Raw genomic sequence first — 115,343 nt, forward strand, 5'->3', positions numbered from 1 at the left:
ATGTTTATGAAAAAGGTTTTATACATAATCACAACGCTTTTATTAATTAGCGGGCTTGCACTTGTTGGGTGCAGCCAGGAATCCAGTTCCGGAAATGCAGACAAGGAAAGTAAAATAGAGAAAGTGGCAGTGTCTAAAACAGGTCCGCTCACGATAAATCCGGAAATTCCAGGAGACAAGGAAATAGTAAGTAAAGGCCCTCATGGTGAAGATGCAGTAAATGCAAGTGAATTCCAACTTTCGGAAGAGGACCTTGCAAAAATTAAAGAGGGAAAATATAAAGCTGCCATTGCCATGCATTATGCCGGTAACGACTTTTCTACCGCGATCATCAACGGACTAAAAGCAGCATTTGAGAGAATGGGTGTTGAAGTAGTTGCTGTTACGGACGGGCAATTTAAACCTGAAAAGCAAATTGCAGATATCGAAACCATATTGGCAAAAAAGCCTGATATTATCGTAAGTTTGCCAGTTGATCCTGTTTCTACTGCTGAAGCTTTTAAGAAAGCTGCACAGGCTGGAGTAAAACTGGTATTTATGGATAGCATGCCTGTTGGCCTGGAAGCTGGCAAAGATTATGTCAGCGTTGTTGCTTCTGACAACTATGGAAATGGGGCCGCCGCAGGTAAGATTATGGGTGAACAGCTCGGCGGCAAAGGAAAAGTTGGCGTTATCTTCCATGACGTTGACTTCTTTGTAAATAACCAGCGTAGAGAAGCTTTTGAAAAAACAATCAAAGAAAAATATCCGGATATTGAAATTGTCGCCAGCGGTGGGATTACAACTCCTAACGACGCTGAAAAAGTAGCTTCAGGAATGCTGCAGCGAAACAAAGATATAGATGGCATATTTGCGATTTGGGATGTACCTGCTGAAGGTGTATTATCAGCTGCACGTTCGTCCGGGAAAGAAGATCTAGTCATTACAACTGTTGACCTGGGCACAAACGTTGCTTTGGAAATAGCTTCCGGTGGAAACGTGAAAGGCCTTGGAGCACAGTTGCCATTTGATCAAGGAGTTGCTCAGGCAATTTTAGCAGGATATTCATTGCTTGGTAAGGATGTTCCGCCATTTGTTTCAGTTCCCGGTTTAAGTGTAACGAAAGATAATGTTTTAGAAGCATGGAAAATGGCTTACCGTCAGGATGCTCCAGATGTTATACAAGATGCCGCAAAGTAATTTATGAAGGGACTCTTTAGTTCCTGAAATAAAATTTGTTGTCTAATTTGCTAAAAAGGAGCGAGAAGAATGATTAAATACGGTTACAATACACTAGTTTATGCTGGTGAAGATATTGAAACAAGTATTGCTAGGTTATCGAAATTCGGTTATGACGGTGTAGAATTCGTTGGGGAACCTGAACAAATGGATACCGGTTTAATTAATGAACTACTAAGTAAATATAATATCTCGGCATCCACAATCTGTGCGATTTATAACGCTGAAAGAGATTTAGTGTCCAGCGATAAACAGATTAGAAGAAATGCAGTTGAATATATTAAAAGCTGCGTTAATTTTGCAAGCACTATCGGAGTGAAAGGAATTTCATTAACACCCACGGCCTGTATGAAAATTTATCAGGAAACAGATAGGGAGACTGAGCTCTCATGGGCGGTCGAAGGAATCAAAGAAGCTGGCACATATGCCGGGGAGCATGGTGTCAGATTAACAGTAGAACCCTGGAACCGCTATGAAAATTATTTAATTAATAGAATGGAACAATCTCTTGAGCTAGTAAACCGGATTGATTTGCCAAGCGTGGGGTGTATGGGTGATACCTATCATATGAATATTGAAGAGGTAGACATTGCAGATGCCATCAGGCTGGCTGGTGATAAATTATACCACCTCCATATAGCAGATAGTAATAGAGCCGCACCGGGCAGAGGCCATATCGATTTTAAACCAATTGCGAAAGCGCTACAAGATATAAACTACAGCGGATATGTAACGATGGAACTGTTGCCGGCATTCGCTGATCCATTTAACGGCACAAGATGTGAAGAATTTTATGATCAATACACAGAAGAGTCAATCGTTTTCCTGAAAAAATTATTTAAGGAGGGAGTATGATGACACAGAATATGAAAAATGCTGTAATAGATAATCAACAGGATATAGAAGGAAATTTTGTTAAAAAGGAAATGAAAGCTGCTGTTACTCATGCTGCCGGGGATTTAAAAATTGAGAATGTGCCTGTTCCGGAAATTCAGGACAATGAGGTTCTGATACAAGTTAAAGCATGTGGAATATGTGGAACGGATCCGCACATTTACAACGGACATTTTCCTGCTCCTATGCCTTTAATCCAAGGACATGAATTTTCAGGTGAAGTTGTAAAAGTTGGATCAGCAGTTTCCAGTGTAGCGGTTGGTGACCGAGTAACGGCTGATATTAATATTAGCTGCGGCAATTGTTACTTTTGCCGTATCGGCCAAAAACTTTTCTGTGAAAACATTACGCAGCTTGGTGTTCATATTGATGGAGCCTTCGCAGAATATGTTAAAGCTCCAGAGAATAATGTATATAAATTACCTGAAGGCATGACCTGGGATGAAGGGGCATACATCGAGCCTCTTGCATGCGTAATTAGAGGCCAGGAGCGGGCCAAAGTGGGGATGGGAGATACGGTAGCCATCATTGGTGCCGGCCCCATGGGATTGGCCCACGCCATATTGGCCAAATTAAATGGTGCAGGCAGGGTCATTATTTCTGAAATGAATCAAACACGTATACAAAAGGCAAAGGATTTAGGAATCGATGTGGTGATTGATGCCTCGGAAAAAGATTCTGTTCAAGAGGTATTGAACTTGACTGAAGGAAGAGGGGCTGATGTTGTATTTGAAGTAGTCGGCTCGATGCCAACCTATAGACAAGCCTTCCAAATGGTCAGAAGAGGCGGGACACTCGTTGCGTATGGTGCTGCTCCTGCAGATCATACTCTGGAAATTAAGCCTTTTGAAATTTACAGCAAGGAGCTGACAATTGTAGGCTCCTATGCAGGAACATACGGCACGTGGGTAAAAGCGATACAACTAATATCATCGAAAAGGTTTAATCCAAATGATATCATTAGTAAAACCATCACTTTAGACAATTTAGAAGATGGAATTAAAGAAGCGGATAAAAATAAAGATACAATCAAAATTTTAGTTAGCGTAGCGGATTAATGTGAGAAATTTTACAGGGGTAACAGCGGAATTAGATTACCGCTTTTATCCCTTTTAAATGTATGGAAACTGGTGACATTTAGATTAAATTTCTTTCAGTAAGGCAGATCATTAGGAGTGATGTTAAAATGTTTAATTACAGCGTTACACAGTGGATTTTCGGTGATGAAAGTTTAGAAGATAGTTTGAAAAGATTACAAAAGTATGGGTATCAGGGAGTTGAATTAGCCGGGGAACCTGATTCTATAGATATAGATAGTACAAAGAAGCTTTTACGTAAATACGACCTGGCATGCAGTTCGATTTGTGGCATATTTAATCCTGAAAGAGATCTTTCCTCATCAGACGCGAGCATCAGAAAAAACGGGATCGAATATGTAAAAAAGTGTATCAATTTAGCTAAAAGCTTACATGCATCAACAGTGATTGTTGTACCTACATTTGTCGGTAAAGTTAATCCGGACACTAATGTAACAGAAGAATGGCAAAATGCCATTTCAAGCGTGAAAGAGGTTGGGCTTTATGCTAAGGACAATGATATTACGATCGTCATTGAAGCTTTAAATCGGTATGAAACCTATCTGGTTTCCAACTTAACCTTAGCTTTGAAATTTGTTGAGGAAGCAGATGTAGAAAGCGTAAAGATGATGGCAGATTTATTCCACATGAGTATCGAAGAACGAGACATGATAAAGATCTTAAGCAAAATCTCTCGGCATCTAGCACATGTTCATATAGCTGACAACACCCGTGAAGCAGCTGGTCTGGGACAGACAGATTTTAAACCGGTTATTTCATTTTTGAAAGACATAAATTATAACGGTTATATAACGATGGAGTTTTTACCGGCTGTTTCCAATCCATATCTTGCTTCTGAACTCCATGGGGAAAGTAACATATTTGATGACTTTACCCGGCAATCTATCCAACATATGAAAAAAATCGCTTAATAAAGAAAGTTGACTCAAACAATGCTATATTATTCAATGCATTATACTTTTAAACAAATCGCCCAAGGAGGAAAAGTCAATGATTATCATTCACGCATTTTTCAAAGTTGATCCAAATCATCGTCAAGACTTTATTAAACAGGCCAGACAGGTAGGAGCCCCTTCACAAGCGGAAGAAGGAAATATCAGCTATCATTTCTATGAAGATCCAGAGCAGCCCAATTCTTTTGTTTTTCTGGAGAAGTGGAAGGATCAGGAAGCAATTACATTGCACGAAGAAACTTCTCATTTCAAAAGTTTTGGCAGCGATGTACAAGATGTCTTACTAGAACCAATACAAGTGGAAGTATACGAAGCGTCAGCTAAACTGTAGATGTTTTTAAGAAAAGGATTAACTCTATTTCTGAGTTAATCCTTTGATATTTTACATAATCATATGGTAAAGTACAGCTTACAATGAACGTACATAAATATTAGGTATTGAAAGGAATTGATCAAAAGTGAACCTGGAGCTGGAAAATAAAACGGCACTTGTTACAGGAGGCAGTAAGGGAATAGGAAAAGGTATTGCAAAAGCATTAGCCGCGGAAGGAGCAAATGTTGTCATTTGCGGTCGAGGAATGGAAGAACTGCAAGAAGCTGAAAAAGAAATAAAGCAAAGTGGCGGGAACGTACTTGCCGTTCAGGCTGATTTAACAAAACAGCCAGATGTCGATCACCTGGTCTCCGCTGCAGTTGACCGCTTTAAAACAATTGATATCCTTGTCAATAATGCAGGTGTGGCAAGCGGATTTGATGACTTTGAATCCCTGGAAATAGAGGATTGGGAGCAGCTGTTCAATATTAATGTTTTTGGAACTGTACGAGTGACAAAAGCGGTCATCCCTTATATGAAAAAGGCAGAATCCGGACGTATTATTAATATTTCGTCAGAATCCGGGGTGCAGCCTGATGCGTTTATGCCTCATTATAATGCTTCAAAAGCGGCACTGATTAATTTTACGAAAAGCTTATCCAAAGCCTATGCCGAGAATGGAATATTAGTCAATACCGTATCTCCTGCATTTATCATGACACCTATGCTGGATAATATGTTGAAGCAAACCGCTGAAAAAGAGGGTATTACATTTGACGAAGCGACTCAAAGTTTTCTCAAAGAAAACCGGCCTCACATCGAAGTAAAACGGCCGGGAAGAGTAGAAGAAGTGGCTTCAGCTGTTGTGTATCTGGCATCAAGTCAAGCCTCGTTCATTAACGGGGTCAACCTTCGTGTGGACGGCGGTTCTGTAGCTAGCCAATAACACTTACAATCTGGAACCCGGGGTGAACAGGGCACTTGCGCTTTTCCTACACGAATCTAAAAGGCGATTTGGATAGTTGATAGGTCTTTAATTGATGCTCCCATCCAATATATCAAGCAACAGCCCGGAACTTTTAAAAAAGTTATCCGCCTTTTCTTTATCATTAGGAAAAGGTTTTTTTACGTGCAAAAAAGGATTCCGGTTTAAAAAAAGAACTTTATGAGTTTGTATTTAGGAAACTTAGCCTAAGAGAAAATTCGATATTATCAATTAAACAGTTCTTCTGTAGGATTTTCCTTTACTGGAGAGGCTCTCAATTGACTTCGAAATAGCTATTAAATATTATTGAATTATCAAAATAAAAGTTATTGAAAAATCTCCTGTAATAACATCTCTAAAAACACAACAGAAATTATAAATTTAAAACCATCAAGAATACATCTTTCAAACCACTCAAATCAAACTTAGTTATTCCAATATTGATAACATTAAAATCCTTAAATTGGTATCTACTCTTCCTTCTTTTTGCTTCGAAATGTAATCGTTTACATTCTGTTAGGTATAGAAGGACAAGTACTTAGATTTCTATAAGTGAGAGGAGTGATTTAGATGTAGTTAAACAAGGTGATTTCAAGAAGAATAAATAAAAATCTCTGAAAAGATAGTTGAAAGACAAATATAAAAAAGCGAGGTTGATGGATATGCCAGGCATAAGCTCATATGGTGGTAATGAAAAGTTGAAATTCAATCCAACTGGATATTTTAGGGCTGAAAAAACAAGTAATAGATGGTGGTTGGTTGATCCGGAAGGAAATACATTCATATCAGTTGGGCTAAATCACGCAGAAGATGTGAATCTCAAGCATGAACATAATATTGATATTTGGAAGAATAAGTACGGAGCAAGCAGAGAGAAGTGGATAAAAGAAGGCTTGGTCAAAGATTTAAAAGACTGGGAATTCAATACAATTGGCTATACGGTTGATTTTGTTTCGGGAACTTGGAAAGCGCTAGATTGGCATTCTGATGATGCGAAAAACGTTGACTTGGGACATACCGCTTATAAATCCTGGGCTACTGCAGACTACTTAACTGCAGACAAACCATACTGTCTCCAGATGAGGGTACTGGAAATTGAGGACTGGAATAAATTCCCTGGATATCGTGATGTGTTCCATAAGGATTTTGCTGATTACTGCGATTTTCTGGCAAGGGACCTTTGCGTTGACCATGCGGAGAGTAAGAATCTCCTCGGATATTTTCTTGTAGACATTCCGGGCTGGGCACGTCATGCTTCCGGAGCTGACTTTGAATATTTGAAGAGGCTGGACGATAAAGAAAGAGACATCAAATTGTACGATGTTGCCTCTAAATATTATGAAACAATAACGAATGCTATCAGGAAATACGATCCTAATCATCTTATTCTTGGAGATAGGTATAACGGAAATAAGGCCATACCTGACGCCGTGCTTAGAGCCATGAAGCCTTATGTAGACGTTTTATCTGTACAATATTTCCCGAGTAACAATCCGTCGGGCCACCAACAGATGAAGGAAGATCTTGATAGATGGCAAAAGGTGGCTGATAAGCCCGTAATTATTGCCGACATTGGAAATTGGTGCCCTACTCATATGAATCCTAACCGAGAAAGTGAATGCAAAGACCAGGCTGGCCGTGCTCGGGACTATATTGGCGCGATAAATGCTGTTATCAACGAGCCATGGTTTGTAGGGTGGCATTGGTGTGCCCATGTTGAGAACCCAGGGAGGGGATGGGGAATCAAAGATCCTTATGATCAATCCTACGAGGATTTCAGGGGCCCGGTAAGTGAATTCAACAAAAACGTCTACGAAAAAATTATGTCATATACCACAAGTGGACGATGAATGCCTTGATTTATACTTATTTGAAAAGCTTATGGACATCAATTGGCTGAGGAATGTCCTGAGGATTTCGCACACGTCTTGAACGAGTTCTTCAGTAATTAACATCTTACATCGGGGAAATGGTGATGAAGTTGGCGATTTGTTCCCGCCGCTAAATCGCCCTAACCGTAGCTGCGCCACCCGGTTTGTATGAGAAACGGGTGACGCAAACGGTTACTGCAAAGTGATCTAAGAGATTATTTAATTCGAGATGCGAGCTATCTCCAATACGATTGGACCTTTAAGCGTCCATGGATTTATTGAAACAAAGGTTGAGAAATCTATTACATTATAATTAAAAGATTCTAGGCTGGCCCAAGAACGCATAAATCGGGCCAGCTTTTTTAGATAAAAAATGCCAATTTGCAAAATAGTAAACTAAATTTTGAAATAGTTATTGCATTTAAAAATGTAACCGATTACAATAGTAAAAAAGGTTTATTTTCTCCAACAACAATAGTCACTTAAACCGGAGGTATGGTTAAAAGGTATCATATATTAAAATTGTGATAGGTTACTTACTTTATATTTTAAGCAGCCATAATTCACCAGCGAAAAAGGAGTTGAATTTCACTTTCTCTCTTAGAATTAAATGTAATCGATTACAACTTAAGGAGGTGATTTAAGGAATATAGTGCATCATTCAATTTAGTAGTAAGTGAAATTTGATTATACTAAACAGGGGGCTTTTTTATGAAAAGGTTTTTATCAATGTTTATTATGATTCTCGTGATTAGTAGTCTCGCACTTGTAGGCTGCAGTCAGGGAAGCTCTTCAAGTTCAGGAGAGAAAGAAAAAGATAGTGTAGAAACAGGGGATGAAGCAGCAAGCTCCGGCCCAATCACAATCAATCCGGATATTTCTGGAGACCAGAAAATATTGAGTAAGGGTCCTCACGGGGAAGAAGCTGTTTCTGCAAAAACATTAAAGCTTTCTGAAGAAGACATTGCGAAGATCAAAGAAGGCAAATACACAGCGGCACTTGTCATGCACTATGCCGGTAATGACTGGGCAACTGCACAAATCAACGGGTTAAAAGCAACTTTTAAAAGAATGGGAATTAAAGTTGTTGCGGTAACCGACGCACAATTTAAGGCTGAAAAACAAGTATCTGATATCGAAACAGTATTAGCAAAGAAGCCTGACCTTATCGTAGGGATTCCAGTTGATCCTGTATCTACTGCCGATGCATTTAAAAAAGCGTCCGATGCTGGAGTAAAAGTCGTCTTTATGGATAATACACCAAGCGGTTTGGAAGCTGGGAAAGATTATGTAAGTGTTGTCTCTGCTGACAACTATGGAAACGGTGTGGCTGCAGCTGATATTATGGCTGAAAAACTTGGGAAAAAGGGAAAAGTCGGTGTGATTTTTCATGATGCCGATTACTTTGTAACCAAACAGCGTACCGAAGCTTTTGAAGCAACAATTAAAGAAAAATATCCAGACATTGAAATCGCAGCACGCGGCGGTATTGCCGTTCCTAATGACGGCGAGAAGGTAGCCTCAGGGATGTTAACGAAAAACCCGGACTTAGATGGACTTTTTGTAGTATGGGATGTACCTGCTGAAGGGGCATTAGCAGCTGTACGTACTGCTGGAAAAGACGTTCAAATCACAACAATCGATTTAGGAACAAACGTTGCTTTAGAGATTGCTTCTGATGGAATTATAAAAGGGCTTGGCGCACAGCTTCCGTATGACCAGGGAATTGCCGAAGCGATCTTGGGCGGTTATGCCCTACTTGGTAAAGAAGCACCGGCATATGTAGCCGTGCCTGCATTAACTGTTACAAAAGAAAATGTCTTAGATGCATGGAAACTGGTTTACCATAAAGAAGCACCAGAATCTATCCAAGGTGCCGCAAAATAAAATAGTTTCATATCTAATTAGAAACAGCTGGCAAACGCCAGCTGTTTTTGTGCGCTTGGCAGCGCACCGATCTAACGATTTAAGAATAGTAAAGTTTACAGGATTTTATCTATCCCCAATTTTATTATTAACAAAAAAAGTGCAAAAAGGTTGAAATAATAAATGTAATCGATTACACTATTTTTGTAGAAAGTAACAAGTAATATGCTGATAGATAAGGAAAAAGAGATTTATGAATGTAATCGATTACAGATAAAATGGCTTTTTCTCTGATGAAAATGGATGTCATTGTATGTAGAATCATTTTTACTTTACATATAGAGGTGAATTAATCCATTTCATTTGTTGCGCTATTAGTATAGAAAAGTTTCACCTTCCACAAATTAAGATGTATGTGAAGGCAGAAACTTATATGCTTTGGGGAGGTTGTTGTCTTCAAGAAGAATAATCAAAAAAACAGCCAGGAATTACACTTATTAATGGAGGGATCAATATGAAATTAGGATACCATACAAATACATGGGGAGGCGTGGTCGGTCACCCAGCTGGTGTTACATCAGTGAAAGACAGTTATTACTTAGCCAATGGTTCAACCGAAGAAGCACTTAAGGATATAAGTGCAGCCGGTTACAATGGTTTTGAATTGTTTGATGGAAATCTTATGCAATATAAAGAGAAAAAAGAAGAATTTAAAGCATTATTAAAAGAATACTCTCTTGATTTTATCGGAGTATACACAGGCGGGAACTTTATTTTCTCCGACATTTTGGAAGAAGAGTTGATCAAAATTGACAGTGTAGCTTCCCTTGCTTCAGAATTAGGCGCTAAACATCTTGTTATTGGCGGCGGAGCCATCCGTGCGAATGGAATTTTAAACAGCGATTACGATGCCATGGGAAATGCTTTAAATAAAATAGTCGTAATAGCTGAAAAATACAACCTCATTCCAAGTTACCATCCTCATATGGGCACCAATGTTCAGTCACCTGAACAGCTGGATAAATTAATGCCGTTGACAACGATTCATCTATGCCCGGACACTGCCCATATTGAAGCAGGCGGCGGCAATCCAGTAGAAGTGGTAAAAAAATATGTCGATCGGATTAAATACATTCACTTAAAAGATTTTCAAGATGGCGATTTTTTACCATTGGGCGAGGGACATCAAAATTTTGATGAAATGCTAAAGGTTTTAAATGACGCAGATTATGACGGTTGGATTACGGTTGAATTAGACAGCTTTGATGATCCGAAAAAAGGTGCTGAAATCAGCAGGAAATATCTATCCAAATTTGAGTAAAGTACCATTCAAAAAGGTTTACTAGAAACAAAAGAGTTTGATCTCACAAGTGTGATCAAGGCATAACATTCTTTTCTTAATTTGAAGGAGGACTTGAAAATGAAAAAGATGAACATAGGAATGATTGGCGGAGGATTTATGGGGAAAGCGCACGCGCTTGCTTATGCAGGGATGCCGATGTTCTTTTGGCCGGCTCCGGCAATTCCGAATCGTCATACCGTAGTGGACGTTACAGAAGAATTGGCTAAGGATGCAGCCGCAAGATTGGGCTTTGAAAATTACTCCACTGATTGGAGAGCGGTGGTCAACGATCCAGATATTGATATTATCGACATTGTTACTCCAAACAATACTCATGCGGAAATTGCGATTGCTGCCGCAAAAGCCGGCAAACATATCATTTCTGAAAAACCATTGGCATTAGGTGCTGAAGAAGCAAAAACCATGTTAGACGCGGTCCGCGCGGCAGGCGTCAAACATGCGGTAGCTTTCAATTACAGAAGAACACCAGCAGTGGCCCTTGCGAAAAAGTATATTGAGGAAGGCAGAATCGGGAAAATCCTTAACTTCCGCGGAACGTATCTGCAAGACTGGTCCGCAGATCCTAATTCACCTTTATCATGGCGTTTCCAAAAGAAAATAGCCGGTTCTGGTGCTTTAGGTGATATCGGAACACATGTCGTCGATTTTGCACGTTATCTAGTTGGAGAAATTTCAGATGTAAATGCTGTGACGAAAACATGGATTCCAGAGAGACCTACACAAACTGGTGGGGTTGACAAATTAGGTACTGTCAGAAATATCGATGCAGATGTACCAAAAGCTGTCGTTGATGTAGATGATGAATTTATTTCCATGATCAAGTTTGAAAATGGCGCAATCGGAAGCATTGAAGCAACCCGTAATGCCTGGGGCCGCAATAACTTCCTGACTTTTGAAATTCATGGTGAAAAGGGCTCTTTATACTTTAACTATGAGCGCCGTGATGAACTTCAAGTCAGCTTCTCAGATGATCCAAGTGATGCTAAAGGCTTCAGGACAGTTTATACCGGACCGGCAACACCATATGGAGAAGCATTATGGCCGATTCCTGCGCTAGGTATTGGCTATGGAGAAACAAAAATCATTGAAACCCATGACTTTATTCAAGCCATTGTCGAAGATACAGAAGCTTCACCGAACTTCCAGGATGGATACCGTGTTGAACTTATTGCTGATGCAATTCTTGAATCAGCAGAAAAAGGTGCCTGGATTAAAGTAAACGATCTGGGGCAAAAATAAAGTAGAAGTTTTACATGAGTATATTATAGAGGCTGCTCTAATGGGCGGCCTCTTCCAAAAGAAACGAAATTATCGATACAGCCATACAATTTTTATCTAAAAAAAGAATAAGAAATCATTCACAAAAAATGGATATTTGGATATTTTGAGTAACTAATCGTTATCAACCAGGAAGGAAACAAGAATTCTCTTCTCTTTAATACCAAACTCTAAAGTAAGAGAATTTCGTTTATATATTTCACAAAGATTATTGAACGGGGGGCTTAAAGAATGGAAAAAATCAAGGTAGGGGTCATTGGGACAGGTTTTATCGGTCCTACTCATATAGAAGCAATGAGAAGGCTTGGGTTTGTCGAAGTCGTTGGGCTGGCAGAGACTAGTCAAGAGGCGGCAGAGAAAAAGGCAGCTGAACTTGGAATTCCAAAAGCCTATGGCGATTATCGTGAGATGCTTCGCGACAGTGAAATCCAGGTGGTACATAACTGCACACCGAATCATCTCCATTTTGGGATTAATAAAGAGATTATTCTTGCAGGCAAGCATGTAGTGTCTGAAAAGCCGTTGGCAATGTCGAGTAAAGAATCGGCAGAATTGTTGGCCTTAGCTAAGGAACATAAAGTTGTACATGGGGTTAATTTTAATTATCGTCAATTCCCGATTGTCAAACAATTGGCCGAGATGATTAAAAATGACGAATTAGGCAAAGTGAATCTGGTGCACGGCAGCTACCTGCAGGATTGGTTGTTGTATGATACAGACTTTAACTGGCGTTTAGCGCCGGAAGTAGGCGGAAAATCACGGGCTATAGCAGATATAGGTTCCCACTGGTGCGATACCGTCCAATATGTAACCGGCAAACGAATTGTTGAGGTATTTGCTGATTTAGCAACAGTGATACCGGTCAGAAAAAAACCAAAACATAATGGAGCCACTTTTGGAGCAGAAAAAGCAGAAGATGAGATATATGAAGAGGTTCCGATCAACACTGAAGACTACGCTTCGGTTCTGGTCCGCTTTGACGATGGATCAAGAGGGGTATTTACGGTGTCCCAGGTAAGTGCCGGACGGAAAAACAGGCTAAGCTTTGAAATCGACGGCAGCAAGCACTCAGCTTCCTGGAATCAAGAAGAACCAGCACAGCTTTGGATTGGACATCGCGATAAACCGAATGAAGTACTTCAGGCGGATCCTGCCTTGTTCCTACCAGGAGCAAAGTCGTCAATCCACCATCCCGGCGGGCATAATGAAGGGTGGCCGGACGCTCTTAAAAATATGATGCTAAATTTCTATACCTTTATTCGAGAAGGCAAAGATCCCTTGCAGGACAAGGCTAATTTTGCCACATTTGAAGATGGACATATTTCTATGGCGATAACCGATGCTGTTCTGGAAAGCCATGAAGAGCAAAGATGGGTAAAAGTCCAATTGAATCAGAAGGCCTAAGCATGAAATTAGGCGTGTCTACTGCCCTGTAAAAGAGAATGTGGTGGGCTTAAATCGGTTGTTGGATCGGAATCAATCCATCAATGGAGGAGTCCTTGTAAAGACCCTTAAACCGGGCAATGCCGGACACCATAAGAAAACAATCGGAGTTTGAGGTGATTGAAATGAACACAGTTTTAGGAAAAGAACGAACAATAGGCGGACTTCCTGTAGCGGTGGTTTGGGGTTATGTGGCTACATTATTGTTTATGGTAGGTGACGGTCTTGAGCATGCATGGCTGTCTCCATATCTGATTGAACAGGGACTGACCGTACAACAGTCGGCCACACTTTTTACAGCATATGGAGCGGTACTTGCCATCGCTTCATACTTTTCCGGCGTTCTCACGGAAGCATGGGGACCAAGAAGAGTTATGATAGCTGGTATGATCGCCTGGCTTGTCGGTCAAATTCTTTTTATTGAATTTGGTTTAAAAGATCTTAATTACGCAGTTATGTTGCCAACATACGCGATTCGCGGATTGGGATATCCTTTATTTTGTTATTCATTTTTAGTTTGGGTTACTTACCGGAGCCCCGAACGTATACTGGCTACTGCAGTGGGTCTATTTTGGGCTGCATGGAGCGGTGGGCTTTATGTTGTAGGAAGTTATTTTCCCGCCTTCATGATTCCGAAAATCGGATACATTGGATTAATGTGGAGTGCCATCATTTGGGTATTAATCGGGGGGATAGTCGGAATTTTTGTTGTCAAAGACACTAAAATGGGCAAAAGCTCAGCAAATAGTGCAAAGGATAAGTTCAAGAGTTTGTTGAGCGGACTGACGATCTGTATCGAAAAGCCAAAAGTTGCAATCGGCGGTATTGTCCGTATTATCAACTCGACCGGTATCGGTGCTTTTCCTATTTTTTTCCCGCTTTATTTGTCCTCCGAATACGGATACACTACTGAGGAATGGCTGCAAATCTGGGGGACGATGTGGGTGGCCAATATCGCATTCAATCTTGTCATTCCATACATCAGTGATAGATGGTTGGGTTGGCGCAATACGATCATGTGGATCGGCAGTGTCGGCTGCGGCGTAATGACACTGGTTATGCTTTATACTCCCCAAGTTTTCGGATATAATTTCTGGGCGATGATGCTGGTAGGCATTTTCTTTGGAATCGTTCTTACAGGATACGTGCCGCTTACCGCTTTAGTAAGTTCAATGGCGCCGGATAAGAAAGGGTCTGCCATGGCTGTAGTGAACTTAGGAGCCGGATTAGCTTACTTTATTGCACCGGCAATCGTTGGAGCCTTTATTGGAAGTATCGGTGTGCATGGGGTAATGTGGATATTCGCTTTATTGTATTTTGTGAGCGCTATTTTAATGATATTTATGAAATTACCTAATGAAGAAAAGCAAGACGAAAACGTTGCCGAAAAACAATCAGGTGAAAGAAGGGAACTTGCAGAAATTAAATAAAGAAGTAATAATATCTTGTTAATTGTGGACCTTGTAGTATGTACTGCAGGGTTTTTCTTGTTGCTTGTTAGCGTAATACAACGGATGTTGAACCGAATTTGTGAGAAAGAAGAAAAAACAGATGCTACAAAAAGGTTGTAACACTTTGCATAGTATTGTTGGAAAGTGTCAAATAATAAAAAAATTTTTGCTGATAACTAAACAGTCCAGCCGGTACCATAAACTCGAAAATATTAAATTTTTCAGATTATATTGTGTGTTTAGAAAACTGTTAGCTAACTACTTCAAATATTGTAAGAGATTCATTTGCTAATATCCTTTTTTCCTTATGGACTATTTAAAAATGCACAACTTTGTTTTTCTGTCATGATCATTGGCGCTCTTGCCATTCTGTTTGTTAGGTTGGTGGGATTTTTTTTGCATTACTATTGGGATTATCATCGGCTCCCTATTAATTGCTCTATTAGGTTTATTGGGACAAAAAACAGGGATGAATGGACTAGATTTGTGAAAATCCACAAACAAACACTCTTAATTTCGTGTATTCTGACAATGATGAATATTGTGAAAATAATTAATATAAAGATTAGAAAGAATTTTCTGAAAATAAAAAAGTCTTTCATTCGAAACTAGAAAAAGAAAGTAGCTCCTCTTCAATATTCACATAAACTGCCGTTATTTAATATATTTTGAGAAAATAACTCTCCAGTATCCACATAGCACAAATTAGACTTCTAGGTAATCATTAACGAGGTTCCGTTTTCTTCAATATATTTCCCATATTTTATGCAAGTAGTAGTTTTTCTAAGAAATATTCATTAATTCTTCCAGATGTGGAGGTGAAGACACTTACTACAGATTAAGGAAAGTACATTCTGAAAACAAGCATTAAATTAGTATTCACGTATTGTTTTAGAAGGTATGAAAGCGCCTTCAAACAAATTGATCACCCAGAGAAGGTAACAGTGAAAGGAAAACTTCATTCAAAAGGTATGTAAGAAAGACTGACATACTTATAAACAAACAAGATAAAGTTATTTACATTTATAACAATACAATCAAGATTGGAGCTAAATAGAAAAATGTTTGTTGTCAAATGTTTTTTCATTTTGGTTGAACATATTTTAAAGTAAAGGGTGGGTAAAATGGAAAATGGTAGTAAAATTGAACAGGGAAGTAAATTGGAAACTCAAGGCATCGATTATATCCCTGAAGCTGAGCGAAACTCTAACCCATGGAACGTATTTTTTGTTCTTTGCGGTACTCCCCTTAGTTTCGGGGTAATGGTTTTAGGTTCACTTCCAATAATATTTGGCTTAGGTTGGTGGGACTCGGTTCTTGCCATTACAGTAGGAACTCTTCTTGGATCTCTATTAATAGCTCCTATGGGTTTATTAGGACAAAAAACAGGTACTAATGGACCTGTTAGCAGTGGCGCTCACTTCGGTGTTAGAGGAAAATCGATTGGTGCAATATTAACCGTATTTACCTCACTTGGTTTTTTTTCCTTAACGATTTGGACTGGTGCTCAAACGTTAATATATGGTGGACATAAATTGTTCGGTTTGCCGGAGGGAGATGGTGTTCTTACTATTGGAGCCTTGCTGATAGGCATTTTTATCAGCGTTGTAGCAACTTTTGGGCATTCATTCGTAGTAATGATTGAAAAAATTGGAGTAATAGTAATAGGAGTAATCCTTCTTTTATCATTCATCGTTTTTCTTCCTCAGTTTGATGCATCTTTGAAGGGAGGGGAATATCTTCTTGGGGGATATTGGCCGACATGGTTTCTGGCTGTAACGGTAGCTATTTCCATTCCTGTTTCTTGCTCAACTTACATCAATGATTATACTCGATATATTTCAAATAAAACCAGTGCCCGGTCAGTTGTTCTTGGGACATTCGGGGGAATGTTTATAGGTTGTTGGTTATGCATGATTGCTGCAGCATATCTAACGACAATGTTAACTAGTCTAGAAACCCCGTTTGTACAAGGAATTATTGAAATAGCCCCATCTTGGTTAATCTGGGGATTTATATTAATAGGTATATTCGGTAGTTTGACACAAGGTTGTTTTGCATTATATGGTGCCGGTCTCGGTTTAGAAACACTTGGCTTTGGAGGTAACCGGATTATATCAACGATAAGCTTTAGTATAATCGGATTTTTATTAGTTCTATTAATAATATTTGTTTATGATATAACGAATTTAATTAACGCATTTGTTGTTGCATTAACCGTTGGAATATCTCCTTGGCTAACAATCAATTTAGTAGGGCTATCTTTATTTAAAGCGCAATATTCGCCGTTGGAATTACACCAAAATAAAGAGAGCAGGTATTGGTATTCTAATGGTTTTAATAAGCCCGCTATAACATCATGGATCGTTGCCGTAATCATTGGTCTATTATTTACAGCCACCAGTTTTTTTTCAGGCCCTTTTGTCAACTTAGTAGGAGGGGTAGATGTAAGTTTTGTATCTTCTGCGGTTGTCGGCGCAGCCCTTTATTATCTGCTTGTTAAAAAAACCATTTCAAAAGAAAACAAAACCGGCGAAGCTGAACAAACCGTGGGAGAAATAATATAATTCTATTCTTTGAAAGGGGTGATCGAAATGTAAACATAAAATGATTTAGCATTACAACAAATGATATTTTTAAGGAGTGCTGTGTAATGGATAAATTAAGAATAATGCCCAAGGACCACCAATGGGATTGGAGTATGCCGGTACCCTTCTCACAAGGTTGGAAAACTGGAAACTTGATATTTGTGGGTGGCCAAGTCTCTGCTGATAAAAATGGTAAGGCAATAGGAGCTGGAGATATCGAACTGCAAACCAGAAATGTGTTTGAAAATATACGAAAAGTATTAAACGAAGTTGGAGCCGATATGAAAGATATCGTTAAATTGAATACTTATTATACATTTGAAGGAGAAAATGAAGAAGTAACTGAATTTTGGCAAAAAATGACAAATGTACGTATGGAATACTTAGCGAATCCTGGACCCGCCGGAACAGCAATTCGCGTCTCTGGTTTTGCATCCGAAGATCTTTTAATAGAAGTGGAAGCAATAGCAGTTGTGGGTTAACCGTTCACAATACAGCAATAACATTTGGAGGAGTGATTAAATGGAAGAGACAAAAATCATTGAAAAGAAAAGATTAATGCCCAAGGATCATTGGGATTGGAGTATGCCTGTTCCTTTTTCGCAAGGTTGGAAAGTTGGAAACTTAATATTTGTAGGAGGACAAGTTTCGGTTGATAAGAATTGTAAGGTAATAGGAGTTGACGATATCGAAGTACAAACCAGAAATGTGTTTGAAAATATACGCAAAGTGTTAAACGAAGCAGGGGCTGACATGAAGGATTTAGTTAAATTCAACACCTTTTATACATTTGAAGGAGATAAAGAAGAAGTAACTGAATTTTGGCAAAAAATGACAAAGGTTCGATTGGAATATTTAACTGATCCAGGACCTTGCGGCACAGCGCTTCGAGTCTCTGGCTTTGGTACAGAAAATCTCTTAATAGAGGTAGAAGGAATAGCAGTTGTGGACGAATAATAGTATGAATTAGTTTATCAATTCACATTAAAAACTATATTTAAAGGAGTGTTTATTATGGAAAAAATTAGAATTATGCCTAAAGACCACCAATGGGATTGGAGTATGCCTGTGCCTTTCTCACAAGGTTGGAAAGTTGGAAACTTAATTTTTGTTGGAGGTCAAATCTCCGCTGATAGAAATTGTAAGACAATAGGTGTCGGAGATATCGAGGTGCAAACCAGAAATGTGTTTGAAAATATACGCAAAGTGTTAAACGAAGTAGGAGCCGATATGAAAGATATCGTCAAATTGAATACCTATTACACATTCGAAGGAGAAGGGGAAGAGGTAACAGAGTATTGGCAAAAAATGACGAAGGTACGTAAGGAATACTTAGCTGATCCCGGACCTGTAGGAACAGCAATTCGTGTCTCAGGTTTTGGTGCCGAAGATCTCTTAATCGAAGTGGAAGCAATAGCTGTTGTAAACGAATAGTAAAGGAGGAGACGAAAGTTGATAAAAAATCCGATTAAATGGCCAAACGGTGCAAAATGTGCAGTGGCAATTACTTTTGATATGGATAGTGACAGTATTCTTCATCTGGCTCATCCCGAGTCGGCAGACACTAGAGTTTCAACTCTATCTTGGTTAAAATATGATGAAATAGCTGTCCAACGAATTCTTGATATGTACAAAAAACATGATTTAAGACAAACCTTTTTTGTACCAGCTTGGTGCATTGAAAGGTATCCAAAAACAATTGAATTAATTCTTGAAGGCGGACATGAGATAGCTCACCACGGGTATTTACATGAACATCCAAATGAATTATCTGCTGAAGAAGAATTGTATTGGCTTCAACGCGGAATAGAAGTGATCGAAAAATTCACTGGGAAAAGACCAAGGGGCTGGAGAGCTCCTACATATAATTTCTCCAAACATTCGGCCGATTTCCTGGCAAAAGAAGGGTTTTTATATGATTCTTCTTTAATGGGAGACGATATTCCTTATATTTTAAAGGAAAAGTCAGGGGAGATTATTGAGCTGCCTACTCATTGGGCAATGGATGATTGGCCTCAATACGTACAAAATTGGGACTTGGGCTATATATTGCCAATAAATTCACCCGATCGCGCTATGGAAGTGTTTGTTTCTGAATTTGATGCAGCATGGAAATATGGAGGCTTGTGGATATCCGTATGGCATCCTTTTGTATCGGGAAGATTGGCAAGGTGTTCCAGGGTTGATGAAATGATTGAATATATGCAGAAAAAAGGAGGCGTGTGGTTCGCGACCTTAGAAGAGATTGCACTGCATGTTAAAAAATGTATAGATGATGGCACTTATACGCCACGTGTAGATCAACTTCCGTATTATAATGGACGGATTCCTGAATTACCGTTAAAAACAATCCATACTTGAAGGGAGTTAATGTAATGAGTGTAATTGCGACTTCGAATAAGATTAGAGAAATATTAAGTAAAGGACCTGAACTACAGTTAATGACGGGCGAACAATACAAAGAGAGTTTGCGAGACGGAAGACGGGTAATTGACGCTCAAGGCAACGAAGTTAAAGATGTTGTAACACACCCTTCAACTAAACGTTCTGTTGAAAATTTAGCCAAGGTTTATGATATGCAATTCGATCCGTCCACAAGGGATATTACAACTTTTGTTAGTTCTCAGGATGGCAAAAGATATAGCACTGGATGGTTGATCCCAAGAACGAAAGAAGATTTAAAACTACGTAGGGAAATGTTGCGTTTAAGTACATTCCATACATTTGGGGTCTTTGGACGTCCCAATGATTACGGTGCCTTGATGTCTATGGGGATGCTTTCCATCATTGATAAAATGGAAGCTGAAAATCCCGAGTATGCGGAAAATGTGCGAAGGTTTGTAGACTTTTGCCAGAAACACAACGTTATGAGCTCTGACTTGGTACCAGATGTCCAAACCGATAAAAATCTACCTCCTGATCAAAAACAAGGTACGTTGAGAATTGTAGAAGAGCGTCCTGATGGTGTGGTATTATGTGGTGCAAAGCCATGCGGGTCTGTTGGCGTTCAAGGACACTTTGCTACAATATCTACTGCTACTTCACCGAACTTAAAGGCAGATGCAGCAATTTGGTGTGCTGTTCCAATAAATTCACCTGGATTGACATTGGTTTTAAGGGAGTCTACAATCTCTCCGGACTATGAGTTTGAGGATCATCCTATCGATTCATTTGGTGAAGAATTGGATAATATGATGATTTTTGATCACGTCTTCGTCCCCCGTGAATATCTCTTTAGCGTAGGGAATTTTAATTTATTGGGATTATATAGGGAGTCTGGTGCTTTAGCTCACTGGCATATATTATCTCGTCTAATGTACCGTGCAGAAATATTTATGGGTGCTGCGCAAAGCATTGTTGATGTACTCGGTACCTCCTCTTTCCAAGGAGTAAGAGATTCTGTAGCTGAAGTTATTTCTTATCATGCAGCATTGAAGGCTCATATCTTAGCTTCAGAAGAAGAAGCAGAGAATTGGAATGGATTGTTAGTGCCGTCCACTGATTTTTTGACTGCTGGAAGATTACATTCAATTGTCCATTATCCACGCGTCATGCATATCCTTAGAGACTTGAGTGGACAGGGATTAATCAGTCGTTTTACAAGTAAGGCTTGGGATCATCCGGAAATCGGTCCTTTACTGGAATCCTATTTACCTGGAGCCGGTGTAACGGCAAAAGAGAAAAATAGATTCTTTAACTTCATATGGGATCTTGCATGCAGCAGTCATTCTACTAGAGTAGCGTTATTCGAAAATACGAATTCTACTAATGCCCCTGTCGTTCAGGCAGAACTTTATAGATCTTATAAGCGTAAAGAACCGGTTGACCATATCCGAGATTATCTCAATCTACCAAGTACAAATCTCGAAGTTAAAAAACTATATAAGCATGATTTAAAATAAATCATTTGCTCATGTTTTAAAAATAGATTCATAAAGAGGGTGAAGGAAACAGGCGTATATGGATGGGGAAAGCATAGCCTGTTTCGTTTCCCTTTCTAGAAAATCAGTTGATAATAAAATACAATTTCATTTATTATATTGCAAGTGAAACGTTCTAATACCATTTTATTGCCATGGGAATTGACAGTAATCAATAATATGGACGTCCCATTGCTATTAATTAATTAATTTGCGAGGATAAAAAACAACTATGCTTTTGTATAACCCTCCGAGAAGATCAAAAAGAGATCGTAAAATACTGGTATCCAAAAATTTTTGTCAGTAAGTTTGATGAAAAAAACAATAAAATAAAAATGCTTCTTTAATAATAGCAAACTTTATGAGAAGGAAAAATATGCAAAAAATTACTTCAGTTTAGTTCTGCTCTTTCTAGGTTACAACCACAAGATTTAATAGAATATTTTCTGATTCTATTAAATATTAAACATGTTGTTGTAGGGTTTGCTTACAAGTTCGGATCAAAAGGAGCTGGTACTCCAGAGCATTTGAAATAAATGAGTGGAGGACGGTATGAATTTCATATCATTGCTCCTCGTATATTAGTAGTAAGAGCTCTTTCTAGACGAATTTCCAGTTGATCCGGATCCTCTAAATTCGAACATGTTTGGGGCAACCAGTCTAGCTATAATTGAAGAGTTGGAGCCCGAAGCAATCGTTGAAATGCCTATGGAAGAACTGGTTGATTTTCTTCAGGAAAAAGAAAAAAAACAGTTTGAAAACCCTGAAGAGGTGGCCAAGTATCTTCAAAAGCTAGCCCGTTCTTCGTATCGGTTGAATAAGACCATGCAGGATCCGGTAAATCTCTCATTGTCCGTGACATTAAGTACGATTCAACATATGGAGTCTCAAGTGAAACGGTTGGATAAAGAGATTGCCAAACTCATGAAAGGGATCGCTCAAACGTTGACATCCGTCAAAGGAATTGGAGATGTCTTTGCGGCCGGATTAATTGCTGAAATAGGTGATAGTAAGCGTTTCAAAGATCATCACGCTTTAGCCAAATATGCCGGCCTAGTTTGGAGTCAGAATCAATCAGGAGAATATGAGTCCCAGGAAACGCATCGGATGCGGACAGGGAATAAATATCTGAGATATTATTTAGTCCAAGCAGCTGACTCGATTCGCAAGCATGACTCTGAATATAAAGCCTTTTATACGAAAAAGTATCAAGAAGTTCATAAGCATCAACACAAACGCTCTCGTCTTAACCGCAAGAAAATTGGTACGATTGGTGTATTCGCTACTAAACACCAATCAATTGTACACACCACCCGAGAGGAGGAGTTAGGAGCTATTTTCAACCTCCTTTCCAACCCCCAGCTTCACACTTATTTACGGTAATAAAAGTAAATTATTGTGAGGTTTGTTGAAACTAATGTGAGAAGTACGCAAATCCGTAATTATGTAGAAAAGGGAAATATCTCTTTTGTAAAAGAGTTGTTAGGACGCCCATAATATTGCTGCAACAATAATTGGTTTTGAAAATCATAATAAAATAAACAAATCATCTGTTTTAAAAAATTAGTTACAAAAAACCTTATTTACTCCCTGACAAAGGGATGTTTCATGTAGAAGTATTTATTGGTGGGAAACTTAATATGGGGTTATTAATTATCAAGGTTATTACTGACAAAGCAGAAAATCTTCTATTATATATAATTACAAATACTTAGATGTTAAAGATGAAAATATCGGTATTGAAATTCTATTTTCTTTAAAAGAATTCCAAAGTAAAATTTATCCTTATAAAAGCTTTATAAAGCTCAATTAGCCTCTAACAGAGGAATATTAATAATGCAATTTCCTGAAGAAGTGATATAACACAGATCACTATTAGAACTAATAACTACTTTGATTTGTCGGTTAAAAGCATGCATGGATAATCCAAAAACTAAAAAATAAATCCTTACATATAGCGGTTGTCTTGTTATACAAGTCTATTTGTCTATCGTGTCTTCTTCCAAGATATTTGTGAAAATAATTAATGGAGAATACATTATTAAAAAGGAGCATTATGATGAAAATAGAATATTTATTTAAAAGATTACACAAGATATATCCAGAATTAGTGCAATTTCGAAGAGATCTTCATATGTATCCTGAACTTTCATTTGAAGAAGTCAATACTCCTCAAAAAATAACCCACTATTTAAATGATTTGGGGTTAGAGGTCAAAACAGGAGTCGGAGGCCGAGGTGTTGTTGGTCTTTTAAAAGGAGGCAAACCCGGGAAGACGGTAGCGTTACGTGCGGATTTTGATGCATTACCCATTCAGGATGAAAAGGAAGTGGAATACAAGTCCCGGGTTCCCGGAGTTATGCACGCGTGCGGCCATGATATCCATACAGCGGCATTACTAGGAGTAGCGCGGGTACTTAGTGAAGTGAAAGAAGAAATCGAGGGTAATGTGGTCTTCATCCATCAATTTGCGGAAGAAAAGATTCCTGGTGGCGCTAAATTGATGATTGAAGATGGTTGTTTGGATGGGGTGGACGTCATATATGGTGCACATGTCTGGTCCCCTGAACCCATTGGCACAGTCGGTATGGGGGAAGGCCCTATGATGGCTTCCATGGATTCCTTTGAAATAGAAATCTACGGGAAAGGAGGGCATGGCGCAACTCCTCATGTAACTGTAGATTCTGTGGTAGTGGGCAGTCAATTGGTCTTGAACTTGCAGCAAATAGTGAGTCGCCGTATAGACCCACTAAAACCTGCAGTTGTAACAGTAGGTACTTTTAACGCTGGTCAGGCCTTTAATGTAATTTCCGGCTCAGCAAAAATTATCGGAACCGTTCGAAGCTTTGATGAAAGTGTCCGAGATTTAATTGAAGAGTCAATTGGGAAAATTACGTTATCAACAAGCAAAGGAGCAGGGGCTAGTGCAAAGTATAATTATACCAGGGGATATCCTGCTGTCTTGAACCATCCAGAGGAAACAAATAGGGTGGAAAAACTTGCGAATGTCCTCTTTGAGGGGAATAAAGTGAAACGGATGACACCGATTATGGGTGGTGAGGATTTCTCCTACTATTTGCAAAAAGTACCTGGAACTTTTTTCTTCATAGGAGGAGGAAATCCAGAAATAGATGCTGTTTATCCACATCATAATTCTAAATTTGATGTAGACGAACGTTCTATGCTCATCACTGGTCAATTGTTTATTTCTCTCGTTTTGGATTATCTTTCTGAAGGAGCTATAAATCCAGTTCAAATTCAGGAAAGCTTAATCTCGAAAAAATAAATAACGAATTATATTATACCTATATAGCTAGATTATTCACCAAAATCTATAAAACACTTCTAATCACATATGTACCAAGCATTCTCTCTATCTATTATTATCTTTCACCTAAAAAGTGAAAAAAGAGTACAAAAAAGGAAAGCCTCTGTTATGTTTAAAGTGCCTAAACCCAAACAATCGGAGGTTTCCTTATGGTACTTTAAACGAAATGAAAACGAACTTCAACCCTACTTTGAAAATAGGTCTATCTCATGAAAAAATTCCTTCGGATGGAGGGCTTATTCTCTATAAAGAGGCCGAACAAAAGATCGGCTATTTCCAATCTCTTCATAACACCCTGCATATTTAAGGTAACCGGAATTTTCATGAACATTGCTGTCCGTCCATCGTTGAGCAACTTGTCTTTCAACATCTAGCAGGATATCACCGCGATCACTCTGCGAAACACCTTGTGGATGATCCCGCATTTACTCAGGTTATGGAAAAGGACTACTTGGATAGTCAACCAACCCTTTACTGGATTTCACTTCAGGAAGCCGGGGAATAAAATTGAGATACTCTCTTATTTCACGTAAATTATCTGGAGTGCAAGCCGGATGGAATATTCATTATGAATATATCAAACACGAAGTGGATGTCCCTTATATGAAAAAGGCAGAATACGGATGTATTATCAATATTTCCTCTGAATCTGGGGTGCAGCCGGATGCGTTCATGCCCCATTATGATGCCTCAAAAGCGGCCCTTATCAATTTCACAAAAAGCTTTTCTAAAGCCTATGCAGTGAATAGGATACTAGTCAATACCGTATCTCCGGCCTTCATCATGACAACTATGCTGGATAATATGTTGAAAACAACCGCTGAAAAACACGGTATTACTTTTGACGAAGCAACACAAGCATTTCTCAAAGAAAACCGGCCTCACATCGAATTAAAAAGGCCAGGAAAAGTAGAGGAAGTGGCTTCTACTGTTGTCTACCTGGCATCGCCTCCTTCATTAACGGGGTCAACCTTCGTGTGGATGGAGTTTCTGTTGCGAGTCAATAACAACCTATATGGACCACTAATCGAAAACATATTTGAAATTTGATAAAACAGCACCCTCTTTTCTGTAAGGAAGAAAAGGGGGTGTTTGTATTACGATTGCGTAAAAAACTTTATAAATTTATATATACCATATGCTAATACTCCAAAGACAGTATGAAATTAAAATACCTGAAATGCTGTAATTAACCAACATTTTCTACACTCCTCTTTCTCATTTTATAATATTTCTGTAATTTCGAATACGATTTTTTAGCTAAAATAAAATGATATTCTACAAAAATAATAGAATGACTGTGTTAACTCTCGGGTTTAACTCACAAAAAAGTATGTGAGAAAATGTGACATACATGTCAACAACTAGACAGAAATAATTTATATTATTTATATACAGTCCAGACGGTAATGATAAGTGATGGTTGGCATTATTAGAAAGTTGATTAGTTAATTTTATGAAAAACTTTTAAAGGAGGGACATAAAAAAATTCTATTTGGGTTAGACTTGTTGCTTGTTAGCGTAATAAAACGGATGTTGAACCGAATTTGTGAGAAAGAAGAAAAAACAGATGCTACAAAAAGGTTGTAACACTTTGCATAGTATTGTTGGAAAGTGTCAAATAATAAAAAAATTTTTGTTGACAACTGTACTGTCCGGACGGTAAACTAAATTTGAAAATAGTTAATTTTCAGATAACAACTTAGATCTACATTTATAGATAGATAAAATTAATAGAGAACTTTATGTATTTTCTTGTCAATCATTTATGAAAAGGATGGTGAAGCAGTTTGGAAATGGGTGAAAAGGTAGAAAGCAAAGTGGAGGTTAGGGGAATTGACTATATTCCTGAGTCGGAAAGAAACTCGAAGCCTTCGAATGCGTTCTTTGTTCTTGGCGGTGCTCAGCTTTGTTTTTCCGTCATGATCATTGGTGCTCTTCCAATTCTGTTTGGGTTAGGTTGGTGGGATTCATTTTCTGCCCTTACAATCGGGCTCTTGATCGGCTCTTTCTTAATCGCCCCGCTTGGTTTGCTAGGGCAGAAAACGGGGACGAACGGACCGGTAAGCAGTGGTGCACACTTTGGTACGAAAGGAAGGGTAATAGGTGCTTTATTAACCATTTTTGCCTCGTTTGGATTTTATACACTGACCGTGTTAACTGGGGCTCAATCGCTTGTATACAGCGGCCATCGATTGTTTGGCTGGCCTGAAGGTAATGGGATTCTAGTGATTGGGGCACTAATTATAAGTCTAATTACAAGTGTTGTAGCCGTTTACGGGCATTCATTAGTTATCGCTATTGAAAAAGTTGGTTCATGGATCATCGGCACTGTCCTTATTCTATCAATCATTGTATTTTTGCCTCAGTTTGATGCATCTTATCAGGGAGGCGATTATCTGTTGGGCGGGTATTGGCCAACATGGCTCCTGGCAGTTAGTACGGCCATATCAATCCCAGTTTCCTGCTCGCCATTCATCAATGACTATACAAGATATATTCCGGGTAAGACCCGTGCCCGTTCGATTATGTGGGGATGCGGAGGAGGGATGCTGCTTGGCTGTTGGATCTCTATGAATACCGCGGCTTATCTAACGTCGACGTTTACTAATCTTGAAACGCCATTTGTTCAGGGGATTATCGAACAGTCACCTGCATGGTTTGTCCCCGGGTTTATCTTAGTCGGATTAATTGGAAGTTTACTTCAAGGGAGCTTTGCTTTATATGGTGCAGGTCTGGGACTAGAGACGCTTGGCTTGGGGCTAAACCGTATCATCACAACCGTAATCATCAGCGTTACCGGAACTCTCTTAGTTTGTCTGATTATCTTTGTCTATGACCTAACAGACATTATCAACGCATTCGTTACAATTATCATAGCTGCGATTTCTCCATGGCTGACGATCAATTTAGTGGGCTATTATCTGTTGGGAGGGCACTATTCACCGCTGCAATTACATGAATCAAAAGGTGGGTTGTATTGGTATTCTAACGGCTTCAATCTACCCGCCGTAGCCTCATGGGTCGTTGCGGTCGTAACAGGTTTATTATTTACAAACACCAGTGTTTTCGTTGGGCCTCTGGTCAACCTCGTTGGAGGCGTTGATATTAGTTTTGTTTCGTCAGCGATTGTCGGTGCCGCACTCTTCTTTCTGCTTGTTAAAAAATCTACCTCAAAAGGGAACGAAATGAATAGAACGGAACAAAGTATCGAAGAAACCATTTAATCGAAAAACGATAGATTAATTGTTTAGCTGCTTTTGTATACATCCATTGTAGAGGATGTAAGCGCTTAAACTTGAAAGGAGTGATGCAGGACAGAAAATAAGGCTTCGGAATCGGAAATTTTGTGCAAAATCATAACTAAATCAAAATAATCTATGAGGTGAAAATATGGAAAAGACAAGAATTATGCCAAAGAATCATTGGAACTGGAGTATGCCGGTACCTTTCTCACAAGGATGGAAGGTTGGGAATCTGATTTTCACGGGCGGACAAATCTCCACTGATGAAAACGGAAAGACAATTGGTGTTGGTGATATTGAAACGCAAACACGAAATTGTTTTGAAAATATACGTACCGTACTAAATGAAGCAGGCGCCGATTTGAAAGATATTGTGAAATTGAACACCTACTATGTCTTCAATGGAGATGAAAAGGAAGCTACTGAGTTTTGGGAGAAAATGACTAAAGTCCGGATGGAGTACCTGGCTGATCCGGGTCCCGCCGGAACAGGCATCAGGATTTCAGGTTTTGCCTTTGAAGATCTACTAATAGAAATTGAAGCGATTGCAGTTGTACCAGATGAAAAATAAGTGAGGAGGAGAATCAATGATTGATAACCCTATTACATGGCCAAACGGTGCCAAATGCGCAGTTGCAATCACCTTTGATATGGATACAGACAGTATCCTTCATTTAGCCCATCCTGATACTGCAGACACAAGAGTTTCCACAACATCCTGGTTAAAGTACGACGAGGTTGCCATCCCTCGAATCCTTAAAATGTATAAGAAATATGATATTAAACAAACTTTTTTCGTACCAGCGTGGTGTATTGAAAGGTATCCAAAAACAGTCGAATTAATCCTTAAAGATGGACATGAATTGGCTCATCACGGTTATTTACACGAACATCCGAACGAAATATCCGCTGAAGAGGAGTTATATTGGCTTCAACGCGGGATAGAAGTGATTGAAAACTTTTCCGGAAAACGACCAAGAGGTTGGAGAGCGCCTATGTACAATTTCTCCAAACATTCGCTTGAGTTTTTAGCAAAAGAAGGGTTTTTATACGATTCGTCGTTGATGGGCGACGATATTCCTTATATTTTAAAAGATAAAACCTCGAAGGAAGTTATTGAATTGCCAACTCATTGGGCTATGGATGACTGGCCTCAATATACTCATAATGGTGATTTAGATTATAAGATGCCGATCAATTCACCGGAGCGCGCCATGGAAGTGTTCATGTCGGAATTTGAGGCTGCTTGGAAATATGGAGGAATGTGGGTATCTGTGTGGCATCCTTTTGTATCGGGGCGGCTGGCAAGATGTGACAGCATTGACCAAATGATCGGAAAGATGCAAGAAAAAGGGGATGTATGGTTTGCGACATTAGAGGAGATCGCGCTCCATGTCAGAACGTGCGTCGATAATGGGACATATAAACCACGTACCGTTCACCTTCCATATTATGACGGACGAATTCCTGAGCTACAATCAAACTTAGCGGGAGGGGTAAAAAAATGAGCACAATTACAGATACAACAAGTAAACTGATGGAAGTATTAAGCGCGGGCCCAGAACCCCATTTAATGACAGGTGAACAATATAAAGAAAGCTTAAGAGATGGCAGAAGGGTTATTGATTCCAAAGGAAATGAAATTAAAGATGTGACCGCTCATCCTGCTCTTAAACGCGGAATCGATAATTTGGCAAAGGTCTATGATTCGCAATTTGACCCAGAAACCAAGGATGTTACGACCTTCGTAAACCCGGAGGATGGCAAAAGATACAGCACTGGCTGGATGGTTCCGAAAACGAAAGAGGATTTAAAACGCCGGCGCGAAGCATTGCGTTTGAGCACTTACCATACGTTTGGAGTTTTTGGACGCCCCAATGATTATGGTTCGATGATGGCGATGGGATTCCTGTCGATTATTGATAAAATCGAAAAAGAGAATTCTGAGTATGCCGATAATGTACGAAGATTTGTAGAGTTCAGCCAGAAACACAATGTTATCAGTGCTGATTTAATTCCGGATGTCCAAACGGATAAAAACCTGCCATCCGACCAGAAAAAGGGGACGCTGCGAGTTGTCGAAGAACGTTCTGACGGTATCGTTTTACGGGGGGCAAAACCATGCGGCTCTGTAGGTGTCCAGGGGCACTTCGCGACCGTATCGACGGCTACTTCACCGAACCTTGATCCTGATGCAGCGCTTTGGTGTGCGGTTCCGATTAATTCACCTGGCTTGACATTAGTGCTTCGGGAGCCGGTTACGTCACCAGACTCAAACTTTGAAGACCATCCGATTGATTCACATGGTGAGGAAACCGATAACATGATGATCTTTAATGATGTGTTCATCCCTAATAAATACATTTTCAGTCTTCGGAACACAAAATTGTTAGGATTATACAGAGAATCTTGTGCTTTATGCCACTGGCATATATTAGCACGCCTGATGTACCGTGCTGAAATCTTCCTTGCTGCCGGGCAAACAATGGTTGATATCCTTGGTACCGACTCCTTCCAAGGAGTGAGAGATTCAGTGTCTGAAATTATATCGTACTCGGCATCGCTAAAGGCCCATATTTTAGCTGCTGAGGAAGAAGCAGAGCTGTGGAATGGAGTGTTAGTGCCTTCTACTAAATTCGTCACTGCCGGAAGATTGCAATCTATCCTCCTTTACCCGCGTATCATGCACATTCTTCGCGATTTAAGCGGACAGGGATTGATCAGCCGCTTTACAAGCGAAACATGGGAACATCCTGAAATCGGTCCGTTATTGGACGAGTATTTACCGGGAGCCGGTGTAACAGCGCGTGAGAAAAACACATTCTTCAATTTCGTATGGGATCTTGCATGTGGCAGTCATTCGTCAAGGGTAGCTTTATTTGAAAATACGAATTCAACAAATGCGCCGGTGGTCCAATCTGAACTTTACAGATCTTATGATCGTTCGGAGCCAGTTAAATTTCTCCGTGAATATCTCGGTCTTCCGCAAGTAAATCGTGAAATGAAACGATTATATAAAGCTGATTTAAAATAGTTCGCGAAAAAAAAACAGTAAGGAGGAAGTGCATATGCAGCAAGTTATAGAGTTATTCAAAGAAGCAATGGGCCGTTTGGCTACAGGCGTGACAGTGGTAACCTCAGAAGTTGACGGACGTCCATGGGGTGTGACGGTTAGTGCATGTTGTTCGATATCAATGGACCCTCCATTACTACTAATCAGTTTATTTACTAAAAACGCAAGCACAGAGGCAATTAAAGAACAGCAGCGCTTCGGTGTTAGCATCTTGAGCAAAGACCAAACCAAAGTCGCAAAGGCGGGAGCGAAACCGGGGACGCCTAAATTCTTTGAAGAGTTCACAGATTTTGATCATGACGGGAAAACACATATGGTGAAAGACGCATTAACGCACATCCATTGCAAAGTGGATAATGTGGTGGCGGCAGGAGATCATACGATTTTTATCGGATTGGTTGAGCATGTCACGATTGGGGAATTTACACAACCGCTATTGCATTTTCACCGTCAATTCGGCATTTTTACAGATGAGCTAGAACAGAAAGAAACCGTCGTAAAATAAGTATTCAAGCATTGGATAACAAGGAAATGCAGTGAAAGGGAAACCTGACAAATGGAGGACTTTTCTATGCCGTTTATCACCGTTAAAAACATAGAAGGAAAAACACCGGAAGAAAAGCGTGTTTTAGTGCAAAAAATGACAAAGCTGGTCTCTGAAACCTTCGAAGTCGATCCGAATCTGATTTTTATCTTTTTCGAGGATCTTGCAAAAGATAACTATGGAAAACAAGGAGAGTTGTTTTCTTATTTGAAAGAATAGCAATATCCACTTATCCCTTACAAGAGGGAACTCTTGTAAGGGGAATTATTACTCCAAAGAAAAAATACATACATTATTATTTGTGAAAATCCACAAACAAACGCCATTATTTTTGTTTATTCTGATAACGAGGAATATTTTGAAAACTATTAATATGTAAGTAAGAGATACATGCAGGATGAAGAGCCAATACATCAGCAATGGAATACCGATATTTTTTTTCACCAGTACTTTACGGTCCAGACGGTAACATAATAGTGAGGTAAAGGGTTTCGGGCAAGTTACTATTAGCTTTGCGTTCTGTAAAAGCGGCAATGGGAAGTAGGTGGCACTATTTTTTTGACTAACACTGTACAGTCCAGACGGTAACAGATTGGAAGAAAGTTTCGGGCAAGTCACTATTTTTCTAAATCATTTAAAAGTAGGGAGGGAAGTAATTTGGAAATGAATAGTAAAGTTGAACAAGGAAGCAAGATCGAAATTCAAGGGATCGATTATATTCCTGAAGCCGATCGAAACTCTAATCCTTGGAATGTGTTTTTTGTTCTTGGCGGTGCCCAAACTTGTTACCCAATTATGCTAATTGGTGCTCTTCCCGTTATATTTGGATTAGGTTGGTGGGACTCGTTTTTTGCGATTACAATCGGTCTTTTGATAGGTTCGATAATAGTAGCCCCGATTGCTTTATTCGGTCAAAAAACAGGAACGAACGGAATTGTTAGCAGTGGTGCTCACTTTGGTACGAAAGGAAGAGGAATAGGTGCTTTATTAACCATAGTCGTAGCTATCGGTTTCTATGCCTTAGTAGTTTGGACTGGATCCGAATCGATTATCCATGGTGGCCATAAATTGTTTGGCTTGCCGACGGGGGATGCAAGTCTAGTCATTGGAGCATTGCTTATATGTATCATGATCACTATTGTAGCAACTTATGGACATTCTCTTGTTGTTAAAATTGAAAAAGTTGGGGCAGTGATAGCTGGAGTAACTCTTATTTCATCAATCTTTGTGTTTATGCCTCAGTTTGATGCATCTTACCAGGGAGGAAGTTATTTACTGGACGGTTATTGGGCGACATGGCTTTTATCAGTAAGTACGGCGCTATCAATACCAGTTTCTTTGGTACCTTACATCAATGATTATACTCGGTACATCCCAAGTAAAACGAGTGCCCGTTCTGTAATGCTCGGGACCGGAGGAGGAATCTTTGTTGGCTGTTGGATAACAATGATTGCTGCAGCCTATTTCATGACAATGTTCAAAAGCCTGGACACCCCATTAGTACAAGGGATTATTGAACTGTCTCCCACTTGGTTTGTCCTTCCATTAATAATAGTAGGGATAGTTGGAAGTTTAACACAAGGAAGTTTTGCCATATATGGTGCCGGTCTCGGTCTGGAAACTCTTGGCTGGGGGTTAAATAGAATCATAACGACCATCATCATTAGTGTTGTTAGTATAGTGGTAGCCTTCTTAGCGGTATTTGTTTATGATCTCGTAGATGTGGTTAATGCATTTGTTACTCTAATTATCGTTGCCATATCTCCTTGGCTGACCATCAAATTAGTTGGATATTTCTTGTTCAAAGGCCAGTATTCACCGTTGGACTTACACAAATCAAGCGGAGGCTTGTATTGGTACTCTAATGGTTATAATCTGCCCGCTATAACATCATGGGTCATTGGTGTAATCGTAGGCTTATTATTCACAAACACGATTGTTTTTGTCGGACCATTTGTCAACTCAGTTGGAGGCATTGATATTAGTTTTGTATCATCTGCAATTGTAGGGGGAGCGCTTTATTATCTGCTCGTTAAAAACTCGATTTCAAAACGGAACGAAATCAGTGGAGTGGAACCAAACCTGGAAGAAACGATTTAAACGGAAAACAGCGATAATGCTTATTGTATATACAGGGCTGGAATTCAACCAAACTGGACTAGAATTCAACCAAAATTGGTAGGAATTCAACTAAACAGGTTTTATCATAGATTTTGCACTTGCAATGTAAGCGCTTAATACTTTAAGGGGGTGGTTCGAAAAAAGAAAACAGCAATGCTTTATACTACCGGGAACCTTTAGAGAATAAGACGAAGCCAGAATGAAATCAAAATACTCAGGTGAGGTGGATCATGGAAAAGACAATCACGAAAAAAATAAGAATCATGCCTAAAGGCCACTGGGATTGGAGTATGCCCGTACCTTTCTCACAAGGATGGAAAGTTGGAAACCAAGTTTTTGTAGGTGGCCAAATCTCTGCTGATGAAAATGGCATTGTAGGTGTTGGCGATATTGAAATTCAAACACGCAATGTTTTTGAAAATATTCGTAAGGTGCTAAACGAAGTAGGTGCCGATATGAAAGATATCGTGAAGCTAAACACCTATTACGTATTTAATGGAGACGAAAAACAAGCAACTGAGTTTTGGGAAAAAATGACCAAAGTACGAATGGAATACATAGCTGATCCTGGTCCAGCCGGAACAGCCATTCGTGTAGCTGGTCTGATGTGGGATGACCTTTTAATAGAAGTAGAAGCAATCGCAATCATAGAGGAGGAGAAAAAATGATAAAAAATCCTATTCCGTGGCCTAACGGTGCAAAATGCGCAGTCGCTATTACTTTTGATGTCGACACAGACAGCATTCTGCATTTGGACCATCCTGATGCTGCTGATACAAAAATTTCTTCAAATTCCTGGGTACGGTATGACGAAGTCGCTATCCCTCGCATTTTGGAAATGTATAAAAAATATGATATGAAACAAACCTTTTTTGTACCGGCTTGGAATATTGAAAGATATCCTAACTACATTGAAGCGATCCTTAAAGACGGACATGAAATAGGCCATCACGGATACTTACATGAACATCCGAATGAATTGTCTGAAGATGAAGAGCTTTATTGGTTTCAACGCAGTATTGAGGTTTTCGAAAAGCATGTAGGAAAACGGCCAGCAGGCTGGAGAGCGCCATGGTGGAATTTCTCCAAGCATTCCGTTAATTACTTGGCAAAAGAAGGACTTATATATGATTCTTCCTTGATGGCAGACGATATACCGTATGTGTTAAAAGGTGAAGGGTCAAATGAAGTGATTGAATTACCAACTCATTGGGCTATGGATGATTGGCCTCAATATGCACACAATCCTGATTTTGGCCATGATATGTCCATACAATCGCCGGATCGCGCCATGGAAGTGTGGATTGATGAATTTGAAGCAGCTTGGGAATATGGCGGGATGTGGGTATCTGTGTGGCACCCTTTCCTTTCTGGAAGACTTGCAAGATGCCGCAGAATCGACAAAATGATTCAATATATGCACGAAAAAGGGAATGTATGGTTCGCCACCATGGAGGAAATTGCACTCCATGTTAGAAAGTGTATCGATGAAGGAACATATAATCCACGGGAAGTGCAGCTTCCATATTATAACGGCCGAATTCCTGAACTAAATTCATACCGATTGGAAGGGGTTAAAAAATGAGTGTAGCCACTGTTACGAGTAAAATTAAGGAAGTACTAAGTCAAGGTTCAGAACCCCATTTAATGACTGGTGAACAGTATAAAGAAAGCCTCAGAGATGGAAGAAGAGTAATCGATTCCCAAGGAAGCGAAGTTGCAGATGTTCCTACTCATCCGGCACTAAAACGCGGAGTCGAAAATTTAGCGAAAATTTATGATATGCAGTTTGATCCCGCTACGAAGGATATTGCGACTTTTATTAGTCCTGAGGATGGTAAAAGATATAGTACGAATTGGCTTGTCCCAAAAACGAAAGAGGATTATAAAATACGACGCGAAATGTTAAAATTGAGTACGTACAGCACCCTTGGGGTCTTTGGACGTCCCAATGATTATGGCTCGATGATGGCTATGGGTTTTCTTTCCATTATTGATAAAATTGAAAAAGAAAATCCTGAATATGCGGACAATGTTCGAAAATTCGTAGAGTTTAGCCAAAAACACAATATTACGAGCGCCGATTTGATTCCTGATGTGCAAACGGATAAAAATTTACCGGCTTCCGAGAAAAAAGGTACGCTGAGGGTGGTTGAAGAACGCCCTGATGGTATCGTTTTAAGTGGGGCAAAACCAGTTGGGTCTGCCGGTGTCCAAGGGCACTTCGCGACTGTATCGACAGCTACTTCTGCGAACTTAGAACTTGAAGCGGCGCTGTGGTGTGCAGTTCCGATGAATTCACCGGGAATCACATTGGTACTTCGCGAACCAGTCACTGCACCGGATTCTTCATTTGAGGACCATCCGATCGATTCACAGGGTGAAGAAACGGATAATATGATCTTGTTCGATAACGTTTTCTTGCCTCGTGAGTACGTCTTTAGTTTAAGAAATTTAAAAATGCTAGGATTATATCGCGAATCCGGTTCTCTTTTTCACTGGCATATACTAGGCCGATTGATGTACCGCTCGGAAATTTTAGTGGGCGCTGTGCAAACAATCGTTGATGTCCTGGGTACGTCTTCTTTCCAGGGAGTCCGAGATGCCGTCGCTGAAGTGATCACCTATTCATCCACATTAAAAGCCGCTATAATAGCTGCTGAAGAACAATCCGAAATGTGGAATGGAGTATTAGTGCCTTCCACCAGATTTTTAACGGCAGGCCGACTATATTCAATTGAAAATTATCCGCGCATTATGCATATTCTTCGCGATTTAAGCGGACAAGGATTAATCAGCCGCTTTCCAGGTAAAGTATGGGACCATCCGGAGATTGGCGCTAAACTGGAAGAATATCTGCCTGGAGCCGGGGTTTCGGCACGCGACAAAAACAAATTCTTTAACTTCATCTGGGATCTGACAAGCAGCAGCCATGCTTCCAGAGTCGGTTTATTTGAAAACCTGAATGCGACAAACGCACCGGTCATTCGATCTGAACTTTACAGATCTTATGAGCGTACGGAACAAACGAACTTTGTCCGTGATTATCTTGGATTGCCAAGAGCGAATGGTGAAATTAAACCATTATATAAACACGATTTACGATAATTCAACAGAATAATGTTTTTCATTCAAGTAAGGGGGGAGATTATGCAGCAAGTTACAGATTTGTTCAAAGAATCAATGGGCCGTTTGGCTACAGGGGTAACGGTGGTAACATCAGAAGTTGACGGGCGTCCATGGGGAGTGACGGTCAGCGCCTGTTGTTCGATATCGATGGAACCCCCATTACTTTTAATCAGTTTGTTTACTAAAAACGCTAGCACAGAGGCAATTACGGAACAGCAGCGGTTTGGTGTCAGCATATTAAGCAATGACCAAACAAACGTGGCAAAGGCGGGAGCGAAACCGGGAACGGCTAAATTCTTTGAAGAGTTCACAGATTTTGATCATGACGGGAAAACACATAGGGTGAAAGACGCCTTGGCACACGTTCATTGCAAAGTGGATAATGTGGTGGTGGCAGGAGATCATACAATTTTTATCGGATTGGTCGAACATGTCACGGTCAGTGAAATGAAACAACCACTATTACATTTTCATCGTCAATTCGGCAGTTTTATAGATGAGTTAGAAACCGCAGTAAAATAAGATTCAAATTTTAGTTGAAGGACAGAAGAGAGGTTACCTTTTAATCTCCTTCTTGTCCTTTTTACATAAAGCAACAATCTGAAAATGCTCCAAGAATATCTAAGAAAAGGCGTGAATAAAAATGAAGGTATGCTATTTGTCTTATCCATTGGATCTCTCAGAATATCACATTCCTTCCGTAGTCTCTTTGGGTTATTTTGACGGGGTCCATTTAGCTCATCAACGAGTCATTCAAACCGGGATTCAAATTGCTAAAAGCAAAAAAGTAGCGAGCGCTGTTATGACCTTTCATCCCCATCCTAGAGAAGTGCTCGGTAAAGGAGGCTATTCCAGATATTTGACGCCACTAGAAGATAAGCTGGACATCTTTAAAAATATCGGTGTCGACATAGCATATATTGTTCAATTCAGCCCTGCCCTTTCTAAGCTGCAACCTGATGATTTCATCGAGCATTTTATCATTCCATTAAATATTAAGCATGTTGTTGCAGGATTTGATTACAAGTTTGGAAGTAAAGGAGCCGGTACTCCTGAGTATCTGGAACAGAGGAGCGAGGGCCGGTATGAGGTTGATATCATTGATCCAATATTGCGGTATGACGCTAAGGTCGGAAGTACGGCCATTCGCAATTATTTAAAACAGGGGAACATCTCTTTTGTAAATGAGTTGTTAGGGCGGCCTTATTATATAGAAGCAACATTTGCTGAAGGGTTAAAACAGAACCGAAAAACGGAATCGTTAAAATCGAAAATCAGTATACAGAAACCTTATTTACTGCCTGGCAAAGGAATGTTTCGTGTAACAGCATTCATTGAGGGGGAATTTTACAAGGGACTATTGATTTTTGAACCACGGAAGTCTTTAATAGAAGAAACAGAAAACCCTGTCCTCTATTTACCTGCCTTCTTCAATCAACTGGCTGTAAAAGGCGCAAGTATTACTATTGAAATCCTGAGTTCTATAAAAGAACAGGAAAGTCATCTTTATGATAACCATTTGTCTCAAGTCGCTACATTACAAAGAATAAATTCATAAGAGAGGAGTACATAAGATGTTGAAAACAGAACATTTATTTGAAAGGCTGCATGAAGTATACCCGGATTTAATAGAACTTCGAAGGGATCTTCATATGTATCCCGAACTTTCATTTCAAGAAGTTAATACTCCCCAAAAGATTGCTGACTATTTAGCTGACTTGGGGCTTGAGGTAAGAACGGGCGTCGGAGGCAGAGGAGTGGTTGGGCTTCTAAAAGGAGGCAGGCCAGGGAAAACGATAGCGTTACGTGCCGATTTTGACGCACTGCCGATCCAGGATGAAAAAGAAGTTGAATACAAATCAAGGATACCCGGAGTCATGCACGCCTGCGGCCATGATATCCATACCGCGGGATTGCTTGGGGTAGCGAGGGTTCTCAGCGAAGTAAGAGAAGAACTGGAAGGAAATATTGTCTTTATCCATCAATTTGCCGAGGAAAAAATACCAGGCGGAGCTAAAGCAATGATCGAAGACGGCTGTCTGGATGGAGTGGACGTCATTTATGGCGCACACGTCTGGTCCCCGATACCGATTGGTACTGTAGGTGTAGGAGAAGGTCCGATGATGGCAGCTATGGACTCCTTTGAAATAGAAATTCGCGGCAAAGGCGGCCATGGTGCAACGCCTCATTTAACAGTGGATTCCCTGGTACTTGGGAGCCAACTCGTCTTACAGCTGCAACAAATCGTAAGCCGTCGTGTTGACCCGCTTAAACCCGCAGTCGTAACAGTAGGTACTTTTGCCGCTGGCGAGGCCTTTAATATCATTCCCGACACAGCAAAGATCACGGGAACCGTTCGCAGTTTTGAAGAAAGTGTCCGCGATTTAATTGAAAAATCAATTGGGCAAATCACATCATCCGCATGCGAAGGGGCGGGGGCAAGTGCACACTTTACCTTTACAAGAGGTTATCCGGCTGTGTGGAATCATCCTGAGGAAACCAATAAGGTAGAAGAGCTCGCAAAAAAGCTTCTTGAGGAGAGTAAAGTAAAACGTATAGCACCGATAATGGCCGGTGAAGATTTCTCCTATTATTTGCAAAAAGTACCTGGAAGCTTCTTCTTCGTTGGCGGGGGAAATGAAGAGCTTGAAGCTACTTATCCACACCATCATCCCAGGTTTAATGTCGATGAGCGTTCGATGCTGATCACTGGTCAATTATTTATATCCCTCGTCCTGGATTATCTTTCGGGAGGAGACGCAAAGCAAAAGCCAGTCATGGAAGAAATCTCAAAAAGCTAAAGTGAATAATTTAGCGTTATATAAAAAGCAGCCAAGGCTATTAAAATAGACGAGGCTGCTTTTTAAATCTTACAAGAGTTGCTGTAACAAGTAATAAGGCTTGCTGCTTCATGATTTATAGTTATCTCTTGTAGTCAGATCCAGCAAGGTTTCCATAACTTTTTCGCGAAATTCTCCTTCTAGCGGAGAAAAACCAAGCAAATCGGTAAACCATAGCCCTTCAACAGCTAAACGAACAATCGTGGCAATCATCAAATTGTTATTGTCATTTTCAATGTTTTTAGCCCATTGACCATACGTATCACGCCAAGATTCAACTAAATTGGGATTAGCCAACAAAATAGCCACTAACCCGGGACTCAAGAGATCTTTTCGGCCAACTTCCCCAAAGGTTGTGTGGATAAATGCGCGCAACCATTCACCAGGGGGGTTCTCTCCATCGGGTATCTGATCCTCAATATCCTGATTTGATCTTTTAATCATATCATCAATCATGCCCTTAATCAGGGCCTCTTTTGATGGGAAATGGTATAGCAATCCCCCTTTGCTTATACCCGCTTCTTTTGCTACCTTTTCAAGGGTTAAGTATGTAACTCCTTCTCTTGCTACGAGATGACAAGCTTCTATTAGTATGGTTTCTCGAGTAAGGCTTGCTCTTCGTGTATTCACTACTTTCCTCTCCCTTGGAAATTTCCAATTGTTTACTCTTTTATCGTACGAATAAATATGGGAAAAGTCAACCGCAAGGCTTATCGTGACTAAGGAGTGAATCACGGAAAAAGGCAAGGCCGTCGGGGTTTCGACAGCTTTGCCTTTTAATAATATTTTTCATATATTCATATGCTTAACTTAAAACGGTGCTAGCATCGTCCTTCACAAAATCAATCTCAAACCCTAAATCCTCTAGCATTTGGTGATCTGCAGTGCTCTCCTGTCCCGCAGTTGTCAGGTAATCCCCAACGAAAATAGAATTAGCCGGATATAGGCCCAGCGGTTGAAGGCTCCTTAGGTTTTTCTCCCTTCCGCCGGAGATACGGATTTCTTTGGTCGGATTAATGAAACGCATCAGACATAGCACCTTCAGGCAGTATCTTGGGTTCAGTTCATCTGTCCCTTCGAGCGGGGTACCATCGATTGCATGAAGGAAATTAACTGGAATTGAATCGGCATCCAAAACCTTTAGGCTCCTGGCCATATCAATAACGTCCTGCATCGTTTCCTTCATACCGATGATTACCCCTGAGCAAGGAGAAATACCGGCTTCTTTAATGAGATCTACCGTATTGACCCTGTCCTGGTACGTATGGGAGGTGGTGATCGCTTCATGGTGGTTTTCAGAGGTGTTGATATTATGGTTGTAACGCTCAACGCCCGCCTCTTTTAATCTTTTCGCTTGCTCGGGCTTTATGAGGCCAAGGCAGGCACAAATCTTAAGGTTATATTTATCTTTAATTTCCTCAACGGCTGAAACGACATTGTCTATTTCCTTGTTGCTTGGGCCTCTTCCGCTGGCAACGATACAATAAGTACCGACATTGAGATTATGGGCCTGCTCGGCACCTTTTAAAATGGATTCTTTGTTAACCATACGGTATTTCTCGATCGGTGCTGTCGAAACACTGGATTGGGAACAGTAGCCACAGTTTTCCGGACAGAGACCAGATTTCGTGTTGACGATCATATTCAGTTTTACCTTGTTGCCGTAGTAATGTTGACGGATCGTATAAGCGCTCTGAAGCAGTTCAAGAAGTTCTCCATCAGGACAGTTCAAAATAGCTAATGCCTCTTCATCATTCAATTCCCGGCCTTCTAATACACTTACCGCTAGCTGATTCCAATTTCCCATTCTTTAGACTCCCTTTCTATTAGGCAACTTTTTTCATGCTTCTGAATTGGCTTCTCGATAAGACTGTTTTCTCCAGGCGAAGCGCCAAGAAGGCGGCACATACGGCCAAAATAATATCCTTTGGCAGTGGCGCAGCCATCCATAGCCACGCCAATTTATAGGTGAATCCTTCAGGAGCAGCAGCCCAAAGCTTATAAGCAAAGTACATCCAGTTCGTTCCTACCAAATAGTTAACGGCCATCCCGACTAAAGAAGCAGTTATATAAGAAGGTAAACTGCTGTTTTTTTCGATGATCTTTCCGACGATATAGGCTGTAAAAATAAATGAAATAATAAAGCCGAAAGTGGGTTTAACAATCATTGAAAAACCACCGCCAAACTGAGCGAAGATCGGAGCACCTACAAGTCCTACGGCCGTGTAGACCATCATGGCAATAGCACCAAGCCGGCTGCCAAGGATCGTTCCCGCCAAAATGGCAAAAAAGGTTTGCAGTGTAATGGGAACCCCGCCCACGACCATGAAGGGAGCGAATGATGTAATGTTTGCGCCTATAGCCATCAACGCAACGAACATCCCCACCAATGTCAAATCAATCGTTCTAAGTTTCATAACTTTATACTCCTTTTTTAAAAAATGTATAAATTAAGGATAATAGAATGATGAAATTAATGTCAACTATTATTTAAGATTAGTTTACACATATGTCGATTCCGGTAATGAAGATATTTGCGATTAACCGTAAGGGAAAAACGTCATCATAATTGGGAAAGTAGGTATTTACTACTATTTATTCATCGTTATCATGTCTTTCGTTGAGTCATGATGAAGGTTTGGATTAAAATGAGTGTGAGCCATTATTTTACAGATTACTAATAAGGTGTTTTTTAGATAAATAGAATCATGAATTTATAAAATTTTGAGGTGATCACAAAGTGGACTATTCAGAGGTTTTGCATGGCATCCATGCTGCTATTTCCAATGCATCCAGCGATCTTGATGCAAAAATCGAGAGGCTTAAACGCGCGAAAAGTGAGATTGATAGAGAACAAAACATCAGTTTGGGAGAAATAAAAAAAATTGAAGAACCCAACTTAGAGAATTCCTGGACTGGTTCCCGGGCAAGAGGTTTTGATGAAGCACGTGAAAAAGCCTATAGCGTCATGAAAAATATTGCGAATGATGATTATGATGGGTACAAGCAAAAAATAGAGTCAAAGATTACAATGTTGGAGGTTGAAAGAAACGTTTTGAATATCGCAGGTGGTATAGCCCATGAAGCGGATAAGCTTTTGGCCAAAGGGGAAGAGGCTGTGGAAACATTGGAACATACAATAAGTGATTTAAAGAGGCGGCTATTCTAATGGGAACAATCAAACTAAAATACGAAGAAGTGATGAAGACGTTGGAAGAAGTGAAGAATGCACTTGATGCAGTCAGTATGGATAGCCCTGCAGCTGGCTCCCTCGGCCAGAACTCACTTGATTACACCACCAAATGGCTGGATCGGGAAGAGAACATTCATAAAGCGGTGCAGCAATACATGGAGGTTGTCAAGAAAAACCTGGAAGACACTAGAGCCAATGTGGAATTGCTAAAGGAACAGGATGAAGCGATGGTGAAAAAATAACCGGGAGAGGGCTTATAGACAAATGGCAAATAAAATCTATGAGGCAGGCACACTGCTATCGGCGATGGATGCACGGGCCGAGCAGTATCATGAATTGAAAGATCAATTGAACAATGTAAAAAAAGCTTTTAACAGTGTCGTTAACCTAGACGAAAACTTCCAGGGGCAGGGAGCCGAGGCTATTAAAGGCTTCTTCCAGGCCCAGATTGATGTTGTAGATGCATGGATTTCCCTGATAGACCGAAATATTGCTTTTTTTAACGGAATTCCAGGTTTAGCCTCCGATGCGGAATTGTCCGGAGACACAGTGGTCCAGGTGCCTTTTTTAGAAGAGGAGCTGGACAATGCCTGGCGTACCTCCGATCAAATGGTGACTGCGCAGCAGGATGATCTGCAAAAGATATTCGATGGCATCAATGATTTAGTACCATTAAGTGTTTTCTCCAGAGAAACATTTGACGAACACATGGATGAAGCAGATAAAAAAAGGAACGACACAATCGAAAAAGTAAACACTCTTGATGCCAATTTAAAAAGTGAATATGAATCCTCAGAATCCGAGGAAAGCTACCTTGTAGGCTTGTTCAGCAAATTGCTGGAATCCAGCAGCAAGGGAGGAACGATTTCCCCTCTCTATTTTGATGCCCAAAAGTACAAAAGCAGCGAAGTATATAAGCTTAAAGATGAAGCAGAAAAACAAACCAAAGGTTATCTCTCCTTCAAAAGAGACCAGGCAGAAGCGCGGCGAATCGAAAAAGAAATGAAAGAGATGGAAAACCGTCCATGGTATGAAAAAACATGGGATGCCGTTTCCACCTTTACTGGTGAAATCACCGGTTATTATGATTATAAACGGGCAACAGAAGGAATCGATCCTGTGACGGGAGAGAAATTGTCCACTGCCCAGCGCGTCACCGCCGGAGCAATGGCCGCAGCCGGCTTCATCCCAATCGTCGGCTGGGCAGGCAGGGCCTTCAAAGGCGGCAGCGCAATCTACAAAACTGCCCGGGGCATGAATGCAGCCAGCCACGCACTCGATGCCTACAAGACTTCAAAATCCTTCAATATCCTGCAACAAACAGAAATGGGAATCTATGGCCTCGTGGCAACAAATGGACTCAGTGAGGCTGTGACCGGGAAGGACATGTTTGGTAATGAGCTGACAGTGGAACAGCGCCAGTCTAGCCTGCTTCAGGCGTTGGGGATTGCTGGGGTTGCAGGAGCAGCGAGGTATGTGGATTATAATGTTTCAAAAGGAGTTAAACAACCATACAGTAATCAATATGCACAAAAAGTGACTGAACAAGGCAAGCAAACTATTTCGACTCTTGGCAAAAAAATTGGACAGATACAAGTACCGGTAAAGATCCGTGTGCAATCCGTAAGTACTGGTACGGGAATCAAGGTCAATGTATATGGGATTGAAAAGAAATCTGTTAGTGAAATGATGCAGCAGCAGTTTTCAGTGAATACGAATCTTGGAAAAGACAAGGATATTAATGCTAATGGCTTGACCTTAAATTCGAAAAGCGAAGGTAAAACTAATTATACTTATAATATGATTGAAAATCCGGGGCCATTAACAGAGATTAATCCTGGTGCTGCTTCTACATTTAGAAGTGGTATGTATAATGTCAAAATACTTGAAAGTGAAACAATACTCTATCGTTCAGGTAAAGCTGGTGGTGGTAAAAATGCTTTAGGGCAATATTTTACAAGGGAACCAGGTACAAGAATTCAGGGACGCTTGGATTCGGCAGTAAAAGCACAATGGATAGATCCAAAGACAGGAGTGTTAACTGGATTATCTCCATTAGATACAGTATATGCAATTAAAATTCCTAAAGGTACTACTATCTATGAAGGACCAGCAGGAAATCAAGGTGGTAGTTATGTTGGCGGTGGAAACCAAATATTTGTATCAGAACCATGGAGAATTAAGGGAGTAGAAGTTATATCACAAAATCCTATTAGATAAGGAAGAGAGGTTTTAATTAATGAATGAAAATATTCTAAAGTTAAGAGACTTATTTCAGCAGTTATTAAAGCTTTTAAAAAATGAAAATGACAGCGATAGTTTATATATTATTAAACAAGTAGATTATTCATTAAATTTAGTTAATGACTATATAGACAATACAAATGGCGAAAATGATGAAAAAAACTTACTTAGTCATTTAAGAGAAAATTACCAAACTCTTAATCAACCTAGAGTAGGTCTATCAGACTATTTTATTTGGAGAGATAATTATGAGGAGCGAGAAAAAGCTAACAAGGTTTTAGATGCAATAAAAGAAGACCTTTTTCAAATGTTAGGTAGATGAATCATTTCATAATTGCTTTTTCAAAAAAATCAAAGACCTGCAAAATCTGAATCTACTTATTCCTTTATAAATTTTACAAAAGGACGTATAGTTGATTCTGACTAACTGACAATAAATCCATCCGTAAAGATTCGAATTTAGAAAATGTATAGTCCTGCATGATAGAACATGCGGTTATATAGAAAGAGAAACACCCAATGCACGTGTTGATTATATCTTGTCTTTATTTCTTTTTTCGGATGACTATATTAAGTTGGATCAGCTATGTGACATGTTGTTTAAAAGCAGGACAACGGTTAATCAATTGATGGGTGAGGTCAAAAGTATTCTTTCGGCGTATGATCTTTCATTAGACAAGAGGCCTAACTATGGCGTGAAAGTGATCGGATCCGAATACAACCACAGGCAGTGTCTTGCCGAGTATAGTATCAAACGCGATATCCATAACCCGCAAACTATTAGAAATTCATTATTTGGTGACTTATCATCGGAAGTCGTATCATTTAGTTTTGTAAAAGAGATAATCTGGAATCAACTACAAAACGCAAATTTGACTATGTCGGATCGTAAATTTGAAAATTTGATGGTACATGTCTATATCATGCTTATACGCATACAGCAGGGGCATGTGATTAAAGAGTATTCCTTTGACGTTAATAATATAGAGGCAACGCCCGAATATAAATTGATCCAAACTTGTGTGAAGGAAATCGAAACACAACTTTCTGTTTCGGTTTCTCAACTTGAAACGATATATCTAACCATTCACTTATTAGGAGTCCAGTGTGTAGATAGCCAAAAGGAGAAACAAATTTATTCGGATTTAATATCTAAAGTGCTTCAGCACATCAAGACAAAAATGGACATCGATTTAACGGGAGATGCCGAGCTGAAAGAAAACCTGGCGTTGCAAAAGCTCTAACCAATTTCCATCGATTGAAACCAATTCAAATAATTAGCAAGGTATTTAGTCGCAACCACCATTGAATCGTTGCATCCAACCTTTCAAACGACTGTGATAATTATTAACATTTTGAATGTGATACAGCCCTTTGGCACGTTCTACACCATCTGATTTAAAACGATAATGTACCAATCCTTTGCTTTTGGCATAGGTCGAAAAAGACCTCCAAGCATCGGTATAAAGTGTATTGTCCGATGCTAATTTAGACACAATAGCATTATCTAATTGGGTTTTCACAATTCGACCTCTACCAAGAACTCCTGAATAAGTAGATTTTTGACGGTCTCTTGCAATTAACTTGTTCGTGACTAATGCCACGAAATTTTGAAGAACCACCACTATTACTCTTAACGTCATTTCAAACCCTTCAAAAAAGCGTTCTTTTTATATATTGTAGAACGTTTGTTTGATTTAATTGAATATCGACAGAATTCATGAACAAAGCCTTTTTATAAAAAAACCCCATGGCTAGCTTATTTACAACAAGTACCAGTAGAAAGTGCAAAAAAATGAGGAATTTGTAGTTTATTGTAACGCTTGAAACATAAATGTAATATCCCTATAACAATTTTGACAAACTTTGATGTTATACTGCTTTTAGTCAAAAAGTAGATTTTATTTGTAAATTTGTTTAGTTGTTATTAAATTTATCGAGCCAGAATCTTCATCATACATAAATCTATTACACTGAAAAGTTATATAAAAAACTAAATATCATTGTCGAATTGCTGTATTTGGACGTGGATTTATCATCTGGAAATTGATAGATACAGAGTTTGGCTAGGGGAGAAAGCAGGGGAATTGAGAGTGTTGAAAAAGAAGCTAATCGCGCTAAATACCACTTTTATGCTGGGTGTTGGAAGTATTTTTGCGATACCTGCAGTCAAAGCAGAATCTATCAGCAATTTACAAAACCAAAAAGAAAACATTGATGGACAGCGTTCGGGAATTCAGAAAAACATTCAAGTTGCCGACAAGGAAATGGTTTACCTTCAAGAGAAGCAGGCTCAGCTGAATGCCCAAATTAACCGGATAGGACAGGCTATCAAGGATAATCATTCCAAAATTGATGAAACAGAAGTGAAGATCGACGATACACAGTCAGATGTAGAAGGCTTAAAAAAGGAAGTAAGTATCTTAGAAGACAGGATTGCGAAGCGCAATGAAGTTTTGAAAGAGCGTGCCCTTTCTTTCCAGGAAAGCGGTGGAGATGTAAGCTATCTTGAAGTGCTGCTTGGTTCTTCAGATTTCCGGGATTTTGTTGACCGTGTTGGTGCTGTTGCTACTATTGTCGAAGCAGACCGCGGAATCCTTGAGCAGCATGAAGCCGATAAAAAAGAGTTGGGAACAAAAAAAGCAGCTGTTGAAAAGAAGCTGAGGGATCTAACAGATTATAAAGTAGAACTTGAAGGCATGATGGCTCAAATCAATGAGCAAAAAAATCAGGCCGATGGGCTAAAAAAAGAACTTGTAAATAAGGAAAAACTGGCTGCTGCCTTAAAGGCTGATCTTCAAGAAAAGGACGCAGGCCTTGCTTCTGAGGAAAAAGCCCTTCAACAGGATATGCTTGCAGAGGAACAGCGCCTTGCTGACATTAAGACAGCAGAGGAACGGGCAGCTAAAATCAAAGCCGCTGCTTCAAATGAAAGCAGCCAAGCTGTCAAATCAGAAGAAATACCTACAATGGTTGCCAGCAATACTTCAACCAATAGTTTAGATAAAAGTTCAAATGCTGGTTCAAATGAAAACTCAAAGAAAGACTCGAATGCTAGTTCAAAGAAAAGCTCGAATGCTGGTTCAAATGAAAACTCAAAGAAAGACTCGAATGCTAGTTCAAAGAAAAGCTCAAATACTACTCCAAAGAAAACGGTAAAGAATACACCTGCAGCAGTTTCCCACAAGGGAACTGGTAATAAATCAGTTGCCATTTCTGCTGGCAATAAGTATATCGGAAATTCCGTTTACGTTTTTGGCGGCGGAAGGACAGCATCTGATATCGCAAATGGCAGGTTTGACTGTTCCGGATTCGTTGCCTGGGCGTATTCTCAGGCTGGCATCAGCCTTCCAGCACATACAGATGCACTTAAGAATGCAGGAAGCCAGATTTCCTACAGCCAAATCCAGCCTGGAGATCTCGTATTCTTTGATACGTATAAAAAAGATGGCCATGTGGGCATTTACGTTGGCGGAGGTAAATTTATCGGTTCCCAAAGCTCAACGGGCGTAGCGATTGTCAGTATGACAAACGGGTATTGGAAAGGGGTATTCAACGGACGCGTTGTCCGAATTTAATAGAGTAAGATGAAGGCAGGGAGACTTCCCTGTCTTTCGCTTTTGTGTTAAAATAATGTTAGGGGACTGACTTTCTGTTTAGTTTTTTTCCCAAAGAATCGTAGTAAAGAATGGCAGAACAAAATATAGTAAAAAAACGAAACCTTTTACCAGTTAATTCGTATACAGATAATGTGGGAGACCATACAAGCATTTCCTGATGAAATCTGTTATGGTAGACATCTGGAAAAAACACTACAAAATTGGGGGAACCAACTATTATGATGAAAAAATTATTTGCAGCAATCCTTTCCTTATCGATTGCCTTTACTCCAGTGGGAAGCTTTGTGTTCAACGCAGGACATGACAATGTCGCAAGCGCAAAATCCTATAAATCTGGAAAAGGAAGCTTTAATACGAACCCATCAAGCCCTAGCCAAAGCAATAAACAGCAAAATAATACCTTCTCAAATAAGTCTAACAGTAGTTTTACCAAGTCTGTCAACAAGAGAGGCGGATTAATGCGCGGTATTCTATTTGGCGGTATTGCCGGAATGCTGTTGGGCGGTCTGTTAGGCAACATGGGTGCTTTTGGTGCGGTTATAGGTTTTCTGATCAATTTACTTGCTGTCGTTGTGATTATTCAACTTATTCGCGGCATTTTCAAAATGCTGAAGAATAAGCGCAAAGAACAGGAAAATAATCAGTGGAGACGTTAACAATTCCTGAACAGGATATTATCAATGCAGTCTGCATATATATTGCAGAGAAAAAACAAGTCAAGCCCCAAGAAGTTGAAGTCGAATTGATGTATGACGATGATTACGGCTTTTCGGCTGAGGTATATGTCGCCGATAGAAAACAGGTGTTGATCACACAGAATTTAATTGAAGCCCTTCGCGGATGGCTGGATCAGCAACTCCACATGAATCCCTACTCCGGAATTCAGCTTGTCCTCGACGATGAACAAGGGATCATTGCCCAGATAAAGGGCAGCTAAACAAAAAGGGGTAAATCTCAGATGAGATTTACCCCTTTTTGTTTAGCTTAAAAGCATCAGCCAGCAGATGGTAGGATCGAAGTTTCGCCTCGAAATCATAAATGTTTGTAATAATCATAAATTCATCTGTTCCATAAACTTCTTTTAGAAGCAGCAGCTCTTCCTTTACCTTTTCTGGAGTGCCGATAATCGCCCTGCGGCGGTTATTCCTGATGATTCGTTTATCCTCATCGCTAAGGGGAACCTCTTTTGTCTCTGACACTGATGGAATTTGTGTATCTTTCCCCTTTCCAACATTTAACAACCAAATGTCCTGGCTTACCGCCAATTCCTCTGCTTCTTCCTGAGTCTCCGCACACACCACAAAAATACAAACATTCATTTTCGGCTGAGAAAGCGAAAGAGACGGCTGGAATTTTGTGAAATATTCTTCTGCAGCCCTTCGCCCCTCACCTGGTGAAATAAAATGCCCATACGTAAACGAAGTTCCATTTTCTGCAGCAACACGGGCACCGCGATGAGAAATCCCAAGCAGCCACATCTCAGGCTGCGTATCAGACAGAGGAGCGGCCATCACCTCTTCAAAGGGGTGGCCTGCAGGCAGTGAATCATGTAAGAATCCTTGTAAATCTTTTAGCTGGCGTGGAAATTCATTCATACTTTTTCTGATCGAATCCGTTAGAGCCAACCGTGTAGCAGTGGCTCCGCCGGGCGAACGGCCAATCCCAAGATCAATGCGACCCGGAAACAACGCTTCAAGCGTTTTGAAATTCTCCGCGACCTTATAAGGGCTGTATTGCGGTAGAAGCACTCCTCCAGATCCAACCCGAATTGTTTTTGTGTGTGATGCGATATGTGAAATTAGGATTTCCGGAGATGAACTAGCAAGTCCGTTTGTATTATGATGCTCGGCCACCCAGAAGCGGGTAAACCCAAGCTGTTCGGTTGTCATTGCCAATTGCAATGTCTGCTGCAAGGCGGCATGTGCATCCGAACCTTTTGAAATGGGAGATTGATCGAGAACACTGAGTTGCACTATAAAAACTCCTTTGGAAGTAATATCTTTATAAATAGTTTACTCCTTTTCTGATGGTTTTGAAAAAAGTTGGCCCATACTACGTTCGGATGAAGCTGAAACGGGATGAACTCTTGGATAAAAGAAGCATAAAATTTCCAATATGTAAATTTTAACTTTGAACTTTTTTCAAGTATAAACGTAATAATGATACAGTTAAAAAAGGAGGGATAATTTTGAAAAAGATACTGGTTTGTTTGTTCACCATACTTGTTATTGGAGTCATTAATTATCTTTGCACATTATTCATGGAGGTAAAATTCGTCGATGCTTCGTTCTTCGTTGGGTTATGTTCGGTAATTTTTATTAATTTCTTCACATCACCAGGTGGATTTACATCCGATATCGCACGTCTACAGATTCAGGGGCAAACGGGTATTAAGGTGGATCAAGAAAAAAGCAGGTTTAATCCATCACTTCCTTTTTACACAGCAATCATTTACACGATTCTTTCCACCATTGCGACTTTTATTTATTATAGGGCTTATTTTTTGTAGCATACAGTTTCCTAAAAATATGATAGTTTCTATTTTGATAAGGCGATAAATTTTATATGTAAAGTATCATCCGAATTACCCATTTTTCGGAAAAAATATAGATTGAAAATAATGGTATTATAATTTATAATTTTAAGAAAATTAACTACTTTACAAAAAAGGGGTTCATCATGAAATTATATATCTCAGTGGATATGGAGGGTATCACGGGACTGGTTGATCATACGCACGTCGATTCAGGGAAGCACAATTACGAACGTTCCCGAAGGATTATGACAGTTCAGGAAAAAACAGCGATCGCCTTAAAGAATATAGATAAAATGAAACCGCTTACCCCGCCTGACTCTCCTTTGCTAAGAATTGAATTTACGAACTATGGCGAGGCTGAGTGGGCCAATTTGATGCCGGGAACAGAATTGCTGCCTGACTCTACCATTGTTCAGTATCAGGCAAAGGATATTTTGGAAGCTTACCAGGCGATGCTTGTCATTACGGAGCTTGCCATGAGAACTACATTCTGTTAGGGAGTGCGGAAATGAATACATATATTATTAAGCGTCTCACCGCCATGGTTGTCACATTATGGCTCATCGTCACGCTTACCTTTTTTCTGATGCATTCGCTTCCAGGCTCACCTTTTAATCAAGAAAGAACGACTAGTGAAGCCGTGCAAAAAAATCTGGAGGCTTTTTACCATTTGGATGAACCGCTTCTAGTCCAATATGGAAGCTATTTAAAATCACTGCTCACCCTGGACTTTGGACCCTCGATCAAAAATTCCTCTCAAGATGTCAACGATATGCTTGGAAGGGGTTTCCCGATTTCCTTTGAACTTGGGCTGTGGACATTGCTTGTTGCCATTACTTCCGGAATTATTCTGGGGGTGGTAGCATCACTCCGTCATAATGGGATTATTGATTATCTTGCAATGACAATTGCCGTTGTTGGGATATCGGTTCCAAACTTCGTAATGGCAACATTGCTGATTCAGCAATTAGCAGTAAAGTGGCCGATTTTTCCGGTCGCAACCTGGTCAAGCTCCATGCACATGGTCTTGCCGATATTAGCTCTTGCAACAGGACCGATGGCGATTATCGCACGCCTCACCCGGACAAGCATGCTGGAAGTTTTGACACAGGATTACATCCGGACAGCAAAGGCAAAAGGTCTATCACCATTTAAGATTGTTGTGAAGCACGCGCTGCGGAACGCCCTTTTGCCAGTGGTGACCGTGCTGGGGACATTGGCTGCGAGCATCTTGACAGGGACATTTGTGATTGAAAAGATATTTGCGATTCCCGGGATGGGAAAATACTTCGTCGACAGCATCTCCAACCGTGATTATCCGGTTATCATGGGTACGACTGTATTCTACAGTACGATATTGATTGTGATGCTTTTTCTGGTCGATCTTATGTACGGGATATTAGATCCGCGGATCAAGCTTCATAAGAAGGAGGGGAAATAGTGGAGCTTCGTAAACAGCATGAATCGAATATTTCACCGGAGGTCCCGGATGAATGGTTTGTACCTAAGCCTAAGGATCGTAATGAAGCCGAAGCTGTTGTAAGGCCGAGCCTATCATACTGGCAGGATTCATGGCGGCGGCTTCTAAAGAATAAACTGGCAATGGGAGGATTGGTTTTCCTGGTTTTGCTTGTGTTTATGGCTATTATCGGACCGCTTCTTTCGCCGCATACGCTCGATCAGGAGCTGACAAGGCAAAATCTGCCGCCTTCAAGCGAATACTGGTTCGGTACCGACGAACTGGGCCGAGATGTTTTTACGAGAACGTGGCACGGGGCCCGTGTTTCCTTGTTTGTCGGTGCGGCTGCAGCGCTGATTGATTTCATAATCGGGGTTATTTATGGTGGCATTGCCGGCTACAAAGGCGGCAGGACTGATAATCTTATGATGCGTATTGTTGAAATTCTTTACGGACTGCCATACCTGCTTGTAGTCATCCTGTTAATGGTTGTGTTGGGCCCGGGATTATCAACAATCATCGTTGCACTGTCTGTTACAGGCTGGATCGGAATGGCGCGGATTGTCAGGGGACAAGTCCTGCAAATTAAAAACTATGAATTTGTACTTGCCTCAAAGACGTTCGGGACCAAAACGGGGCGTATTCTTAGGAAGAACCTCTTGCCCAATACAATGGGTCCAATCATTGTCCAGCTAACGCTGACTGTTCCTACCGCCATTTTCGCTGAAGCATTTTTGAGTTTCCTGGGACTAGGAATTCAGCCACCTCATACAAGCTGGGGAATGATGGCCAATGATGGCCTGTCTACCATTCTATCAGGTTATTGGTGGCGTCTATTTTTCCCTGCGTTCTTTATTTCGGCAACGATGTTTGCCTTTAACGTTTTGGGAGATGGATTGCAGGATGCCCTTGATCCGAAGCTAAGGAGGTAAAAAAACATCATGAAAAAAGTACTTGAAGTGAAAGACCTTTATGTTTCATTCACTACATACGGGGGAGAAGTAAAGGCTGTCCGCGGAGTTAGTTTTGCATTAAATAAAGGTGAAACGCTTGCGATCGTAGGCGAATCAGGCTGTGGCAAAAGCGTTACTTCTCAAAGCATTATGGGGCTAATACCAACCCCGCCCGGAAAGATTACCGGAGGAGAGATTCTGTTTAAGGGCAGGGATTTAACAAAATTAAAAGAACCAGAGCTTAGGAAAATACGCGGTGCGGACATATCGATGATCTTTCAGGATCCAATGACTGCATTGAACCCTACTATGACGGTTGATGAACAGATTATCGAGGGAATTATCCAGCATGAAAAGCTATCGCGCCTGGAAGCGAAGCAAAAAACGATTGATATCTTGCATTTAGTAGGCATTCCGGGCCCGGAATCACGTCTTAAGCAGTACCCGCATCAATTCAGCGGTGGAATGCGCCAAAGAATTGTGATTGCAATGGCACTCGTCTGTGAACCCGAGGTGTTAATTGCTGACGAGCCGACCACAGCCCTTGATGTAACCATTCAGGCACAAATCCTCGAGCTGTTCAAAGCGATCCAGGAAAAAACCGGGGTATCGATTATTTTGATTACGCACGATTTAGGCGTTGTCGCCCAGGTAGCTGACCGTATCGCAGTTATGTACGCTGGTAAAATTGTCGAAGCCGGAAATAGAAGGGATATATTCTATAAGCCACAGCATCCCTATACAAAAGGGCTTCTAAATTCCGTCCCCCGTCTCGATAGAGAGGAAGCGGAGCTGATATCGATTGCCGGTTCGCCTCCTGATTTGTTCTCGCCGCCGATAGGCTGCCCGTTTGCGGCGCGATGTGATTATGCAATGGAGGTATGTGACCGTGTTTATCCGTTTAAGACAATCATGAACCGTGAGCATCATGTAGATTGCTGGCTGCAGGATGAAAGGGCAAAAAGGCTTCTTGCTGTGAAATAGTGATAGCTTCATAGAAAAAGGGGCTATCGTTAAGGAATCAAGGTGCCTATTGGCACTTGGAGCCGATTGATAGGTTAATTATAAAAAGAGGGGGAAGAAGATGAAAAAGCTAGTTACATTGGCAATGGCATCTATTTTGGTATTTGTACTTGCTGCCTGTACGGCTACCAACGAAACAAGCAGCGAAAAGACGGGCACCGGTAAGGGGAAAGAAGAAAAGATCCTTCATTTAAAGAATAATACGGAACCCACTTCATTTGACCCGCCAATCGGCTTTGATGCCGTTTCCTGGGATCCTTTGAATAATATCATGGAAGGGTTGACACGCTTAAGCAAAAACCATGAACCGGAAGCTGCTATGGCAGAGAAATGGGAAGTATCAGAAGATGGAAAAACATATACATTCCATATTCGTGATAGTGCGAAATGGTCCAATGGCGATGATGTAACGGCCAATGATTTTGTTTATGCCTGGAAACGGATGCTAGACCCTGACACCGGTTCTTCTGCAGCATTTTTAGGTTATTTTATTGAAGGCGGTGAAGCTTTCAACACAGGTAAAGGAAAAGCCGATGATGTCCAAATCAAAGCTGTTGATACAAAAACGTTTGAAGCAACGTTAATAAGCCCGCAGGAATATTTCCTTAGCGTTATCGCCAATCCGGCGTTCTTCCCAATCAATGAGAAGGTCGCAAAGGAAAATCCGAAATGGTTTGCAGAAGCTGATTCTTTTGTTGGAAACGGTCCGTTCAAATTGGCCGAATGGGCGCATGACGATCACATTCTAATGGAAAAGAACGATACATATTGGGATGAAAAAAATGTGAAGCTCGATAAGGTCCACTGGGCAATCATCGATGACACAAATACTCAATCTCAAATGTTCCAAAAAGGGGATCTTGATGCTTCAGATGTCCCTGCGGACCTGAGCGAAAAACTCTTTAAAGAGGGAAAAGTTTTAGTAGAAGACCAGGCCGGTGAATATTTCTACCGCTTCAATGTAAATAAAGAGCCTTTCCAAAATGTCAATATCCGTAAAGCATTTGCAATGGCTGTTGATCAAAAGCAACTCGTTGATTTCGTAACGAAGAGGCAGGAAAAACCGGCATACGGCTTTGTATCATACGGCTTCAAGGATCCATCCGGGAAAGACTTCCGGGAAACAAATGGAGACCTGATCAAAACAGATGCAGAGCAAGCAAAAGCACTTCTGAAAAAAGGAATGGAAGAGGAAGGCTATAAAGAACTGCCGCAAGTAACATTAACCTACAGTACAGATGATATACACAAAAAAATCGCTGAAGCTCTTCAACAAATGTTCAAAAAGAACCTGGATGTTGATGTGAAGCTGGCGAATATGGAAGCCAATGCATTTGCGACAGAACAAAAAGCATTGAAATTTCAATTGTCCCGCAGTTCATTCCTTGCTGATTATGCAGACCCTATCAACTTCCTGGAAAACTTCCAAAAAGGTCATTCCATGAACCGCACCGGCTGGAGCAATGCGAAATACGATCAATTGATCAAAGAAGCAAAAAATGAAGCGAATGAAGAAAAACGATTTGAAAAGATGTACGAAGCTGAAAAGATTCTATTTAATGAAATGCCAATCATTCCGATTCACTTCTATAACCATGTACAATTGCAAAATGAGAATGTCAGCAGCATTGTCCGCCATCCGGTTGGTTATATGGAGCTTAAATGGGCAGATAAGAAATAATAATTTTCAGGGTGTGGAAATGACTTGCTCACCCTCATCGAGTATGTATCAAAGGGTCCGCAAAACAATCGTTTATCTGGAAAGGGGATGTTCGATTGAACATCCCCTTTTGAATGAAAACAAATCATGTTGATTTAAAAATTGGTTTGGACATCCTAGGAAGTTCCCGGCCAATATCTGAAATGTACATACAAGCCGTAGTATTGATGGATTTCAAGGTTGGCCACTGTTCCTCAAATCTACATAAAGTGAAAAATGGGCACTAAGCGTCGTAGCAAACTTGGGCCTGCATAAAGGGTGAATTGAATGAAGATAGACAAAATAGAAACTTTCCGGACAGCGGTACCGCTTATTAAACCGTTCAAAACAGCACTTCGAACCGTTCATACGGCAGAATCCATTTTTGTGAAAATCACATGTGATAATGGCATTAGCGGATGGGGTGAGGCTCCGCCGACCGTGGTCATAACAGGGGATAGCCTGCTAAGCATCGAATCTGCCATTCGCGATGTCTTGAAGCCGGCTCTGCTTCACAAAAGCCTGCTAAGCTACGAAACGATTTTCCAGGAAATGAAAACAGCATTAGTGGGAAATTCCAGTGCAAAAGCAGCATTTGACATGGCCATTTACGACTGTCTGGCCCAGCATTGCAGACTGCCGTTATATCAATTCCTTGGCGGGCATAAAAAGGAGCTCGAAACAGATTATACGGTCAGTGTAAACAGCCCTCAGGAAATGGGTGAGGACGCCGAATCATATATGAAGCGAGGGTTTAATGTCCTGAAAGTAAAAGTAGGTAAAGATATTTCAACAGATATCGAAAGAATCCGGGAGATTAGAAGACGGGTTGGCAATGATGTGAAAATCCGTTTGGATGCGAATCAGGGCTGGAAGCCTAAGGATGCTGTACGTGCAATCCGGAAGATGGAGGACAGTGGCTTAGAGATCGAATTGGTCGAGCAGCCTGTCAAAGCAGATGATATTAAAGGGCTAAAACAAGTAACTGATTCGGTGGAAACGCCAATTATGGCCGATGAAAGTATTTTCACGCCAAAACAGGCCTTCGAGGTTTTACAAACGAGAAGTGCAGATTTGATCAACATTAAATTAATGAAGGCAGGGGGCATTTATCAGGCTCAGATCATTAACAGTCTTGCTGAGGTCTGCGGGGTGGAATGCATGGTTGGAAGCATGATTGAGACACGTCTAGGAATTACGGCAGCCGCTCATTTTGCGGCAAGCAAAAAAAATATTACCCGGTTTGATTTTGATGCGCCGCTTATGCTGGCAAAGGAAATCGTGGAAGGCGGCATAACGTATAATGGGAGGAAAATAACTCTTCCAGAGGGGCATGGATTAGGACTTGGCCACGTAGATATAGAAGGGGGAGCTTCAGTTGGCGGCCCATTATAAAATGATAGTGAACGTTCCGCTGGCAACAGTATGGACATCATATGAATCACCCAGGACAATTGATGAAGCTGCAATTTCAAATCCGGTTAAAATAGATTCCTGGCTAAGTAGATTAACTTATGAAACTTGTCTGGAGCTCTGCAATGCAAATCTTGTCCAGTCACAAGTGTTATTTGGCCAGGAAGTAATTATCACCGCTGAGAAAAATGGCTGGGTACAGATTGTTGTCCCTGAACAACCTTCAGGGAAGGATAAAAGAGGATACCCTGGGTGGCTTCCTAAAGTGCAGCTTGCTGCAAATGATGACTGGAATATTAAACAAGGAAAAGTTACAACAGTGAACAGCAAAAAAGCCATGCTTTATTCAGAAAGTGACAAGATTTTATTCGAACTCAGCTATCAAACCACCCTGCCTGTTTTAGAAGAACAATCTGACAGGGTGAAGGTGAAATTACCAACCGGAACGGGATTTTTAATGAGGCAAGACGTCGCAGTTTTTTCATCCTATTATGGCAGGGCAAAGGGGAACGGTAAGGACATTATCTCTGCAGGAGAAAAATTTCTCGGCCTTCCGTATGTATGGGGCGGCATGAGTTCTTATGGCTTTGACTGTTCGGGATTCAGTTATATGATGTACCGCGCAAACGGATACATCATTCCGCGAGATGCCGGAGATCAGGCGGAAGCAGGTTTTAGGGTTGAGCCGGATGCCAAACAGCCAGGCGATTTATTATTTTTTGCACATGAAGAAGGAAAAGGAAACATTCATCATGTCGGCATTTACTATGGAGACGGGAAGCTTTTGCATTCACCAAAAACGGGGAAAAATATCGAGATTTTACCATTGGCAGGCACTATTTATGAAAAAGAGCTTTGCGCTGCAAGCCGTTACTGGCGGGAGACGGAGGAATAAACTATGGAAAAGGAAGCTCTATTAGAAGTCAATGATTTGAAGAAGCATTTTCCTCTTGGCAAAAATGAAACTCTTAAAGCAATGGATGGGATTTCTTTTCACATATACAAAGGTGAAACATTTGGTATTGTAGGTGAATCCGGTTGTGGAAAGTCCACTGCAGGCCGGACGATTATTGGCTTATATGACCAAAGCGGCGGAGAGGTCATTTATAACGGTCTAAACGTCCATGAGATGAATCCGAAAGAGAAATTTGACTATCACCGCAGCATGCAGATGATTTTCCAGGATCCGTATGCCTCATTAAACCCGCGTTCGACAGTCCGCGAAATCATTTCGGAACCGATGGAAGTACATCGGTTATATCCGAATAAACAGGAAAGACTTGAGCGGGTTTATCAATTGTTGGAGGATGTAGGTTTAAACCGTGATCATGCGAACAGATATCCACATGAATTCTCAGGGGGACAGAGGCAGCGGATCGGAATTGCCCGTGCGCTTGCATTAAATCCAGACTTTATCATTGCTGATGAGCCGATTTCCGCGCTTGATGTATCTGTACAGGCCCAGGTCGTCAACCTATTAAAACGACTGCAAAAGGAAAAAGGGCTGACATATCTATTCATCGCCCACGACCTTTCAATGGTAAAACAAATCAGCGATCGTATCGCAGTTATGTATTTGGGCCATATCGTCGAGCTGACGGCAAGCAAGAGTCTATATAAAAATCCGCTCCATCCATATACACAAGCGTTATTATCAGCGATTCCCATTCCTGACCCGGATGTAGAGGACCGGCGCGAGCGCATCATCTTGAAAGGTGAGCTGCCAAGCCCAATAAACCCGCCAAGCGGCTGCGTATTCAGAACCAGATGCCCATATGCGATGGAGGCATGCGCTATCTATAAACCGAAATGGCAGGAAGTTGAAGAAAGTCACTTCGTTGCCTGCCATCTGTATAATAAAAAGCTGACGGGTGACCATGGAGTTCTCTCAAGGCTTGCAGTATCCAAATAGAAGGGAAGAATGAGATGAAATGGATTGCTTTAAATGACTCGATAAAACAGTTGCTTGAGCCGTTTGACGGCAGGATTGCTTTTAAGATTGAAATGGATGATCAAATGATCGAACAGAAAAGCGAAGACATTTTTCCGTCTGCCAGCCTCATCAAGATTCCTATTTTAATAGAAACCTTTCGCCAGAGTGAAGAAAGACAAATCTATTTAAACCAGCCTGTTACGATACCGCTGCAAGAAAGGGTAGGCGGATCAGGGGTGATCCATGCTATGTCGGACAAGGTATTTATGACGATTGAAGACATTTTGACATTAATGATCGTTGTGTCGGATAATACGGCGACTAACCTATTGATCAGCCTGCTCGGACAGGATCAGATTAACGGATGTCTGAAGGAATTAGGTATGGATAAAACGGTGCTGAATCGGAAAATGATGGACTCTAAGGCAATTGAAGAAGGCAGGGACAATTACACCACCGCAGCCGATGTGCTTGCCTCTCTAAAAGCGATCAATGAAGGAACACTTTTAACGGCAGAAAGCAAACAACGAATATTGACCATCATGAAAAAGCAGCAGTTTACCGACAAACTTCCGGCAAGAATGGACCTTGAGAAGGTTTCTGTAGCAAACAAAACAGGAAGTCTGCCGGGTGTTACCCATGATTGTGCAATCATTACATACGGGGAAAAAACGGCTTATGCTGCCGTGCTGACAGATGGACTCTCCTCAGAGGAAGAAGGCCGGCAAATGATTGCTAAAATCGGAGAACTAGTTTATGAATATATAACGGAGCAGCAGAATAGATAAACTGGGAAGTATTAAATAAAGGCTAAAATTATATAGAAAAACAGACACTAAAACGATAAAAGAGACGCCATAACAGAAAAACAGACGACAAAACTTTAACCAAAATAGGAACTGGTTATTTCAACTCATATAGTTACTTCCTGGAAGTAACTATACCAACAAAACAGACCAACCCGTTATTGCGGTTTGGTCTGTTAATTTTTTATCAATTTCTAAACAGCTCCCTACGGAGATGCAGTCAAGCATTAAAACGCCCAATCCCCTTTACGGAAGACAGGTTCAGCACTTCCATCTTCTGTGATGCCGTCGATATCCATTTCAGCGGAACCGATCATGAAATCAACGTGGGTAAGGCTTTCGTTTAGCCCGTTTTTGGCCAGTTCTTCAGACGACATTTTTTTGCCGCCTTCAATGCAGAAGGCGTAGGAGCTGCCGATCGCCAAATGATTAGAAGCATTTTCATCAAACAATGTGTTAAAGAATAAGACATTCGATTGTGAAATAGGTGAGTTAAACGGAACGAGGGCAACTTCGCCAAGATAATGGGAGCCTTCGTCGGTATCGACCAACTGTTTTAAAATGGCTTCGCCTTCCTCTGCCTTCACATTGACAATTCGGCCTTCTTCAAAGTTTATCGAAAAACGGTCGATGATATTGCCGCCATAGCTAAGCGGCTTAGTGCTGGAAACTGTTCCGTTTACTCCGGTTTTCAAAGGCACCGTGAACACTTCTTCTGTAGGCATGTTTGCCATGAATTCATGTCCTTTTTCGTTGATGCTGCCAGCCCCGACCCATAGATGTTTTTGTGGAAGCTCAATGGTCAAGTCGGTTCCTGGCGCTTTATAATGAAGTTTTTTATAGCGTTTGTCATTTAAGTAGTCCACTTTTTCATGAAGCGTTTCGTCGTGCTGTTTCCAAGCTGTAACCGGATTTTCCAAGTCTGTTCGCGTCGCTTTAAAAATGGCATCCCACAGTTTATGTACTCTTTCCTCTTGAGGCGTATCAGGGAATACCATATCGGCCCATGCTTGGGATGGAACAGCAACAATGGTCCAGCTGACCTTATCTGACTGGATGTACTTACGATATTGCTTAAGGGCAGTTCCAGCAGCCTTTTGGAAGTTGGCGATCCGTTCAGGATTTATACCTTTGAGAAGGTCGGGGCTGGATGAGATAACGGACATGAAAGCAGCACCGTTTTCAGCTAACTCAATTATTTCCTTGGCACGATGTTCTGGGTATTCCGTAAAGGCTTCATCTGGAGCCAATTCGTATTTTGTACGGTTGACGGTGTCATCAGTCCAGTTAACGATCACATTGCGGGCTCCGATTTCATAAGCTTTTCTGGTAATTAGCCTGACAAGCTCAGCGCCCTCCAAAGTAGTATTAACAACAAGCGTTTGCCCTTCTTGGATATTCACTCCAACCTTTACAGCAAGCTCGGCATACTTTTCTAAATTTGCTTGAAAGTTACTCATAAAATCAATCTCCTTTGCCAGAATCTTCATATATATTGTAGCGATTGTGCAGGGAAAAAGATAGGCTTTAGCCTTTAGGCTGCAAATCCAACATGTGAAATTGAAAACGCTATAAATTTGATACTGCATTAATGCTTGGTCCTTTATACCATCTGCAATCAGAAAATGACCGTATTCAAGCGGTTGAGGAATTGCATAGAGTAACAAAAAAAGATGGAATCGTTTTTGTCGCCTTCATGTCCCGGACCAGGCATATTCTATCTTCACTTATTTCCCGGAAGCATGGAGGCCGAATAATTCCATGGACGCAATTAGCCAGTTTTCAAAGTCAGGGATTTTTAATCATGCTGAAAAAGGCCGATTTACGGGAGCTTATTATTTTAATATAGAGGACATACGTCCATTTATGGAGTCAAAAGGATTTGAAAATTTAGAATTGATAGGGTCAAATGTAGGCGCCATTCTAACAAATGAGAAGTGGGATTATTGGCGGGATCGTGGAGAAATAGAACTATCGAAAGTCAAAAAGCTAATTCTTGAACACGCAGCAGACCCTTCTATACTTGGAATCTCTTCGCACTTGCTGTATATCGGAAAGAAAAAAGGATAATTCAGGGGAAAACGGAGGGCAGATTGTTGCTCTCCGTCTGCATACTTTATTTTTTCAAAATATCATGATCAACATAGCGTTCGCCATTCAGTTCGCTGATAATATTGATGGCTACTTTTGCTCCGTCTCCTGCGGTGATGATTGTATGCATACTGACACCGGCACAGGTTCCGGCAGCCCAGATACCTTCAATATTCGTTTTACCTGCAGCATCGCAGTTAATGATTGTCTTGATTCTTGGTTCTGTACCTGGTTTGGTATTGACGCCGGCTTTTTCGGCTAAGTCAGCTAACATGCCTGTCGCTAGAATAATATGCTTTGCTTCAAATTCACCATTTTCCGTTTCAATTTTGAAGCCTTCATTTGCCTTTTCGAAATTGACCGTTTTGGTTTGTACCAGCTCAGCTCCAAACTTTTTGGCCTGTTTCTTTCCGGTTTCGACGAGATCGACGCCAGTGATTTCTTCCACCCCGTAATGGTTTTCAATCCATGCTCTCTTTGTGACGCTTTGATCACTGTCCAACAGTAAAATCTTTTTCCCGGCCTTTGCAGCAAAAAGTGCTGCACTTCCGCCGGCTGGTCCAGCTCCAATTATCGCGATATCATACATTTGAAAAATCCTCCTTTTTTGAATTTTCTATCTCATTTTATCAGAGTAGAAGGGAAGTTCACTACTGATAAGACCTGATAAACAAAAAACTAGAAATTCTTTATCGGAGATTTTTGGATCTTCTAGAAAAAAACACGAGATCAATCCATTAATTAATTTTGAGTTCAGGGAAATGTGGGAGGCAGGAACGTATTTGGTTTTAAGAATAAGGATATGAAAGTGACAGAACTTCCTGCTTATCATACATTAAGCCTTACACCTCCAAACTTCGCAGAAATGGGGTTTACTTGGGTGGATGACTCCTCCCTCATTGTTTCAAGAGTCCATGAAAGTGAGTGGTCTAATGACCCTTTAAAGCGGCAAATGGGCAAACCTAACAAAAAATAACGAACCCTCCAAAAAATAAAGGAGATTATCAGCAGGCTTTTCTGCCTTCGATAAACAGAATTTTGTTGCTTTGAAATAAAGTTTGATCAAAAATACCTCGTAAACCCAAATTTTAAATAAAAAGAATCCATTTTGAAAAAAGATTGCTCAAAATGGATTCTTCTCCAGCAGATTTAAGTTTGGTTTTTATAAAAAAGTTTGATCATTTTCTACCTGTATTCCCTCCACAATTGCGCCCTTTTCTTGAATAACTAATATGATTTAATTAGATGGTATTGTGGAAGATCAAAGACTGTTAATACCGGTGCGTACTTATTTAACATCCCCCCACTTTAATAAACATAAGAATTAACGGATTCTAGCCTTACGAAATCCATCGAACACATTGAATGCCGCGGATAAAATAAATATGATTATTATGCTTCCAACTATCCATGTATTAAATTGCATAGCTGTTATGTTAAATAAACCACTCATATACGTAATAAATTCTTGATGCATTAAATTCGGATTGCTTAATATGACAATGAATACAGTGGTTGAGACAAGCTCGAGAGCAGTATTAAAGATTGCCATTTTTTTCGTCCATTGCCCTTTGATTAATTTGTAGAGAGCTAATCCAAGTTCGAGTGCGATGATAACGAGAACGATTGGCCAATAACGTAGTAAAACTTCCTGATTTAAAGCTGGAATCACAAATTCAAGTCCATCTCCTCTACTTTCATATACACCTACAAGGTGATTCGCATAAAAATAAAGAGTTGCCCAAATCGCTGTCCACATTAAACTTCCAAATACTTCACACTTTCTAATTGCTTTTTTCTTAGGAATATAAGGGATGTTTTTCAAATCATCAGCTGTCCATTTTTTAAAACTTGCTGATAATGGATGCTGATCTTTTCCTTTATCTGCTCGTTCTATAATGACGAAAACGAGTGTTACCCAGAAAAAGACTTGAATACCAACTTCAATTATTTTCCATATTCCTTTACCCATAATGGTGAGAACAATATTAATAACAGCCCCGTCTTCCCCAAAACTAATAAAATATTCGGCAATCATCGAGATCAATGCAATGACACCAGCAATTGGTAAAATCATTTTCAATAACGAGACATATACATCAAAGTAGCGCGGTCCAATTAGGTGCATTGGTTGATCTCGATATCCACTAGCTAACGCTGCTGGATTCCCTAATTTTTCAAGAACTACATTTACATCTTTCTCACTGTAATCATCAGGCAGCATATCCTCAATGGTTGACCGTAACTCGAGTGCAATATCCTCACGATTTTTTTCAGGCAGCCTGCGAGTGACTTCTTGTATATAAACCTCAATCAAATTCATCTTCCTTCTCCCCTTTTAATAAACCATAAAGTTCTTTCGAATTTTTAATCCATTCTTTTTTTAACTGCAAAAAGATTTCTAGACCGTATTCACTTAAAACATAATACTTACGGGGCCTGCTCTCAGATGTATCCCAACTGCTTGTTACTAACTCCTGTTTTTCTAAACGACGAAGCAATGGATATAAGGTGCTTTGATCAATGTTAATGCCGGATTCCTCCAATAACTGAACAAGTGAATATCCATATTGGGGTGTTCGTAATTGACTTAAAACGGCTAATGTCAGCGTTCCTCTCCTAAGCTCTGTCGTTAATGAATTCAGTAAAGTACTCATTCACCCACCTCAATTTCATATACTATATGACATACACTATATGGTTTATACTATGTGTAATACACTATTATGGTTACAATAACAATTGAAATTAAATACCCGTTTTAAGAAATAAAAAGAAAATTAGTTAGAAAAGTACATAAAAACAATGTTTATATTCCTACGTTTTTTCCCTGTCATTTCATTATTTTGGTTTATTTTATCAAAAGTCTATATTTCTTTTTCTTTGTTCCGTTAAGCTGCACCTGGGGTAAAGTCAAGAAACCGAATTTACAACGTTAAGAAAATCCAAATATAAAAAAGCCAAATTTCTAGGTGTTGTAAGAAAGAAATTTGGCTTTGGTTACTACATAAAATGGCCCGATTGCGGAACAAAAAAATCCTGCATATCATTACAGGACTTTTGATCAAACTTTTTTATAAATTATCGAACTTCTTTACAAATTATCAAACTTTATTTTAAATCAACAAATTTCTAGGTTAAGAAAATCTGAAACGGAGGATGCAGGTGATTTATGGATGGTTAAAGCAAATGGCAGCGATGCGGAAGTATGGATTCGTAATGTTGGTGGATATTCTTTTTTTCCATCAAAGTAATAAAGTTCATTAAAAAATAGGGTGTTACATTAGTCGCAATGTAACACCCTATTGCTGTTCATTCTAAACACAGTCGGAATTGTTTACTGATTATTTATCAAGATTTACCCAAACGCTCTTCACTTCGGTATAGTTGTTTAATGCGTAGGATCCCATTTCGCGGCCGATACCGGAAGATTTGTAGCCGCCGAATGGAGAGGCTGCGTCGAAGGCATTATAGCAGTTTACCCAGACTGTACCGGCACGGAGTTTGCTTGCAACATAGTGGGCATTGGAGATATCGCGTGTCCACAACCCGGCTGCAAGGCCGTATTCGCTTTGGTTAGCACGGTCGATGACCTCATCGAGATCATCGAACGGCATGGCCGCGATAACCGGTCCGAAAATTTCTTCGCGGGCAATCGCCATTTCATCCTTGACGGCTGCGAAAATGGTAGGCGATACAAAATAGCCATCATCCTGCGGCTTATCTCCGCCTACAAGCACTTCGGCACCTTCATTTCTTCCTTTTTCAATATAGCCGAGAACGCGGTCCTGCTGCTCCTGAGAAACAAGCGGCCCAATTTGTGTTTCGGGATTGAGTCCGGCACCCTGTTTAATATCTTTGGCATGAGAGACCATGTCCGCGACGACATTATCATAATGCTTCTTTTGGATGAAAACGCGTGAACCAGCACAGCAAACCTGCCCCTGGTTGAACATTACACCGTTAAGAGCGCCGGGGATCGCTTTTGAGAAGTCGGCATCAGGCAGGATGATATTCGGCGATTTGCCGCCCAGTTCAAGGGTAACCCGCTTTAAAGAATCCGCTGCTGTTCTCATGATATGCTTTCCAACTTCTGTAGAGCCAGTAAAGGCAATTTTATCAACTAGAGGGTGGTTGATAAGCGCTCCCCCTGCTGTTTCACCGAAACCAGGAACGATATTGACTACCCCTTTCGGGAATCCTGCTTCTTCGATTAATTCCGCTAAGTATAGGACAGACATTGGCGTTTGCTCTGCCGGCTTCAGGATAACCGTACAGCCGCTAGCAAGTGCTGCACCGATCTTCCACATTGCCATAAGCAGCGGGAAATTCCAAGGGATGATCTGGCCGACGACACCAACAGCTTCATGTCTTGTATAGTTAAAATAATTACCGCTTACCGGAATCGTTTGGCCAACGATTTTTGTGGACCAGCCGGCATAGTATCTCATATGTTCAATCGCCAGAGGAATATCCGCATTGGTTGTTTCGCCAATCGGTTTTCCATTATCCAACGTTTCTAACTGTGCTAATTCTTCTTTATTCGCTTCCATTAAATCAGCGAGCTTGTACATCAGCCGGCTTCTTGAGGCAGCGCTCATTCTCGACCATGGGCCTTCATCAAAAGCTTTCCGTGCCGCTTTTACGGCTAAGTCGATGTCCGCCTGATCGGCTTCATATACTTCAGCTAAAGTTTCGCCGGTGGCCGGGTTCGGAGTTTTAAAGGTTTTTCCTGAGGCACTTTCGATAAATTCCCCATTAATGTAAAGCTTTTTGGGTCCCTGTAAAAATTGCTGTAACTTTTTGCTGATTTCCAGTGTAAGATTTGTCATGAATACCCTCCTTGAGTTTTGGTAATGGTATTTGTGCAAACCATGATGCATGCATGAAGGAGTGCAACCATGTTCACTCCCATAAACTATCATATCCAAAATAATTAAAATTTTCAATTAACAACTACCAACTTTCAATTGACAAAACCCGACAATATCATCCAGAAAACAACAGAGGAATCTGTTGCGAAGAATGGAATAAAAGAAGATAGAAAAAAATATTGTACCTGGAATAAATAAAGCCGCACAAAAAAGGAGAGTTTACATGGGCAATTGGGAAAAAGAAATCGCCACCGAACAAAACCGAGCCAATGAAGTTGCTGCCAAGATAACAAAAGCAGCAGCTGCTATCCAACAGGTGATTGGTAACGCAAATACAGATATCAAATCGATAAGGAAGCATTTTTGGGACGATGTTACTGTAAATCTCGATAATGCAGATGAAATCGGAGAAACATATACAAGCATTAAGCAACAATCGGAGCTCTTGAACGAAAGAGAACGACGGCAAAACCATTCCTTCAATCGGATTCAGCTTCTCAAACGGCTAAACAACTCTCCTTATTTCGGCAGGATTGATTTTATCGAACATGGCGAAAGTGAAACAGAAAAAATATATATCGGAATCTGTTCCTTTTATGACGAGGAAACAGAGTCATTTTTGGTCTACGATTGGCGGGCTCCGATTTCGAGTGTCTATTACGATTATCCACTTGGGCCAGCGGCGTATGAAGCGCCTTATGGAAAAATCTCCGGGACGCTTGAATTGAAACGCCAGTACATCATCCGCAACGGGGAAATTACAAGTGTATTCGATACAGGGGTGACGATCGGCGATGAACTACTGCAGGAGGTACTGGGCGGTCAGGCCGACTCCCAGATGAAAAGCATAGTCGCTACTATTCAAAAAGAACAGAATCTCATCATCCGGAATGACAAAAGCCGTCTGCTGATTGTACAGGGAGCAGCGGGAAGCGGGAAAACATCAGCTGCCCTCCAGCGTGTTGCTTACCTTTTATATCGTTATCGTGTAAAGCTTACGGCAGATAACATTCTGCTTTTTTCTCCTAATCCGTTGTTTAACAGCTATGTTGCAAACGTCCTGCCAGAACTTGGAGAAGAAAATATGCAACAGACCACCTTCCAGCAATACTTGCTGCAAATGCTTGGCCGCGAATTTGATGTGGAAGATGCCTTTATACAAATGGAATATGTATTGACTGCAGTAGGTCAACCGGGATATGATACTCGATTAAACGGTATTTCCTTCAAATCCTCGCTGGAATTCATGGAAATGATCGAAGGATATCTGGAAGAATTAATGAAAAGCGGAATGATCTTTACAGATATCAAGTTTCTTGGCAGGGTGCTGATTTCTTCCCAAAGCATCTATGACTATTTTTACGGGCTGGGAGCTACACGGCCGATTTCGAATCGAATGAAGCTCGTTTCCGAATGGCTTCGGAAAGAACTGAGGCGGTATGAAAGACAAGAGGTGAAAAAATCATGGGTCGAGGAAGAAATGCAATACCTTGATAAAGAAGATTATTTAAAGAGTTATCAAAAGGTGAGCAATGAAAAGCGCATGAAAGAGGATACGTTCGATGATATCGAGCGGGAACAGGAAGTGCTGGCTGCTTTTATTGTAAAAAGACGATTCCGGCCGCTTTATAAAAAAGTGAAAGAGTTTGCCTTCCTGGATGCAGCCGAGTTATATCGAAGGTTGTTTGAGAAAGAGGCATCAGCAGCCGATTGGAAAAAAATCTGCCATGAGACAATTGCAAATCTCGATGATGGAGAGCTGTTGTATGAAGATGCCGCCCCTTTCTTGTTTTTTAAAGAACAAGTAGAGGGATTTAAGACAAACACGCTAATCCGCCATGTATTTATCGATGAGGCACAGGATTATTCCCCGTTCCAGTTTGCCTTTATCAAAAAAATATTTCCGAGAAGCAAATTGACGGTGCTCGGCGATTCCAACCAAACGATTTTTGCACAAGGAAATGAAGTTGGCTTGGAGGTCGTGGCATCACTGTTTATGGAAGAGGAAACAGAAAAGATTACATTAACAAGAAGTTACCGTTCTACGCTGCAAATTGTGGAGTTTACTCGGAAGATGATTGAAGGAGGGGATGAGATTGAGCCTTTCAACCGGAAAGGAAATAAGCCTGTCGTTTTACAAGTAAATGATGAGCAAGATACCGCTGACTGTATTGCAGAAACAATCAAAGGATTGCAAGCGCAAGGACACCATACCATTGCAATCATTTGCAAGACAGCATCCGAAAGCAGAGAAGCTTATCTGGAATTAAAGGAGCGGCTGTCATTGAAGCTGATTGGGACCGGGAAGACAGATTATGAAGCAGGAATCGTTGTCATTCCATCATACCTGGCGAAGGGCATCGAATTTGATGCCGTCGTTATTTATGACGGTTCAAAAAAAAGCTATGGTTTAGAAAGTGAGCGGAGGTTGTTCTACACAGTTTGTACACGTGCGATGCATGAACTCTATATATGTTCAAAGGGGGAGATCAGCCCATTCGTGGCAGAAACCCCGGCAAATTTGTATGAGCAAAGAACATGGAAGGAAAGTTTTCATAGTAGAAAATCAAAATAATAGGTAAAATAGGTAAGAATTGATTATCTTATCGGTAGATATGCTTCATGGAGGTTTATATGGGAAACAAAAATAAGACAGTCTCGGAACGCAAACTGCTTAGCATTGCCGGAATGGGCTGGATGTTTGATGCAATGGATGTCGGAATGCTATCTTTTATTGTCGTTGCATTGCAGACAGAGTGGAATCTTTCATCCGAAGAGATAGGGTGGATTGGAAGTATCAATTCCATTGGGATGGCAGTCGGTGCCTTTTTGTTCGGAATTCTTGCCGACCGGATCGGAAGGAAATCCGTTTTCATGATTACGCTTCTCTTGTTTTCAATTGGCAGTGGGATCTCTGCAATGGTTACCTCCCTTGGAGTGTTTTTACTGTTGCGATTCCTGATCGGGATGGGCCTCGGCGGAGAGCTTCCGGTTGCTTCAACGCTTGTATCCGAAAGTGTCGCGGCTGAAAAACGGGGAAGGGTGGTTGTGCTGTTAGAAAGCTTTTGGGCAGGCGGCTGGTTAATAGCTGCATTGATTTCTTATTATATTATTCCGCAATTTGGCTGGCGGATCGCTCTTATCCTAAGTGCATTGCCTGCTTTATACGCCCTTTATTTGCGGTTGAGTCTTCCGGATTCGCCCAAATACGTTTCACAGCAAAAACAAAAAAGACCCACGATATGGCAAAACATTAAAAGTGTTTGGGCAAAAGATCATTTACGGCAGACCATCACGCTTTGGATCCTCTGGTTTTGTGTTGTCTTTTCCTACTACGGCATGTTTTTATGGCTGCCCAGTGTGATGATTTTGAAGGGTTTCAGCATGATTAAGAGTTTTCAATATGTATTGATTATGACACTTGCACAGCTTCCCGGTTATTTTACCGCAGCCTGGTTTATTGAAAAAATGGGCCGAAAGTTCGTACTGGTAACTTATTTAATCGGGACAGCGGTCAGCGCTTATTTCTTTGGGTCGGCTGAAGAATTGTCTTTGTTAATTGCTTCAGGCATTTTCCTATCTTTCTTCAATCTTGGTGCATGGGGCGCGTTATATGCCTATACACCGGAGCAGTACCCGACTTCGATCAGGGGAACGGGAGCTGGGATGGCTGCTGCGGTCGGGCGTGTAGGCGGAGTTCTCGGACCGCTCCTAGTCGGCTATATGGTCGCACAAAAGTCATCGATTACGACTATTTTTACGATTTTCACCATTTCTGTCCTGATTGGTGCGATTGTTGTTGGAATCTTCGGTAAAGAGACGAAAAATACCGAGCTTGCCGAGTAAGTAGATCAAAAGGCTGTCTCATCTGTTAAAGATAACTGATGGGACAGTCTTTTCTTTTGCGGAAAGATTTATGGAACGAAATTCAGGATTTTAAAATCAGATAGATGATTGGTGATTAGAGCCTGCGATTGCCATATATTTTTCCCTCCAAATAGCTGTTTTTCAAAAAAATCTTTAACAATACAAACGCAATGGTCGCTCCCGTAAATGAGCTTAGTGTGAAAGCAGGCAGGAAGCCGAGTAACGCTACCTTTTCTCCTAAAAACAAGATGGCTATTGGATAACATGCCAATGCTCCAATAACGCCCGTACCGACAACTTCCCCGAGGCAGGCAAACGTAATTCTTTTTGTTTTTTTATAAAGCCAGGCGGCAAGAAGAGCGCCAATCATGCTTCCCGGAAAGGCAAAAACCGACCCGGTTCCTGCCAGATTTCGCAGCAGTGAAACGATAAATGCCTGGGCGAGGGCATAAGCCGGCCCGAGCATAACAGCTGTAAGTACATTGGCTAAATGTTGTATTGGGAAAATTTTAGCAACCCCCGCAGGTATAAAAATGAATGAACTAGTAAGTGCAGTCAACGCGGTAATCATTGCCGTTAACGAAAGCTTTCTAATATTGTTCAAATGATCATCTCCTTTGGTCAAATGGGCCAGCTATCCTGGCGGTACATGCTTTCCCAGAATAAAAATTCCAAGCGGGAAGTCGTTAAAAAGTGCTTTTCAAGCCTGGAAAGCTCTCCTTCTGGAAGCCCCTTCGTTAGGTTATCCATTAGTTCGATCAGCCATTGGGACATGGAAATGAACTCATTCGAAGAATACATATGTATCCATTTTTCATAGCGGTTTGAAAGAATTGTGTCGCCATTTTGAGCTTTTAAAAGCAGGCCGATCTCCCGGTAATCCCAGGCGCATGGGAGCAAGCAGGCCACGAGATCAGTGAGTGTTCCGCTGTAAGCTGCGTTCAGCATATACCCCGTATAAGCTAGATTGATAGGGGATGGGACAGTAAGCTCAAGTTCTTTCCGGGAAATGCCAAACTCTGCAGCATATTGGCGATGAAGTTCCATCTCGAAGTGGACCGTTTCATGAAGGTTTTGCGAGAATTTCGCCATTGTATCCAAAGTGTTGGCTTTTGCCGCTCCCATAGCAAACAAGCGGGCATATTCAATCAAATATACATAGTCCTGCTTCATATAAAAGATAAAAATATCCTCGGGGAGGGTACCGTTCCCGATTCCCTGGACAAACGGGTGAAGATGGTTTTTTTCCCAAATGGGTGCGGCTGATTGGAATACCCTTTCTGTAAAGCTTTTCGTTTTTGAATTCATATTGCTGCCTCCTTATTAATAAATATATGGTAAAAAAAGCCGCTTTCCATTGAGGAAGCGGCTTTGGTAACGAAACAAAAGATGCCTTCGTATTAGCCTGCTTCCCTACGCTGGTATAAACCAGATCAGGTGCGAAGGGTTTTAATCATCGATTTCTCAGCCATACGGCTCCCCCAGCAGTTAAACTATTAAATTACAAAAGAAATCCCGCTTCTGGATACAAAGAAAGCGGGGTGAGATGAACAATGTTATGATTCAATCTGCCACTTCCCTCCGTCGGCACGACCCGGTTCAGGTTCAAAGGGTTTAGAACATTGTTCACTCTCAGCCTCTCCAAAGGCTCCCCCAGCGCTACATCAATATGTAATTATCTCGATCATAACACGCCGTGCAGAAAAATCAACTGCTTTTTAAATGATGGTACAAAATGTGTTTGTACAGGGATAATCTATAGTATAGTGGAAATTCGATAGTTCGTTTTTGAGGTATCTAAGGAAACAATAACGCCAATTTTTCGATACTTTCTTGCAATTTGATTACAAAAACCTTAAATTTTGAAGATCTCCATTTTTTATAGGCAAAAGGGCTTGTTTATAAGGAATAGTTCCTTTAATATACTTTGTAAATAAATAGTAAAAAAGAGAGGTTTGGGAATATGATAGCTACTAAATCCAGGCAGGGTGCTATTGAAAAAAAGCGGCAAGAAATGATAGATCTCGCAGATGCTTTTGGATATACGAACCCAGATACAATTAAGGCAAGCCAGGAATTAGATAAACTTATGAACGCTATAGTCCTTGATAGGCGATCTTTTCGCTTTTCTTAAAAAAGCGATTTCCGAATTCATGGATGACTTTTGCAGAAAACAGCTGTCCCGTATGGTAGCGGGACAGCTGTTTTATTGTTTTATTATGGCTGTGAAAATCTCAAACTCGCTTTCCGAGTATAGCCAGGTCTCTTTCAATGCCGTCCAGTTCTGCCACCCGGGGAAGATGAGCCCATTCTTCAAAACTTGACTTTGAGAATAGCTTTATGCTTGGTGTATTGTGTGCAAAGATAAATCCGAGGAGCGTTTTTATCCCTAATCCCGGGCTTAGCTGTGTTGCCTTTTCCAGGGCCCAGCGTCCGATTCCTTTTCCCCTGAATTGTCCATCGATATAAATGCTTATTTCAGCGGTCGCTTGATAGGCGGGTCGCCCATAAAAGGATTGAAAGCTTATCCAGCCGCAAATTTCATTGCCAGATATGATGACATATAGCGGCCGGGTTTTGCGGTTATGTTCATGGAACCATGTCAAACGGCTTTCCACTGTTACCGGCTCACTGTCTGCTGTTACCATTCTTGATGGGATGGTTGAATTATAAATGGCAACAATTTTCGGCAATACTTCAAGAGTTGCCTCTTTTAAGATGAGATTTTCCTGCATGATGAAACTCCTCACAAATCATTCTTTTGATCGTAAGAACATCATACAACGATTCCCGGTCCTTGGCTATACGAATTCAGTATTTGCCAGTGTTGGTTACTCATCTGCCGAAATCGGGTAGAAGTATGAGATAAAACCATCTTAGACTGCATGCAAAGGGAGCTATTATGAAGAAATTATCGATTGGATTAATTACTTTTATTATCACTTCGTTGATCTGGTTTTCTTTTTATACCAAAAGCAAGAGTGATGACCCTGTTATCATGGCATTTGGCGATTCCCTGACGTACGGTTATGGTGATACACAGGGAGAGGGCTATGTGGATGGCGTAGAGGAAGAGCTGAATAATTCTGGCAGCAGTAAACGATTCAGAATCTGGAATTATGGGATTATAGGGCAGGAAACGGACGGTGTTCTGGAACAGTTGGACGATATCCGTATAAAAAGCAAACTCGATGAAGCCGATTACTTTATCCTTTTTATCGGGACTAATGATTTAATAAACAGCAATGGCGGAGATTTACAACCGCTGAATGAGAAAAAAATCAACGATGCAAAACCAGAATATAAACAGCACATAACAAAAATTTTGAGCATCCTTAAGAAAGAGAATAAAGAGGCTCCGATCATCGTGCTTGGTTTGTATAATCCCTATCAAAACCAGAAACACATTGAAAAACAAATAGATGAATGGGATCAGACGATCATTAAAACGGTGAGAAATGATAGGAGAATTACATACATTCCGACCAATGATCTTTTTAAAAACAAAAAGAAGCAAAAATATTTTAGCGATTCTCTTCATCCAAACGAGCAGGGGTATCAGTTAATTACTTCACGAATTCTAGACAGGTACCAATTTAAGAGATAAGACTATTTTTTAATAAGAAAATGAAAAGAGTTATTCATTAGAATGCTGAGAAAAAAACAGCTATACTTTTGAGGAAAGCATTTTGGTATACTATAAAACGATTCGTAAGGTGGGGATATGAAAGATGAACGAAAATCAAAAAATCCGGGAAGAACTGTTGAAAAGTGTCGAAGATTTATCTGACCGGCAGTTAAATGAAAAAGTAGAAGCAGGAAGCTGGACGATTATGCAGGTTTTGGACCACCTTTATTTAATGGAAATGACGATTTCAAAAAGCATTGCCGGTGAACTTGCAAATGAAAAAAGTGAAGCGGCTCCATTAAAACCGATCCATTTAACGGTTAACAGATCCACCAAAGTAGCTGCACCTTCTTTTGTCAAACCATCAGACGATTTTATTTCCCTTGCAGAAATGAAGGGAAAGCTCAGTGAATCCAGAAAAACGCTGATCCGTGTCACTGAAGGTGCATCCGAACAAGCTTTAGAACAAAAGTCTTTTCCACATCCCATATTCGGGCCGCTGAGCTTAAAACAATGGACCCCTTTTGTCGGGTATCACGAAAAAAGGCATATGGCACAAATTGAAGAATTGAAGGGGAAACTAAGTTAAAACCCTATTTGTAAATGGCCCCAATAGAGTGGCGGGTTCATTTTGAAAATATATTGCCAAATGTAAATAATTAAAGAAATGTTAAGTAAACTACCTTTAGAGAGTTGAATACAGTGTTCGCTAAATATATAAGGATATTGATTGGGTTATTTTTGATTATAGTGTTGCCTGGATGGCTGATTTATTATTATTTTGTGCCGCCCGACCCTGATGAACTGGAACTGCCGGACGGTCTCCATCCTCTTGTCGTAGAAAAAAGGGATATACTGATCGGCAGGGCCGGTGAAGCCGGAATTCCAATCCTTATTACGGATGGATACAGAACGATAGAAGATCAAAATCAACTCTATGAGCGGGGAAGGTCACAGCCTGGAAAAATTGTAACATATGCCAGGGGCGGGGAATCACTCCACAATTTCGGGCTTGCGATTGACTTTGCCTTGCTGAACAAAAAAGGAAATGCCATATGGGATATGCAATATGACGGCAATCGAAATGGCAAGAGAGATTGGGCTGAAGTTGTGACAATGGCAAAGCAAGAAGGCTTTCAATGGGGAGGAGACTTTAAGGGCAGTTTTAAAGATTACCCGCATCTGGAAATGGGTTTTGGGCTAAGTCTGAGAGAACTGCAGCGTGGTGAAAAGCCTCCCCTTCCTTAATGAAATCTGACTATTGACTCACAAGGTGAAAAATGTGCTGCTGTAGAGACATCTTAAATCTTGAACTGATTTTGGATACAGAATGAAGCGATACATATTTTGTTTTACTGGCTGAACCAGTAGATAAAAAACACTGAAGTTTGGAAGCGGCAGCTTTGCCTAACCCCCTATTTTTGTTATAAAGTGTAGAAGTGAAGAATTTATAGTCGAAGGAGTTCAGTATCGATGGAAGAAACAAAACACAACAGGGATTCACTTGTCATCAAAACAAGTATTGTCCTTCCCCCTGATACGAATAATCTTGGAACGATGTTTGGCGGGAAATTGATGGCGTATATTGATGATGTGGCTGCCATATCAGCGATGCGCCACTCTAGAACAAATTCGGTCACTGCTTCAATGGATTCAGTGGATTTCCTCCATCCGATTTATGAAGGAAATTCCGTTTGTCTGGAGGGGTTTGTTACTTATACAGGACGTACATCCATGGAGGTTATGGTAAGAGTAATTGCCGAGGATCTGCTGACAGGTGAACGAAATATTTGCGCGATCTCATTTTTAACCTTTGTTGCTATCGATGGTAATGGAAAACCGACACCGGTTCCTAAGCTGGTCCCGCAAACTGATATGCAGAAAAACCTGTTTGAAACCGGCAAGCATAGAGCGGAAATCCGTAAGAAAAGAAGAAAAGATACTGAATTAATTGCAAGCACGTTTGGTGCTGATCTGCCTTGGTAATAAGAAAAGCGCAAGCGCCTTGGTCAGCCCCGACCAGCATAAGCCAAGCATCTGTATGGGGAGCGGTTTTCTCCCCATCAGATGATTGGCTTATGACCTCGAGGCCGACTAAGATCGCCACGTCCTTATGTCTTCGTCGGCACTAGCACGTCCTGTGCGTCGGGGCTAGGCTGCTTGCGCTAGACACCAGTACACATTAAAAAAGTTATCCTTTCTTTTTTTAAAATGAAAAGGTGTCCTGCAATCTGCATGGACACCTTTCTTATTAGTCATCTCTTGATAGTATTCCAAAGAAGCGCAGAATATTAATGAACAGGTTGATAAAATCAAGGTTGAGCTGTTGGTTATTTTAAAAGAAGACAATAATTAAGAAGTGATGCAGCATGAGGATGAATTTCTCATGCTGCTTTTCTGTAAAATGGGAAGTTTAATTTTTCGCAACATTAAATGGTGTACTACAGCGCAAGCAGTTAGATTCTTCGAAAGCCTTGAACTTTTTTATCATATTCCTAAACAGAAATCAATAGGTTTATATAAAGAAAGAATAGAAAAAGTTTTAATAGTTTTCTTCAGTACCTGCTCCGTCCATTTTCGATTGCAATGTTGTAATTCATTTTCTATTTTCTTTCCCGAAAAATTGATAGGGGGGAACCTAAATCAATAGACCAATATTACAAATAGAGAACCTAACCACTTCGTTCCGTTTACAAGACGGATATCATGCAGCTGTGGATAACGTTTCTTTTACGGTGAATGAAAATGAGATCGTTGCTGTAGTTGGGGAATCGGGATGCGGTAAAAGTGCCCTCGCACTTTCAATTATGCAATTACATAATAAACAAAGGACCAAAATAGAAGGTGCCATTAGATACAGAGATAGTGATTTGGTTGCACTGAATGAAGCACAAATGAATAAGCTGCGCGGCAAGGATCTGGGAATGATTTTTCAAGAGTCATTAACTGCCCTCAATCCGTTGATGACGGTTGGCAGGCAGATTGAGGAGAATCTCGATTATCACACCGATCTTACTAAGAAAGCAAAGAAGGCAAGGACCATGGAATTGTTGGCTAAGGTTGGAATCCCTTTGCCTGAATTCACTTATAAGCAATATCCCCATGAATTATCAGGCGGAATGCGGCAAAGGAGCATGATTTCAATGGCGATCGCCTGCAACCCGTCCGTTATCATAGCCGATGAGCCGACAACAGCACTGGATGTAACAATCCAGGCACAAATCCTTGATTTGTTAAAATCAATCCAGAAAAAAACGCATATGGGGATTATCCTGATCACCCACGATTTGGGCGTGGTTGCGGAAATTGCCGACCGGATTGTGGTGATGTACGCAGGTCAGGTAGTGGAAATGGGAACCGTGCTGCGAATTTTTAAAAACCCTCGGCATCCATATACACGTTCACTGATGAATTCGATTCCATCCGCTGCTACCGGGCAAGATCGCTTGCATGTTATCGAAGGTGCGGTACCTTCGATTACGAGAATGCCACGCCAAGGCTGTCGTTTCAAGGATAGAATTTCTTGGATTCCTGATAATACCCACGAAAATTCCCCGGAATTACACGAAGTTGCCAGTGATCACTGGGTACGCTGCTCTTGTTATAAGCATTTTTATTTTCAAGGCAGAAAGGAGAAGCGATGACAGATGGCATTACTCAATGTGAATGACTTAAAGGTTTATTTTCCGATTGTCGGCGGTTTTTTTAGGAGAGTGACAGATTATGTGCGTGCCGTTGATGGCGTCTCCTTCGAACTTCATGAGGGAGAAACCTATGGATTGGTCGGGGAATCAGGAAGCGGTAAGTCAACGGCCGGAAAGGCAATCATGAGTTTGAATAAGGCTGCTTCAGGAGAGATCCTGTTTGGCAACAAGGATATCACCAAGCTCAGCGGGAGCCAAATCAAGCCGTTGCGCAGAGACATACAAATGATTTTCCAAGACCCTTATTCTTCCTTGAATCCTAAGAAGAGAGTGCTTGATATAATCGCAGAACCTTTGCGCAATTATGAGCGCATGTCTTCGGTCGAAGAGAAAAAAGTTGTCCAGAACTATCTGGATAAGGTGGGACTGGATTCAGAAGCCATTCACAAATACCCGCATGAATTCTCTGGAGGGCAACGACAGCGTATTGGTATTGCCCGTGCATTGACACTTAAACCGAAGTTAATTATTGCAGACGAACCGGTGTCAGCTCTCGATGTATCTGTACAAGCCCAGGTATTAAACTTCCTGCAGGAGCTGCAGGAAGAATACAAACTGACCTATTTATTCATAGGCCATGATTTAGGAGTCATTCGGCACATGTGCAGCCGTATCGGAGTGATGTATCGGGGACGGTTGGTAGAAGAGGGGACAAGCAGTGAAATTTATGAGAATCCGCGGCATCTCTATACAAAGCGGCTGATTGCGGCCATTCCCGATATACGGCCAGAAACACGCAGAGAAAAGGAACGGTTGAGAAACGCACTGAAGGAAGAGTATGAGCAAACCTTCGCTTCATATTTTGATGACACTGGAAGAGCTTATGATTTAAAGCGGATTTCCGAAACGCATTCGGTGGCATTACCTTAGGAGGGATAAGACTGTGTGGAAATTTATTCTTAGACGTATTTTGGGAATGATACCCCAGCTTTTTGTTTTGAGTATTCTAGTGTTCATGATGGCTAAAGCGATGCCGGGCGATGCCTTGACCGGGAGGCAGATGGACCCTAAAGCAGATCCGGAACGGATTGCAGAACAACGCGTGCAAATGGGTCTGAACGATCCGGTTCATGTTCAATATATCCGCTGGATCAAAAATATAGCACATGGTGACTGGGGGGTCTCCTACACCCATAAAACCAGGGTTACCGAAGTAATCGGGGACCGAATTTGGAATACCGTATACCTGGCTTTCGGGACACTTCTGATAACATATCTTCTGGCCATTCCCCTGGGAATCATCAGCGGACGCTGGAATGATTCCTGGATGGATAAGGCAATCACCGGTTATAACTATTTGGGATATGCAACTCCTGTCTTCATTTTTGCGTTGCTTATGTTATTTTTGTTCAGCTTTACATTTGCATTATTTCCTGCGGGAGGGAGCGTCGACCCATATATCGAGCCAGGAACGTTTTCGTATGTGTTGAACAAAATCAACCATTTGGTATTGCCGGTCATGAGCGGTGCCCTGGTGGCGACAGTTACCACGGTCCAGTATTTGAAAAATGAGATCATTGATACAAAGACCAGGGACTTTATCCGGACAGCCAGGTCGAAAGGCATACCGGATTCAAAGGTATACAGCGGACATATCCTCAGAAATGCATTTTTGCCGATTGCCGCTTTTTTAGGTTATGAAATTACCGGCCTTGTCGGAGGCTCGGTTTTTATTGAATCAATATACAGTTATCCCGGAATCGGCCAACTATTCGTTACATCAGTTATGCTCCGGGATTTCAGCGTAGTTACGGCCCTCGTGATGATGACAAGCTTTGCCACACTGCTTGGTACTCTTCTTTCTGACATTATCTTAAGTGCGGTAGATCCGCGTATTCGCATTGAATAGGAAGTGGTGAAGAAGAATGGAAATGAAAGCAGGAACCATTAAATCGGAAGAAAAGTCGCTGGCTGGCTATACAGTCATCTGGAAGGAGTTTAAAAACGATAAACTGGCGCTGGTCTCGCTGTTCCTATTGGCAGTTATCTTAATGGCTGTCTACGGGATCTCTTTAATGAAGGATGTTGAAGATATCGTTAAAGTAGACTTCTTATCAATCTATATGCCTCCATCAGGGGAGCACTGGCTTGGGACTGATTATGGCGGTAGGGACATTTTCGGCCAGCTGGTCATTGGAACCAAAAACTCATTCACCATCAGCCTGTGCATTACAACAATAACGGCCATTCTCGGCTTAGCGGCCGGTCTTACCGCAGGATACTTTGGCGGGGTTATTGATGCGATCATCATGCGCATGATCGATTTTATCATTATCCTGCCGTTATTAATGTTTGTCATTGTGTTCGTAACAATTGTGCCGAACTATAACATTTATGCTTTTATATTGATTATGTCTGCCTTCCTGTGGACCGGCAAAGCAAGATTAATTCGCTCAAAAGTCCTGGCAGAGCGGGAAATGGATTATGTGCATGCTTCCCAGACGCTCGGAACGCCGCATTGGAAGATCATGTTAGTTCAAATTCTTCCTAATGTAAGTTCACTGATTATCGTTAATTTCACATTAAATCTTGCAGGGAATATTGGTCTTGAATCTGGCTTAACTTTTTTGGGATTTGGTCTTCCGGAAAGTACACCAAGTTTAGGGACTCTTGTCAGTTATGCAACCAATCCTGATGTCTTGCAGAACAAATGGTGGATCTGGGTACCTGCATCCGTGCTGATCCTTGTGCTGATGCTATGCATCAATTTCATTGGGGAGGTATTGAAACGCTCAGGCGATGCCAGACAGAGAAGAGGGTAAAGGGAGTGAAACTTGATGCGGTTAAAAAGGTACAGTAAAGTGTGGAGCGCACTGGCTATTTCAGCCATTCTGCTTTCAGCTTGTTCTAATGATGCCAGTTCAACCAAAAAGCCACACACAACAAGAAAGATGGCAGAACAGATGGATACGAAAGAGTTCAGCCACAAAACCAATAATGATCAGCCAGATGTAGCGGATGGATCCCTGACTTACGGTCTTGTATCCAATACCCCATTTGAAGGAATTTTAAATAAAGCTTTTTATGAAGGTGAACCAGACAATAAGGTCATTAGCATTTTTGATGAAGGCCTTTTAGGTACGGATGAAAATTTTATCTACGACCAATCGGGAGCGGCCACATATGGGATGTCTGAGGATAAGAAAACGATTACGATAAAAATTAAAGAAAACGTGAATTGGCATAATGGAGACCCGGTAACAGCAACCGACCTTTTATATGCATATGAAGTAATTGGATCTCCTCAATATAAAGGGGCCCGTTATTATACCCCAATGGATACGGTAGTTGGCATGGATAAATACCATGCAGGAAAGGCCAAAAAAATCTCAGGTATTAAAGTGGTCGATGACAAAACCATTTCCATTTCATTCAAGGAAGCCAACCCATCCTTGTTAACTGGTTTGTGGACAGCTCCGTTGCCAAAGAAATATTTAGCCGGTGTTCCGATTGGAAAGATGGATGCAGCGTATCAAATCCGAAAGAAGCCAATCGGTTTTGGCCCATATAAAGTTAAAAAGATTGTTCAGGGTGAATCTGTTGAATATGAAAGAAACAATGACTATTGGAAGGGCAGGCCAAAGTTAAAGAGTATTATACTTAAGGTTATAAATCCGCAAATTGCCACTGCTTCCCTGAAAAAAGGAGATATTGATTTTGCCGATATTACAGCTGATCAATACGAACAGGCAGTATCATTGACCAACATTGAGGTACTCGGTGGCATTGACTTAGCTTATGATTATATCGGTTTTAAATTAGGCCATTGGGATGCGAAAAAAGGCGAAAATGTAATGGATAACCCAAAGTTCCGGGATAAACGGCTTCGCCAGGCAATGGCTTATGCGATAGACACGAAATTAGTAGGAGAAAAATTATATAAAGGTCTTCGCTTCCCAGCGAATACTGTCTTACCGCCATCCTTTCCTAAATATTATGCAGGTGATGTAAAAGGGTACAGCATGGATCAGAATAAGGCGGAGAGATTACTTGATGAAGCAGGATACATTGATACCGACAATGATGGCCTGCGTGAAGATCTTAACGGGAAACAATTCACAATCCATTTTGCCGCCATGAGCGGAAGCGACACCCTTGAACCGCTGATCCAATATTATATTCAACAATGGAGAGAAGTTGGATTGGATGTCCAGATGTTGGAGGGACGCCTGCATGAGTTCAACTCCTTCTATAACAGAATTGAAAAAGATGACAAGCAAATCGATATGTACGCTGCAGCATGGGGAACCGGTTCCGATCCGGATCAATCAGGCCTCTGGGTAAAAAAAGCGATGTTTAACTACACTCGCTGGGTTAATGAAAAAAGCGATCGACTGTTGAAGGCAGGCATATCCCTTGAAGCATTCGATGAAACCTACCGTAAAGAGATATATAAACTATGGCAAGCCCATATCAGTGAAGAAGTTCCATTAATCCCTACCTTTTTCCGCTATCATTTACTAGGAGTGAATGGTCGTGTCAAAGGTGTGACCCTATACGGCGGAGAAGTTGCTGATTGGTACCATGTATCTGTAACAGAAGAACAACCGGTAAAATAGTGTCAGCTGTCCTAGTTGCTTTCTTCACTGATGTGAAAATGGAAAATAACCCTCGAAATGACAAGCCGCTTTTGTTGAAGCGGCTTTTCGCATGTTATCATGGAAGCAAGCATGGAAAAAATTTCTGTTATTAAAAAAGGGGATGGCTGAATTGTCAATCATTAATGAAAAAGAAATCGTTTCATACATAAAAGAATTAGTGTCCATTCCAAGTCCATCCGGATATACAGAGACAGCGATTTCATATGTTGCTTCTTTCATGGAAAAGAAGGGGGTTTCTTATCAGATCACTAACAAGGGTGCGCTGCTTGTGTCCATAAAAGGAAATGATGACAGCAAGCACCGATTGCTTACGGCACATGTTGATACCCTTGGATCAATGGTAAAAGAAATCAAAAGCAATGGCCGTTTACGTTTGACAATGATTGGCGGCTTTCGCTGGAATTCGGTTGAAGGTGAATACTGTAAGATCCATACAGCAAGCGGCAAAGTATACACTGGTACCATCTTGATTAATCAGACGTCCGTACACGTATATAAAAATGCAGGAGATGCTAAACGGGATGAGACTACCATTGAGGTGAGGGTAGATGAGTCCGTCAAATCAAAAGAAGAAACAGAGGCTTTAGGGGTTTCTATCGGTGATTTTGTTTCATTCGAACCAAGAGTGGAGGAGACGGAGAGCGGATTCCTGAAATCAAGACACCTGGACGATAAGGCAAGTGTGGGGATTTTACTTCATTTAGTGGATATGATTCAAAAAGGGAACATCCAGTTAAACTATACAACCCATTTCCTGATCTCTAATAATGAAGAGATTGGTTATGGCGGGAACTCCAACATTCCTGACGAAACGGTCGAATACATTGCTGTAGATATGGGGGCCATCGGTGAGGGGCAGGCCACAGATGAATTTAGCGTGTCCATTTGCGCAAAAGATTCCTCCGGGCCTTATCATTATAAATTGAGGCAGCATTTAGTCTCCCTTGCAAAGGAAAATAATGTGGATTACCGTGTTGACATCTACCCATACTATGGCTCCGATGCATCAGCTGCCATCCGTGCCGGACACGATGTCGTGCATGGATTGATTGGCCCTGGCATCGATGCTTCCCATGCCTTTGAACGGACACATATTACTTCTTTAAAGCATACGGCTGATTTGCTGCTTCATTACTTGGAATCACCGCTTGCATAGAAAATCATGAGGTATATCCCTACTTCATTCCGTTTGGCAACTTTATCTTAGATTCGATTCTCCGCCACAAACTGTAAGAAGGACTAAAAAACACCCGCCAATCCATTCGCGGGTTTTTTTTAAGGTTGTGAGCTTTCGGGCGCTCCATATAATACTTAACCAATCATTCGAACGTAGCAGGTGTGTAACTTTTATTTACACCTCTAACAGATACAAATTAAACGATCGAATACTCTGGGAAGAAAATACTGCAGTTTAGAAAAAATAGGGATTTAATTAAAAAAATGAAAGATAAAAAAATGAATGTTTCACGTTGCATTTATACATAATACAAGGTATGCATTTTCAACTATAAAAGCAGGTAAACAGTGAATATTACAGTAGTTTTAATAAATGTGAATTTTCCGAAAATGTAGTTTTGGTTATCTTTCTGCTGGGTATAGTTTTCTGTTTTTACAATTTCTTAAGCAAAGGTGAGAACATTCATGAGTGCTGGTCAATTATTGATTATAGGTGGAGCAGAAGAAAAAATCCATGACGGAGAGGTTCTAAGTAAATTTGTTGAATTGGCAGGGGACAAGAACAGCAGGATTGGAATCCTGCCAACGGCATCCGAAATTCCTGACGACGTTAGCTCTGATTATATACACACCTTTAAACAGCTGGGCGTAGTGCGTGTTGAAGTGATTAATGTAGCAACAAGAGAATGTGCAGAAGATCCGTCCATCATGGAACTTATTGATTCACTTTCTGCTGTCTTTATCACAGGCGGCGATCAGAGCAGGCTGTCTGAGTTGATCGGCGGCACGAAATTGCATGAAACTTTAATGGAAAAGTGGAAGAAGGGCATGGTTCTTGCGGGAACGAGCGCAGGTGCATCCATCATGGCTAAACAAATGATTGTAGCTGCAGACACAAAGCTAAATGATGACAAGCTTACAGTCAAATTAGGGACCGGGTTCGGGTTTTTGGATCATGTTCTGATTGATCAGCATTTTTCGCAGCGGGCAAGATTTGACCGATTATTAAGCGCCATTGCAGACAATACAGAAATCATTGGAATTGGCATCGATGAAAATACAGCGATCTTAGTGCATGATAACAAGTTTAAAGTGTATGGAGAACATCAGGTACTTGTTATGGACGGTAAGAGCAGCAATTACGTTAACGTAAAAGTTTCCGAAAATGGAAGCGAAGAGCTGACCATCTCGGGATTTCAGCTGCATACACTTACTAAAGGCTATAGCTTTGATCTAGCTAACCGTAAATTAATTCTCGAAAAGGGGATACAAGAATGAGAATCAACCGTGTAAGGTATTTGAAGGGTCCAAATTACTTTTCATATAAACCAACTATGTTTATTGAAGTGGATATTGAGGATCTTGAGTTTCAACCATCAGATACAATACTAGGTTTTAACGAAACCCTTGTAAAAGCATTGCCAGGGTTGGAAAAACATACATGTTCCATCGGCTATGAGGGCGGATTTGTTGAGCGCTTAAATCGTGGTACATGGATGGGGCATATATTAGAACATGTGGCGATCGAGCTCCAGACAGCCGCTGGAATAGACGTAAAACGAGGAAAGACAATAACGGGCGAAAAGCCGGGCATATATTATGTCACATACAGTTATAAAGAAGCGAAATCAGGGCTTTATTCCTTTGAAGCTGCAATGGAAATTGCCGGCCGTATTCTTAAGGGAGAAAAAGCCATCAATGCTGGGCACTATATCGATCAGGTTGCCGACCTTTATTTTAAACACAAACTGGGTCCAAGCACGGAGGCTATTTACGATGCCGCTACCCAGGCTAAAGTACCTGTACAAAGGATCGGGGAAGACAGTCTGCTTCGATTGGGGACAGGATCAAGGCAAAAATTCGTACAGGCCACGATTAGCAGCCAAACATCTAACATTGCAGTCGAAAATTCATGCGATAAACAGTTAACGAAGGAAATTTTAAAAAGCTGCGGTCTTCCTGTACCGGAAGGAAAAGTGGCCACTTCCATGGAAGAAATATTTGAGATGGCGGCTAGACTGGGATTTCCGCTTGTCATTAAGCCGCTGAACGGCAGGCAGGGACAAGGGGTCATTACGAATATTAAAAACAAGGACGAGCTTTTTAATGTCGTAAACTGTCTTGAGCAGCATGTCGATAAATATATTTTAGAGCGTTATTACGAAGGGAACGATTACCGGTTATTAGTGGTAGACGATTCCTTGATTGCTGCAAGCCTGCGTGTTCCCCCATTTATCATCGGGAATGGGAAAGACACAATCCAGACGTTAATCAAAGAGGAAAACAAAAATCCGCTTCGAGGCGATGGACATGAAAAAGCAATGTCAAAAATCCCGCTGAACCACATTGTCTCTTGCTATTTAGAAAAACTGGATCTAACCCTCCATTCAGTGCCTGATAAAGGCAAAATCATTCAGGTGGTCGGAAATGCCAACCTGTCGACCGGAGGAAAAGCGATCGATGTAACCGACCAGGTACATCCGACGATAAAAAATATTGCCGTTACTGCCGCAAAAGCGATTGGCCTTGACATTGCAGGGATTGATTTTATCTGTAAAGATATTTCAAAACCGTTTAACAATGTCGAGATGGCAATTATTGAAATTAATGCTGCACCGGGAATTAGAATGCATCATTTTCCCAGTGAAGGAAAAAAGCGTGATGTCGGCAAGGCGATTGTGGACTACCTCTTTAGATCACGGGAGGAGTCAGCAATACCGATTATCTCCGTTACCGGGACAAATGGGAAAACGACAACTGCCCGTCTCATAAATCATTTCTTGTCTAAAGAAGGAGTTACGGTGGGAATGGCCAACTCCGATGGGGTTTATATCAATAATGTAAGCGTCGACGAGGGGGATTGCAGCGGGCCGGTCAGTGCCCGAAAGATCCTAAGTAATCCTGCGGTGGATTTTGCTGTACTGGAAACAGCAAGAGGCGGCATTCTTCGCGAGGGCCTTGCCTTTCAGCAATGTGAAGTAGGAGTCGTCACCAATGTTACAGAAGACCATTTGGGCATCGACGGAATTGATACATTTGAACAACTTGTGAAGCTAAAACGGTTAATTCCTGAGGTCGTAATGGAAGATGGTTTTTGTATCCTAAACGCAGATGATGAAAATGTGGCGAAAATGGCCGATTATTCAAACGGGCAGATCATTTATACATCTATTGATCAGGAAAATCCTAATATTCGTAAAGCGATCAGTGGAAAGATGAGAGCGTGGTTTGTTGATGATAGCGGCTGGATTGTTTATGCTTCACAGGGAATCTTGCTGCGGATTTTGCCATGCAAAGAAATTCCGATAACGATCGGCGGATCAGCGAGGCACAACATTTCCAACCTGCTTCAAGCGATGGCTGCTGCATATACTCAAGGTGTTCCTTTAAATGAATTAAAACAAAAGGCGCTTTCCTTTACCCCGGATGCTGACCTGTCTAAAGGAAGGTTTAATAAGCAGGAAATGAAAGGTCGGACGATCATTGTCGATTACGCACACAACGTAGCAGGCATGGAGGCTATTTATGATACTGTCAGCGATTTTGATAAGAAGAGGGTAATTACCGTCCTGGCCAGTCCCGGTGACAGGAAAGATGAGGACATCAAAAACATGGCCTACACAGCAGCAGGTCATACAGACCTTATCGTGATTAAAGAAGATGATGATTTGCGTGACCGAGAACAATATGAAGTAGCGAACATTATTCAGGCAGCTTGCCTGGAAAAGGATATGATAAAACAACAAGCCGTTGTAGTCCTTAATGAGCTTGATGCCTTTAAGAAGGCATGGGAATTATCAGAGCCAGGTGACATGCTGTTGTTTTTTTATACCGATTTTGACTACGTGAATGAGTTCTTTGAACTGGTGGGAAAGCATCAATTACAGTAACTAGGGGATAATGAGTCGCTAACTTTATGGGTGAATATTCATTTAATAAGAACCACAAAAAATAATCCACCCTTACAGTAACTAGGGGATAATGAGTCGCTAACTTTATGGGTGAATATTCATTTAATAAGAACCACAAAAAATAATCCACCCTTGAGCTTAGTCGGCTAGTGGTGGATTATCTTCCCTATTACGCTGATCCCCTTTGAAGGGAACCTGCTATTGTTAGACCGTTTGGTGTTAGCGCACCTACGGTCTTTTTTTATTATATGCGATAATGCGGTAACGCATGTATTAATTTATTATACCCTAGATTTTCGAAAAATCAAACAAGCTATGCTTCGTTACTAAACAGTTTTATAATACTCCATTCCCCTTTCGAAAAAAATGTTAAATCCGAACCAGTTAAATAGTAATAAAAGGGAAGGTAAATCAAATTGAAATGATGTAATTATACCTGGGAACAGAAAAAAAGAATAGGATAATTGGATGAAAAACCAAGCCGATAATTGTTTAAGCCAAAATTAATAGATTCATTGGTTCAGGTTATCCCGGCCAATTTTCCCAATATGCAAAAAAACAGTGATATGTACCTGAATTGGATCTAAATAGGTTGTTTTCATAATCTGTTCAATGAATAGTAAGTCTCTTTTTTTTATAAAAAAAGCAAGATTTTGCTGATAGGAAATGAGGATACAGACATATTGTAGAAATCTGAAAATTTGGAATAAAATAAAAGTACAACAACGAGCTTGCTAAATGGGTTGAAAAATGGAGAGGGGCGAGAAAAAATGATGAGGAATCGGAAAAAGCTAGGGGCCGCATTATTGAGTCTGGGTATCGGTTTTTCAATGTTTGCTGGTGGAATCGGTCCGGTTCAGGCTGAATCTGCTCAGAAAAGTCAGGACAATGTCCGCGTTTTCATTAATGGATCAAAGAGTGATGTTACCAATGCCAAGAAACATTACCGCATAAAAAGGAACTTTGGCAGCCAGGGATTCACTACTACCGTTAATCCGGCCCAATTGGAAACCTTGAAGAAAAATAAGAATCTGAAAATCGAAAAGGTTTCAGAAGTGAAAATTGCCCAGACAAATGCTACAGCAAAGGTAAAGGCCGCTGCCGTACCTTCGACAAGAACACCATGGGGGATTAAAGCCATTTATAATGATTCGAGTATTGCAAAAACATCCGGAGGGAATGGAATTAAGGTGGCAGTGCTAGACACAGGCACAACCAAGAACCACATTGATCTAGCATCAAACGTAGAGCAATGTAAGGACTTTACTACATCATCAACATATGTCAATAACTCATGTACCGACAGAAACGGGCACGGCACACATGTTTCCGGCACGGTCCTTGCAAATGGCGGTTCCGATGGAATGGGAATATACGGAGTGGCGCCTGAATCGAAGCTTTGGGCCTATAAGGTGCTTGGCGATAATGGCTCCGGCTATTCGGATGATATTGCTGCCGCCATCCGCCATACTGCTGATCAAAGTACCAGTACAGGTGCGCATGTCATCATTTCGATGTCTTTAGGTTCTTCTGCAAAAGATTCTCTTATTACCAGTGCCGTGGATTATGCTTACAGTAAAGGAGTACTGGTCGTCGCTGCTGCAGGAAATTCCGGTTATGCTGCGAATACGATCGGATATCCGGGTGCCCTGAAAAACGCAGTTGCCGTTGCTGCATTGGAAAATGTCCAGCAAAATGGAACCTATCGCGTTGCGAACTTCTCATCACGCGGCAATCCAAATACAGACGCTGATTATGCGATTGGTGAAAAAGACGTCGAAGTATCCGCACCGGGAGCTGCGATTGAATCAACCTGGTTGAACAATGGCTATAACACCATCAGCGGTACTTCCATGGCGACACCGCATGTCTCAGGACTTGCTGCGAAAGTCTGGGCTTCCAATCCAAGCCTGACTCACACTCAACTAAGAGCTCAGCTTCAGACAGAGGCTAAAGCTGTTGACATTAAAGGAGGGTATGGATCTGCAACTGGAGATGATTATGCTTCTGGCTTCGGATTCCCGCGTGTAAGATAAAGTCAAATATAAAAAAGCTGTCCGCACGAACGGGACAGCTTTTTTATCGCGCATTAACGGACAGTAAGCCCCCAACTAGTTTCATCTTACTTTGATGGAGCGCTTATTTCAGGAGATTGCTCCGTGTTTAGTTTGAATCGCTTTTGAAGGATCAGTGTTTGTAACATTAGAAACAATCCGCCGATCGACCAGTAAAGCGGAAGGGCAGCCGGTGCATTGAAGGAAAAGAATAAGATCATGACCGGCGACAGCAGCCCCATGGCTTTCATGCTGTTTTGCTGTTCGACTGGCATATTCTGCAAGGAAACCCTAAATTGCAGATAATAAATGATTCCAGCGATGATCGCCATGATATGGTCCGCGTGGCCGAGATTATACCAGAGGAAATTATGGGTAGCAATTTCGTGCGAACCTTTTATCGCATAATAAAAACCCATTAGAATCGGCATTTGAATCAGAGCCGGAAGGCATCCCATATTCAGTGGATTGATCCCGTGTTTTTGGTACAGCAGCATCATTTCCTGCTGGAGCTCTTTTTGTTTGACCGAGTCCTTCGTTTGTTTTATTTTAGCTTGAATGGCAGTCATCTCAGGCTTGAATGCCTCCATCTTGCCTTTCATGGTTTGCTGTGCCTTGTACTGTCTAATTGTCAGCGGCATGAGCAAAAGACGGATCAGCAGGGTCATGAGAATAATGCTGATGCCAAAATTGCCGTGAAAGATATCAGCAAAGAAATTGATCAGAGTTGTCATCGGATTCACAAGAACAGTATGAAAAAATCCGTCATTTTTCCCTGGCGACGCTGAACAGCCAGTTAAAGCCAGTACCAAAACCATAATCGATAGATAAATTTTTTTCAATATCGTTCCTCCTCGTTGTGTTAATCAGTTAACAAACGAAGAGGATGGACGGTTCATCCGAGTCATCGGGAGCTTGTTTCCTTCTGATATAGGACAGGAACCGGATAATCCCATTCCATTCCATGAATAGAAAAGGGATTCCAGAAGGCTTGCCTGAATGAATCCGGATGATGGCTTCCTTTCTGTGGAATGAAAAGGAATTGCCCTCATTAAAAAAATAAATCGCCGTCATAGGGAGCATGATTGCCAGAAACCAGCCTGCCCACACAGCGTTGCGTATGGTGTTGTAATCTACTTCAAGAAATAATTCCCACATAGGAATCCCTCATTTTAAAAATCAGATTAAATTTCAATTGCAACTATTATAACAACTTTTCTCTTAATAAGAAAACAATAATTCCATTGATAGAAACAGAACGTATTGGGCAAACAAATAATAGAGATTAGCAAATTTGCCTTTTATTTAGTGCACTTTAGGAAGAATACGGTAAGGAAGTGTTGAGAAAGATGGAAATTATCCCGCTTCTCCATTCCATTAAGGAACTCATTGTGAAGATTCCACCCATCCCGGAATATAATATTACTGGGATTGAAATGAACTCTCGTCATATAGACAAGGGTTATATTTTCACGGCCATTCCCGGTTTTACCTACGATGGGCATGACTATATCGATGATGCCATTCAGAGAGGGGCTGCTGCTATTGTCGGCGAGAAGGATCTGGATTTATCTGTGCCATACATACAAGTAACCAACAGCAGGGAGGCCGTTGCCCGACTTGCAGGCAGCTTTTACGGACATCCGTCAAAAAGGCTTAAATTGATTGGAGTGACTGGAACGAACGGCAAAACAACCACTGCATATATGTTAAAGCATATATTAAATCAAGCCGGGTTTAGCTGCGCTTTGTTGGGAACTGTTTCATACATAATAAATGGAGAAAACGTTGAGTCAGCCAATACGACTCCTGATGCGATTCAGCTCCAAAAACTTTTAGCAAAAAGCAAAGATGAATATGTAATAATGGAGGTTTCTTCGCATGCCCTGGACCAGCGAAGAGTGGAAGGCATAGAATTTGACTTTGGGATATTTACGAATTTAAGCCATGACCATCTTGACTATCATCATAGTATGGAAAATTACTTCTCCGTCAAAGCAAGCCTATTCCTTGCCTTTTTAAAAAAGGGTGGAAAGGCGATCATTAATCATTTGGATGAGTACGGCGCGAGACTGTCAAAACTTTTACAAATGAAGCAGATTACGGCTTTCACTGTGGGAAAAGCTGCACATAACGACATTCGTATCGATAACGTCGAAATATCAGAAGGAAGCTGTTTCACCTTAACGGGGGGCGGTGTCCAGCATAGGGTAGATATGACTTTTCCCGGAATCCACAACGTGTACAATGCGGCACTCGCCTTTTCGACAGCAAAGCTCATCGGCATTCCTGAAGAAGACATCATTGAGGCGCTTGAGAGCTTTGACGGTGTCCCTGGGAGGTTTGAGATGTATTCCCATCCAGCCGGGGCAACCTTTGTGATTGATTATGCCCACACCCTGGATGCGGTGGAATATTGTTTAAAGACGGCAAAACAACTGGGCGCTAAGAGGATAGCTCATATCTACGGTTTTCGGGGCGGACGGGACATCTCTAAGCGGGAGAAGATCGTGAAGAAGTCTGCGGAAATGTGTAATTATTTCATTCTAACATTTGATGATTTAGACGGAATGAAAGAAGATGTAATGGAAAAGGAACTTAGACAATTGGCATCGCAGTATGGAGGCGGCAAAGGAAAAGTGATTCCGGACAGGACCCTTGCGATTTTAGAAGCATGGCTTGATGCGTGTGATGGAGAATGGGTTATTATTACCGGTAAAGGACCCGAATACTATAAAGAGATATTCACAATGCCGGCACATTCCGATAAGGAAATGATAGAAGCGCTTTTACACGATCCTGGCCTGCCATCCAGTGACGGTGGAAACGGAGAGTTTTTAATGTAGGGCAATCAATCCTTTTCATTTTACATCATAGTATATTTTCAAGGTTTGGATTGCTGGAATTCGGGAATTGGATACACATACGACCGAAAAGGAGTGATGTATTTTGGGAAATGCCTATGAAGTGAACAATACTGCAAATGAAGGAAAAGTGGAGGAGAAACTGCAGTCTTTGAGCGAAGAGAAAAAGAATGAGGTTCTATCAAGTTTCGAATCGTTTAAGAATTATTTAGCCGATAAAGTTGCAAAAGGTGAAAGTCTGGGAATGAATGAGGAACAACTGGCTAAAACAGCGCAAAAAGTGGCAGATTATCTTGCGGATCATGAAGAAGCTCGTAATCGAGAGGAAAAACTGCTTCAGGAGTTATGGAAAGCGGGTAATGAGGAAGAACAGCATAAGCTGGCCCATATGCTTGTAAAGATGGTGCAATAACAAACAGGAGGCTTGCCAAATGAGGCGGCCTCCTTTTGATTCTTTTTAATTGAAAGTAACTTCAGTTGAACATAGGGTATGCGTGACAGGCACACATAGTCATTCGTCTACATATGGATAAAGGGAAATTGAATTATGGGGTGAGATAAATGAATGAATATGAATCTTTTTACCCAATGTTCCCTTATGACGGGGTAAATTACTATGAGCCGCAAAACAATCATCAACAGGACGAATTTGATTATGGAAGAAACACACCGCCACGCCCGCCATTCCAGGGCGGCCCGGGTTATGAAGGATACCCGCCTCCACGTCCGCCATTCCAGGGCGGATCTGGTTATGGAGGACCTCAGGGCGGCCCGCCGACATCCCCGCCTCCATCCTTTGTACCGCAAACGGCCCAGCAAATAGGAATTCAAGCGGTTGATCCGGGTGCTTTGAGAGGATGCTTATACCGCTATACGTATGTATGGCTTAGAAATGGACGCTCGTTCTGGTTCTATCCGATTTTTATCGGAAGGAATTCTGTAGCAGGCTTCCGCTGGAGGCAGAACTCGCGAAGATGGGTATACTTTGGAATTGACTCCGACTTAATCCGATCTTTCCAATGTTATTAGGTTTTTATTGAGCGAATATGCAAGACAAATCCCCTTTACTTTATCCTTTAAGGGGGCCTTTTTTTATGGCCTTTTTTGAAAAAGATCAGGGAAATCTGTTGTGATGCCGTCAAGGTTCATTCTTTCAAACTTTCGGATTTTCTTCTGATTGTTGACTGTCCAGGTAAAGGTTTTCATTCCATGTTCATGAATCCTTTTCTTTAATTTGGCAGTCATCATGGTTTGCTTTGGATTGATAAAATGTGCAAATGCGGATAATTCTTTTAGCTTTTTCCCTGAGATGCCCTTCGGATTATGCTTGATCAATACACCGACGGGAATCGAAGGCAAAAGTAAGTGAAGCTTTTTTACGGATCTAGTGTCAAAGGACTGAACCATGAGTATGGGAGTTTCCTTTTGATGCAGATTCCTTTTGATTATTTCACCTGCCAGCTTTTCTTCAATTCCTGGGTATTGAGAGGGTGTTTTTAATTCAATTAGGATACCTGCTTGTGGCAGAAGCCGATCAAGCAACTCTTCAAACGATGGTATGCATTCATTCTTGAAATCCCTGTGGAACCAGCTTCCCGCATCAAGCTGTCGCAGTACGGCAAAATCTTGATCACATACATAACCAATTCCATCCGTTGTCCGTTCAAGGGTAGGGTCATGGATAACAACAAGTTCACCGTCCCTGCTAAGCCGGATATCGATTTCAATGAAATCTGCTCCAAGTTCAATTGCCTTTTTATAAGAAGCCATCGTATTTTCCGGGCAATAGCCGGCCGCTCCCCGATGAGCTATTTTAAGGGGAGAAAAGCTTTGAGGACAGCTCATCTTTCTGGCAGCCTGCTTTTTCATTCTTGAAAAAACGGCAATCAGAGTGGTAAAAAAAAGCAAGGAAATGAAAATAATAAAAGCCATTCCGGACTGCCCCTTCCTTATTAAATAACCCATTTATAATTACCTTCTGGAGATTTAGCAACCTAACTTAAATTTTAGCAACCAAATCAGAAAATCAGCAACATGCATGCTACTTTTTCCTCCTTTCAAGTTATATAAGGAATGAAAGGAGGTGAGCGGCATGGCGAACCAAAGTTTATATGCAAGCACATTAAGAGTCACGTATGAAACTGGGTTAAACGAAAAAGGTGAACCACAGCTTAAAAGAAAAGCATTTTCAAATGTAAAGACGTCCGCAACAGCAGACCAATTATTGCAAACAGCCCAATCAATGGCCAACCTGCAGCAATTTATCGTCGTTGAGATTGCCCGTCAGGACACAGCAAGCATTATCGCCTAATTTTAACAGAAAAAGGGAAGGAGGTGAAATAGATGGCAAAGACATTAGAAATGATTTTTGTTACTCAGGAAGGGAAAACCGCTTCGATTACAATTGAAGAACCGAAGGAACCGGTAGATATCAATGCAGTAAAGCAGGCAATGGACGTGATCCTTGCAGCTAATGTATTTACCTCTCCATCAGGTGACTTCGTCGGCAAAAAGGGAGCAAGAGTCGTCGAAAGAAATGTAAATGAATATGAAGTAATCTAAGCTTGCGTGCTGGGACATAGATGAGCTATCATCCAGACTTTCATCTATGGACCAGCCCTTAGTTGAAGGAAAAGAAAGGCAGGTGAATGAAATGGATCAACTGCTGCCGTTTGTCAGTGACGTCGGATTTCCGATTGTGGTCACTCTTTATTTGCTTCATAGAATTGAAGCAAAACTTGATGTCCTCAATGATACGATGAGCAATCTTCCAAACCGACTGCGGGATGGAATCCAGAATAAATTCAGCTAAACAAAACAGAAGGCAGTATGGATTTGTTGATCCCTACTGCCTTCTGTTTTGTTTATATCATCGGAATGTGAAGCGGTTGATCGAACATAATAAAAAGGCAAGCAGCATCAATAGCCGCCTTGCCTTTTTGGTTTATAAAACGGTAATGGTAACTTCGATATTTTCTCTTGTCGCTTTTGAATAGGGGCAAACCTGATGTGCTTGCTCGGCAAGATGTTGTGCTTCTTCCTTGCTTACCCCTGGAATCGAAACATCCAGCCGGACTGCTAATTTAAATCCGTTGTCCGCTTCGTCTTTTCCGATCGTCACATTGGCGGTTACCTCGGTTTTGTCGGCATTTACCTTTTCTTTGTGGATGACGAGATTTAAGGCACTGTCATAGCATGCTGCATAACCCGCGGCAAATAGCTGTTCCGGATTCGTTGCTTTCTCTCCGGAACCGCCCATTTCCTTTGGCATTCGGACATCAAAATTAATCACTCCGTCCTCAGATTGCACATGGCCTTCCCGGCCGCCGGCAGCGGTAACTGCTGTTGTATATAATGGCTTCATCAAAACATCTCCTTATCTGTAAGATACACTGTAGTAATTCCCTAATATACTTTCGCTAAACTATGATAATTTTTTATATTGGGTGGCAGAGGTAATCAATCAACGGGGCATACCAATCATTCATTATGTTCGCTGCAGTTTTGATAACTTTACCTTTTTTCTAGATGATGTTGTTAAAATAGCAATGAGAATTCCTGCTTCATGGATGTTTAAGTTTTTGGGTAACGGATAGACTTGCGGATAAAGGAGGTTTTACAATGAATAAATATATTTTACCAATCTTGATTGCCGGGACTTTTTTGGGAGGCTGTACACCTGAATCTGATCAGAGCCAGCCAAAAGGATCTGCCGAGGATCTCGAAACGATGCAGCAGACCCATGCAGTGGATGAAAACGGCTCTGAGAATCATGCTGATATTGTGCTGGGAGTAAATAAAGTACTTGCGAAAATAAAAGAATTGGACACGAATAAGGATGACAATACGGATGCAAAATCTCTTAATGCAAACGGCAAACAGATCGAAGAGGAATGGGATAAGATCGAAAAGAAGGTAGAAAAGTCGTTTCCAGAAGACTACAAAAACATCGAAGAAAGCTTATATCCTTTGATTGCCGAATTAAAGAAAGCCGAGCCCGATGTAGCAAAAGTCAATGAGTGGAGTAATCAGACAAAAGCTAAACTTGATCTATTCAGAATGAAAGCCGGACAATAAAAGATTGGTGGATTTGACCAATGGCATTTTCTAATTGATGTTTCCCTTCCTGTAAAAGCGGGTAAGAAACTAACAAGAAAGGATGATGCTAAGGTGAGAAAAGGTATTATGAAACGAATCATGATTGCGGCGCTTCCGCTGGTGATCAATGAGGTAAGAGAGTATATGAAAAACAGAAAGAAAGTCAAAAGAATACAACAGGTGAATACGGTGAAATAGAGGCGCTTATTGCAAGCGTCTTTTGCTTTTTTAAGGGATCTTTTGGTTAGGGATTGGATGGAAATAGTTCACAATAAGTGGTAATTCAAGCGAAAAACATTGTGATTTAAGCGAACACTTCGATAATTAAGCGAAAAACGACAGGTTTTAAGCGAAAAAAATAATAATTAAGCGATACCACAGTCTATTTAAGCGAAACCCTAATTTACACCCTTGAATACAATATAAAATCCAGACGGTGGCTAATGGACTGATTTTTCTCCCGGGAGATAGCCAAGTAAGAAGCCATTATGATATATTTCTTTATGTGCGAAATTAACGCGGCTTGCCTCATATATATGGAAATCGCCGCCAATTGAAGAGGAAAGGCAGAAATCCAATGTGAAAAATTCCAAATGCCTTGAAAGGCACAATATAGATTTGCTGAAACGATTTTGAATAAAGGAAGGTATTATTAATGACTATTACTTTACGTGATGAGGTCCAATCGAGAAAGACCTTTGCGATTATCTCCCACCCGGATGCCGGGAAGACAACACTGACTGAGAAACTGCTGTTATTTGGGGGAGCGATCCGGGATGCCGGTACGGTTAAGGCAAGAAAGACAGGAAAATATGCGACAAGTGACTGGATGGAAATCGAAAAGCAACGCGGCATTTCGGTAACGTCCTCTGTCATGCAATTTGACTACAGCGGTTTTCGGGTGAATATTCTTGATACGCCAGGCCACCAGGACTTCAGTGAAGACACATATCGTACGCTGATGGCTGTTGACAGCGCTGTTATGATCGTCGACTCTGCTAAGGGGATTGAGGATCAGACAATTAAATTATTTAAGGTTTGCCGGATGAGAGGCATTCCGATTTTTACTTTCATTAATAAAATGGACCGTCAGGGTAAAGCACCGCTTGAACTGCTTGCAGAATTGGAAGAGGTCCTTGGGATTGAATCCTACCCAATGAATTGGCCGATTGGGATGGGGAAGGATTTTGTCGGGATTTACGACCGTTTCAACAACCGCATTGAGCAATTCAAGACTGAAGGAAAGGATCGTTTCCTTTCGCTTGATGAAGAGGGAGAACTTGCAACAGACCATGAGTTGAAGGATTCTCCTCTCTACGAACAAACACTTGAAGAGATCATGCTGCTCTCGGAGGCTGGCAACCAATTCTCCGAGGAAAGAATCGCCAAAGGGGAATTAACCCCCGTATTTTTTGGAAGCGCACTAACTACGTTTGGGGTACAGACATTCCTTGACGCCTATTTGAAATTTGCGCCGACCCCGCAGCCGCGCGAGGCTTCAAGCGGTGAAGTGGATCCAATCAGCAAGGACTTTTCCGGATTTATTTTTAAGATCCAGGCGAATATGAACCCGAAACACCGGGACCGTATCGCTTTCTTACGGATTTGTTCAGGCAAATTTGAAAGAGGGATGAGCGTTTTCCTTAGCAGGACGGGAAAACCGATCAACCTTTCGTCATCCACAGGGTTCCTTGCTGATGACCGTAACACGGTAAACGAAGCGGTGAGCGGTGATATCATCGGCCTTTACGATACAGGTAATTATCAAATCGGCGATACAATAACGACTAGCAAAGATATGTATCAATTTGAACGTTTGCCGCAATTCACTCCGGAGTTGTTTGTCCGGGTTAGCGCTAAAAACGTCATGAAGCAGAAGCATTTCCATAAGGGTATCCATCAGCTTGTCCAGGAAGGAGCTATTCAGCTGTTTAAGACAGTCAAAATGGAAGAATATTTTCTTGGCGCCGTCGGACAGCTTCAATTCGAAGTATTTGAACACCGCATGAAGAATGAATATAACGTCGATGTCATCATGGAACGGATCGGAAGCAAGATCACACGCTGGGTTGAGGACGAAAAGGTAGATGAAAACCTGCATAGTTCAAGAAGTATCCTTGTCAAAGACCGTTACGATAAATACGCTTTTCTTTTTGAAAATGAATTTGCACTGCGCTGGTTCAATGATAAAAATCCGGATGTAAAATTATACAATCCAATGGATTTGAGATAAAAAGAAGAAACTAAAAACTACCTGTCCCCGATAGAATATAGGGAACGGGTAGTTTACAGTTGTTTTATGGATCAGTTAAGTTTTTTTATCCGGTTTTTCTTAAATCAATTACATATATTTAGTCAACGCTCTCTTTTTGTACGCTCATACTGTTTTTTTTACATTTCGTTGTTTTCCAGCACTCCTATGAACCGGTCAACGACCTTTTGAGACAGCCTCTTTTTTCTTCTAATCCTGAACCCTTCTTTTACTAACTTTTCGTGTTATATCTGAGGATGAAAGAATTTTGCTTTCCACGACAAAACACCCCGTTATATAATGGCAAAGAGGGAATTCATTTCATTGATAACCATCTGCGTTATCCTGGAAAGTAGGTAAATGGTATCCTTTATTTATTTTTGATTGTTTATTCTTATGTATTGGGATGCGTGAACGGTGCTTATTATGTAACCAGGTATTTGGCAGGAAAAGATATACGCCTTTTGGGAAGCGGAAATGCCGGGGCGCGAAATGCTGGCAGACAGCTTGGTAAAAGAGGGTTTGCATTCACATTAGTCATCGATATTGGCAAGACGATTCTCGCCCTCTTAACTGTAAGCTTTATTGCTGATGGCGGCGAGTTGGCCTTGATTATAAGCGCAGTGGCGGTTTTGCTCGGTCATTTATTTCCTTTTCAGCTTCGTTTTCAAGGTGGGAAAGGGGTGGTCGTGTTTCTGTCTGCTACCCTGTTTTTGGTGCCGGAAGCGATATTGGTAACAGGGATTGTCCTCGCAATCGGTTATCTATTGTTCCGCCGTTTTACATTGCCGGGGCTTGTCTCTTTAGCTACCATTCCGATCTCTTCCTGGTTTTTTACTGCGTCCCTGGTTTATTCGATCGGATTGCTCTTCTTGTTTCTTGCCGTCATTCTTGCCCATACACTAAGCTTGCGCCCCTCATCTACTTCGAATACGTAAAGGAGCGATACGGATGGATTCATTACATCTCATCTATAAAATAGCATCTGAACGTGATGAGTTTGAACAGATATACAAATTGAATTATCAGACCTTTGTCGAGGAAATCCCGCAGCACAGCCGAAACGAACATTTACGGCTGGTGGACCGTTTTGACCATGAAAATACGTATATCATTGTCAAAAAGAAGGAAGAAGTGGTTGGCATGATATCAGTACGCGCCAACCGCCCGTTCTCTCTCGATGATAAAATAGCCAATCTCGATGATTATCTGCCTGAAGGGGCCTGCCCTTGCGAAATCCGGCTTTTATCAGTGAAGGAGGAATTCCGAAAAAGCTATGTTTTTTATAAAATGGTCGATCTTTTGGTTTCCCACTGCCTTGAACGGAAATATAATATGGCGATTATTTCCGGTGTTGAACGGCAATTAAGGTTATACAAAAGAATCGGTTTCCAGCCATTCGCAAGCCTAATTGAAAATGGAGACGCAAGGTTTCAACCGATGTTTTTGACAAAAGAGCAATTTGAAAGTTCCACTAAAGCTTTCAGGAGGATGATGAATCGAAAAGTCCCTTCCGGAAAGCTGCTGAATTTTCTTCCCGGACCAGTGCCTGTGCATAAAGAAGTTGAAAAAGCCTTTGCCATGCCACCCATTTCCCATCGTTCACAACTATTTCTGAACGAAATGAAGGAGGTACGCTATAAGCTTCGGTTATATGTGAATGCTAATTTTGCGCAGGTGGTTGTCGGTACAGGTACGCTTGCCAATGAATTCATTGCCGCACAACTTACCAGGCTGCCTGGTAAAGGGCTAATACTTGCCAATGGCGAGTTCGGTTATCGGCTCATCAATCATGCCCGGCGGTTCAAGCTTGATTTCGATACGCTTGAAAAAGCTTGGAATGAACCTATCCAGGTTGAGGAAATCGAAAGCTATCTGCGGAATCATCGTGACATTAGATGGATATGGACAGTCCACTGCGAAACATCGACAGGTTTTTTATACGATTTACCAGCGATTCAGGATGTTTGCAAGGAGTATCGTGTAGAGCTATGTCTTGACGCATGCAGTTCCGTCGGAGTGGTCCCTGTTGATTTACAGGACGTTTATCTTGCTGCTGCAGTAAGTGGAAAAGGATTGAAATCGTATCCCGGATTAGCGATTTTATTTCATCGGGATACGATTGAGCCTGATGAAACATTGCCGCGATATATAGATCTCGGTTTATATCATAGCAGCGACGGTGTGCCTTTCACCCATTCTTCCAATCTAGCCAGCGCGCTCAATGAGGCTCTTAACTGGAACCATACGATTGATCTTCCTTCTGCTGGAAGAATAAGGAGGTACTTCAAAGAGCAGGAGTTGGAAGTATTCGGGGATGATACCTATTCACCAGGCGTAATTACGATTTGCCTGCCATCGGACCTTTCATCCAGAGAGCTTGGTGACCGGCTGAAAGAGAAAAATATTTTGTTAAGCTATGAAAGTGATTATTTACTGCAAAGGAACTGGATCCAGGCAGCATTTATGGGTGTCCAGGACCCGGAATCGCTGCCATATCTGGCCGCTATGATAAAGCAGGAGGCTGACTTGATGATAAAAGACTGGCAGGCGGCACTATGAAAAAAAAGAAAACAATCAACAAAGACCCTGGTTTGTTCTTTTTGTTTTGCCTGCTTGCATTGTGGCTGAAAACAGTGGTTGTTTCTTTCATCGGTTTTGATTTGCCAGTTCAGAATATTCTCGATGTTTTGCTGATCCTATTTAACCCGATCGGATCACTGATCTTGCTGCTGGGGTGCAGCTTTTTCTTTGGCTTCAGGCTGAACCGCACTATCTTGGTTATCATTATGACGGTGGTGACCGGGATGCTTTACGCTGATTTGCTATATTATCGCTTTTATATTGATTTTGTAACAGTATCGATTCTTTTTCAATTTAAGAATGTGGGCGGCATAGGCCCGAGTACCTTTGAGTTAATGAAGGGATGGGATCTGCTCCTGTTCGTTGATATAATCGCCGCAGGGATGCTGGCAAGGAAATGGGACAGTGGCAGGTTGGCCATCCCGGCTAAAAGAAAGAAGCAATGGATCGTTGCAGGAGCGGCTATGCTTTTATTTACGGCGGGGCTAGGGCTTATCTCCTCATCACATGTATTTTCTGCCTCTTATAATCGCGGCCAGATGGTCAAAGCAATTGGTCCGTACAATTACCATCTGTATGATATCGCCCTTGGATTCCGTTCTCCGATTGACCGCGCCTTTGCGGACAAATCGGATACAGCTTCCATCAAAGAATATTTGTCCGATAAAGAGAATGATACATCCGATTTATTTGGGATTGCAAAGGGAAAAAACCTTGTGCTAATCAGCATGGAATCAACACAGGACTTTGTAATTGGCCAAAAGGTGAATGGGAAAGAAATCACGCCATTTTTAAATAAGCTGATTAACGAAAGTTATTACTTCAATCAGATTTACGACCAAACAGCACAGGGAAAAACATCCGACTCCGAATTCATGATCGATACCGGACTTTACCCGCTTTCAGGTGGTTCCGTTTTTGTACGCAGACCCGAAAATACATTTAACAGCTTGCCTAAAATCCTGAAGAAAAATAGAAATTATTACGCCGCTTCCTTTCACGGGAACGATCCATCGTTTTGGAACAGGAAACAAATGTACGCAACACTTGGTTATGACCGTTTTTTCGCGAAAGCTGATTATCGTGTCACAGATGATAATTCGGTGAATTACGGCATCAAAGACATTCCATTTTTTGAACAGTCCATCAACCGACTGGAAGGTCTTCCTGAGCCGTATTATGCCAAGCTGATTACCCTGACTAACCATTTTCCGTTTTTATTGAATGAAGAAGACCAGATGATTTCCACTGCCAATACTGATCAAGAGGTCGTTAACCGCTATGTAACCACTGTCCGTTATCAGGATGAAGCGATCAAAACGTTTTTTAGCAGATTGAAAGCAAAAGGAATGTATCAAGATACAGTGTTTGTCCTTTATGGAGACCATTACGGTATTTCTGAAAAATATGAAGCGGCTTTGAGTGAAATGCTCGGTGACCAACCAAACCAGGTCAATCACACGAAATACCGGCAGATTCCGGTTGTCATCCATGTTCCGGGACATTCTGGTAAAACAATCGAAAATCTGGGCGGCGAAATCGATATTCGCGAAACGTTGCTTCACTTACTTGGAATTGAAACGAGGGGCTTTATGTCATTTGGCCACGATTTGTTTACAAGGAAAAGCGAACATCCTGTTATTTTCCGGGATGGAAGTTTTGTCGGAGACCGGGTCATCTATCAGGATGAAAGCTGTTATGATAAAAACACAGGGAAGGAAATTGCTCCTGAGGCCTGTGAGCCGTATCAGGAAACGGTACGGAATGAGCTCGATCTATCAGATGAAATAATTTATGGCGATTTATTGAGATTTATGAGAAACCACTGATCATACGGACCGTGGTTATTTCATGAGAATGGAAGAAGCGAAGGAATACGGAATTGTGGATGAGATTATCACTTAAGGCAAAATAAATTTCTTGCTATAAGTGGATTAATATAGACAAAAAGCAGGCGGTACTCCGCCTGCTTTTCTTAGATGCTTTTGTTTTGTACAGCAGCCTGTGGTTGCTCCATTTCTTTTTGCTCCAATAAATTCATCCGCATAATGACATTTTCCATGATGCCGATGGAAATCATTAGCAGCAGCAATGATGAACCTCCATAGCTTATGAACGGCAGGGTGATTCCAGTGATCGGAATCAGTCCGGTTACACCGCCGACATTGATGCCTACTTGGATCCCAATCATGGAGGATATGCCAATCAGCAGCAGACTTCCAAAGGGGTCCTTGCATTTCGCTGATAAAATAAAACCTCTTAATACGATAAAGCCAAGCGTCAGCAGAACAAATAATACACCAAAGATGCCAAGCTCTTCGGCAATTATCGCCATGATAAAATCAGTATGTGATTCGGGAAGATATCCATATTTTTGGACGCTGTCACCCAGCCCAACCCCTGTTATTCCCCCAGATCCGATCGCAAGCAAGGAATTTACCAGCTGAAAGCCGTCGTCACCTTTCTCAAAAGGATCGGAAAGACCAGTGAACCTCGATACCCTTTCCTCTGAAAAAATTTCTGAAGCATTTCCGGTTATCACGACAGCCAGGGAAATGATTCCGGCGACTAATAAAAATATCATCAGCAATTTTCCCATGCTTTTTAGATTCATTCCGGAACATAGGATGATCGTGCTTGATATTAACAGGACAATCGCGGCGCTTCCGTAGTCAGGCTGAAGGATGATTAAAAAACAGATGCCTGCCAGAAAGACAATTGGCGGAATGACTGCCTTATCGATATTGTTGATCCGGTCCTGCCTTTTCCCGTATATCGCCGACAGATAGATAATAATCGCCAGTTTGGAGAATTCAGCAGGCTGTAAGCTCCGTGCACCAAGCCGCAGCCAGCTCGTCGCATTATTAGCTGTATGTCCGAAGATGGAAACGAACAGAAGCAGGAGGGCAATAGCGCCCATCATGATCATTAGAAATAATTTATTCTTATATAGTTTGTAAGGTAGAATCATGATAATAAACATGAAGATAAACGAAAGAATCAAGGCATTTTTTTGGTTTTGAAAAAAGTAATCCATTGATCTATCGTAACGGGCTACTGCAGTAATCATACTTGAACTATATACCATAACTAATCCAAATAGGGAGAGCAGCACAACAGCGATGAAGATGGGATAATCATAAGCTCTGAGTATTCGTTTCAATTGTGCATTCACCTCTTGTTCAAAACATGCTTTCAAAGTGCTTTCTTCTATAGTAACGGAAAAACCTTCTTAATGTAATAAAATATTATTCTTTCTTGTTTCATTGTGAAAATGGACCTTTTTTTCAGAATTTTCCCGCCTTTATTTGACTATCTTCAATGCCCTCTTATAAAATGTACGTTTCACTTTGAATTTTCTGGATCGGCTGAACTTCTTGCCGATTTTTCCGAAAATCGGCAGGGAAACAGGTTGTGTAATCAATCTCGTTCCCATCGATTATATTATACAGGCGACCGCATATTTGGCATTATATAAGGAAGGGGCAGGCAAAAAACCTATCCTTGACTGATCAGAGAGGAGAGGAGGTATTCATATGATTGATTTAAATACAAAATGGAAGGTGTACTCGCCGGCCACTGGCAAAGAAATTGGGGAAATGGCCGAAACACCGCTTGTGCAAATCGGATTTATCTATGATCGTTCGAAACAGGCTTTTCAATTATGGTCACAATTATCCATCTCTGATCGGCTCGTTTACCTTAAAAAACTGCGGCTCCTGATGGTCGAAAAAATGGATGAAATTGCGGAAGTGATTTCACAGGACACTGGCAAGGTGAAAACCGAGGCAATTGTTGCAGACATCATGCCAACCATTGATGGAATCCGCCATATCGAAAAACATGCCCGGAGATCTCTGTCCCGGAGGAAGGTCTCCACGCCGCTTCTGTTTATCGGGAAAAAGTCGTATATAGATTACATGCCGCGTGGCACGGTGCTGGTGATCTCACCATGGAATTATCCGCTGCTGCTGGCGATGGTTCCCATTTTCAGTGCCGTCGCCGCAGGAAACACGGTGATTGCAAAACCATCTGAAATAACTCCTCTTGTTGGCAAGTGTATGGAGGAACTGTTTTTGGAAGCCGGTTTTCCGCAAGGGGTTATTCAATTTGCCCACGGCGGGAAGGAAGTAGGGGCAGCGCTTTCTGAACAAAACCCGGATTATCTTTTTTTTACCGGTTCGGTAAAGACAGGAAAAGTAATTGGGGAAGCAGCCGCGAAAAAACTAATTCCCTGCACACTGGAGCTCGGCGGCAAGGATCCGATGATTGTCTTCAAGGACGCCAATTTAGAACGGGCGGTGAACGCAGCACTGTGGGGTGGATTGACAAATAGCGGCCAGGTGTGCATGAGTGTCGAAAGAGTGTATGTGGAGCGGCCCATTTATGCTGAGTTCCTTACGCTGCTGAAAGAAAAAGCAAGCGCACTTAAGCAGGGGACAACACTCTCAGATGATGTTGGTTCGATGACTTTCCCAGCACAGGTGGATATCGTCCGGGAACATCTACAGGATGCTCTTGCGAAAGGAGCGGTATTAGAATCAGGAATGGACCCAAATGGCTGGAATATCGGAAACAAGCTCTTCCTTCCCCCTACGATATTATCAAATGTAAATCATACAATGAAAGTCATGTCTGAAGAAACGTTTGGCCCCGTTTTGCCTGTCATGCCCTTCGATAATGAGGAAGAGGCGATCACGCTTGCCAATGACAGCGAATATGGCCTGAATTCGAGCGTTTGGACAAGTGACGCCGCAAAGGCTGATCGGGTTTCCGGCCGATTAGTGACCGGTGCCGTAATCATTAATGACGTACTTGTATCAGTAGCAAATCACAACATGCCATTTGGCGGTGTCAAGCAAAGCGGAATCGGCAGATATCATGGCGTAGATGGCCTCCGGATATTTTGCCATGAAAAGGCGATCATGAAGGACGCTGGAAAGAAAAAGTCAGAAATTCAATGGTACCCCTATAAAGGAAAGTATGAACTTTTTTTAGCTTTATTTAAAGAATACTTTTCCGGGAAAACGAACTGGGCCAAATTCGGACGGCTTTATCTGAAACTATTGAAAATATCATCGAAAAATGAAAACGAACGGCTTTAATATAGTAATCTGAAAAAAATGGTTGTTAAAGTTTAGTTTTCTTAGTATACTGTTAGTATGATAATATGATTTCCTTTAAACAAAGGGGAGTAGCGTTAGGGTTCGCCCTAAAACAAAGTCGTCATTCCATGGACGGAAAGTCCATCGGCTTTGTTGACATGAATTCATGTTCAGCCAGACCTTTGCCTATAAACGGCAGAGGTCTTTTTATTTTGCCTGATGCTGTTTATAGGTGTGAAGGAAAATAAACATTTGGAGGTTGATTAGCATGGATGCATCATTATTATTGGAATATGGCTGGGTGTTACTGGTCCTTGTCGGGCTTGAAGGAATTCTGGCCGCTGACAATGCCGTGGTCATGGCCGTCATGGTTAAGCATTTGCCGAAAGAACAACAGAAAAAAGCGCTATTTTACGGACTTCTGGGGGCATTTGTATTTAGATTTGCAAGCCTGTTCCTTATTTCTTTCCTTGTCAATGTCTGGCAGGTGCAGGCAATAGGGGCCATTTACCTTCTATTTATTTCATTCCAGCACATTTATAAGCGATTTGCCGGCAAAGAAAAGGTACATGAGCCGAAAGAAAATGCTGGTGGTTTTTGGACGACTGTTTTGAAAGTCGAGCTTGCTGACATCGCTTTTGCAGTCGATTCCATGCTTGCTGCTGTCGCTCTTGCGGTGACGCTGCCGGAATCAGGCTGGTTTAAGGTCGGAGGGATTGACGGCGGTCAGTTTATGATTATGTTTCTCGGCGGCATGATTGGCTTAATTATTATGCGTTTCGCGGCCAATGCGTTTGTGAAGCTGCTTCATAAACGCCCGTCACTGGAAACGGCGGCCTTCTTTATTGTCGGTTGGGTTGGCGTAAAGCTTGCTGTTTTCACGCTCGCACATCCTTCAATTGGAGTGCTTGATCGTCACTTCCCTGAATCAACAGGATGGAAGCTGGTCTTCTGGATAGTGTTGATCGGGATCACAGCAGGAGGATTTTTATTTTCGAGTAAAAAAGACACGGAAACGCAAGAAGCGTAATAGCTTCCCGTCAGAAATCAAGTTTATAGCAAACATGAGCCCGCATGTCATGGACATAGTCCTGCATTTGCGGGCTTTTATCGTCCAGATTACCTGAAGATAAAAAAAGTTGTTAAAAACATAAATGCCTGACCCCCGAAAATGTTTTCGCTGAAACGTATACATTATTATGGCTGCTTCAAAATTAACTAAACATTTAGCAACAAAAAAAGATTCAGAAGCTAAAATAGTTCATTTGGTACTGTTCTTTCCCTTGCTTGCCCCTAAGAATTAAAATGTTACGACTATGTTATAATGTGGCGTAGAAATGGGGTGAGCATTTGCTAAGTTTATTATTTACGTCGTCCAAGAAAAAAAGTTCATTAGAAGAGACAGTTTTAAAAATACAGGACGGCGATGTATATTTGCGTGATGAATTGATCCATTCATTTAAACCATTTATCGCAAAAACAGTTTCGTCTGTGTGCAGACGTTATATCAATGAATCAGACGATGAATTCAGTATAGGTCTTATTGCTTTTAATGAGTCAATTGATAAATATTCACCATGTAAAGGAAGTTCGCTGCTGGCATTTGCGGAAACCCTGGTAAAACGCCGGGTCATAGATTATTTAAGAAGCCAGACAAGACGCAAGGATATCATCCTGGATCTGACTTCAGAAAATACGGATGATGATCATACGCAGTCCTATCTTGAAGCAGAAAAATCAATGCAAGAATATGAAAAGCAAAAAGAAGCGGAAAAGCGCAGAGATGAAATTCAAATTTACCAAACTCGCTTAGCAGAATTTGCTGTCTCTTTCTCCGATCTGGTTGAGAATTCCCCGAAGCACTCCGATGCAAGAAGGGGTGCGATTTCCACCGCGAAAATGCTGGTCAGCGATCCGGTATTAAATGAAATATTGATGACGAAAAAACGCCTGCCGATTAAGCAGCTTGAAAAGAAAGTCACTGTCAGCAGAAAAACGCTTGAAAGAAATCGAAAATATATCATAGCTGTTGCGCTTATTTTGAATGGTGATTTTTTATATTTACACGAATATATCAAAGGGGTGTTTGAAGAGTGAAGAAAGGCATTATATTAGAGATGGATAACAAATTTGTTACCCTCTTGACCCCTGAAGGAGAATTTTTAAAGGCACCCCGGAAGGAACATCCCTATGAAATTGGCGCGGAGGTATCCTATAAACAGGTAAAAAGACACGGTGCTTTTTCTTTCTTTCATATTTCAGTTAAAAAAACAACCTTCATAAGTGCAGCAGCGGTTATCATCCTAATCCTTTCTATGATTCCTGCCATGTTTGCGGATAAATGCTCTGCCTATTTGACCATAGACGTTAACCCGAGCATTGAGTTAGGTGTGAATGACCAATTAGAGGTTATCGAACTCGAAGGCTTAAACCAGGAAGGTAAAAATGTCATTAGCCAGCTTTCTGACTGGGACGAAAAAAATATCAAAACAGTCACAGACAAGATTGTTAAAACAATAAAAAAACTTGGCTATTTTAAAGAGCATAAAGAAATCGTCGTATCTACAACAGTAGTGGATAAAAGCGCCAAATTGGATAAATCCATTAGGCAGGAAATATCAAAAACAGCGGCGCTTGTTCCTGAAGCCAGGATGAAAATCGTCAATGGTACGCAAGTGGATAGGGATAATGCCAAAGAGGAGGGTATTTCTACCGGCAAGTACTTAGAAAAAAAGGAACAAAAAACGGATAAGAACAAAATTTTCAAAAAGCCCGAAAAGGATAAACAACAAAAGCTGGAGGAACCTCCCAAACAGAACAGTGCTTCCATAGAAGAGCGGCAAAAAAAATCGGTAGCAAAAGTCGAACCGCAAAAACAGAGACAGGAATCCAAAAGCAGCAACATCATTCCAGAGAAAAAGATCAGCCGAGAGCGAATCAATCCTCAAAAAAATGAAAAACCTAAGATTGACAAAACGAAGCCGATTATACGACCAATGCCTCCTTCAGTCAAAAAGAATGAGCCGAAGCATCATGAAAAAAACTCCTTCAACGAAAAAAGACAAGAACAATCCTATGACCAAAAAGACGCTATAAAGGAAAATAAACTGCATAGACCTAAAAAACCGGCAGTTCCTAAAAACAAAACAAATTTTTCAAAAGGAAAACCCGATAAAACGCAATCCCCAAAGCAAAAGCATGGTGAAAAGAATAAAATAAATCAGCATCAAAAGAAGGATTAAAAAGGCTGTCATCATTTACCCTGGATGACAGCCTTTTTCAATGGAACTTTTCAGTTCAGAATATCAAGCATAAGATGCTTTTTTAATAATTCGATCCATACCATATCACTATTCAGATGTTGTAGAACCTTATTTGCCTTGTAATTGTGATTGAGCTTGTGCCACAAGACGTTTTGTGATCTCACCGCCAACTGATCCATTTGCGCGGGAAGTTGTTTCAGAACCAAGCTGAACGCCGAACTCCTGAGCGATTTCATACTTGATTTGGTCTAAAGCCTGTTCGATGCCAGGCACTAAAAGTTGGTTACTGCTGCTGTTGTTAGCCATTTACATTCTCCCCTTGTTTTTAATATTTACAGTGGCTTTTGCCGCTGTAATAGTATTATGGGACAGCAAGGACTCTTTTACTAAAAGTAATTATGGGAAAACACCCTGCAATTACAAGCAAGAAAAGGCTTTCAATATACAAGGATTATCAAATACTAAAAGATAAATTCGGCTTTTTTTCTCAAGTTTTAAAATACTTTAGGAGATGTAGTAGAATGTGTATAATAGACAGGAAGGTTAGACTTAGTTAACCGGAATCTTTATGAAAGGCTTCTCTATGGTACGTTAATGTTCCTATACATACCAACAACTTCAACGATATGAAAGGAATATTTATATGTGGACATCATTTAAAAAATCAATGAATAGGCTGAGTCCCGTCCAAATCATTATCGGTTATTATTTTCTTGCCGTCAGTGTTTCGACACTGCTGCTTAGCCTGCCCATAGCGACTAAGCCAGGCATTCGATGGACATTCATTGATGCTTTGTTCACAGCAGTGAGTGCCGTGAGCGTAACCGGTTTAACTGTAATAAATGTAGTTGATACCTTTAGTACACCCGGCATTTTTATCTTTATGTTCGTACTGCAGTTTGGCGGAATTGGCGTCATGACCCTGGGAACCTTTCTATGGATAATCATGGGGAAAAGGATTGGGTTAAAAGAACGGCAGCTGATAATGGCTGATCAAAATCAGACGCAGCTTTCCGGTTTGGTAAAACTGATGATTCAGTTGATAAAAATTATCGTCATCATTGAATTAATCGGTGCCATTGTGCTTGGTCTTTATTTCCTCAACTATTTTTCCGACTGGAATCAGGCATTTTTACATGGACTTTTCCTTTCTGTCAGTGCGACAACTAATGCCGGCTTTGATATAACCGGACAATCGATGATTCCTTATAAAGATGACTATTTCATCCAATTCATCACAATCCTGCTCTTAATTCTCGGAGCGATTGGCTTTCCAGTGTTGATTGAAATGAAAGAGTTTCTTTCAAACCGGGCCAGGGTTTATAAATTCCGTTTTTCCCTTTTTTCAAAAATTACCTCAGTTACTTTTTTCGGCTTCATTATTGGAGGAGCCTTGTTTATTTATCTGTTGGAAATGAATGAGTTTTTAAAAGGGAAACCGTGGCATGAATCCTTTTTTTATTCTTTATTCATGTCATCCAATACAAGAAGTGCAGGACTTACAACCATGAATGTCAGCGACTTTTCCGAGCCAACGCAATTGCTGATGAGCTTTATGATGTTCATTGGCGCCTCCCCAAGCTCGACAGGAGGAGGTATAAGGACAACGACATTTGCGATTATGATTCTGTTTTTATGGAATTTTGCAAAAGGGAGCCGTTCAATCAAGGTATTTGAACGGGAGATATGCGATGAAGATATATATAAAGCCACTGCAGTCATGCTTATGGGGGTCATTCTCTGTATCGTTTCCATATTTATCATGACGATAACTGAAGATTTTCCATTGACACAAATCATATTTGAGGTTTGTTCGGCTTTCGGTACGGTAGGGATGTCGTTTGGGATCACTCCGGACTTAAGCACCGTCGGCAAAATTATTGACATGACCCTGATGTTCATAGGCCGTGTCGGAATCGTTTCTTTCCTTTTCATAATCGGAAGAAGGGAGAAAACCGATAATTATCATTATCCAAAGGAAAGAATTATCATTGGGTAAGCAAAGGGTGGCTTTTTTTAAAGCCAACCCTAAATTTGGTGAAGTTTGAGCTATCCTTTTTCACAAGATGGACGGAGCGGGGTTGCAGGCGTTCTTTTTACAAGGGGTGACCAATTTTTCTAATTTTGAGTTTAATAGTTGAATATTTTTCAGAAAATCGTATACTGAATAGTAAGAACATACTAACCGGTTAGTCCAAAGAAATAAGAGGAGGGATAATATTGGATTTTTCTTATTCCGATAAGGTAAATGAACTTCAGAAAAAAGTAAATCAATTTATGGAAGACCATGTGTACCCAAATGAAAAAGTCTATGAAAAACAGCTTAATGAACAAAGCGATAGATGGGGTGCGATTCCGCCGATCATGGGTGAGTTGACTGCAAAAGCGAAAGCCGAAGGTCTATGGAATTTATTCCTGCCTGAAAGTGATCTTGGAGCGGGACTGACAAATGTAGAGTATGCGCCGCTTTGCGAAACCATGGGCCGGTCTTTAATCGGACCTGAGGTATTCAATTGCAGCGCTCCTGATACCGGGAATATGGAGGTATTGGTACGCTACGGAACGGAAAAACAAAAGGAAAAATGGTTAAAGCCGCTGTTAGACGGGGAAATTCGCTCCTGTTTTTCGATGACAGAGCCGGATGTCGCTTCTTCGGACGCAACCAATATTGAAGCGCGAATCGAAAGGGATGGCAACGAATATGTGATAAACGGCCGCAAATGGTGGTCTTCCGGAGCAGGAGATCCACGCTGCAAAATTGCGATCGTCATGGGGAAAAATGACCAGAATGCAAATCGTCATGAACAGCAATCGATGATTTTGGTTCCGTTGGACAGCCCAGGAGTAACCATTGAACGAATGCTTTCTGTCTTTGGGTACGACCACGCGCCGCATGGACACGCTGAAATTACATATGAAAATGTCAGAGTACCTGCAGAAAATATCATCTGGGGGGAAGGAAAAGGATTTGCCATTGCCCAGGGACGTCTTGGGCCGGGAAGAATCCATCACTGTATGCGCTTGATCGGTGCAGCTGAACGGGCGCTTGATGAATTATGTAAGCGTGTTCAGGAAAGGACTGCCTTTGGCAAGCCGCTGTCAAAACAGGGCGTCATCCAGGAATGGATCGCGGATTCAAGGATTGAGATTGAACAGGCCCGTTTACTGACTTTAAAGGCGGCCTATATGATGGATACAGTCGGCAATAAGGAAGCCAAAGCGGAGATTGCGATGATTAAGGTTGTCGCCCCTTCAATGGCGCTTCGTGTTTTGGATCGTGCCATTCAGGCATTTGGCGGTGCAGGTGTCTCCAATGATACTCCTTTAGCGGCTCAATGGGCCAATGCCCGTACATTAAGGCTTGCTGACGGCCCTGATGAAGTCCACAAGGCTCAGGTTGCCAAATTGGAGCTGCGAAAATATCAATAAGCGCGATAGAGAATAAGAAGGGCTGTGGGGATAATGAAGGTTATGGAACTATTTGATTTAACAGGAAAGACTGCAATTATTACCGGGGGCGGCAGAGGGCTCGGTGAACAGATTGCGATCGGATTTGCCGAAGCGGGCGCCAATGTCGTATTATGCTCACGCAAAAAAGAGGCATGTGAGGAAGTCGCAGAACGTGTCCGTCAACTAGGTGTCAAAGCGCTTGCGTTAAAATGTGATATTTCCAATCCTGAAGAGGTTCAGGCAGTAATCGATGAAACGAAAAGGGAATTTGACTCAATTGACATTCTCGTCAACAACAGCGGTGCAACCTGGGGAGCCCCGGTTGAAGAAATGCCGCTTGAAGCATGGCAGAAGGTTATCAATGTAAATGTCACCGGGACGTTCATGATGAGCCAGGCAGCCGGGAAGGTCATGATTGAACAAGGAGGCGGAAAAATTATTAACATCGCTTCCGTAGCCGGGCTTGGCGGCACGGACCCTCGGGTCATGAACACAATTGGCTATAATACGAGCAAGGGCGCTGTCATCACTTTTACAAAGGACCTTGCAGTTAAATGGGGGCCCCACAATATTAATGTTAACGCAATTGCCCCTGGCTTTTTCCCGACTAAAATGTCACAGGTTCTCATCGAAAAAGGCAAAGACCCGATCCTTGGTTCAACACCGCTAAGACGTTTTGGATCAGAGGATGATTTAAAGGGAGTTGCTCTGTTCCTGGCTTCCGAGGCATCGAATTATGTGACCGGTGATGTATTGGTTGTCGATGGCGGAAGCCACGCTATGTAGCGCTAAAAAGGAATGAAAGGAAATGTTGCAGACAGCGATGATTTACAAAAGGTTTACTATTTCAAGCGCTCTTCAATTTGATATGGAGGTTTACCTATGAGAAAAAAACCGTGGCTGTCCGTGTATCAGGATTTGGTTGCAGCAGAGATTGAAATCCCTGACCGCACCATTCCGCAAGTCCTTCAAAATACTGCTAAAAATTATCCTGCCCATAACGCCATTACCTTCTTTGGAAAAAAGATTACCTACCAAGAGCTGTCACATGCAGTAAACTTATTTGCTTCTTCGCTGCAGAAAAACGGTCTGCAAAAGGGAGACCGGGTGGCAATCATGCTGCCGAATTGCCCGCAGTATGTCATTGCTTATAATGGAGTATTAACTGTTGGTGCGATTGTTACACAGCTAAATCCGATGTCGGTTGAAAGGGAAATTGAATATATTCTGAATGATTCAGGTGCAGAGACGATTATCGTATTGGATGCATTATACCCGAAAGTGAAGCAGGTTCAGCAGTCTGTTAATCTAAAGAATATTATCGTCGTAAGCCTGCAGCCATCTGGACAGGATTTCGCACCGGATTATACATTTGACGGATTTTTAACAGCAGGAAACGGACAGGTAATCCCTGTAGAGATCGA

The 115,343-nt window shown here is 41.3% G+C and carries 106 protein-coding genes, 5 pseudogenes and 3 riboswitches (1 of these 114 cut by a window edge); of the genes and pseudogenes, 92 read left to right on the forward strand and 19 right to left on the reverse strand.

Features of this window, described 5'->3' with window-relative positions; translation table 11 throughout:
• Positions 1–6: 6 nt before the first annotated feature.
• The 35 genes and pseudogenes from ELQ35_RS07220 (at position 7) to ELQ35_RS07395 (ending at position 39,481) form a co-directional block, all read left to right on the forward strand.
• Positions 7–1,179, forward strand: a complete 1,173-nt coding sequence (locus tag ELQ35_RS07220) for a substrate-binding domain-containing protein (protein WP_126864154.1) — start codon at positions 7–9, stop codon at positions 1,177–1,179.
• A 69-nt stretch (positions 1,180–1,248) separates the two neighbouring features.
• On the forward strand, positions 1,249–2,073 hold the full coding sequence (locus ELQ35_RS07225; RefSeq protein ID WP_126864155.1) for a sugar phosphate isomerase/epimerase family protein: 825 nt from the start codon (positions 1,249–1,251) through the stop codon (positions 2,071–2,073).
• Positions 2,073–3,170, forward strand: coding sequence for a zinc-dependent alcohol dehydrogenase (locus tag ELQ35_RS07230; RefSeq protein ID WP_185861692.1), 1,098 nt, complete (start codon positions 2,073–2,075; stop codon positions 3,168–3,170). The genes ELQ35_RS07225 and ELQ35_RS07230 overlap by 1 nt, the downstream gene beginning before the upstream one ends.
• Positions 3,171–3,298: 128 nt before the next feature.
• Complete coding sequence (locus ELQ35_RS07235) at positions 3,299–4,120, forward strand: sugar phosphate isomerase/epimerase family protein (RefSeq protein ID WP_126864157.1); 822 nt, start codon at positions 3,299–3,301, stop codon at positions 4,118–4,120.
• Positions 4,121–4,199: 79 nt separating this feature from the next.
• Entirely contained in the window at positions 4,200–4,493 is a 294-nt protein-coding gene (locus tag ELQ35_RS07240; protein WP_126864158.1) for a putative quinol monooxygenase, read from the forward strand.
• Positions 4,494–4,620: 127 nt separating this feature from the next.
• Positions 4,621–5,421: an SDR family NAD(P)-dependent oxidoreductase gene (locus ELQ35_RS07245; protein WP_126864159.1), complete on the forward strand. Its 801-nt coding sequence runs from the start codon at positions 4,621–4,623 to the stop codon at positions 5,419–5,421.
• A 701-nt stretch (positions 5,422–6,122) separates the two neighbouring features.
• Positions 6,123–7,310, forward strand: a complete 1,188-nt coding sequence (locus ELQ35_RS07250) for a glycoside hydrolase family 113 protein (RefSeq protein WP_126864160.1) — start codon at positions 6,123–6,125, stop codon at positions 7,308–7,310.
• A 732-nt stretch (positions 7,311–8,042) separates the two neighbouring features.
• The gene (locus ELQ35_RS07255; protein WP_126864161.1) at positions 8,043–9,218 is read left to right on the forward strand and encodes a substrate-binding domain-containing protein; all 1,176 of its coding nucleotides are present in this window, start codon (positions 8,043–8,045) and stop codon (positions 9,216–9,218) included.
• 493 nt (positions 9,219–9,711) lie between these two features.
• Positions 9,712–10,518 carry a sugar phosphate isomerase/epimerase family protein gene (locus tag ELQ35_RS07260; RefSeq protein WP_126864162.1) on the forward strand — a complete coding sequence of 269 codons (807 nt, stop codon included), beginning with the start codon at positions 9,712–9,714 and terminating at the stop codon, positions 10,516–10,518.
• Positions 10,519–10,617: 99 nt separating this feature from the next.
• Positions 10,618–11,799 carry a levoglucosan dehydrogenase gene (locus ELQ35_RS07265; RefSeq protein ID WP_126864163.1) on the forward strand — a complete coding sequence of 394 codons (1,182 nt, stop codon included), beginning with the start codon at positions 10,618–10,620 and terminating at the stop codon, positions 11,797–11,799.
• Positions 11,800–12,069: 270 nt separating this feature from the next.
• Positions 12,070–13,242 carry a Gfo/Idh/MocA family protein gene (locus ELQ35_RS07270; protein ID WP_126864164.1) on the forward strand — a complete coding sequence of 391 codons (1,173 nt, stop codon included), beginning with the start codon at positions 12,070–12,072 and terminating at the stop codon, positions 13,240–13,242.
• A 164-nt stretch (positions 13,243–13,406) separates the two neighbouring features.
• Entirely contained in the window at positions 13,407–14,711 is a 1,305-nt protein-coding gene (locus ELQ35_RS07275) for an MFS transporter (RefSeq protein WP_126864165.1), read from the forward strand.
• A gap of 1,145 nt (positions 14,712–15,856) precedes the next feature.
• Positions 15,857–17,299: a purine-cytosine permease family protein gene (locus tag ELQ35_RS07280; RefSeq protein ID WP_126864166.1), complete on the forward strand. Its 1,443-nt coding sequence runs from the start codon at positions 15,857–15,859 to the stop codon at positions 17,297–17,299.
• Between the two features lie 86 nt (positions 17,300–17,385).
• Positions 17,386–17,802, forward strand: a complete 417-nt coding sequence (locus ELQ35_RS07285) for a RidA family protein (RefSeq protein WP_126864167.1) — start codon at positions 17,386–17,388, stop codon at positions 17,800–17,802.
• A 40-nt stretch (positions 17,803–17,842) separates the two neighbouring features.
• On the forward strand, positions 17,843–18,277 hold the full coding sequence (locus ELQ35_RS07290) for a RidA family protein (protein WP_126864168.1): 435 nt from the start codon (positions 17,843–17,845) through the stop codon (positions 18,275–18,277).
• Between the two features lie 57 nt (positions 18,278–18,334).
• Positions 18,335–18,754 carry a RidA family protein gene (locus tag ELQ35_RS07295; RefSeq protein WP_126864169.1) on the forward strand — a complete coding sequence of 140 codons (420 nt, stop codon included), beginning with the start codon at positions 18,335–18,337 and terminating at the stop codon, positions 18,752–18,754.
• An 18-nt stretch (positions 18,755–18,772) separates the two neighbouring features.
• The gene (locus ELQ35_RS07300; protein ID WP_126864170.1) at positions 18,773–19,681 is read left to right on the forward strand and encodes a polysaccharide deacetylase family protein; all 909 of its coding nucleotides are present in this window, start codon (positions 18,773–18,775) and stop codon (positions 19,679–19,681) included.
• A gap of 14 nt (positions 19,682–19,695) precedes the next feature.
• A complete protein-coding gene (locus ELQ35_RS07305) occupies positions 19,696–21,222 on the forward strand; it encodes a 4-hydroxyphenylacetate 3-hydroxylase N-terminal domain-containing protein (protein WP_126864171.1) in 1,527 nt (508 codons plus the stop codon).
• Positions 21,223–21,614: 392 nt separating this feature from the next.
• Positions 21,615–21,776 carry a nucleotidyl transferase family protein gene (locus ELQ35_RS23710; protein ID WP_126864626.1) on the forward strand — a complete coding sequence of 54 codons (162 nt, stop codon included), beginning with the start codon at positions 21,615–21,617 and terminating at the stop codon, positions 21,774–21,776.
• Between the two features lie 94 nt (positions 21,777–21,870).
• Positions 21,871–22,570: pseudogene (locus tag ELQ35_RS07315) on the forward strand (IS110 family RNA-guided transposase); the annotation flags it as partial.
• A 729-nt stretch (positions 22,571–23,299) separates the two neighbouring features.
• Entirely contained in the window at positions 23,300–24,526 is a 1,227-nt protein-coding gene (locus tag ELQ35_RS07320) for an amidohydrolase (RefSeq protein ID WP_126864172.1), read from the forward strand.
• 549 nt (positions 24,527–25,075) lie between these two features.
• Positions 25,076–25,618, forward strand: a complete 543-nt coding sequence (locus ELQ35_RS07330; protein WP_126864173.1) for an SDR family NAD(P)-dependent oxidoreductase — start codon at positions 25,076–25,078, stop codon at positions 25,616–25,618.
• 746 nt (positions 25,619–26,364) lie between these two features.
• Positions 26,365–27,795 carry a purine-cytosine permease family protein gene (locus ELQ35_RS07335; protein WP_126864174.1) on the forward strand — a complete coding sequence of 477 codons (1,431 nt, stop codon included), beginning with the start codon at positions 26,365–26,367 and terminating at the stop codon, positions 27,793–27,795.
• A 166-nt stretch (positions 27,796–27,961) separates the two neighbouring features.
• Positions 27,962–28,384: a RidA family protein gene (locus tag ELQ35_RS07340; RefSeq protein WP_126864175.1), complete on the forward strand. Its 423-nt coding sequence runs from the start codon at positions 27,962–27,964 to the stop codon at positions 28,382–28,384.
• A gap of 16 nt (positions 28,385–28,400) precedes the next feature.
• Complete coding sequence (locus tag ELQ35_RS07345) at positions 28,401–29,321, forward strand: polysaccharide deacetylase family protein (RefSeq protein ID WP_126864176.1); 921 nt, start codon at positions 28,401–28,403, stop codon at positions 29,319–29,321.
• Entirely contained in the window at positions 29,318–30,847 is a 1,530-nt protein-coding gene (locus tag ELQ35_RS07350; protein ID WP_126864177.1) for a 4-hydroxyphenylacetate 3-hydroxylase N-terminal domain-containing protein, read from the forward strand. The genes ELQ35_RS07345 and ELQ35_RS07350 overlap by 4 nt, the downstream gene beginning before the upstream one ends.
• Positions 30,848–30,881: 34 nt before the next feature.
• Positions 30,882–31,391, forward strand: coding sequence for a flavin reductase family protein (locus ELQ35_RS07355; RefSeq protein ID WP_126864178.1), 510 nt, complete (start codon positions 30,882–30,884; stop codon positions 31,389–31,391).
• A gap of 66 nt (positions 31,392–31,457) precedes the next feature.
• Complete coding sequence (locus tag ELQ35_RS07360; protein WP_126864179.1) at positions 31,458–31,649, forward strand: tautomerase family protein; 192 nt, start codon at positions 31,458–31,460, stop codon at positions 31,647–31,649.
• Between the two features lie 444 nt (positions 31,650–32,093).
• Positions 32,094–33,530 (forward strand): purine-cytosine permease family protein, encoded by a 1,437-nt coding sequence (locus ELQ35_RS07365; protein WP_246026023.1) that lies wholly within the window; start codon positions 32,094–32,096, stop codon positions 33,528–33,530.
• 251 nt (positions 33,531–33,781) lie between these two features.
• Positions 33,782–34,219: a RidA family protein gene (locus ELQ35_RS07370; RefSeq protein ID WP_126864181.1), complete on the forward strand. Its 438-nt coding sequence runs from the start codon at positions 33,782–33,784 to the stop codon at positions 34,217–34,219.
• Positions 34,216–35,136: a polysaccharide deacetylase family protein gene (locus ELQ35_RS07375; protein WP_126864182.1), complete on the forward strand. Its 921-nt coding sequence runs from the start codon at positions 34,216–34,218 to the stop codon at positions 35,134–35,136. Before ELQ35_RS07370 ends, ELQ35_RS07375 begins: the two co-directional genes overlap by 4 nt.
• Positions 35,133–36,659, forward strand: coding sequence for a 4-hydroxyphenylacetate 3-hydroxylase N-terminal domain-containing protein (locus ELQ35_RS07380; RefSeq protein ID WP_126864183.1), 1,527 nt, complete (start codon positions 35,133–35,135; stop codon positions 36,657–36,659). Before ELQ35_RS07375 ends, ELQ35_RS07380 begins: the two co-directional genes overlap by 4 nt.
• Before the next feature lie 42 nt (positions 36,660–36,701).
• Positions 36,702–37,202: a flavin reductase family protein gene (locus tag ELQ35_RS07385; protein WP_185861693.1), complete on the forward strand. Its 501-nt coding sequence runs from the start codon at positions 36,702–36,704 to the stop codon at positions 37,200–37,202.
• A gap of 121 nt (positions 37,203–37,323) precedes the next feature.
• Positions 37,324–38,238, forward strand: a complete 915-nt coding sequence (locus ELQ35_RS07390; RefSeq protein WP_126864185.1) for an FAD synthetase family protein — start codon at positions 37,324–37,326, stop codon at positions 38,236–38,238.
• Positions 38,239–38,254: 16 nt separating this feature from the next.
• Entirely contained in the window at positions 38,255–39,481 is a 1,227-nt protein-coding gene (locus tag ELQ35_RS07395) for a M20 metallopeptidase family protein (protein ID WP_126864186.1), read from the forward strand.
• Positions 39,482–39,589: 108 nt separating this feature from the next.
• Here ELQ35_RS07395 and ELQ35_RS07400 read toward each other — a convergent pair whose 3' ends face one another.
• The 3 genes from ELQ35_RS07400 to ELQ35_RS07410 all read right to left on the reverse strand — a co-directional run bounded on the left by ELQ35_RS07400 (position 39,590) and on the right by ELQ35_RS07410 (position 41,937).
• Positions 39,590–40,150 (reverse strand): TetR/AcrR family transcriptional regulator, encoded by a 561-nt coding sequence (locus ELQ35_RS07400; RefSeq protein WP_185861694.1) that lies wholly within the window; start codon positions 40,148–40,150, stop codon positions 39,590–39,592.
• Between the two features lie 175 nt (positions 40,151–40,325).
• Positions 40,326–41,327, reverse strand: coding sequence for a biotin synthase BioB (gene bioB / locus ELQ35_RS07405; protein WP_126864188.1), 1,002 nt, complete (start codon positions 41,325–41,327; stop codon positions 40,326–40,328).
• 19 nt (positions 41,328–41,346) lie between these two features.
• The gene (locus tag ELQ35_RS07410) at positions 41,347–41,937 is read right to left on the reverse strand and encodes a biotin transporter BioY (protein WP_126864189.1); all 591 of its coding nucleotides are present in this window, start codon (positions 41,935–41,937) and stop codon (positions 41,347–41,349) included.
• 323 nt (positions 41,938–42,260) lie between these two features.
• On the opposite strand from ELQ35_RS07410, the gene ELQ35_RS07415 reads away from it, so the two are divergent.
• The 5 genes from ELQ35_RS07415 (at position 42,261) to ELQ35_RS07435 (ending at position 46,201) form a co-directional block, all read left to right on the forward strand.
• Positions 42,261–42,689: a YwqH-like family protein gene (locus ELQ35_RS07415; RefSeq protein ID WP_126864190.1), complete on the forward strand. Its 429-nt coding sequence runs from the start codon at positions 42,261–42,263 to the stop codon at positions 42,687–42,689.
• Positions 42,689–42,955 carry a YwqI/YxiC family protein gene (locus tag ELQ35_RS07420; RefSeq protein ID WP_126864191.1) on the forward strand — a complete coding sequence of 89 codons (267 nt, stop codon included), beginning with the start codon at positions 42,689–42,691 and terminating at the stop codon, positions 42,953–42,955. The genes ELQ35_RS07415 and ELQ35_RS07420 overlap by 1 nt, the downstream gene beginning before the upstream one ends.
• Before the next feature lie 22 nt (positions 42,956–42,977).
• Positions 42,978–44,933, forward strand: a complete 1,956-nt coding sequence (locus ELQ35_RS07425; RefSeq protein WP_126864192.1) for a ribonuclease YeeF family protein — start codon at positions 42,978–42,980, stop codon at positions 44,931–44,933.
• Positions 44,934–44,952: 19 nt separating this feature from the next.
• Positions 44,953–45,279 carry a hypothetical protein gene (locus tag ELQ35_RS07430; protein ID WP_126864193.1) on the forward strand — a complete coding sequence of 109 codons (327 nt, stop codon included), beginning with the start codon at positions 44,953–44,955 and terminating at the stop codon, positions 45,277–45,279.
• Between the two features lie 178 nt (positions 45,280–45,457).
• Complete coding sequence (locus ELQ35_RS07435) at positions 45,458–46,201, forward strand: BglG family transcription antiterminator (protein ID WP_281278113.1); 744 nt, start codon at positions 45,458–45,460, stop codon at positions 46,199–46,201.
• Positions 46,202–46,206: 5 nt separating this feature from the next.
• On the opposite strand, the pseudogene ELQ35_RS07440 reads toward ELQ35_RS07435, so the two are convergent.
• Positions 46,207–46,580: pseudogene (locus ELQ35_RS07440) on the reverse strand (IS1595 family transposase); the annotation flags it as partial.
• A 473-nt stretch (positions 46,581–47,053) separates the two neighbouring features.
• Here ELQ35_RS07440 and ELQ35_RS07445 point away from each other — a divergent pair.
• The 3 genes from ELQ35_RS07445 (at position 47,054) to ELQ35_RS07455 (ending at position 49,514) form a co-directional block, all read left to right on the forward strand.
• Positions 47,054–48,535, forward strand: a complete 1,482-nt coding sequence (locus tag ELQ35_RS07445; protein WP_126864195.1) for a C40 family peptidase — start codon at positions 47,054–47,056, stop codon at positions 48,533–48,535.
• 260 nt (positions 48,536–48,795) lie between these two features.
• A complete protein-coding gene (locus tag ELQ35_RS07450; RefSeq protein ID WP_126864196.1) occupies positions 48,796–49,233 on the forward strand; it encodes a hypothetical protein in 438 nt (145 codons plus the stop codon).
• The gene (locus ELQ35_RS07455) at positions 49,221–49,514 is read left to right on the forward strand and encodes a YxcD family protein (protein ID WP_126864197.1); all 294 of its coding nucleotides are present in this window, start codon (positions 49,221–49,223) and stop codon (positions 49,512–49,514) included. The genes ELQ35_RS07450 and ELQ35_RS07455 overlap by 13 nt, the downstream gene beginning before the upstream one ends.
• Before the next feature lie 28 nt (positions 49,515–49,542).
• Here ELQ35_RS07455 and ELQ35_RS07460 read toward each other — a convergent pair whose 3' ends face one another.
• Complete coding sequence (locus ELQ35_RS07460; protein WP_281278114.1) at positions 49,543–50,553, reverse strand: LLM class flavin-dependent oxidoreductase; 1,011 nt, start codon at positions 50,551–50,553, stop codon at positions 49,543–49,545.
• 212 nt (positions 50,554–50,765) lie between these two features.
• Between ELQ35_RS07460 and ELQ35_RS07465 the strand changes: the two genes are divergently transcribed.
• The 11 genes and pseudogenes from ELQ35_RS07465 (at position 50,766) to ELQ35_RS07510 (ending at position 60,381) form a co-directional block, all read left to right on the forward strand.
• Positions 50,766–51,086, forward strand: a complete 321-nt coding sequence (locus tag ELQ35_RS07465) for a hypothetical protein (protein ID WP_126864199.1) — start codon at positions 50,766–50,768, stop codon at positions 51,084–51,086.
• Positions 51,087–51,256: 170 nt separating this feature from the next.
• Positions 51,257–51,355: pseudogene (locus tag ELQ35_RS23715) on the forward strand (M55 family metallopeptidase); the annotation flags it as partial.
• Positions 51,356–51,370: 15 nt separating this feature from the next.
• Positions 51,371–51,610: pseudogene (locus ELQ35_RS07470) on the forward strand (M55 family metallopeptidase); the annotation flags it as partial.
• An 11-nt stretch (positions 51,611–51,621) separates the two neighbouring features.
• Positions 51,622–52,554 carry an ABC transporter permease gene (locus ELQ35_RS07475; protein WP_126864201.1) on the forward strand — a complete coding sequence of 311 codons (933 nt, stop codon included), beginning with the start codon at positions 51,622–51,624 and terminating at the stop codon, positions 52,552–52,554.
• The gene (locus tag ELQ35_RS07480) at positions 52,554–53,504 is read left to right on the forward strand and encodes an ABC transporter permease (protein ID WP_126864202.1); all 951 of its coding nucleotides are present in this window, start codon (positions 52,554–52,556) and stop codon (positions 53,502–53,504) included. The genes ELQ35_RS07475 and ELQ35_RS07480 overlap by 1 nt, the downstream gene beginning before the upstream one ends.
• Positions 53,505–53,513: 9 nt before the next feature.
• Positions 53,514–54,509, forward strand: coding sequence for an ABC transporter ATP-binding protein (locus ELQ35_RS07485; RefSeq protein WP_126864203.1), 996 nt, complete (start codon positions 53,514–53,516; stop codon positions 54,507–54,509).
• Between the two features lie 100 nt (positions 54,510–54,609).
• Entirely contained in the window at positions 54,610–56,229 is a 1,620-nt protein-coding gene (locus ELQ35_RS07490; RefSeq protein WP_126864204.1) for a peptide ABC transporter substrate-binding protein, read from the forward strand.
• A 306-nt stretch (positions 56,230–56,535) separates the two neighbouring features.
• Positions 56,536–57,642, forward strand: coding sequence for a dipeptide epimerase (locus ELQ35_RS07495; protein ID WP_126864205.1), 1,107 nt, complete (start codon positions 56,536–56,538; stop codon positions 57,640–57,642).
• Positions 57,626–58,555 (forward strand): C40 family peptidase, encoded by a 930-nt coding sequence (locus ELQ35_RS07500; protein ID WP_126864206.1) that lies wholly within the window; start codon positions 57,626–57,628, stop codon positions 58,553–58,555. The genes ELQ35_RS07495 and ELQ35_RS07500 overlap by 17 nt, the downstream gene beginning before the upstream one ends.
• Before the next feature lie 3 nt (positions 58,556–58,558).
• Positions 58,559–59,572: an ABC transporter ATP-binding protein gene (locus tag ELQ35_RS07505; protein ID WP_126864207.1), complete on the forward strand. Its 1,014-nt coding sequence runs from the start codon at positions 58,559–58,561 to the stop codon at positions 59,570–59,572.
• A 14-nt stretch (positions 59,573–59,586) separates the two neighbouring features.
• A complete protein-coding gene (locus ELQ35_RS07510; RefSeq protein ID WP_126864208.1) occupies positions 59,587–60,381 on the forward strand; it encodes a serine hydrolase in 795 nt (264 codons plus the stop codon).
• A gap of 245 nt (positions 60,382–60,626) precedes the next feature.
• Here the strand turns inward: ELQ35_RS07510 and ELQ35_RS07515 are convergent, their stop codons facing one another.
• Complete coding sequence (locus ELQ35_RS07515; RefSeq protein WP_126864209.1) at positions 60,627–61,859, reverse strand: aminopeptidase; 1,233 nt, start codon at positions 61,857–61,859, stop codon at positions 60,627–60,629.
• A 301-nt stretch (positions 61,860–62,160) separates the two neighbouring features.
• Here ELQ35_RS07515 and ELQ35_RS07520 point away from each other — a divergent pair, with 301 nt between their 5' ends.
• On the forward strand, positions 62,161–62,469 hold the full coding sequence (locus tag ELQ35_RS07520; RefSeq protein ID WP_126864210.1) for a hypothetical protein: 309 nt from the start codon (positions 62,161–62,163) through the stop codon (positions 62,467–62,469).
• A 46-nt stretch (positions 62,470–62,515) separates the two neighbouring features.
• Here the strand turns inward: ELQ35_RS07520 and ELQ35_RS07525 are convergent, their stop codons facing one another.
• The 4 genes from ELQ35_RS07525 to ELQ35_RS07545 form a co-directional block, all read right to left on the reverse strand.
• Positions 62,516–63,079, reverse strand: a complete 564-nt coding sequence (locus tag ELQ35_RS07525) for an FAD-dependent oxidoreductase (RefSeq protein WP_126864211.1) — start codon at positions 63,077–63,079, stop codon at positions 62,516–62,518.
• 735 nt (positions 63,080–63,814) lie between these two features.
• Entirely contained in the window at positions 63,815–64,813 is a 999-nt protein-coding gene (locus ELQ35_RS07535) for an HAAS signaling domain-containing protein (protein ID WP_126864212.1), read from the reverse strand.
• Entirely contained in the window at positions 64,800–65,147 is a 348-nt protein-coding gene (locus ELQ35_RS07540) for a PadR family transcriptional regulator (RefSeq protein WP_126864213.1), read from the reverse strand. The genes ELQ35_RS07535 and ELQ35_RS07540 overlap by 14 nt, the downstream gene beginning before the upstream one ends.
• Positions 65,148–65,834: 687 nt before the next feature.
• The gene (locus ELQ35_RS07545; RefSeq protein ID WP_126864214.1) at positions 65,835–67,322 is read right to left on the reverse strand and encodes an aldehyde dehydrogenase family protein; all 1,488 of its coding nucleotides are present in this window, start codon (positions 67,320–67,322) and stop codon (positions 65,835–65,837) included.
• 265 nt (positions 67,323–67,587) lie between these two features.
• Here ELQ35_RS07545 and helD point away from each other — a divergent pair, with 265 nt between their 5' ends.
• Together helD and ELQ35_RS07555 are read left to right on the forward strand one after the other, a co-directional pair.
• Positions 67,588–69,939, forward strand: coding sequence for an RNA polymerase recycling motor HelD (gene helD / locus ELQ35_RS07550; RefSeq protein WP_126864215.1), 2,352 nt, complete (start codon positions 67,588–67,590; stop codon positions 69,937–69,939).
• A gap of 59 nt (positions 69,940–69,998) precedes the next feature.
• Positions 69,999–71,210 (forward strand): MFS transporter, encoded by a 1,212-nt coding sequence (locus ELQ35_RS07555; RefSeq protein WP_126864216.1) that lies wholly within the window; start codon positions 69,999–70,001, stop codon positions 71,208–71,210.
• Positions 71,211–71,325: 115 nt separating this feature from the next.
• Here ELQ35_RS07555 and thiW read toward each other — a convergent pair whose 3' ends face one another.
• Together thiW and tenA are read right to left on the reverse strand one after the other, a co-directional pair.
• The gene (gene thiW, locus ELQ35_RS07560) at positions 71,326–71,835 is read right to left on the reverse strand and encodes an energy coupling factor transporter S component ThiW (protein ID WP_126864217.1); all 510 of its coding nucleotides are present in this window, start codon (positions 71,833–71,835) and stop codon (positions 71,326–71,328) included.
• Between the two features lie 17 nt (positions 71,836–71,852).
• On the reverse strand, positions 71,853–72,539 hold the full coding sequence (tenA, locus tag ELQ35_RS07565; RefSeq protein WP_126864218.1) for a thiaminase II: 687 nt from the start codon (positions 72,537–72,539) through the stop codon (positions 71,853–71,855).
• An 85-nt stretch (positions 72,540–72,624) separates the two neighbouring features.
• Positions 72,625–72,724, reverse strand: a riboswitch (TPP riboswitch).
• 66 nt (positions 72,725–72,790) lie between these two features.
• A riboswitch (TPP riboswitch) is annotated at positions 72,791–72,896 on the reverse strand.
• 298 nt (positions 72,897–73,194) lie between these two features.
• Between tenA and ELQ35_RS07570 the strand changes: the two genes are divergently transcribed.
• Complete coding sequence (locus tag ELQ35_RS07570; RefSeq protein ID WP_126864219.1) at positions 73,195–73,365, forward strand: aspartyl-phosphate phosphatase Spo0E family protein; 171 nt, start codon at positions 73,195–73,197, stop codon at positions 73,363–73,365.
• A gap of 100 nt (positions 73,366–73,465) precedes the next feature.
• Here ELQ35_RS07570 and ELQ35_RS07575 read toward each other — a convergent pair whose 3' ends face one another.
• Entirely contained in the window at positions 73,466–73,966 is a 501-nt protein-coding gene (locus ELQ35_RS07575) for a GNAT family N-acetyltransferase (RefSeq protein ID WP_185861696.1), read from the reverse strand.
• 167 nt (positions 73,967–74,133) lie between these two features.
• Here ELQ35_RS07575 and ELQ35_RS07580 point away from each other — a divergent pair, with 167 nt between their 5' ends.
• The 13 genes from ELQ35_RS07580 to ELQ35_RS07640 all read left to right on the forward strand — a co-directional run bounded on the left by ELQ35_RS07580 (position 74,134) and on the right by ELQ35_RS07640 (position 90,287).
• Positions 74,134–74,838: a DUF459 domain-containing protein gene (locus ELQ35_RS07580; RefSeq protein WP_126864220.1), complete on the forward strand. Its 705-nt coding sequence runs from the start codon at positions 74,134–74,136 to the stop codon at positions 74,836–74,838.
• A 124-nt stretch (positions 74,839–74,962) separates the two neighbouring features.
• The gene (locus ELQ35_RS07585) at positions 74,963–75,448 is read left to right on the forward strand and encodes a DinB family protein (RefSeq protein ID WP_126864221.1); all 486 of its coding nucleotides are present in this window, start codon (positions 74,963–74,965) and stop codon (positions 75,446–75,448) included.
• Positions 75,449–75,561: 113 nt separating this feature from the next.
• The gene (locus ELQ35_RS07590) at positions 75,562–76,107 is read left to right on the forward strand and encodes a M15 family metallopeptidase (RefSeq protein ID WP_126864222.1); all 546 of its coding nucleotides are present in this window, start codon (positions 75,562–75,564) and stop codon (positions 76,105–76,107) included.
• A gap of 225 nt (positions 76,108–76,332) precedes the next feature.
• The gene (locus ELQ35_RS07595) at positions 76,333–76,845 is read left to right on the forward strand and encodes an acyl-CoA thioesterase (RefSeq protein WP_126864223.1); all 513 of its coding nucleotides are present in this window, start codon (positions 76,333–76,335) and stop codon (positions 76,843–76,845) included.
• Positions 76,846–77,501: 656 nt separating this feature from the next.
• Positions 77,502–78,503 carry an ABC transporter ATP-binding protein gene (locus ELQ35_RS07600; RefSeq protein ID WP_126864224.1) on the forward strand — a complete coding sequence of 334 codons (1,002 nt, stop codon included), beginning with the start codon at positions 77,502–77,504 and terminating at the stop codon, positions 78,501–78,503.
• Positions 78,504–78,506: 3 nt separating this feature from the next.
• Positions 78,507–79,433 (forward strand): ABC transporter ATP-binding protein, encoded by a 927-nt coding sequence (locus ELQ35_RS07605; RefSeq protein WP_126864225.1) that lies wholly within the window; start codon positions 78,507–78,509, stop codon positions 79,431–79,433.
• 13 nt (positions 79,434–79,446) lie between these two features.
• Positions 79,447–80,412 carry an oligopeptide ABC transporter permease gene (opp4B, locus tag ELQ35_RS07610; protein WP_126864226.1) on the forward strand — a complete coding sequence of 322 codons (966 nt, stop codon included), beginning with the start codon at positions 79,447–79,449 and terminating at the stop codon, positions 80,410–80,412.
• A gap of 16 nt (positions 80,413–80,428) precedes the next feature.
• Positions 80,429–81,325 (forward strand): ABC transporter permease, encoded by an 897-nt coding sequence (locus tag ELQ35_RS07615; protein WP_126864227.1) that lies wholly within the window; start codon positions 80,429–80,431, stop codon positions 81,323–81,325.
• A gap of 15 nt (positions 81,326–81,340) precedes the next feature.
• Positions 81,341–83,122, forward strand: a complete 1,782-nt coding sequence (gene opp4A / locus ELQ35_RS07620) for an oligopeptide ABC transporter substrate-binding protein (protein WP_126864228.1) — start codon at positions 81,341–81,343, stop codon at positions 83,120–83,122.
• Positions 83,123–83,279: 157 nt separating this feature from the next.
• Positions 83,280–84,320, forward strand: a complete 1,041-nt coding sequence (locus ELQ35_RS07625; RefSeq protein ID WP_370873385.1) for a M42 family metallopeptidase — start codon at positions 83,280–83,282, stop codon at positions 84,318–84,320.
• 485 nt (positions 84,321–84,805) lie between these two features.
• Positions 84,806–85,618, forward strand: a complete 813-nt coding sequence (locus tag ELQ35_RS07630) for a cyanophycinase (protein ID WP_126864229.1) — start codon at positions 84,806–84,808, stop codon at positions 85,616–85,618.
• Positions 85,615–88,230 (forward strand): cyanophycin synthetase, encoded by a 2,616-nt coding sequence (cphA, locus tag ELQ35_RS07635; protein ID WP_126864230.1) that lies wholly within the window; start codon positions 85,615–85,617, stop codon positions 88,228–88,230. Before ELQ35_RS07630 ends, cphA begins: the two co-directional genes overlap by 4 nt.
• A 794-nt stretch (positions 88,231–89,024) precedes the next feature.
• Positions 89,025–90,287: a S8 family peptidase gene (locus ELQ35_RS07640; protein ID WP_126864630.1), complete on the forward strand. Its 1,263-nt coding sequence runs from the start codon at positions 89,025–89,027 to the stop codon at positions 90,285–90,287.
• 86 nt (positions 90,288–90,373) lie between these two features.
• Here ELQ35_RS07640 and yidC read toward each other — a convergent pair whose 3' ends face one another.
• Both yidC and ELQ35_RS07650 read right to left on the reverse strand, forming a co-directional pair.
• Positions 90,374–91,123, reverse strand: coding sequence for a membrane protein insertase YidC (gene yidC, locus ELQ35_RS07645; RefSeq protein WP_126864631.1), 750 nt, complete (start codon positions 91,121–91,123; stop codon positions 90,374–90,376).
• 52 nt (positions 91,124–91,175) lie between these two features.
• Entirely contained in the window at positions 91,176–91,463 is a 288-nt protein-coding gene (locus ELQ35_RS07650; protein ID WP_126864231.1) for a hypothetical protein, read from the reverse strand.
• Positions 91,464–91,654: 191 nt separating this feature from the next.
• On the opposite strand from ELQ35_RS07650, the gene ELQ35_RS07655 reads away from it, so the two are divergent.
• The 3 genes from ELQ35_RS07655 (at position 91,655) to ELQ35_RS07665 (ending at position 94,198) form a co-directional block, all read left to right on the forward strand.
• Entirely contained in the window at positions 91,655–93,151 is a 1,497-nt protein-coding gene (locus ELQ35_RS07655) for a UDP-N-acetylmuramoyl-L-alanyl-D-glutamate--2,6-diaminopimelate ligase (protein WP_126864232.1), read from the forward strand.
• Positions 93,152–93,254: 103 nt separating this feature from the next.
• Positions 93,255–93,581, forward strand: a complete 327-nt coding sequence (locus tag ELQ35_RS07660; protein WP_126864233.1) for a DUF3243 domain-containing protein — start codon at positions 93,255–93,257, stop codon at positions 93,579–93,581.
• 149 nt (positions 93,582–93,730) lie between these two features.
• Complete coding sequence (locus ELQ35_RS07665) at positions 93,731–94,198, forward strand: transporter (protein WP_246026013.1); 468 nt, start codon at positions 93,731–93,733, stop codon at positions 94,196–94,198.
• Between the two features lie 63 nt (positions 94,199–94,261).
• Here ELQ35_RS07665 and ELQ35_RS07670 read toward each other — a convergent pair whose 3' ends face one another.
• Positions 94,262–95,101 (reverse strand): glycerophosphodiester phosphodiesterase, encoded by an 840-nt coding sequence (locus ELQ35_RS07670; RefSeq protein WP_246026014.1) that lies wholly within the window; start codon positions 95,099–95,101, stop codon positions 94,262–94,264.
• Between the two features lie 160 nt (positions 95,102–95,261).
• Here ELQ35_RS07670 and ELQ35_RS07675 point away from each other — a divergent pair, with 160 nt between their 5' ends.
• The 3 genes from ELQ35_RS07675 (at position 95,262) to ELQ35_RS07685 (ending at position 95,981) form a co-directional block, all read left to right on the forward strand.
• Positions 95,262–95,480 carry a DUF1659 domain-containing protein gene (locus ELQ35_RS07675; protein ID WP_126864234.1) on the forward strand — a complete coding sequence of 73 codons (219 nt, stop codon included), beginning with the start codon at positions 95,262–95,264 and terminating at the stop codon, positions 95,478–95,480.
• Positions 95,481–95,512: 32 nt separating this feature from the next.
• On the forward strand, positions 95,513–95,731 hold the full coding sequence (locus tag ELQ35_RS07680) for a DUF2922 domain-containing protein (RefSeq protein WP_126864235.1): 219 nt from the start codon (positions 95,513–95,515) through the stop codon (positions 95,729–95,731).
• A 91-nt stretch (positions 95,732–95,822) separates the two neighbouring features.
• A complete protein-coding gene (locus ELQ35_RS07685; protein WP_126864236.1) occupies positions 95,823–95,981 on the forward strand; it encodes a YvrJ family protein in 159 nt (52 codons plus the stop codon).
• Positions 95,982–96,113: 132 nt separating this feature from the next.
• Here ELQ35_RS07685 and ELQ35_RS07690 read toward each other — a convergent pair whose 3' ends face one another.
• Entirely contained in the window at positions 96,114–96,533 is a 420-nt protein-coding gene (locus tag ELQ35_RS07690; protein WP_126864237.1) for an organic hydroperoxide resistance protein, read from the reverse strand.
• 257 nt (positions 96,534–96,790) lie between these two features.
• Between ELQ35_RS07690 and ELQ35_RS07695 the strand changes: the two genes are divergently transcribed.
• From ELQ35_RS07695 to ELQ35_RS23720, 7 genes and pseudogenes are all read left to right on the forward strand, one after another.
• The gene (locus ELQ35_RS07695) at positions 96,791–97,246 is read left to right on the forward strand and encodes a hypothetical protein (RefSeq protein WP_126864238.1); all 456 of its coding nucleotides are present in this window, start codon (positions 96,791–96,793) and stop codon (positions 97,244–97,246) included.
• A gap of 93 nt (positions 97,247–97,339) precedes the next feature.
• Positions 97,340–97,465: a hypothetical protein gene (locus ELQ35_RS23430; protein ID WP_281278111.1), complete on the forward strand. Its 126-nt coding sequence runs from the start codon at positions 97,340–97,342 to the stop codon at positions 97,463–97,465.
• Between the two features lie 457 nt (positions 97,466–97,922).
• Positions 97,923–99,500, forward strand: a complete 1,578-nt coding sequence (locus tag ELQ35_RS07700; RefSeq protein WP_126864239.1) for a peptide chain release factor 3 — start codon at positions 97,923–97,925, stop codon at positions 99,498–99,500.
• A 419-nt stretch (positions 99,501–99,919) separates the two neighbouring features.
• Positions 99,920–100,456, forward strand: a complete 537-nt coding sequence (locus ELQ35_RS07705; protein WP_281278115.1) for a glycerol-3-phosphate acyltransferase — start codon at positions 99,920–99,922, stop codon at positions 100,454–100,456.
• 13 nt (positions 100,457–100,469) lie between these two features.
• A complete protein-coding gene (locus ELQ35_RS07710; protein WP_126864241.1) occupies positions 100,470–102,080 on the forward strand; it encodes an aminotransferase class V-fold PLP-dependent enzyme in 1,611 nt (536 codons plus the stop codon).
• Positions 102,077–103,930, forward strand: coding sequence for an LTA synthase family protein (locus ELQ35_RS07715; protein ID WP_126864242.1), 1,854 nt, complete (start codon positions 102,077–102,079; stop codon positions 103,928–103,930). Before ELQ35_RS07710 ends, ELQ35_RS07715 begins: the two co-directional genes overlap by 4 nt.
• Positions 103,931–103,937: 7 nt before the next feature.
• Positions 103,938–104,006 (forward strand): annotated as a pseudogene (locus ELQ35_RS23720) (ATP-dependent Clp protease proteolytic subunit); the annotation flags it as partial.
• Between the two features lie 70 nt (positions 104,007–104,076).
• On the opposite strand, the gene ELQ35_RS07725 reads toward ELQ35_RS23720, so the two are convergent.
• Complete coding sequence (locus tag ELQ35_RS07725) at positions 104,077–105,264, reverse strand: FtsW/RodA/SpoVE family cell cycle protein (protein ID WP_246026015.1); 1,188 nt, start codon at positions 105,262–105,264, stop codon at positions 104,077–104,079.
• 373 nt (positions 105,265–105,637) lie between these two features.
• Between ELQ35_RS07725 and ELQ35_RS07730 the strand changes: the two genes are divergently transcribed.
• The 4 genes from ELQ35_RS07730 (at position 105,638) to ELQ35_RS07745 (ending at position 110,448) form a co-directional block, all read left to right on the forward strand.
• Positions 105,638–107,206 carry an aldehyde dehydrogenase family protein gene (locus ELQ35_RS07730; protein WP_126864243.1) on the forward strand — a complete coding sequence of 523 codons (1,569 nt, stop codon included), beginning with the start codon at positions 105,638–105,640 and terminating at the stop codon, positions 107,204–107,206.
• A gap of 72 nt (positions 107,207–107,278) precedes the next feature.
• Positions 107,279–107,378, forward strand: a riboswitch (yybP-ykoY riboswitch).
• 96 nt (positions 107,379–107,474) lie between these two features.
• Entirely contained in the window at positions 107,475–108,236 is a 762-nt protein-coding gene (locus ELQ35_RS07735; protein WP_126864244.1) for a TerC family protein, read from the forward strand.
• A gap of 320 nt (positions 108,237–108,556) precedes the next feature.
• Positions 108,557–109,303, forward strand: a complete 747-nt coding sequence (sigI, locus tag ELQ35_RS07740) for an RNA polymerase sigma factor SigI (protein ID WP_126864245.1) — start codon at positions 108,557–108,559, stop codon at positions 109,301–109,303.
• Positions 109,300–110,448 carry an anti-sigma factor domain-containing protein gene (locus ELQ35_RS07745; RefSeq protein ID WP_126864246.1) on the forward strand — a complete coding sequence of 383 codons (1,149 nt, stop codon included), beginning with the start codon at positions 109,300–109,302 and terminating at the stop codon, positions 110,446–110,448. Before sigI ends, ELQ35_RS07745 begins: the two co-directional genes overlap by 4 nt.
• Positions 110,449–110,577: 129 nt before the next feature.
• Here ELQ35_RS07745 and ELQ35_RS07750 read toward each other — a convergent pair whose 3' ends face one another.
• Positions 110,578–110,775, reverse strand: a complete 198-nt coding sequence (locus ELQ35_RS07750; protein WP_126864247.1) for an alpha/beta-type small acid-soluble spore protein — start codon at positions 110,773–110,775, stop codon at positions 110,578–110,580.
• A 337-nt stretch (positions 110,776–111,112) separates the two neighbouring features.
• Here ELQ35_RS07750 and ELQ35_RS07755 point away from each other — a divergent pair, with 337 nt between their 5' ends.
• The 4 genes from ELQ35_RS07755 to ELQ35_RS07770 all read left to right on the forward strand — a co-directional run.
• The gene (locus ELQ35_RS07755) at positions 111,113–112,468 is read left to right on the forward strand and encodes a TrkH family potassium uptake protein (protein WP_126864248.1); all 1,356 of its coding nucleotides are present in this window, start codon (positions 111,113–111,115) and stop codon (positions 112,466–112,468) included.
• 221 nt (positions 112,469–112,689) lie between these two features.
• Entirely contained in the window at positions 112,690–113,898 is a 1,209-nt protein-coding gene (locus ELQ35_RS07760) for an acyl-CoA dehydrogenase (RefSeq protein ID WP_126864249.1), read from the forward strand.
• A 33-nt stretch (positions 113,899–113,931) separates the two neighbouring features.
• Positions 113,932–114,705, forward strand: coding sequence for an SDR family oxidoreductase (locus ELQ35_RS07765; protein WP_126864250.1), 774 nt, complete (start codon positions 113,932–113,934; stop codon positions 114,703–114,705).
• 96 nt (positions 114,706–114,801) lie between these two features.
• On the forward strand, positions 114,802–115,343 hold the 5' end (the start) of the coding sequence (locus tag ELQ35_RS07770; RefSeq protein WP_126864251.1) for a long-chain-fatty-acid--CoA ligase. 1,069 nt of this gene lie beyond the right edge of the window; 542 of the gene's 1,611 nt are visible here — the first part of the coding sequence; it begins with the start codon at positions 114,802–114,804; its stop codon lies beyond the right edge, outside the window.

The organism is Peribacillus cavernae, assembly GCF_003989135.1.
GTDB classification, from domain to species: domain Bacteria; phylum Bacillota; class Bacilli; order Bacillales; family DSM-1321; genus Peribacillus; species Peribacillus cavernae.

Bases quoted from the DNA above. Each gene is read 5' to 3' on its own strand.
- ELQ35_RS07220 (WP_126864154.1), top strand. From the start codon at position 7: ATGAAAAAGGTTTTATACATAATCACAACGCTTTTATTAATTAGCGGG.
- ELQ35_RS07225 (WP_126864155.1), top strand. From the start codon at position 1,249: ATGATTAAATACGGTTACAATACACTAGTTTATGCTGGTGAAGATATT.
- ELQ35_RS07230 (WP_185861692.1), top strand. From the start codon at position 2,073: ATGACACAGAATATGAAAAATGCTGTAATAGATAATCAACAGGATATA.
- ELQ35_RS07235 (WP_126864157.1), top strand. From the start codon at position 3,299: ATGTTTAATTACAGCGTTACACAGTGGATTTTCGGTGATGAAAGTTTA.
- ELQ35_RS07240 (WP_126864158.1), top strand. From the start codon at position 4,200: ATGATTATCATTCACGCATTTTTCAAAGTTGATCCAAATCATCGTCAA.
- ELQ35_RS07250 (WP_126864160.1), top strand. From the start codon at position 6,123: ATGCCAGGCATAAGCTCATATGGTGGTAATGAAAAGTTGAAATTCAAT.
- ELQ35_RS07255 (WP_126864161.1), top strand. From the start codon at position 8,043: ATGAAAAGGTTTTTATCAATGTTTATTATGATTCTCGTGATTAGTAGT.
- ELQ35_RS07260 (WP_126864162.1), top strand. From the start codon at position 9,712: ATGAAATTAGGATACCATACAAATACATGGGGAGGCGTGGTCGGTCAC.
- ELQ35_RS07265 (WP_126864163.1), top strand. From the start codon at position 10,618: ATGAAAAAGATGAACATAGGAATGATTGGCGGAGGATTTATGGGGAAA.
- ELQ35_RS07270 (WP_126864164.1), top strand. From the start codon at position 12,070: ATGGAAAAAATCAAGGTAGGGGTCATTGGGACAGGTTTTATCGGTCCT.
- ELQ35_RS07275 (WP_126864165.1), top strand. From the start codon at position 13,407: ATGAACACAGTTTTAGGAAAAGAACGAACAATAGGCGGACTTCCTGTA.
- ELQ35_RS07280 (WP_126864166.1), top strand. From the start codon at position 15,857: ATGGAAAATGGTAGTAAAATTGAACAGGGAAGTAAATTGGAAACTCAA.
- ELQ35_RS07285 (WP_126864167.1), top strand. From the start codon at position 17,386: ATGGATAAATTAAGAATAATGCCCAAGGACCACCAATGGGATTGGAGT.
- ELQ35_RS07290 (WP_126864168.1), top strand. From the start codon at position 17,843: ATGGAAGAGACAAAAATCATTGAAAAGAAAAGATTAATGCCCAAGGAT.
- ELQ35_RS07295 (WP_126864169.1), top strand. From the start codon at position 18,335: ATGGAAAAAATTAGAATTATGCCTAAAGACCACCAATGGGATTGGAGT.
- ELQ35_RS07305 (WP_126864171.1), top strand. From the start codon at position 19,696: ATGAGTGTAATTGCGACTTCGAATAAGATTAGAGAAATATTAAGTAAA.
- ELQ35_RS07320 (WP_126864172.1), top strand. From the start codon at position 23,300: ATGAAAATAGAATATTTATTTAAAAGATTACACAAGATATATCCAGAA.
- ELQ35_RS07335 (WP_126864174.1), top strand. From the start codon at position 26,365: ATGGGTGAAAAGGTAGAAAGCAAAGTGGAGGTTAGGGGAATTGACTAT.
- ELQ35_RS07340 (WP_126864175.1), top strand. From the start codon at position 27,962: ATGGAAAAGACAAGAATTATGCCAAAGAATCATTGGAACTGGAGTATG.
- ELQ35_RS07345 (WP_126864176.1), top strand. From the start codon at position 28,401: ATGATTGATAACCCTATTACATGGCCAAACGGTGCCAAATGCGCAGTT.
- ELQ35_RS07350 (WP_126864177.1), top strand. From the start codon at position 29,318: ATGAGCACAATTACAGATACAACAAGTAAACTGATGGAAGTATTAAGC.
- ELQ35_RS07355 (WP_126864178.1), top strand. From the start codon at position 30,882: ATGCAGCAAGTTATAGAGTTATTCAAAGAAGCAATGGGCCGTTTGGCT.
- ELQ35_RS07360 (WP_126864179.1), top strand. From the start codon at position 31,458: ATGCCGTTTATCACCGTTAAAAACATAGAAGGAAAAACACCGGAAGAA.
- ELQ35_RS07365 (WP_246026023.1), top strand. From the start codon at position 32,094: ATGAATAGTAAAGTTGAACAAGGAAGCAAGATCGAAATTCAAGGGATC.
- ELQ35_RS07370 (WP_126864181.1), top strand. From the start codon at position 33,782: ATGGAAAAGACAATCACGAAAAAAATAAGAATCATGCCTAAAGGCCAC.
- ELQ35_RS07375 (WP_126864182.1), top strand. From the start codon at position 34,216: ATGATAAAAAATCCTATTCCGTGGCCTAACGGTGCAAAATGCGCAGTC.
- ELQ35_RS07380 (WP_126864183.1), top strand. From the start codon at position 35,133: ATGAGTGTAGCCACTGTTACGAGTAAAATTAAGGAAGTACTAAGTCAA.
- ELQ35_RS07385 (WP_185861693.1), top strand. From the start codon at position 36,702: ATGCAGCAAGTTACAGATTTGTTCAAAGAATCAATGGGCCGTTTGGCT.
- ELQ35_RS07390 (WP_126864185.1), top strand. From the start codon at position 37,324: ATGAAGGTATGCTATTTGTCTTATCCATTGGATCTCTCAGAATATCAC.
- ELQ35_RS07395 (WP_126864186.1), top strand. From the start codon at position 38,255: ATGTTGAAAACAGAACATTTATTTGAAAGGCTGCATGAAGTATACCCG.
- bioB (WP_126864188.1), bottom strand. From the start codon at position 41,327: ATGGGAAATTGGAATCAGCTAGCGGTAAGTGTATTAGAAGGCCGGGAA.
- ELQ35_RS07410 (WP_126864189.1), bottom strand. From the start codon at position 41,937: ATGAAACTTAGAACGATTGATTTGACATTGGTGGGGATGTTCGTTGCG.
- ELQ35_RS07420 (WP_126864191.1), top strand. From the start codon at position 42,689: ATGGGAACAATCAAACTAAAATACGAAGAAGTGATGAAGACGTTGGAA.
- ELQ35_RS07425 (WP_126864192.1), top strand. From the start codon at position 42,978: ATGGCAAATAAAATCTATGAGGCAGGCACACTGCTATCGGCGATGGAT.
- ELQ35_RS07430 (WP_126864193.1), top strand. From the start codon at position 44,953: ATGAATGAAAATATTCTAAAGTTAAGAGACTTATTTCAGCAGTTATTA.
- ELQ35_RS07450 (WP_126864196.1), top strand. From the start codon at position 48,796: ATGATGAAAAAATTATTTGCAGCAATCCTTTCCTTATCGATTGCCTTT.
- ELQ35_RS07475 (WP_126864201.1), top strand. From the start codon at position 51,622: ATGAATACATATATTATTAAGCGTCTCACCGCCATGGTTGTCACATTA.
- ELQ35_RS07485 (WP_126864203.1), top strand. From the start codon at position 53,514: ATGAAAAAAGTACTTGAAGTGAAAGACCTTTATGTTTCATTCACTACA.
- ELQ35_RS07490 (WP_126864204.1), top strand. From the start codon at position 54,610: ATGAAAAAGCTAGTTACATTGGCAATGGCATCTATTTTGGTATTTGTA.
- ELQ35_RS07495 (WP_126864205.1), top strand. From the start codon at position 56,536: ATGAAGATAGACAAAATAGAAACTTTCCGGACAGCGGTACCGCTTATT.
- ELQ35_RS07505 (WP_126864207.1), top strand. From the start codon at position 58,559: ATGGAAAAGGAAGCTCTATTAGAAGTCAATGATTTGAAGAAGCATTTT.
- ELQ35_RS07510 (WP_126864208.1), top strand. From the start codon at position 59,587: ATGAAATGGATTGCTTTAAATGACTCGATAAAACAGTTGCTTGAGCCG.
- ELQ35_RS07515 (WP_126864209.1), bottom strand. From the start codon at position 61,859: ATGAGTAACTTTCAAGCAAATTTAGAAAAGTATGCCGAGCTTGCTGTA.
- ELQ35_RS07520 (WP_126864210.1), top strand. From the start codon at position 62,161: ATGGACGCAATTAGCCAGTTTTCAAAGTCAGGGATTTTTAATCATGCT.
- ELQ35_RS07525 (WP_126864211.1), bottom strand. From the start codon at position 63,079: ATGTATGATATCGCGATAATTGGAGCTGGACCAGCCGGCGGAAGTGCA.
- ELQ35_RS07535 (WP_126864212.1), bottom strand. From the start codon at position 64,813: ATGAATTTGATTGAGGTTTATATACAAGAAGTCACTCGCAGGCTGCCT.
- ELQ35_RS07540 (WP_126864213.1), bottom strand. From the start codon at position 65,147: ATGAGTACTTTACTGAATTCATTAACGACAGAGCTTAGGAGAGGAACG.
- ELQ35_RS07545 (WP_126864214.1), bottom strand. From the start codon at position 67,322: ATGACAAATCTTACACTGGAAATCAGCAAAAAGTTACAGCAATTTTTA.
- helD (WP_126864215.1), top strand. From the start codon at position 67,588: ATGGGCAATTGGGAAAAAGAAATCGCCACCGAACAAAACCGAGCCAAT.
- ELQ35_RS07555 (WP_126864216.1), top strand. From the start codon at position 69,999: ATGGGAAACAAAAATAAGACAGTCTCGGAACGCAAACTGCTTAGCATT.
- tenA (WP_126864218.1), bottom strand. From the start codon at position 72,539: ATGAATTCAAAAACGAAAAGCTTTACAGAAAGGGTATTCCAATCAGCC.
- ELQ35_RS07570 (WP_126864219.1), top strand. From the start codon at position 73,195: ATGATAGCTACTAAATCCAGGCAGGGTGCTATTGAAAAAAAGCGGCAA.
- ELQ35_RS07575 (WP_185861696.1), bottom strand. From the start codon at position 73,966: ATGCAGGAAAATCTCATCTTAAAAGAGGCAACTCTTGAAGTATTGCCG.
- ELQ35_RS07580 (WP_126864220.1), top strand. From the start codon at position 74,134: ATGAAGAAATTATCGATTGGATTAATTACTTTTATTATCACTTCGTTG.
- ELQ35_RS07585 (WP_126864221.1), top strand. From the start codon at position 74,963: ATGAACGAAAATCAAAAAATCCGGGAAGAACTGTTGAAAAGTGTCGAA.
- ELQ35_RS07595 (WP_126864223.1), top strand. From the start codon at position 76,333: ATGGAAGAAACAAAACACAACAGGGATTCACTTGTCATCAAAACAAGT.
- ELQ35_RS07605 (WP_126864225.1), top strand. From the start codon at position 78,507: ATGGCATTACTCAATGTGAATGACTTAAAGGTTTATTTTCCGATTGTC.
- ELQ35_RS07615 (WP_126864227.1), top strand. From the start codon at position 80,429: ATGGAAATGAAAGCAGGAACCATTAAATCGGAAGAAAAGTCGCTGGCT.
- opp4A (WP_126864228.1), top strand. From the start codon at position 81,341: ATGCGGTTAAAAAGGTACAGTAAAGTGTGGAGCGCACTGGCTATTTCA.
- ELQ35_RS07630 (WP_126864229.1), top strand. From the start codon at position 84,806: ATGAGTGCTGGTCAATTATTGATTATAGGTGGAGCAGAAGAAAAAATC.
- cphA (WP_126864230.1), top strand. From the start codon at position 85,615: ATGAGAATCAACCGTGTAAGGTATTTGAAGGGTCCAAATTACTTTTCA.
- ELQ35_RS07640 (WP_126864630.1), top strand. From the start codon at position 89,025: ATGAGGAATCGGAAAAAGCTAGGGGCCGCATTATTGAGTCTGGGTATC.
- yidC (WP_126864631.1), bottom strand. From the start codon at position 91,123: ATGGTTTTGGTACTGGCTTTAACTGGCTGTTCAGCGTCGCCAGGGAAA.
- ELQ35_RS07650 (WP_126864231.1), bottom strand. From the start codon at position 91,463: ATGTGGGAATTATTTCTTGAAGTAGATTACAACACCATACGCAACGCT.
- ELQ35_RS07655 (WP_126864232.1), top strand. From the start codon at position 91,655: ATGGAAATTATCCCGCTTCTCCATTCCATTAAGGAACTCATTGTGAAG.
- ELQ35_RS07665 (WP_246026013.1), top strand. From the start codon at position 93,731: ATGAATGAATATGAATCTTTTTACCCAATGTTCCCTTATGACGGGGTA.
- ELQ35_RS07670 (WP_246026014.1), bottom strand. From the start codon at position 95,101: ATGGCTTTTATTATTTTCATTTCCTTGCTTTTTTTTACCACTCTGATT.
- ELQ35_RS07675 (WP_126864234.1), top strand. From the start codon at position 95,262: ATGGCGAACCAAAGTTTATATGCAAGCACATTAAGAGTCACGTATGAA.
- ELQ35_RS07680 (WP_126864235.1), top strand. From the start codon at position 95,513: ATGGCAAAGACATTAGAAATGATTTTTGTTACTCAGGAAGGGAAAACC.
- ELQ35_RS07685 (WP_126864236.1), top strand. From the start codon at position 95,823: ATGGATCAACTGCTGCCGTTTGTCAGTGACGTCGGATTTCCGATTGTG.
- ELQ35_RS07690 (WP_126864237.1), bottom strand. From the start codon at position 96,533: ATGAAGCCATTATATACAACAGCAGTTACCGCTGCCGGCGGCCGGGAA.
- ELQ35_RS07695 (WP_126864238.1), top strand. From the start codon at position 96,791: ATGAATAAATATATTTTACCAATCTTGATTGCCGGGACTTTTTTGGGA.
- ELQ35_RS07700 (WP_126864239.1), top strand. From the start codon at position 97,923: ATGACTATTACTTTACGTGATGAGGTCCAATCGAGAAAGACCTTTGCG.
- ELQ35_RS07710 (WP_126864241.1), top strand. From the start codon at position 100,470: ATGGATTCATTACATCTCATCTATAAAATAGCATCTGAACGTGATGAG.
- ELQ35_RS07715 (WP_126864242.1), top strand. From the start codon at position 102,077: ATGAAAAAAAAGAAAACAATCAACAAAGACCCTGGTTTGTTCTTTTTG.
- ELQ35_RS07730 (WP_126864243.1), top strand. From the start codon at position 105,638: ATGATTGATTTAAATACAAAATGGAAGGTGTACTCGCCGGCCACTGGC.
- ELQ35_RS07735 (WP_126864244.1), top strand. From the start codon at position 107,475: ATGGATGCATCATTATTATTGGAATATGGCTGGGTGTTACTGGTCCTT.
- ELQ35_RS07750 (WP_126864247.1), bottom strand. From the start codon at position 110,775: ATGGCTAACAACAGCAGCAGTAACCAACTTTTAGTGCCTGGCATCGAA.
- ELQ35_RS07755 (WP_126864248.1), top strand. From the start codon at position 111,113: ATGTGGACATCATTTAAAAAATCAATGAATAGGCTGAGTCCCGTCCAA.
- ELQ35_RS07765 (WP_126864250.1), top strand. From the start codon at position 113,932: ATGAAGGTTATGGAACTATTTGATTTAACAGGAAAGACTGCAATTATT.